Origin of the sequence: Pseudonocardia nematodicida, from assembly GCF_040105385.1 — a bacterium.
In the GTDB taxonomy this organism is placed as follows: Bacteria; Actinomycetota; Actinomycetes; order Mycobacteriales; family Pseudonocardiaceae; genus Pseudonocardia; species Pseudonocardia nematodicida.
Window position 1 is genome coordinate 115344 of record NZ_JBEDNQ010000008.1, and the last position, 114799, is coordinate 230142.

A 114799-nucleotide genomic window follows, 5' to 3' on the forward strand; every position below is an offset into this window, starting at 1 on the left:
GGACGAGGTGAAGGCGGTGATCGTACTGCGAGCCGGCGCCATCCCGGACCCGGTGGGACTGACGCAATTCCTCGTCGACCGACTGCCTTACTTCATGGTCCCGCGCTTCCTCCAGTTCATCCCGGAGCTTCCGAAGACCCCGACGATGAAGGTGCAGAAGAACCAGCTTCGCGACATCGGAGCCGAGGCCGCCGTCTGGGACAGGGAGGCCGCGGGGATTACGGTGACCCGGCACAGCTGAGGTCCGTGTCGGCGCGGTCGCAGGGCACACCCACCCACGTGCCGGTGGCCGCGACCGGCAGGCATGACCCCACTGCCGCCGATCGCTCCAGCGGTTGGACTGACCCACTTGGTCTGCCTGGCCACAACCATTACGTGCGCGTCGGCACCTGCGATCACGCCGTCGACCGACGGGCGATCGGCCGGCTCGTCGAGCTCACGGCATCGAGGGCTCGATTCTGGTGCTCTGTGAAAGAGCATCGGTTGCCGAGCTCGAACGCGGTCCGGCCAAACACCGTGTTCACCGACCCGGACCACATCGCCACCGCACACCAGCTGCACGTGGCCCTGGCCGAGCAACGCCGAGCACAGGAGCAAGCCCAGCAGGCTGGGACACGCCGCCACGGAGACGGACATTCGGTCCCGATCCGCGCCCCTCCCGACCACGACGCCCTGTTCGACGTCGACAGGTCCCACCAACTCTGTCGATCGCGGTCGGTCCGACGGCCGTGGCCGCACCGGAAGCGAGCACTTCGTGAACGCTATGACAACGACCAGATCGGCACCGGCCGAAGGGCTGCCCTCGCAGCTGACCTAGCCCAATCCTTCCCATCCCTACACCGCAAGGGTGACGGCTAGGACAGCCGGTACTGTCGCCAGACCGCCGACTGTCTGCATGGCGATGATGGCGGCCATCAGCGGCGCGTCCCCTCCGAGCCGCCGGGCGAGCAGGTACGAGGACGACGCGGTGGGAAGCGTCAGGAACAGCATCGCGGCTAGCAGCCCGTCGGACTCGAGGCCCGCCCACGGCGCCAGGAGCAGCCCGGCAGCGGGCAGCGCGACGAACTTCGTCGTCGAGGCGACCGCGACGGGAACGGTCCACGTGCGCCGCGCGGTGAACCGTCGTAGCGCAGCGCCGACGCACATCAGGCCCAGCGGCATGGAGGCGGCCCCGAGCGCCTGTGCGGTGGCGGCGACGCCCGCGGGAAGGGCGGCTCCGGACACGTGGACCGCGACGCCCGCGACGCACGCGAAGATCAGGGGGTTCGTCGCGACTTGGCGCAGGGTCGCGCGCGCCGAGAGTGGTTCGCCCCCGCAGCGGGCGAAGACCAGCACGGACAGCACGTTGACGGTGGGCACGAGGATGCCGTTGCACAGCGCGGCGTAAGCCACGCCGTCGCTACCGAGCAGCCCGGTTGCCAGCGTCACCCCGATGTAGTTGTTGAAGCGGACGCCGCCCTGGAACACGGAGGTGAACGCCGCTCCGTCGCGGACCAGCAGCCGACCGAGGGCGACCAACGGCATCGCGACGGCCAGGGTGGATCCGAGGAGCACGACGGCGAGGCCGGAGACCGGCAGCTCCCCGAGCCGTGCGGTCGCCAGCCCGTGGAAGAACAGCGCGGGCAGCAGGACGCCGTAGCAGAGGTTCTCCGCGCCGGACCAGAAGTCGTCCCGGTCCGGCGCCCGGCGACGCAGCACCCACCCGAGGCCGAGCAGGGCGACGACCGGGACCAGCGCGTTCACGACCGACGTGGTCATGACGATGCCTCTCGCGTCGACCACGCCTGTGGTGGGTCAGCGACCCAGGGTGAAGAACTCCTCGTTCGGCTGCAGCGCGAACAGGTGCGCGAGGCGGTTCGAGGCGGCGAAGAAGGCGGTGATGGCACCGATGTCCCAGATCTCGTCGTCGGTGAGGCCCGCGTCGCGTGCGTCGTCGAGTGCCTGGTCGGTCACGGCGGCGGGGGTCTGTGCCACGAGCAGGGCGAGATCGACGATCGCCCGCCAGCGCGGGTCGAGGCCACAGGAGTGCGGGTTGGTGGCGACGTGCTCGGCGAGCTGTGGATCGCCGCTGCGCACCCGCAGGATCGCGCCGTGTGCGACCACGCAGTAGACACAGTCATTCCTCCCCGAGGTCGCCACGACGACCAACTCGCGCTCGGCCCTGGACAGGCCCTCGTCGGAGTTCATTAGCGCGTCGTGATAGTCGAGGAAGGCACGGAGCTCATCGGGGCGTCTGCCCAGTGCGCGGAAGATGTTGGGGGTGAAGCCGGACTTCTCCACCGGTCCGGCGAGGCGCTGTCGTAGGTCCTCGGGGAGATCGCTGATCTCGACGGCGCCGAAACGGCTGATCGGGCTCGATATGTGCATGGTGACCTCATCGTCTGCTTCCAGGGTGACCGACGCTTCCCTACAACACCGGTGACTGCCGCGATCCTCGACCGTGGCTGTCGGTTCTCCTAGACCTGACTGGCGAAGGGGGACTTCGGCGGCGCCGAAGCCGGGATCAGGACGGCCGGTCGACCGCCGCCGCGGCGCGGAGGTGCGCCACCAGGCCCCCGGCGCCGGCGCCGGCGTTCGTCGCCGTACGCACGGTCAGGACCCGGTGCGCCCACGGGTCGCTCAGCTCCCGCACCACCAGGCCCAGCGCGGGGTCGACGACGTGTCGGGGAACCACCGCCAGTCCCACGCCGGCCGCGACGAGCGCCGTAACCGTGCCGAGGTCGACCGCGCGAGCGCGGAACCGGGGGAGCGGGGCGCGGTCCCCGAGACGGGTGACCAGCGTGCGGTGCAGTGAGGAGTCCTCGGTCAGCCCGACCATCGGGTGTTCGGCGATCTCGGCGAACGCGAGGGGGCGACGGACCCGGGCCAGCACGCCGTCGGGTGCTCCGACGGCCACCAGCGAGTCGTCACCGAGCAGGTCGTCACCGTCGGCCGTTCCCACCAGGCCGGCGATCACGACGGCGACGTCCGCACCGCCCTCGGTCAGCATCCGAGCGGACTCGGTGCTGCTGCGCTCCTCGGCTACAACGTCAACGTCGGGACACTCCCGGAGGAAGGAGATCATCGCTCGTGGAACGAGCCGGGCCATGGCCGACGCCCCGGCGAGCAGGACGAGGCGGTGGCCCGCCGGGCGCGTGGCGGCCGCGACGGCGTCGTCGAGCAGCCGGAGGTCTTCGACGACGTCACGGGCGTGGCGGGCGAAGATCAGCCCCGCCGCTGTGGGCCGCACCCCGCGCCTGCCCCGGACGAGCAGCGCCGTGCCGGCCCGCCGCTCAAGCTCGCGGATGCGCGCGCTCGCCGACGGCAGGCTCAACGGGACGCGAGCGGCTCCCGCGGTGATCGACCCCTCATCGACGACCGCGACGAATAGCCTGAGGTCGAGCAGGTCGGAGAGCACGGCAGGAGCCTAGATGCCGTGTCCGCGAGCCTCGTCCCGGAACCCGTGCCGATAGCCGCCAGACCTCGGTCGCATCGACGTGCTGGCACGCCGGGACCTCAGAGCCGATCCGGTCGCCGAGGCGCTGGGCTCCGTCGTCTTCCCCGGGCTGGACAGGGAGGTCGCGGGGATCACAGTGACCCGGCACAGCTGAGGTCGGTGTCGGGGCGCGTGCCCCAGCGGGCGGGCGCGCATGCCATCGTGTCGGGGGCGCGACCCCACCCACAGCGGTCGCACCGGGGAGCCAGGAGGACGACGTGGTCGACGCCGGGCCGCCCGGTGCGAGGGTCGGACCCTACGTGCGCAACGCCAGAGTCGCCCGAGGTGTGGGGCTCCGTGCGCTGGCCGGCCAGATCGGGGTCAGCCCCGCCACGCTGAGTCAGATCGAGCACGGCCGTACCCGTTTGACGGTGGAGCGGCTCGACACCATCGCCGCCGCGCTCGGGATACCGGCCGCCGACATCCTGGAGGGCCGTACCCGCTCCATCGCACCGTCCCGGGCGAGCAGACCGGATCCGCACGGGAGCTGGCGGATCTACGAACCACTCGACCTCGGCCCGGTCCTCGATGCCGCGCGCGCTGAGTTCCTCGAGGTCGGCTACCACGCCGCGACGATGCGCCGGATCGCCGCACGCTGCGGCATGGCCGTCAGCGGGTTGTACCACCACCATTCGGGCAAGCAGCAGATGCTCCGAGCGCTGGTCGAGTACGCCATGACCGATCTGGACCGACGGGCGGTGGCGGCGCGGGCGGAGGGGGCGGACCCGGTGAGCCGTTTTTGTCTGCTGGTGGAGAACCTGGCGCTCTACCACACCCATCGCAGTGAGCTTGCGTTCATCGGCGACAGCGAGATGCGTAGCTTCACCGACGCCAACCGCAGACATGTCGCGATCATGCGCACCCGTCAGCAGCGAAGGGTCGACCACGAGGTGGAGGCCGCCACGGCTGCGGGCCGGTTCCGCCATGACCACCCGCGTGAGGCGGCCCGTGCGGTCGTCACGATGTGCACTTCCTTGGCCGCCTGGTACCGCCATTCCGGCCGTTATGGGCCCGAGGAGATCGCCCGGCAGTATGTCGGCTTCGGCATCGACCTGATGACCGGGACCAGCGCGCCCTTCCCTGCTCCCGGCACTACGGGACCACGGGATCCGTGACCGGGCCAGCGGCCGGGTACGGCCGCAACCGGGTCAGCCGCGCAACTCGGCGTGGCATCGCCGCACCGTGCGGGCGAGGTCCATGCCGCGCTCGTCGGCGCCGCCGGGGGTGGTCATGCGACGCGGCACGTAGCCGTACGCGAGATCGTGCCACGGGTCGGCGACGCCGAGTGCCCCACCGGCCCCGTCGTGGCCGAACGCCTGGTGACTGCCGATGCGAAGTCGATCGTCGGGCTTCTGGAAGATGATGCCGTAACGGACAGGCAGGCCGAGGACGATGTCGGGTCCGGCGGCCTGGATCTGCGAGACCGCGGCGACGGTCTCCGGCGACAGCAGTCGCGGTGCGCCGTCGACCTCACCGATGCACGACGCGTAGAGCCGAGCCAGGCCGCGCGCGGATCCGACACCCCCTGCGGACGACTGACCGGCCGCGCGTCCCCGGCGAACGTTCGGGATCAGCACGTCGAGCGGCGCGCTCACCGCCAGGTTGAACGCCATGCCGGACAGCGTGTCGCCGTCCGCCCGCAGCGGTGAGCTCCGCATGGCGAGGGCCTGCTCGGGCGTCGGGCGCTGAGGGAGCACATCGAGTACGCGGGGTTCGTGGTCGTCCGGTGTCGCGATGAAGAAGTCGATGTCGCGGGGTGCTCCGATCTCCTCGTCGAAGAAGCGGGCGACGGTCCGGCCGTCCAGTCGCCGCACCAGCTCATCTGCCAGCGTCCCGATCGTGAGACCGTGGTAACCGTGCGCGGTGCCGGGGTACCAGTGCGGCACCTGGACGGCGAGGCGGGTGGCGAGATACTCGTGGTCGAACACCTGCTCCAGGGTCAGTTGCGGTTCGACCCCTGGCAGGCCGGCCTGGTGAGACAAGGCGGTCCGCACGGTGATCGTGGCCTTCCCACCCTGTGCGAACTCCGGCCAGTATCGGCTGACGGGCTCGTCCAGATCGAGGAGTCCACGCTCGAGCAGCAGCGCGACGCACACCGCGGCGGCGCCCTTGGTGGCGGAGAAGACGCCCTGGACTGCGTGCTCGCCGGTGCCCGATCCACCCCAGAGGTCGACGACGCACCGGCCGCCGACATAGGCGCAGAACTGCGCGGAGTAGTCGTGGTCCTCGTCGATCAACCCGGCCAGCTGCTCGCGTACTGCGGCGTACCCCGGCGAGACGACACCGTGCACGCCACCGCGGCCGGTCATGTCCGTGCCTGTCCGCAGGTTCGAGCCGGTGGTCGGCGGCGCCCCTTCCCGGCGAGCTGACGGCAGCGGGGCGGACGGACAACGGTGAGGAGCACGATCGACAGTTTAGCTTGAAAACTGACCGAGTGATAGGTTGGAATTGGGTTCGGCCGGGCTCCAGCGACGGCTTCGACCATGCCGCGCGACGCTGCTACGTGTGGGCGGAGATCCGGCGGATCGACCCATGCATTCGACCGTCAGGAGCTCACGTGACCGACCCCGTCTGTTCGCCAGGCACACCGTTCGCCGCCGTCGTGGACGCTGTTCGCACCGGCGAGCAGGATCTCGACCAGGCCGTGGACTCCCTGGTCGCGAGGATGACGGACGAACAGCTGCTGTGGCTGCTCGACGGCGACATCCCGATCGGCAAGGGACTGCCGGGAATGATGGAGCGCTTCCGCAGGGTCCCCCACGAGGGCGGCCGGATCGATCGGCTCGGCATCCCCGGCATGCGTTTCACCGACGGTCCGCGCGGTGTCGTCTTGCAGCGCTCGACGTGTTTCCCGGTGCCCGTCTCCCGGGCCGCCACCTTCGATGTGGGTCTCGAGCAGGCCGTCGGTGACGCGATCGGCGCAGAGGCCAGGGCACACGGCGCGAACCTGTTCGGGGGGATCTGCGTCAATCTGGCTCCGATCCCAGGCTGGGGACGCTCGCAGGAGTCCTACGGCGACGACCCGTTGCTCCTCGGTGAGATGGGCGCCGCGCTCGCCCGTGGAGTGCATCCCTGGGCGATGTCCACCGTGAAGCACTTCGCCCTCAACTCGATGGAGGAAGCACGATTCGTCCTCGATGTGCGTGTCGACGAGGCCACCCTGCGGGAGGTGTACTTACCGCACTTCCGCGCCGTCGTGGAGGCGGGGGCGGACTCGGTCATGACCGCCTACAACTCGGTCAACGGGGCATGGGCGGGTGAGAACAGGAGCCTGCTCGCCGACGTGCTGCGCAGGGACTGGAAGTTTCCGGGTTTCGTCCAGACAGACTGGGTCTGGGGGCTGAGGCATCCGGTCGAGTCGGTCCTGGCCGGGCAGGATCTTGAGATGCCGTTCCGTCAGCAGCGCGCCGCCGCGCTTCCGGCGGCGCTGCGCGACGGCCGGCTGACCCGTTCCGACATCGCGCGTCCTGCGGCACGCCTGCTGCGCGCCCAGGTGCGGTTCGCGCTCCGCGCACGAGCCACTCCCGCACTCGATGTCGTCGCCTCGCCCCGGCACCGCGACCTTGCCCGTACGGCTGCGCATCGCGGTTCGGTGCTGTTACGCAACGAGTCCGTCGCCGGTTCGCCATTGCTCCCCTTGGACGCGGCCGCGCTGGGGCGCGTCGCCGTCCTCGGTCGGCTGGCCGATCAGCCCAACCTGGGTGACAACGGCTCGTCCGCGGTCACCCCGCCGTCGACCTCTTCGGTCCTCGACGGCCTTCGGGAGCGGCTCGGCGACCGTGTGGTCCGTGTCGACCCAACGCACCCCGCCTCCCCGCGCCCAAACGATTCCTACCTCGGCGCCGCGGCGGCCGCGGCAGCCGATGCTGACGCCGCCGTGGTCGTCGTCGGCTTCACCAGATACGACGAGGGGGAGTCGCTCATCGCCCTCGACGCCGACGCACGGCAGTTGATGGGCGGGCACCTGCGGTTCCGCCCGATCGCCGCGCTCTCGAGTGCGCTGGCCCGGCTCGCCGGACGCCGCCGTCCGAGTCGCGGCGGCGACCGCCACGACCTGCACCTCAAGGAAGACGACGTGCGCCTGATCCGCGCTGTCGCCGCCGCGAACCCCCGAACTGTCGTCATCGTCATCGCGGGCGGCACCGTGATGCCCGATCCCTGGGACGACGACGTGGCCGCGATCCTGATGGCGTGGTACCCGGGGATGGAGGGTGGCCGCGCGATCGCCGACATGCTCCTGGGAGAAGCCGAGCCCGGCGGCCGGCTGCCGGCCGCGATCCCACTGCGTCGCGAGGACCTGCCCACGGTGGACTGGCACTCCCGCCGGGTGACCTATCCACGCTGGTGGGGTCAGCGCAAGCTGGATCGCGATCGCGTTGCGGCTGCGTACCCGTTCGGCTTCGGTCTCGGATACACCTCCTTCGAGGCCGGGTCGGTGTCGATCGGTCCGGTCGACCACGACCGGTTCTCCGCCGTCGTGACTCTCACCAACACCGGCACTCGTCCGGGCCGCCACATCGTCCAGGTGTACGCCACCGCAGCCGATGAGGACAGCCGAGAACTCGTCGGATTCCGGCCCGTCCAGGCGGACCCGGCGGAGCAGGTCCAGGTCACCGTCGATTGCTCGTTGCGACCGCTGCAGCGCTGGACCGGCGTCGGACTCCGGGATCCCCGCGGGCGGGTTCGGATCGAGGCCGGCTCGTGGTGGGGAGATCCCGCCGGCGTGACCGCGGAGCTGGAACTCTGACGGGTGCGGGACCGCCCGGAGCCGGGCGGCCCCGACCCCTACGACCCGCCGGTGCAGCGCTCCAGCCGGCCGTTCATCACAGCCTCACGGGGCAGGCGAAGGTCCGGGCCGTACGAGGTACCGAAAGCGTGCACGGTCCGCTCCCGCGTCCATGGTTCCCAGCCGGGATCGCCCTGGTGGACGAATGAGGTCCAGGCTCGCATCATCGCCCGTGAGACGCCATGCCGTTCCAGGCTGCGTCCGGTCAGGGGAATGCGGTCGACGGTGCCGAACACGTACGGGATGTCGAGCGAGTGGGTCGCGCCGAGCAGGCCCCCGAGCGCCTCGGTCGGCTGCCGGAACTCATAGGCCCACACGCCGACCGCCGCCGCCGCTGCCAGGTCGGCGATCCGGCGCGACGGCCCGCCGAACTGCAGATCACTCACGCGGCGTCCGAGCAGGAGGTGCGGCGGCTCGTCGGGGAACCGAGCGACGAGGTCGGCGTAGGAGACGCCGTCCGGCTCCGCCATCGCATCGATGCGGTGTGCGGCTTCCTCCCTCGTCATCTCCGTCGTGAATGCGGGGTCGGCCGCGAGCAGGAAGGTGGACTCGTGCGTCGTCCACCCGATCAGCAGCTGCTTGTCGCGGATGCCGTCGGCGGCCGCGTCCCCGAACGGGTCCAGCGGCAGGTCCTCCGGGTCGTGGGCGGGGCCGAACCCGGGGGTCGCGTCGAGCACGGCCGGACGGCCGCTCGTGCCGCCGCCGAGGGCGGCCACGTTTCGCAGCGCCGATGCCTGAGCCTGCAGGAGCCGCTCCAGCGGGGCGGCCCGCAGCTCGTCGACCGAGGAGAAGCCGGCGGACTCCGTCAGCCGTGCGCGGAGCGCCGCGGCATCCGACGCCGTGTGCGCCCGCCCGAACGGGCCGCTCATCATGATCGCGCGGGCGAAGAGGCCGCGCGCGCGGGGCATACCGACAAGCGTCGCGACCTTCCCGCTACCCCCGGACTGGCCGCAGAGGGTGACCCGTGCGGGATCGCCACCGAAGGACCGGATGTTGCGCTGGACCCACTCGAGTGCGGCGACGAGATCGAGCATCCCTGCATTGGCGGATCCAGGCTCACCCAGCTCCCGCAGGTCGAGGAAGCCGAGCAGGCCGAGCCGGTGGGTCACGGTGACGACGACGAGGTCCCCCGCGGCGGCGAGGACGTCGCCGTGGAAGCTCATCTCATTACCGGACCCGAAGGTGAATCCGCCCCCGTGGAGCCAGACGAGCACCGGCAGCGGGTCGTCGTGCCGGCCGGAGGGCGCCCAGACGTTGAGATGCAGGCAGTCCTCGTTCATACCCGCGCCCTCGACCGGGGAGCCGGCCCGCGGCATGAGGCGGGTCAGGAGTGCGCCAAGAGCGCCCGAAGCGCCGGCGCGCAGGTTGTTCTGTGGAGCCGAGGGGCCGAAAGACAAGGCGTCGCGCACGCCGTTCCACGGCTCGACCGGTCGTGGCGCACGGAAGCGGTTCGGTCCGGCAGTGTCGGCTGCGTAGGGAACGCCGAGGTGGCTCACGACGACGGTGTCGTCGAGGCCGCGCAGCGTCCCTCCGTCGACTGAGGTGTGGACGTAGGGCATGGTTCTCCGGCCTTCCGGATCAGGGGACCCCGCCGCCCATCGATACCCGGTGTGCGGCGCGATGGACGGTAAAACCGACCTAGCGTTAGGTTAGTGACATGCTCAACGTGTTGTACAGGTGGTCATGAGGCCGGCCGACGGAAACCGACCGGACGCTGGGGGAGCCCGGGCGCCGGACGCTACGGTTCCGGCATGGTGACGTCCCCGTCGGCCCGCGGCGAGTACACCAAGTCCGTGGAACGGCGGCGGGAAATCATCGCTGCGGCCGTGGAGGTCTTCTCGGTGGCAGGGTTCCACAAGGGCTCGCTGCGCGACGTGGCAAAGCGGGCCGGGTTGACCCAGGCAGGGGTCCTGCACCACTTTCCGAGCAAGAACCACCTGGTGAAGGCGGTCCTCACCTGGCGCGACGAACAGGCTCGGGAAGCCATCGGCGACGCCGCGCGGGTCGGTGGCCTGACCTACATCCGCGCGATGGTCGGCCTGGTCGACGCCAACCAGCGCGAGACCCCCGAACTCGCCGAGCTCTATGCCGTGCTCTCCGCCGAGGCGACGTCGCACAGCCACCCGGCGCACGACTACTTCGCCGAGCGTTACGCCTGGGTCCTCGACGCCGTGCAGACGGCGTTCGAGGACGTTGCCGAGGCAGGTCACCTGCGCCCGGGCGTCGACCCACCCGACGCGGCGAGGTGGATGCTGGCAATGGTCGACGGCCTGCAGATCCAGTGGCTGTACAGCCGGAAGAGCGTCGACATGACGGTGGAGCTGCGACGTTTCCTGCAAACACTGCTGACGGTCGATCTCTAGCGCCCGTCGCGGAACGCCCAGGACCGGATCCGGCGGTCCAGGCATCGACCGCCGCGGGGGTGCGACGGGGCGGATTGCTCGCCCACCGCGCCTTGGACGTCACCGGGAACCGGAGGGTGCGCTGCGACACGGCGCCGGTCGTCGTCGGTGGCCGCTCAGCGCGGTCCGGCGGGAACCTGCTCACCGTCGCTCCGCAGCCGGCGTCGCTCTGCGCGCCGACGAGCCTGTTGTTCCGGATCCGGTAATGGTGAGGCGAGCAGCAACCGCTGCGTGTACGGATGCCGCGGCCGCGAGGTGACCTGATCGCCGTCGCCGCACTCGACGATCTCGCCGCCGTACATCACCGCAACGCGGTGTGACAGGTGCCGGACGACGTCGAGGTCGTGGGACACGAACAGGTACGCGACCCCGGTGCTGTCCTGGATCTCGCGCAACAGTTCGAGAACGCGGGCCTGTGTCGACAGGTCCAGGGCGGAGACCGGTTCGTCGCACACGATCAGCCGGGGCCGAAGTGCCAGTGCGCGGGCGATCGCCACCCTCTGGCGCTGTCCGCCGGAGAACTCTCGCGGCAGGCGTTCCCCGGCGCTGGCGGGCAGCCGAACCTCTTCGAGCAGCGTACGCACGCGCGCGATCGCCGTGGCCCTGGGAACGCTCTGCGTGGTGAGCGGCTCGATCAGGATCTGCTCTACCGTCAGGGCAGGATTGAGCGAGGAGAACGGGTCCTGGAACACCACCTGGATCTCGGCAGCCAGTGCCCGCCGCTTCGCCCGCGTCAGGTGACCGATGTTCCGGCCGTCGTAGTCGATCCGTCCGGCCGTGACCGGCGCCAGCCCGAGCACCGCGCGGCCCAGCGTCGTCTTGCCCGACCCGGACTCGCCGACCAAGCCCACGCACTCACCGCGGCGGACGTCGAGCGAGACTCCGTGCAACGCGCGGAACGGAGTTCCGCCGAAGCCCTGGACTGGGTACTCCACGACGAGGTCGCGGACGTCGAGCAGTGGTCCGGTCATGCCGGGAGCCCTTTCGTCGCCGGATCGGGGCCCGTCTCAGCCAGGGGACCGCGAGGCTCGGTGCCTGCGAGGATCGAGCCGAAGAGCATCCGGGTGTAGTCGTGCTGGGGTGCAGCGAATACCTCCCTGGTCGATCCGCTCTCCACGATTCTGCCTTCGCGCATGACCGAGACCCGGTCGCACAGGTCGGCCACCACACCGAAGTTGTGGGTCACGAGCAGAATCCCCATCCGGGATTCGGACTGCAGGTCGCGCAATAGGTCCAGTACCTCGGCCTGCACCGTCACATCAAGTGCAGTCGTCGGCTCGTCGGCGATGAGCAGGTCCGGATCGGTCGACACCGCACCGGCGATGAGTACCCGTTGGGCCATCCCGCCGGAGATCTGGTGCGGGTAGCAGGAGTAGGTGCGCTCGGGATCGGGGATGCCCACTCGGGCCAGCAACGTCAGAGCGTGTTCCTTGGCTGCGGCCCTGCCGAGGCCGAGGGTTATTCGCAGTGGCTCGGCCAGCTGGTGGCCGATGGTGAAGGTCGGATCCAGATTGGACATCGGTTCCTGCGGGATGTAGGCGATCCGCCGGCCCCGGATTTCGGTCATCTCCCGCTCGGAGAGGCGTGCCAGATCCTGGCCGCCCAGTCTTATCGCACCGCCCAGTATGCGTCCGCCGGGGGGGAGCAACCGCAAGACGGAGAACGCGGTCTGGGTCTTTCCTGATCCGGACTCGCCGATCAGGCCGTGGACTTCGCCGCGCCGCGCGGTGAGCGACACCTCGGGGACGACCACCGTCACCGAGCCGTCGGGCTGGTCGTAACCTACCGAGAGCCGGTCCACGTCGAGCAGCGAGTCATCGGCGGTGGACTCCCGGCGGTCGTCGTCGGAGTGCACCGGCTCGTCCACCGGTCGCGACCGCGCGGGGGACCGGCGCCGCCGCGCAGGTGGGCCGCCGGTGCGCTCGAGCTCGTCACGTAGCGCGTTGCCGAGCAGGATCAGTGCGACGCAGGTCAGACCGATGGCGAGACCGGGCCAGATCAGCTGTTGCGGGGAACGAAAGATCACCGAGAAGGCCGTGTTGAGCATGCCGCCCCAGGAGGGCCGCGACAGATCGCCGAGCCCCAGGAAGTCGAATCCGGCCTGGAGCGCGATCGCGATGCCGCCCACGCCGGCTGCCAGGATGATGGCCGGCGCCCGTACGACAGTAAGAACGTGCCTGCCGATGATCCGCGCGTCGCTGAGCCCGGAGACTCGCGCGGCGTCGACGTAGAGTTCGTGGCGCACCGCGACGACCGCGTTGCTCACCACGCGGTAGAAGGCCGGCGCGATCATGATCCCGAGTATCGCCATCGTGGCCTGGCTCGACGGGCCGATGACCGAGCGCGCGGCCAGCAGCATGACCACCGTTGGCAGCGCCATCAGCAGGTCGGAGACGGCCGAAGCGGAAGCCTCAAAGCGCCGGCCGTGGTAGCCGGCGACGAGTCCGGCGCCGACCCCCAGTACGGACGCCACGACCACCGTCGTCAGTGCTCCCAGCAGACTGGAGCGCGCGGCGAACAACAGGCGGGACAGAACGTCCTGTCCGGACGGGTCGGTGCCCAGCGGATGTGCTTCGCCGGGTGGGGCCAGGACGTTGCGGGCGTCGACGGCGTTCGGGTCGTGCGGCGCCAGCAGCGGGGCGAACACCGCGGCGACCACCACCAGTGCCAGGAAGACGAGCGTGACCGCACCCAACGGGTTGTGCAGCACGCGACGGAACAGCGGTCGGCGCGCGGACGCCGCGAGCGACCCGTTGGCGGGAACCTCAGCCGGGGGTGATGACAAGGTCATGATCGACGCACCTTCGGGTTAAGCCATCCCTGCAGAAGATCGACGACGAGGTTGACCACCACGACGATCACGGTGACGACGATCACGAGACCTAGGACGAGTGGGATGTCCCCCCGCCCGGTGGCCTGCACCGCGACCTGGCCCAACCCGGGGATGGCGAAGATCTGCTCGACGAAGACAGCGCCACCGATCAGCGCGATGAACTGCACCGCCAGGACCGATAGCGCCGGTCCGGCTGCGCTGCGCAGCACGTGGAGGTAGACGACCCGTCTCTCGGGAAGGCCACGGCTCCGCAGGGTCCGTACCCAGTCCTGGCGCTGGACGTCGAGCATGGATCCGCGAACCTGCTGCGCGACACCAGCGATCGCGCTGACGGCCAGCGCCGTCACTGGGAGCACGATGGAAGCCAGCCACCCGCCGGGTGATCTCGCGAACTCCACGTATCCCGTCGGTCGGAACCAGCCGAGGGTCACGGCAAAGGTGAAGACGAGCCCGATCGCGAGCAGGAATCCGGGGATCGCGATGCCGATCACCGATCCCGCCTGTACGACCCGGTCGACCCAGCCGCCGGTCCGTGCGGCGAGTACGCCGAGCACCACGGCGACGAGAGCTGACACCAAAGTCGCGCCGACGACGAGCGCCAGGGTCACAGCCACACGACTGCCGATGGCGTCGACGACCGGCTGACCGCTGAACCACGACCGGCCGAGATCGCCCTGCACCGCGTGAAGTGCCCACTCGCCGAACTGCACCGACACCGGTCGGTCCAACCCGAGTTCCTGCTGCTTGCGCAGGACGGTCTCTTCCGTGGCTGCGTCGCCGAGGATGGTGCGGGCGATGTCGCCGCTACCGGCGTAGAGCAGGAAGAAGGTTGTCACGGCGACGACCGCGACCAGGACGATCCCACGACCAAGGCGACGCAGGACGTAACGGAGCACGATTCCACCCCCAGGTCTCGCAGGCGCACCGGCCTCGTACTGCTCCGCGGCCGGTGCGACAGATCATTGTGCCGGCGTGATGTTCCACAGGTACGGGAAGATGTTGTCGTTCTGCCGCTCCACCTGGATGTCGGAGTCGGACACGATGACGCTCTGCACTCGGTACCACGGTACGAACCAGGCCTGCTCCACCACGTACTCATTGAGCCGGCGGCCCGCCTCGGCGGCCTCGGACTCCGTGCCCTGTTGGATCGTCGCCACCAACTGCTCGACAGTGGCGTCGGGCCGGTGGAACGGGTTCCACGTCGCATCCTCGGTCAGGAAGGTCTGGGCAGTCTCCCAGTCCGTCGCGGGCTGCAGCAGCGAGATGAGCCCCGCGGACCACTTGGCCTGCGTGAGGTCGGCGATCGCGTTCTGCAGCGGAACCTGTGTGAGCTCGACCGTGACGCCGACGTCGCCGAGGTACTGCCGGATCAGGTCGTACTGGATGGTGGTGCCGGTGGGGATCTGCGGCAGGGGAAGGGTGAACCCGTTGGCGAGACCTGCCTCGGCGAGCAGTTGCCGGGCCCGGTCCGGGTCGTACGGGTACCGCTGGTCCAGCCCGGGGTCGAAGGCCGGGCTGCTCTCCCCGAACATCTGGCCGGTCACGGTACCGCGCCCGTCCGCCAGCGCCTGGAGGATCGCGTCCCGGTCGAATGCGTGGGCGATCGCCTGGCGGACCCGGACGTCGGCGAGCTCTGGTACCAGCTGCCCGTCCCGGTCGAACAGCAGCAGGCTACGAACGTCCAACTCAGCGGGGTGCAGCACGAATCCGGAGGCCTCGAGCTGGTCCGCGGCCGAAGAGTCGAGCAGGTTGACAACGTCGACCTGGTCTCCCTGAAGCGCACTCATCTGCGCCTGAGCATTGTCCAGAACAGTGACGGTCAGGTCGTCATAGTACTGGGTCTCGGGCGCCCAGTAGTCCGGGTTGCGGGTGAAGACGTACGATGATCCGACGACCGTCGCCGCCGTATCGAGGAGGTAGGGGCCGGAGCCGACCGGGCTCGTCTGGGCCTCGGGTGAGTCGAAAGCGGCCGGACTCCCTTGTACGCCGGCCGCGGTGGTGAGCCCGTGGAGCAGGCCCGGGTCGGGCTCGCTGAGCGTGATCTGCAGGGTGGTCGCGTCGATGGCGGTCGCGTCGGCGACGCGACCGAGCAGGAAGGCGTAGGGCGAGGTCCCGCCCTTGAAGCCGAGGACGCTCTGGGCGGCGGTCTCCGCGCTGAACGGGGTTCCGTCCGTGAAGACCACGTCGTCGCGCAAGGCCATCGTCAGGACGGTGCGCTCGTCGTCATAGGACCACTCGGTCGCCAGCCACGGCTCGATCTCGCCCTCGGGCGTGGCCCGGAGCAGGGTGTCGTAGACCGCCTGGATGTACGGCGCCTCGTTGGCCCAGCTGACGTCGTTGGCGGCGAATGTCGTCGGGGCAAGCGGCGATCCCAGTACGAGACTCCCGCTGCTGCTGCCGTCCCCGCCCTCGCTACCGCCGCTGCAGGCGGACAGCATGACAGCCGCCACCCCGACCGCGACCAAGGCGGAGAGCCTCTTTCTGCTGCGCACGCTGTGTCCTCTCCGGTGCTCGACACCCCTCCGTTGGGATGACCAGCACGAAGCTAGCGCAGATACTGACCTAGCGATAGGTAGGAATTCGGCTACGGATATCCGAAAGTTGCGGTCGTAGGATGGGTGGCTTCGGGGCGTGGGCCGCATGTCGAGGGTGTGGCTTGTTGCTCCCTGCGTCGAACGCACCCGCGACGCGACGCATTGGTCGGATCACGCTCGACCGGATCGTGCGCTCAGCACCCTGACCCGCGACATGATCCGGGCCTTCGACGCAGCCCCTTGGCGGTTGGGCGGACGAATCGCTCGGAGCAGCCGAGCTGACCGCGCGGAGAGCGCGGTCTCTGCCGGCTGGTTCGTGCCCACCGCAAAGATCCCTGCGCTGCTGGGCTCACTTGACGACACCCGGCTGACCGGTCGCGGATCGAGCATCTCGACCGGTTGCCTGTGACCTGGCCGAACTCGAGCCGGAGGGCACGCTGGCGTCGTCGCGGTGGTGATCGACCCGCCACTCCGTCGCGCACTCGCGTCGGTCAGGACAGCCGTCGCTTGCGCGACTGTGTCGGCGGAGGTGCCGACGCAGCCGCGCCCCGCGCGCATGGGGCAGGACCCGCACTGCCTCGTGCCTCTCTCAGCCAACCGCGGTCTGGACAGCGAAGTACCACAGCAGGTATTGACTATGTCCATCCTATTGAACATGCTGAATACGCGATCGACTCTCGACAGCGAAGACGGAGACGGCATGCTGATCAACGAAGCTTTGCGGGGCAGGCGGGTTGTGGTGATGAGCAGCGGCATCCGCCCCGACCGGCACGATGACATCGGCCACGCGACGGTTCAGGCGTTCGCCGAGGCCGGGGCAGAAGTACTTGCCGTGCACGCCAACGAGGACAACGCCCGCAGTAGTACCGAGGAGCTGCGCGCGCTCAGCCTCGATGTCGCGACCCATGTCGTCGACCCACGCACGAGCACAGACCTGGGGCAGCTCTACGAGCAGGTCGCGCGCCGCTGGGACTCCCTCGACATTCTGGTCACCAGCCACTTCGGCACCTACTTCGCCAACGGTGTACAGACGAGCGCGGCCCAGCTGGAGGAGGTGCTGCGGGTCAACGTCACGGCCCCGTTCCTGGCGACCATGACATTCCTGCCGTTGCTCGAGCAGGCGGCCCAGCCTGCAGTGGTGCACGTGAGCTCCATCGACGGGACCTACGGCAACCCCAACGTGCCCGCCTACTCGATCTCCAAGGGCGGCACCAACGTTCTGATCCACGTGCTCGCCGCGGAGCTCGCCCCTCGGGGGGTGCGGGTGAACGGCATCGGACGCGCGGCGTCCACCGTCATGCCAATCCCGGACACGGCGTTCGTCAGTCTGTCCGACGCGACTCCGCTGGTGCGGGCGGCCGATCCCGCGGAGTACGCCGGGCCGATCCTGTTCCTCGCCTCGGCCGAAGCCGCCTACATCACCGGCGCGGTGCTGCCGGTCGACGGAGGGCGTACGGCCATCACCCCCGGGACCAGCCCGGCCTACGGGGGTTACCGCAGCCACCTGGCCACGAGTGCGCCGGCCGGCCAACGCAGCTGACGGGCCACGCCACCCGACGACAAGAAAGGCGCCACCATGCTCTCAGCCACGGCCCTACGACGTGCCTGGCCCGCTTCGATCGCCACCGCCACCGTCCTCGCCCTCGCCTCCTGCGGGTCGGGTGGAACCACCGACGCCGATCGGACCGATCTGACCGTAGGCATCACCCCTTCGCTGACCTTCGCCCAGGTGCAGTACGCCGAGCAGAACGGGTTGTTCGAAAAACATGGTCTGAACGTCGAGGTCGTCGAGAAGGGCAGCTCCGACGTGCCTCCGCTGCTGGCCGACGAGTACCAGGTCTCCACCATGGCCGGCGCAACCTACATCCAGGCCGTCGCCGAGGGCTTCGGCTTGCGTGCGCTCTACCCAGGCGTCGACGGTCACAGCGGCGCGATCGGCATCATGGCCATGCCCGACTCGGGCATCGACTCGATCGACGATCTCGCCGGGCGGACGGTGGCGGTCAACCAGCCGGGTGCGGCGTTCGAAATCTTCACCCGGATCCTGCTCGACGACGCGGGCGTCGACGCCGACGATGTCAGCTTCAGCGTCATTCCGTTCTCGGCCATGGTCGAGGCCTTGGTCCGCGGACAAGTCGACGCCGCCGTTCTGACTGCGCCGTTCAACACGATCGCCGAGAACCAGGGCGCGGTCCTGGCCGTCGATCCGTTCACGGGTCCGCTGGACGGCACGCCCATCGCAGGGTTCACCATCACTGAGGAGTTCGCAGCGAACAACCCGAACACAATCACGGCCTTTGTCGCGGCGATGGACGAGGCGGTCGCCGCGGTCAACGCCATGAGCCAGGAGGAGTTCGCCGCCTTCCTGCCCTCGTTCACCTCGATCTCTGAGGAGGTCGCGTTGCAGGTGGTCAAGCCCGAATTTCCAACTCGGGTGGATACGCCCCGGCTGCAACTGCTCGCCGACCGCATGAACGAGATCGGTGCGATTCGAGAGGCCACCGACCTCGCCCCGACCGTGGTCTCGGTGAACCCGTGATCGGGCGCTCGCTATGAGCTCCGCGGCGGCGGGGACCCGTGAGAGGATTCCGCCCCCGGCACGCCGGCCGACCGCGCGACTCCTGCGTGGCCCCGGCATCGCCACCGCGAGCGTGCTCGCGACGTTGGTTCTGCTGGAGCTGCTCGTTCGCGTCGCAGTACTAGACCCGGCGGTGTTCCCGTATCCGTCGACAGTGCTGGCCCGGCTGGGAGAGGAGTCGACGGGCGCCGCGGCATGGCTCGCGACCGGGCAGACCCTCGCCCAGGCCACCATCGGCCTGAGCATCGGCACGGTGGCGGCGGTGCTGTCCGGGCTCTTGCTCGGGTCGCTGCCCCAGCTGGAGAGGGCTGTAGCCCCGGTGATTGAATTCCTGCGGCCGATCCCCTCGATCGCGATCCTGCCACTGGTGATCCTGTCCCTAGGCGTCGGTCACACTTCGGCGATCGTGCTGGTGTCCGTATCGAGCTACTGGCTGGTCTTGGTCCTGACCATTCAGGGCGCCCGCTCGGTCGATCCCGCGACCGTCGACGCGCTGCAAGTGTTCGGGCTCGGCCCACGGCAGCGATTCGTGCGACTCACCCTGCCCAGCTCGGCCCCGTTCATCGTCACCGGGGTCCGGATCGCCGGTGCCGTCTCGATCATTGTCGCGATCACCGCCGAGCTGGTCGGCGGTATGCCCGGACTGGGCCGGCTGGTGGCCCGTGCTGAGTTCAGCGGCGACCGCGTCGGATTGTTCGCATACATCGTCGTCTCCGGACTGCTCGGGCTCGCCGTCAACGCCGCGCTCCAACACGCTGAATCGCGCCTGCTCGGTTGGCACCCCTCACAGCGCAGGGAGACCTGATGTCCCGCATCCACGCATGGCTGCGGCGCCTCTCACCGCTGCTCGTGATCGCCACGGTCGTGGCGATCTGGTACCTCGTAAGCCGTTCCGCGAACTCGTTGTTCTTCCCGCCCCTGACCGACGTTCTGGTCTCTTTCCGGGAGCTGTGGTTCTCCGCGACCCTGCTCGACCAGGCACTACCGAGCTTCATCAGGGCCGGTGCTGGATTTGCCATTGCCCTCGTTGGGGGGGTAGTAATGGGTACCGCCATCGGCCTGAGCCCACTGATCCGTCAGCTGACCACCGCGCAGTTGGAGTTCTTGCGCTCCATCCCACCGGTCCTGCTCATCCCCCCGAGCCTGCTGCTGCTGGGTACCGGCACCCAGATGAAGATCGCGGTGATCGCGCTCGCCAGTGTCTGGCCCATCCTGCTTGCGACAATCGACGGCGTCCGCTCCGTCGAGACGGTCCGCCTCGACAGCGCGCGGGTGTTCGGCCTCGGCGCTGCCGGCCGGGTGCGGTGGGTCGTCCTGCCGACCGCGATGCCGCGAATCTGGAGCGGCGTGCGGGCCTGCGTGCCCATCGTCTTCGTCGTCATGGTGGCAGCGGACTACTACGCCAGCTCGGACGGCATCGGCTACATGATCTCTCAGACCGCCACCAGCTTCCGGTTCAGCGAGATGTGGGCCTCGGTACTGCTGCTGGGGATATTCGGCGCCGCGGTCAACCTCGCGGTGATGCGGGCGGGCCGCTGGCTGGACCACACATTCGGCGAGTTCGGAGTACGGGCAGCCTGACGGGCCCACACCACCCGGTACGGAAGGAGCGACATGGACATCCTTGAAGTGAAGAACCTGGTGAAGAGCTACGGGCACGGTGAGTCGGCCGAGACCGTGCTGGACGGGCTCGACATCTCCGTCGCCGACGGCGAGTTCGTGACCATCGTCGGCCCCTCGGGCTGCGGTAAGACGACCATGTTGCGTTGCATGTCCGGGTTGCTTCCCTTCGACTCCGGCGGCGTCCAGGTGTCCGGGGAGCAGGTCACCCGGCCTCCGGAGACGCTGGGCGTCGTCTTCCAGGACTATTCCCGATCGCTGCTGCCGTGGCTGACCGTGGCCCGCAACGTCGATCTACCGCTGCGATACCTCGGCCTCAGCCGGGCCGAGCGAGCAGTGCGTACGGACGAGGCATTGCAGTCGGTGGGGCTCGACCGCCACCGGGGCAAGCGGCCGTGGCAGCTCTCGGGAGGCATGCAGCAGCGGGTCGCGATCGCCCGTGCGCTGGCCTACCGGCCAAAGCTGCTGCTGATGGACGAGCCGTTCGCGTCGGTCGACGCGCAGACCCGCAGCGAGCTTGAGGACCTGACCTTGGCGCTGTGGGCCGAACACGGCATGACGATCGCGTTCATCACTCACGACATCGACGAGGCGGTCTATCTCGGTGACCGTGTCGTGGTGCTGTCATCCACCCCGACCCGGGTCAAGCGGGAGATCCCGGTACCGCTACCGCGACCTCGCAATCAGCTCACCACGAAGGAGCTGCCCGAATTCGCCGAGCTCCGTAGCGAAGTACTCCGGGTCCTCTTCAAAGGCGACCCGGCGCCGACGGTCGTCCCGAACTTTCCGGCGTCGTGAGTATCCACCAGGGCCGGCTCCAGCTATCGCTGGCGTGCGGCGACTACGAGATCACCCGCCCCCTGGTCGAAGGCCGGATCAGGCCCGACGGTATCGATCTGGTCAGCTTGACCCGCGACACCGAACGCATATTCCGCCGAGAGCGGCGCCGTGAATGCGACGTCGCCGAGCACAATTTGTTCGCATTCCTGGCCGACCACGCGGCTGGTGACGACGTCGTCGCCATTCCGGTGTTTCCGCATCGCCGGTTCCGGCTCGGGTCGATCTTTGTTCCGGCCACCAGCATAGTGCGCGATCCACACGAGCTCGCGGGCGGACGGATCGGAATCGGCGGTTACCAGCCCGCCGCCGCGGTGTGGTTACGCGGAATTCTGGAGGACCACTACGAGCTTCCCGCCGAGACCGTGAACTGGTACGACGTTTTCGGTCGCGTCGGCCAGCTGCCCGACGGCTTGGCCGCTCCTTTGCCCGCCGATGACCCGTCGAGCCGGTTCGAGATCGACCGCTTCCTCGTCGACGGCCGACTCGACGCCATGATCTCGGCCTACGACCCGGCGGGCCTAAGGGCCAGTGCGCCGACTGTTCGCCGGTTGTTCGACGATGTCGCCGCCCACGAACGCGCTTACTACCGCGACACCGGACTCTTCCCGATCATGCACGTGATCACCCTGCGACGCAGTCTGGTCCAACGTCATCCGTGGGTACCCGCGAGCCTGTTCGAGGCGTTCGTCCGCTCCCGCCACGAGGCTTTGCAGCGGCTGACCAACCCGCGGACGTTGCCGCTTGCGTTCGGCCAGTCGGCATGGCAGGAACAGGCGGAGATCCTGGGGCCCGATCCCTGGCAGTACGGGCTGACCGAGGCGAATCGACGGGTACTCGCCACCGCTGTCGACTACGCCGTGCGCCAACGCCTGATACCTGGCCCCGTCACGTCGGAGGAACTATTCGCCCCCGTCGATGCCGAGGTCGCGGCTGGTCACGAGATCCGTTGACATCTCATCGGTCCGGCCCACCACACGGAGAGGTCACCATGGACATCACGATCGTCGGCGGCGGAATCGGAGGCCTGGCCGCAGCCATCGCGTTACGAGCGCGAGGGCACCGCGTCACCATCCTGGAGCAGTCAGCCGTACCGGCAGAAGTCGGCGCCGCGGTCGGACTCGCCCCGAACGCAACGGCCGCACTGGCCGAGTTGGGGGTGGCCGACCTCCTGGCCCACCGGGCAGTGGCCCCGCAGGCATGGACCCGCCGACGGTGGACGGACGGCGCCGAGCTCGGTTCGCTGCCGCTCGCCGACGCGGTGCACGCCGAGTTCGGTCATCCCTTCTGGATGGCGCATCGGGTCCATCTGCACCAGGCCCTGCTGGCACGAGCTACCGGCGACGCCTCGGGCGAAGGCTCAATCCGAATTGTCGGCGGCGCCCGGGTGAGCGGGATCGACGGGGGCACCGGCACCGTCTCCACGACCTCCGGGGACAGCTACAGAGCGGATCTGGTCGTCGGCGCCGACGGCATCCGCTCGACGGTCCGTGCTGCCGTGGCTGGGCCCGACAACCCCGTCTTCAGCGGCAATATCGCGGTGCGCGCACAGATCGCGACCTCGCACATCGTCGAGGATCCGGAGCTGCGGTCGTTCGTCACTGACAACTGCCTCGAGACCTGGATGGGCCCGGGAGGCCACATCGTCAACTCCCTGATCGAGTCCGGTCGGCTGCTCAACGTGACAGCCTGTTTCGACGCACCTGCCACAGGCACCGACTCATGGTTCTCGGACGAGGGCTCCGATCTGCTGACCGAGCTCATCCAGGACTGGCACCGGCCACTGCGCCGGCTCGTGGGCCTGGCCGGCTCCATCGGTCGTTGGGACCTCTACGACCGCGACCCGATTCCGCGCCTCGTGCGTGATCGGGTGGTTCTGCTGGGCGACGCCGCTCATCCAGTGCTGCCCTATCTCGGTCAAGGCGCCGCCCAGACCCTCGAAGACGCGGTCGTGCTGGGGCGGTGCCTCGAGGGCCGAGACGTCCCCACTGAACTGAGGCTGTACCAGGCCGCCCGTTTGGAACGTACCCACGTGGTACAGCAGCGCTCTCGCGACAATCGCGACGCCCTGCACCTGCCGGACGGGCCAGCCCAGGCCGCTCGGGACGCCGCATTCGCCGAAGGGGGAGCAGACTTCCAAGTGCTGCGGTGGCTGTGGTCGCCGTCGTTCGCCCCGACCGTGGCGTCCGGCGGGCGGCACCTGCCCGATACGGCCACGCGCTCGGTCGCGTCACTGAGTCGGGAGAGCTAAGGAAGTGAGCGAGTACGAAGGCTTCCCTCCGCTGGCCGGTCCGCGTTCGCGGGCTCAAGAAGTTGCCGACCACCTCCGGAACATGATCTCCAATCGGCTCGCCCCCGGCGAAAGACTCGGCACCAAATCCAGCGTGCGCGCCTCGATGGGGGTGTCGGTCAGCACCATGAACGAGGCCGTCCGACTGCTGGAAGACAGCGGGATCGTGTCGCTACGTCCTGGACCCAAAGGCGGCATCTTCGCCGCAACTCCGTCACCGCGAGTCCGAGTCGGGCAGCTGCTGGTCGCTGTACACGACGATCCCGGGCGATACGCTGAAGCCGCGTCCGTGCGCGATGCTCTCGAACCCTTGCTGGTGTCCGACGCGGCCCGGCTACGCAGTCCTGAGGACGTCGGGGCCCTGCGAGCTCAGATCGCGATCATGACGCGAAGCCAGGACCGCATCGAACGCTTCTTGCGCGCCGACCTCGCTCTGCACGAGCGTATCGCCGAGATCAGCGACCGAAGCCTGGTGTCGAACATTTACCTGATGGTGCTGCACGTCCAGATCGAGCAGCTGGCGGCCACCGTGGCGTCGGAGCTGCCCTCACCTGATCACACCCGTCAGCGGCTGCGCATCCATGAGGAGCTTGTGCAGGCCATCGCCGACGGTGATGCCGACACCGCGGTTGCCGCGATGGTTCACCACGCTCAGCCGGTCGCGCCGGTCGACTCGGCCACCGCAAACGGCTCCTCTGAGCCCGACGCCTGCGACGCACTACGTCGCCCCGCCCCGCCTCCCCCCGCCCAGACCGACTGACTCCAGTAGAGGACGACCATGCGACTGGCCACCGTGGACACCGCGAATGGCACCCGTACAGCGCGCATCGAGAACGACTATGTCGTCCTGCTCGATGCCCCCGACCTCAGCTCCCTGCTCAACGAGCCCGACTGGGAGGAACGTGCCCGGTCAGACGCCCACCAACGGGTCTCACGCGACCGGGTACGTATAGCCCGGCTGCTATCGGGACATCCGAAGATTATCTGTGTGGGTCTGAACTATCGGGGGCATATCACCGAGATCGGGCTGCCGACCCCCGACCATCCGGCATTGTTCGGCAAATTCCCGGAGGCACTGCTCGGTCCAGCCGACGACCTGGCACTGCCGACAATCTCCCAGCAGGTCGACTGGGAGGCCGAACTCGCGGTCGTCATCGGCTCGACGGCTCGCCACGCCGACGCGCAAGCCGCAGCCGATGCGATCGCTGGCTTCACCGTCGCAAACGATGTGTCCATGCGAGATCTGCAGAACCGCACGACACAGTGGCTCCAAGGTAAGACATTCGAGGCAACGACGCCGATCGGTCCAGTTCTAGTTACTCCGGACGAGCTGCCAGGCGGGGTGACCCCCGACCTGCGCATCAGCTGTATGGTCGGAGGTGAGACAGTGCAGGATGCCCGCACCTCGGACCTTCTATTCAGCCCGGTCGACCTGGTTGCGTATGTCTCGCGTATTCTCACCCTGAATCCCGCCGACGTCATCCTCACCGGGACCCCCGCCGGAGTCGGTACCGCCCTCGAGCCACCCCGGTTTCTTTCGGCTGGCGAGTTGTTGGTCACAGAGATCGAGCATATCGGCCGACTGGAAAACCGGATCGTGGCGTAACCGGTTCCGGCGCGATTCGTGCCGGTGCTTCGCTTTCAGCTGGGTCACTACGGTGTGCAGCCGTCTGGTTGCCGTCGCGGTAGCGGCCGGTTGCCGAATATTAGTCGCCGCTGAGGACGATCACGAAATCCGTAAATTTATGCGCACCGCGCGGGTCGAGAACCGGCGTATGTACGCACGGAGAGCGGATCCATGGCTGGGTGCACCTACGCCTCCTCCGCTTCGTCGGTAGACGGGGACCGCCACTCACGGGGCTTCCGGCACGGGGCGAGGGCTGCGCCCGACCCTCGCCCGTGGCGACCTCGTGGCCCCGACCCCGGGTGGTGCGCGGATGTCGAGCAGGCAGCCGACGTCGTCGGCCTGAGGGGCGGTTCCTAGCGCTCGCCGTGATCGTCCTCGGCCTGACAGGTCCCGTACGGTGCACTCACGACGTTCGGCTGTGGCAACTCTCCGGAGCCGACGCCGAAGGACAACCACCATGACCCAACGGACAATGTCGATCCGTGATCAAGCGAAGAACCGGAGGCAATCGGGACAGGCGATCGCGACCGTCTCATGCTATTCAAGGAGAATTTTCGAATACTCGCAGTCGAGAGTAGTCTCCAGCCGTCTACTGCCTGCATTCTCAATGTTCGAACGGACGACCGATCGAGGGCCGCTCGCCGCGCTGAGCCCGAAGCAGAAGCTCTTGCACTTGCTCGGCGAGGACCGGGCGGGGATTAGCGTACGGCGACCGGGTCACGGCCTCCGCGACCGTCGCGATATCGGTCTCGGCCAACCCGATTGCGCCCAAAGAAATGGGGGCACCCAGATCGTAGACCAGCTGCCACAGGGCCGTCGCCGGATCGCCCGCCCCTAGCGCCCGGGACAACGCTGTGGTCATTGCCGGCGCGGCTGGCGCGTTGAAGGCGACCACGTGCGGCAGCACCGCTGCGTGAACTGCCGCATGCGGTAGATCGAAAGTCCCGCCGAGCACGTGGCAGAGTTTGTGGTGCAACGACATTGTTGTCATGCCTAGCACGGCACCGCACAGCCAGGAGCCATAGAGCAACTGAGTGCGGGCGTTGGCTTTGTCGTCGTTCGTAACGAGATCGGGAAGCGCGCGGAGGATCGCCCGCGAACCCTCCTCAGCCATTAGCGACACCACAGGGGATGAGTCAGGGGCGTAGAGCCCCTCAACCGCGTGTGCGACAGCATTAACCCCACTGGAAACGGCCAGCTCGGTCGGTAGCGTGCGAGTCAGGTCCGGGTCATAGATAACGCTTCGAGGAAGCACGGCCGGGTCGCGGCCGGTGGTCTTGACCCCTTTCTCGGTCAGCCCCCATATCGGGGTCATCTCTGAGCCGGCGTAGGTGGTCGGCACTGCGACAATTGGAAGCGCGTGCCGTAAGGCGATCGCCTTTCCGAGGCCAATGGTGGACCCGCCACCGACTGCGACGCATCCGTCCGCCCCGGTGTCCCGGGCCCGTTCGGCCGCGGCGTCGGCGGTCTCGCTGGGGACGTGCATCCGCGCTTCCGCGTGCACCCCGACAGTGCGGTTGCCGAGCGAAGCCGCCAGCGTCTCGGCGAGGCTGCGTTGGTCGGGTGTGGATAGCAGCAGAACGCGGCGCAACCCCAGATGGTCCAGCTCGGCGCCGATCTCGGCCGAGCTGCCGGGGCCGAACACGACTCGCATCGGCTGGGCCTCGTAGCGGAACTCCGACCACATCCTCACGCCGCCTCTCCTGCTGAAAGCGGGTTCAGCACGATGTCGTAGCGGGCGCGCCGGAACGGGACGTCGACGCCGTAACGCTGGGCGGCCCGAGGGTCGTCCAGCTCGTCGAAGTCGACAATCAGGCTCTTCTTGACAGCGAACACCGCGTCGGAGTCGATGTGCTCGCTGTCGGCGACGAACAGGTGTGTGATGAGTTCGCGATGGCCCTCGGTGGTCGCGATGACATGAATGTGCGCTGGGCGGTAGGGGTGGCGGCCGAGCGAGCCGAGCAGGCCGCCAACCGGTCCGTCGACCGGGATCGGGTAATGGCTGGGTACGACGGTGCGGAACCAGACGTGTCCGTCGTCGTCGGCCTCGAACAGCCCGCGGCCGTTGCCGGGCGGCTGCACGTCGGGTTGCTGGACGTCGTAGAAGCCGTCGGCGCTGCACTGCCAGATATCGACCACGGCGCCCGGCAGCGGCGCCCCGTCGGGGTCCAGGACGCGCAGCTCGACCACGCAGTCGCGCCCGCCCTCGAGGAGGTCGATGCTGTCCCCCGAGGCCCGGCGCGGGCTCTCGGTCATGTGGAACGGCCCGAGCACGGTGCTCTCGGTCCCGACCTCCTGGCCGTTGATGGTCTCGACGAGCATGGAGATCCCGAGCACGTCGGAGAGCAGGACGAACTCCTGGCGGGTGTCGTCGCACTTCTGCCCGACGGCCGTCAGGAAGTCGACAGCGACCGCCCATTCGGCCACGGTCGGGCGGACCTCGCGGACGTAGGCGTGCAGGTGGTCGACGAGACCGACGAACAGCTCGGTCAGCCGGGGTTCGGTGCCGGGGGCGATGCTGTCGCGGACCGCGGCCGTCGCGGTCTGTTCGGTGAAATCCATCCTCAGGGCTCCCTTGGTGGTGGTGTCGGACGAGGGGGGATGGCCCCGGCGAATCCGTCGAGACGCGCCGAGGCCTCCGGCGGCGCCGGGGCTCGAACAGCGCGGTGTCGGGCCGGACGATGTCGACACGGGGCGGTACTCCTGAGGAGCCCGATGCAGCCGCCCCGCGACGTCGACGGCCGGGCCGTGATCTCGGGGCGCCCGACCTGCTCGAGGACACAGGTGCACGAGATGGGCGCCGATTGCGCGCGGCGCCGCCCGCACGATCTACGGCTGGTGAACATCAGGACGGAGAACCCGCCGCCGACGTCGTCACACAGTCTCCGGGTCCCCTCGCCGACGAATCTCGCACTGCGGGAAGGACATTCCGCGGTCGTGTTCGAGGGAGCGCGGACCACGACGTCGTGACGAGCTGTAGACATTGTCCCTCCTCGAACGGCGCGGTTCGGTGTCAAGGCTAGAAGGGACGCCGTGACCGCGATATCCGGTTCACGCGCTCGACTAACCGCTTCACGCACCTAGACTGGGGCGGTCCCACGGCGTGGACCTGTCCGGGAGGTCGCGATCGACAGCACCGTCAGTCCCGAGCGCGCCCGCGGGATCCATCCCGGAGTGCTCGCCCGTCACGTTCTCACCCGTGACGCCGACGTCGAGGACTTCCGGGACCATCTCAACTCGTTGTTCTACCCAGCGCGGGTCCGCCCGCTGAACGGGAGCGTGGCGGGAAGCGGCGAGCTGCGTGGGGCCCGCACCGAGCACGTCGCCGTGGGGCTGATGCGTTTCGGACAGGACATGTCGGTCGACCCCGAGTGGTCCTCGGCGTACTACCACGTCAACATCGTTCTGTCTGGGACGGTGGTGGCGGAGGCCGGCGAACACCGCTGCGTCGGTACCCCCGACGTCGCCACGGTGTTCACCCCTCGGTACGCGCACCGGCTGCTTCATTGCGGCGGGGGTGCCGAGCAGATCGGCGTGAAGATCGATCGCGATCTGTTGGACGACGAACTGGAGTCGCTCCTGGGGCGGCCGCCCCGGCGGCCGCTGGAGTTCGACGTCGCCTTCCCGCTCACCGCGCCGGTTGGACGTAGCTGGCACAGGGCCCTGCGGTTGCTCATCGAGGAACTCGACGATGACGGCCTGATCGCGACCTCCGCGATGCGTACCCGCTACGAACGGCTGCTCGCGAGCGGTCTGCTGCTCGGGCACCGGCATAACCACAGCGCGGTTCTCGCCGGCGCTGACGGGATCGACGGGCCGGCGTGGTCGGTGCCGGTCCGGGCGGTGGTGGACCTGATCCAGGCTCGGCCCGAGGACCAGTACACCCTCGGCCGGCTCGCGCAGGTCGCGGGCGTGAGCGCGCGGCGATTGCAGGAGGGCTTCCGCGAGCAGATTGGGCGGTCGCCGATGGCCTACCTCACCGAGGTCCGGTTGGACCGCGTGCGCCGCGATCTGCGGGCCGGGACCGCGCCAGTGACAGAGACGGCCCGGCACTGGGGCTTCACCCATCTCGGCCGGTTCTCCGGCGCCTATCGCGCCCGGTTCGGGGAGAATCCATCGCAGACCCTCGCCCGCGCGCGACCGCGGTGACGGTCCTCGAACGACGCCACATGGCCGATCGCCACTGCACTACCGGTCGGTATCCATGCCGTCCTCGACGGCGCCGTCTCCGGCCGCGACGCGTGACGCCGCAGCACCGCTGATGACCGCCGTCGAGCTGCTGGCCGAGGAGAGACCTGCTGCGCGATTGCACTCCAGGCCCACTCGACGTTGACGGGGTCGCCGAGATGATCGTGGAACTTCAGCCGTAGTGGGGATCGGCGGCTACCTCGATGTCGACGAGGAGGGGATCCTCCCGAGTGGCTAGGGTGGGGAGAACCTCGCCCAGGAGGCTCGTGAGCTCGTCGTGGGTGCGGACTCGCACGGCCGAGCATCCGAGACCCTCGGCCACCGCACGCAACGCGACTTCGCCGAAGGACGGCCATGGGGCCTTGCCGCGACCGGACCGCTCCGCGAGCCGATCCATGATCGCGTAGCTGCCGTTGGCCATGACCAGGAACACCGCGCCGACTCGATAGTGGGCGGCGCTCCAGAGGGCCTGGATCCCGTAGAGCGCGGACCCGTCGCCGAGCACGGCCACGACCGGTCGCCGCGGTGCTCCTAGCTTCAGCCCGACTGTGGCGGGCAGCCCGAACCCGAGACCGCCGGCGGCGGCGCTGACGAATCCGAGCGGCTCGCGCGCCTGTACCCGCCGCTGCAACTCGGGTCGGCTCGAAGGCGACTCCTCTAGCAGGATCGCGTCGCTCGGCAGCAACGTGGTGAGCAGGTCGAACACGTGCGCCGGCCGCAGCGGCTCGCCCGCGGCGGGCGGCGCGACCGGGGCCGGCCGTTCCGTAGCCGGGCGCCGCGGCGCCGGCCTGGGCCGGACCCGGTCGGCGAGGTCGCCGCACACGGCGGCCGGGTCGGCGATCACGGCGAGGTCGGCGACGCCGTTGTGCGCTTCGTCGGGGTAGGGCGTGACGTGCAGGACGCGCAGATCGGACGGCACCAGCTCTCCCGGTTCCCACGGGTACTGGCGCAGGACCGGGGCTCCCACCACAAGCAGCAGGTCGTGCCCGTCCAGCGCCTCCCGGACGCCGGCCCGGCCGGGCGGCAGGTGTCCGGCGAAGGCCGGGTGGTCCTGCGGGAACCCGGCGCGCGCGCCGAAGGGCTCCTGCCAGACCGGGGCGCCGATCCGCTCGGCGAGGGCGACCAGCGCCGCCCAGGTGGCCGAGTCGTCGGCGCCCGCGCCGGCGACGACCACCGGGGACCGGGCGCCGTCGAGGAGGGCGACCAGCTCGGGCAGCCGGTCCAGGTCGGCCGGCACCGCGCGGAGCACCTCCAGCGGGGCGGGCTCGCGCTCGGGCGCGGCCGGCGCGTCCCAGTCGTCCATCGGCACCACGACCAGCGCCGGACCGTGCCCGGTCACTGCCTCGTGGTGGGCCCGGGCGACGGCACCGGGGACATCCTGGGCGCGGACCGGCGCGTTGGTCCACACCGGGTACTCCCCGACCAGCCCGTTCAGCCGGCCGGCGAGGAATGGGTCGTGCGCGAGGTGGCGCCGGTCCTGCTGCCCGACCACGACGACCAGCGGCACCCGGTTCGTGCGGGCGGTGGCCAGCGCCCCGGCGGCGTTGGCGAGCCCGGCGGTGGTGTGCAGGTTGACCACGGCCGGGCGGCCCTGTGCGGTCGCCCAGCCGGTGGCGATCCCGACGACCGACCCCTCGTGCAGCGCGAGGTGGAAGTCGATGTCGTCGGGCAGGCCGGTGAGGAAGGAGATCTCGGTGGAACCGGGGTTGGCGAAGATCGTGGTCGTACCGTTCCGGCGCAGCACGTCGAGTACGGCGTCGCGCACGGTCCGGCCGGGAGCTCCGGCCGCGGGGTGGTGCTCGGGCATGCGGGTGTCCTGATCCTTCGGCGGCCGTGCGGCCGGCGGGCGACCTCAGATGGGGTAGTGGCGCGGTCCGGACTGGACGGTGATCCAGCGCAGCTCGGTGAACTCCTCGATCGCCGCCCGGGAGCCGAACCGGCCCCACCCGCTGGCACCGACCCCGCCGAAGGGCATCTGCGGCTCGTCGTGCACGGTCGGGCCGTTGACGTGGCAGATGCCGGAGCGGACCCGGCGGGCGACGTCGAGGCCCCTGGTGCCGTCGCCGCTGAACACCGCCGCGGACAGCCCGTACTCGGACTCGTTCGCGACCCGGACGGCCTCGTCGTCGCCGTCCACCTCGATGATCGACACCAGCGGGCCGAACGACTCCTCGTGCCGCACCCGCATCTGCGGCGTCACCCCGCGCAGCACGGTCGGGCGGACGTAGAGGCCGTCGGCGTCGCCGCCGGTCAGCACCTGGGCGCCGTGGTTGCGGGCGTCGCCGATCAGCGCGAGCACGTGGTCGCAGGCCTGCTCGTCGACCAGCGGCCCGATCTGCGAGGCGGGGTCGTCCGGCGGGCCGACCACCAGCTTCGCGGCCCGGTCGGCCAGCCGGTCGCTCAGCGCGTCGGCGAGCGTGCGGTCGACCACGACCCGCTCGGTGGACATGCAGATCTCGCCCTGGTTCATGAACGCCCCGAAGCTCGCCGCCGCGGCGGCGGCCTCGACGTCGGCGTCGTCCAGCACCAGCAGCGGTGCCTTGCCGCCCAGCTCCAGCACGACCCGGGTGAGGTGGCGGCCGCCCAGCTCGCCGATCACCCGGCCGACCTTGGTCGAGCCGGTGAAGTTCACCCGGGCCACGGCCGGGTGCGCGACGAGTGCCTCGACGACCGCGGGCGCGTCCTCCGGCGCGTTGCTGACGAGGTTGACCGTGCCGGCCGGGACGCCGGCCTCGTGCAGCACCTCGGCGATCACCGCGTGCGTGCCCGGGGTCCGCTCGGAGGACTTCAGCACGACCGTGTTGCCCAGGGCCAGCGGCATCGCGACCGCCCGCACGCCCAGGATTAGCGGGGCGTTCCAGGGGGCGATCCCGACGACGACGCCGACCGGGGCGCGGACGCCCAGCGCGGTGAGGCCCGGGACGTCGGAGGGCACGACCTCGCCGACCGCGGAGTAGGCCTGCGCGGCGGCCTCGGTGAGCATCCCCTGCGCCACGTGCACGTTGAACCGGGCCCACGGCTGCGTCGCGCCCATCTCCCGGCCCATCAGCGCGGTGATCTCGTCGGCGCGCTCGCCCAGCCGCTCGGCGGCCCGGTTGAGCGCGGCCCGGCGCCGGGCCGGGGGCAGCCCGGCCCACTCCTGGCGGGCGGCGTCGGCGGCCTCGACGGCCCGGACGGCGTCGGCGACCGAGGCGGCCGCCACCCGGGCGATCGGCGCGCCGGTCAGGGCCTCGACCGTGTCGACGTGGCGCCCGTCCTCGGCGGGGACGCGGCTCCCTCCGATGTAGAGCTCGTAGGAGCGGACGGGGTCGGGATCGGTGAGCGGCATCGGTCACTCCTCGAGTGGTCGGTCGTCCCTGCGGTGGGACGGCGACGGGAGTATCACCGCGTCGGCGCCGCGTGCGGGGACGATGTCCGTTGAACGGACGGGCTCAGCCGGTGCGGACCGGCACCCCCGGATGCCAGCCCAGCGCCCGGGAGATGCCGAGCCCGCTGGCGACCACCGAGGGCAGCACGGCGGCCGGGCGCACCGACTCCGCCCGCACCACCACGGCCAGCGCCGCGACGACCGTGCCGTGCGCGTCGACGATCCGGGTCGCCACCGAGTCCGCCCCGACACTCAGCTCACCCCGCACGGTGGCGGTGCCGGTCCGGCGGCACTCGGCGGTCTCGGCGCGCACCGCGTCAGGGTCGGTCGGCGTCCGGGCGGTGTAGCGCCGCAGACCACCGGCGAGCACCCGCTCCAGCAGCTCGGTGCCGCCGTGCCCGAGCAGGACCTTGCCGACCCCGGAGCAGTGCAGCGGCAGCCGGCCGCCGACCTGGGACACCAGCTCCACCGCCTCCGGCGCCGACAGCCGTTCGATGATCACCGCCTGGTGACCCTCGAGGACCGCGAGCTGCACGTGCTGGTGCAGCGCGGTATAGAGGTCCTCCATGAACGGCTGGGCCAGCCCGCGCAGCGGCTCGGTCATCGGAGCGAGCGTGCCGAGCTGCCACAGCCGCAGCCCGACGGTGAACCGGCCGTCGTCGCGCCGCTCCAGCGCCCCGACCGCGGTGAGCTCCAGGACCAGCCGGCGTACGGTGGCGTGCGGCATCCCGGTGGCGCGCGTGAGGTCGGCCAGGGTCAGCGCGCTGCGCTCCGGGCGGAACGCGAACAGGACGTCGAGCAGGCGGGAGCTGACGCTCCGGCCGGGTTCCCCGGTACGCGGCATCGCGTTCCGACACCTCCGTCGGCTCCGTCGGCGGGCGCCCACGGCGCCGTCGTTGTCCGAAGAATGGTCAGCTTCGCCGTCCGGTTCAAGTCAGCGGGCACGATCGCTCGTCGTCCCCGACGGATCCGACGCAGATGGAGCACCGAAGATGACCCGGTCGACGACGACCCTCCGCATCGCGATCCTCGGCGGCGGGATCGGCGGCCTGGCCGCCGCCGCCTTCCTGCGCCGCGCCGGCCTCGCCTGCACCGTGTACGAGCAGGCACCGCGGCTGGAGGCCGTCGGGGCCGGGCTGGTCGTCGCCCCGAACGCCGCGCGCCTGCTGCGCCGGCTCGGGGTGCTCGACGGGTTCGCGCGGCGGGCGGTCCGGCTCGACGTCGGCTGGGAGTTCCGGCGCTGGGAGGACGGGCGGGTGCTCTCGTCGGAGGACCTCGCCGGTGCCTGCGAGCGGCTCTACGGCGAGCACACCTACACCGCGCACCGCGCGGACCTGCTCGACGCGATCGGCGCCGCCGTCGAGCCGGGCACGGTGCAGCTCGGTCGGCGATGCACCCGGGTGGACCTCGACCCCGCGCGGCCGGTGCTGCACTTCGACGACGGACGGGCGGTCGAGGCCGACGTCGTCGTCGGGGCGGACGGCGTGCACTCCGTCGTGCGCGCGGCCGCCGCCGATGCGGTCCCCGCGCGCTCGTCCGGGCTGTGCGCGTTCCGGGCGCTGGTCCCGGCCGAGCGGGCCCCGGACTTCGCCCGCCGCCGGTCGCAGACCCTGTGGATCGGCCCGGACCACCACCTCGTGCACTACCCGGTCTCGGCCGGCGAGCTGGTCAACCTGGTCGCGTTCGCGCCGGCGGGGGACCGCTCGGTCGAGTCGTGGACGGCGACCGCCACCGTCGAGGAGTTCCTCGCCGAGTTCGCTGGCTGGGACGCCCGGCTGGTCGACCTCATCCGGGCGGCGGGCACCCCCGGCCGCTGGGCGCTCCTGGAACGGCCGGCCCTGCCGCGCTGGAGCGAGGGCCCGGTCACCCTGCTCGGCGACGCCGCCCACCCGATGTTCCCGTTCTTCGCCCAGGGCGCGGCCCAGGCGGTCGAGGACGCCGCGGTGCTCGCGCGCTGCCTGGCCGCCCGGGCGGACGACCCGGCGCGGGCGCTGCGCGACTACGAGACCGAGCGGATCCCCCGCACCACGCGGCTGCAAGAGGCCAGCCGGGGTCGGGCGCAGGTCAACCACCTCCCGGACGGGCCCGAGCAGCGGGCGCGGGACAGCTCGTTCGCGGCGACCGACGCCCTCGTGGCCAGCGGGTGGATCTACGACCACGACCCCGAGGCGCACGTGGCGCCGGCGTCCTGACCGGCGCGCGGCCGGACGGCGTCGCACCGCCCGGCCGCTGCGGTCGGCCGTGCCCCGTTCAGGTGCGCGCGGCCTCGCTCAGCTCCTGCAGCAGCGGCATCGCCATCGTCGCGGTGTGGATGCCCAGTACCGCGACGAGCTCCAGGACCTCGACGATCTCGGCGGAGTTGGCCCCGGCGTCCAGGGCCGCCCGGATGTGGGCCGCGGTCGCGGCCTCGTTGAGGTGGCAGGTCGAGGCGTTGACGGCGATCCCGACGAACTCGACGACCTTGGGCTCGAGCGGGCTGGCCGCCAGTACCCGGTCGCGCCAGGCGCGGGCGGCGTCGGCGCCGGCGGGGTCGAACGCGGCGAGCCGGTCCGGCCAGCCGTCCGGCGACCCGGTGCCCGGTCCGGCCCGGTCCGGCCGCGCGGCGTCCGGGTCGGGGGCGGCCCCGTGTGCGGTGTCGGCGTCCGGGGTGGCCGGTGCGAGCGCGGTACGGAGGGCGTCGACCCCCATGTGCAGGCTCTGCAGCCCGAGCAGGCTGGTGATCTGCAGGACCGAGCAGATCTCCTCGACGGTCGCGCCGTGGGCCAGCGCCGAGCGCATGTGGTTGCGCGTCCCGACGGCGTGCAGGTGCTGCACCGCGGCGTCGGCGGCGATGTAGACGAACTCCTTGACCTTCGGCTCGAGCACGCCGCGGCGCCACGGGGCCGCGGAGAAGTCGAGGTAGGCCGCCATGAACTCGGGGTCGGAGTCCAGGATCGTGTCGAAGACCGGCGCCCAGAACCCGCGTTCGCGCAGGAACGCCTCCCGGACCTCGGTCCGGCGGTCGGGTCGGTCGGTCGGGGCGGCTGCGGTGTCACTCCGGGAGGTCACACGTCGAGGCTAGCGAGGGAACGACACTCACACCAGGCAATCTGGCGACAGTTTAGCCGATATCCCGGTTATCCATCGCGATAACCGGGATATCTGTCGACACTTGTACCTCGGTGGCTGCAGGTGCCCAGGGTTCCGACAGGGCTTGCACGTCGATGGCGGCCTCCGCGGCCTCGGTCGAGCGGACCAGCAGCAGGGCCGTCAGCGGGCCGTCGCGCTGGGTCAGCGCCTCGAAGATCCGCTCCTGCAGGGCCAGGGAGGCCGCCGGCCGTCCCTCGACCCCGAGCGAGGCGTAGCGCAGGACCAGCGTGCGCAGCGCGAGCGAGTCGAGGATCCCGCGCAGGGTGTCGTTGCCGGCGATCCGGAGGAACTGGCTCTGCCAGTCCACGTGGCCCCAGAAGTAGCCGGCGACATCACCCGCCGTGACGGACCGCCGCATCCCGGCGAGCCGTCGCCGCAGCACCGCGATGTCGTGGTCGGTGACCCGCTGCGCCATCAGCTCGCCGACCAGGGCCAGCAGGTGGCGCCGGACGAAGTAGATCTCGCGGATCCGTTCCGCGGTGAACGAGGTCACCCGGGGGCGGCGGCGGGCCCGGATCTCGACCAGCCCCTCGGACTCCAGGAGCATCAACGCCTCCCGGACCGGGGTCCGGCTCACCGCGAACCGGCGTGCGAGGTCGACGGAGTTCACCTCCTGCCCGGGGCGCAGGTCACCCTCGACGATGCCGGTGGCGATCCAGATCGCGACCTGCACGACCGCCGACTCCCGCCGGCCCTCGGTGCGCAGCAGCCGGGCGAGCTCGGTCGCGCCGTCGCTCGCGGGCGAGGCGGGGAGCGACTCAGGCGTCGGTGGCACGGGAGGCGACGGGGCCGGAGGCGACGGGGCCGGGCTCGGCGCGGAGGAGCAGCCGGGCGCGGTCGGCCGCCCGGCGCAGCGCCGAGGTCTCGGTGCTGTCGACGGCGTCGGGGAACAGGGTGCGCCCCTCGGGCGTGCGGATGACGACCACCCAGTCGGGCTCCTCGTCGGTGTCCGGGGCCGGTTGGTGGCGGACGTCGAACCGGTAGCCGGCCCGCTGCAGCTCCGGGAACGGGGGCTGCGCGAGCGCGGCGGCCTTCACGCCGGCACCCGGGTCGGCGCCGCGCCGCGCCGGGCGTGGTCGAGCTTGTGCACCCGGCCGTCCTTCAGGATCACGGCGAGGTTCCCGGGGTGCTCCAGCAGCGTGACGTCGGCGGTGGGGTCGCCCTCGACCAGCAGCAGGTCGGCGAGGTGGCCCTCGCGGACCAGACCCAGCTCGTGGCCCATGCCCATGACCTGGCCGCCGTACTCGGTGGCGCACCGCAGGGCCTCGGCCGGGCTCATCCCGAACCACTCGACGAACAGCCGCAGGTCGCGGGCGTTGCGCCCGATCGGGTTGAACGGGAACCCGTAGTCGCCCCCGATGAGCAGCCGGACCCCGCGGCGGTGCAGCTCGCGGGCCACCCGGCAGACGCTCTGGTAGGTCTCCCTGGTCTCCATCTCCTCGGTCGCCGGGTGGTCCTCGTCGTTCAGGTGGGCCCAGACGATGCCGGGGGTCGGGGCGACGAACACCCGGTCCCGGGCCGCTACGAGGGCGTCGACGGCGGCGGCGTCGGCGAAGCTCGCGTGGTAGATCGTGCGCACCCCGTACCGCACCGCGAGCGTGATCGCCTCGGCGGAGTGGGCGTGCGCGATGAGCCACACGTCGCGTTCGCGGGCGGTCTCGGCCGCGGCGGCGACCTCCTGCTCGGTGAACTGCAGGATGCGCGACGTGCCGGGCACGACGGCGCTCTCCCCGGTGAGGGTGAGCTTCACACTGTCCACGCCGAGGTCGGCCATCGCGTGCACGAAGTCGACGATCGACCGCGGGTCCGAGGCGCGCTCGGCGGTGCCGGGGAACTGCGGCGCGTCCGGCGACACGATCCCGGCGCTGCCCTCCCAGGAGGTGGTGCGCAGCCGCGGGCCGGGCAGCCAGCCCTGGTCGAACGCGGCCCGGGCGGCCAGGTCGGTCGCCGGCAGCCGGTTGCCGCCCGAGTGGCAGCTCGTGAAACCGTGGTCGAGCAGTACCCGGCCGCAGTGCGCGACGAGCAGGGCCTTCTCGGCGTCGCTCTCCCGGCGGGTGGCGGTGTGCTCGACCGAGGACCCGAACCCGAGGTGGGTGTGACCGTCGACGAGGCCGGGCATCAGCACCGCCCCGCGCCCGTCGACGACCTCCACGTCCTCGGCGGCGGGGGCGAGCACATCGGCGAGCGCGCCGCGGGCGGTGACCCGCTCGATCCGGTTGCCCCGGACCAGCACGTCCGCCGGGAACGGTGCGGTGCCGGTCCCGTCGAACACGTCGGCGTTGACGAAGAGGTACGACACACGGGCTCCTCTCGTGGGTGGGGCCGACCGTGCGGCCGCCGGGGATCACTGTGGCCGGCTACGCCGGTTATGTGTCGACAGTACTCGACGACAGGCCCGGGGTGTATCCCGTAGAGCCAGGTTCGTTGGATACAGTGTCGGCACTTCAGGTGCATCTGCTCGTGCAGCTCTGCACGTTCGGCTCTGTTCGTTCAGCAAGGAGGCCCCGTGGCACCCGTCCGCATCGCCGTGCTCGATGACTACCAGGACATCGCGCTCCGCTCGGCGGACTGGGAGGTGCTCCGGGAGCGTGCCGACGTCGCCGAGATCCGGGTGCTGCGTGAGCACCTCGACCCGGACCGGCTGGTCGCGGAGATCGGCGACTGCGAGGTCGTCGTCGCCATGCGCGAGCGCACGGCGTTCCCCCGCGGCGTGCTCGCCCGGCTCGGGTCGCTGCGCCTGCTGGTGACCACCGGGATGATCAACGCCTCGATCGACCTCGAGGCGGCCGCGGCGCAGGGGGTGACCGTGTGTGGCACGAGCGGGCGCGGGCCGGACACCGCCGAGCTGGCCTGGGCCCTGGTCATGGACCTGGTGCGGGGGGTCACCGCCGCCGACCGCGGCGTGCGGGACGGGCGGTGGCAGACCGGGGTGCCCGGCCGCCGGCTCGAGGGGCTCGTCGTCGGCCTCGTCGGCCTGGGTGGCATCGGCACCCAGGTCGCCCGCTACGCGCACGCCTTCGGGTGTGCCGTGCGGGCGTGGAGCCCCAACCTGACCGAGGAGCGGGCGGCGGCGGTCGGGGTCCGCGCCGTCGGGAAGGACGAGCTGTTCGCCGGCTCGGACGTCGTCTCGATCCACCTCAAGCTCTCCGAGCGCTCCCGCGGGCTCGTCGCCCGCCCGGAGCTGGAGCTGGTCGGTCCCGGGGGTTACCTGGTGAACACCTCCCGAGGCCCGATCGTGGTCGAGGACGACCTCGTCGCGGCCCTGCGCGACGGCGTGATCGCCGGGGCGGCCCTGGACACCTTCGACGTCGAGCCGCTGCCCGCCGACCACCCCCTGCGCGCGGAGCCGCGGGCGGTGCTCACCCCGCACCTGGGCTACGTCACCGCCGAGGTGATGTCGGTCTTCCACGGCGACGCAGTCGCCGACGTCGTGTCCTGGTTGGACGGAGCGCCGGTGCGGGTGCTGGGGACCTGAGACGCGACCGCGTCGGCCACCGCGACCGGGCCGAACACGAGACCGTCGGTGAGCGCGCACCCGTGCTGGATCAGGTGCCCCCAGATCGAGCCGTTGTCGCCGATCGCGTACAGCCCCGGCACGGCGGCGCCGTCGTGGTCGAGCACCCGGGCCCGCTCGTCGCGGCGCGGACCGCCGGCGGTGGTGGCCAGGCCGGGCTCGACCGGCACGGCGTGGTACGGGCCGGCGCCGAGCGGGCGCATCGAGGCGGCGGGCCGGGCGAACTCCGGGTCGGCACCGCGCGCGGCGTACCCGTCGTAGGCCCGCACCGTCGCGGCGAGCGTTCCGGCCGGCAGGTCCAGCTGTGCGGCCAGGTCGGCGAGGTCGTCGGCGCGCCGGATCCACCCCGCCGCGAGCTCCGCGCCGTTGTCGGTGGACCACGGGTGCGGGTTCGGGGAGCGGGTCGGCGACAGCGGCCCGCTGCGGAGCAGGTCCCCGCCGAAGACCAGGTACAGCGGCAGGCGCGGGACGTTGGGCCGGTCGGGCCGGAAGTCGCCGTGGAGGCGGAGCCGGTCGTGGGTCTCCCGGCCGGTCTCGGCCAGCAGGCGGTGCCCGCCGCCGTCGACGATCAGGTGTGCCGGGTGGGTCGGCATGATCGGGTAGGCCACCGGCTGCCCGGGCGCGCGGTGGCTCCAGAAGCCGAAGGAGTTGCTCATGTGCCACAGCGCAGCGCCGGCCTCCTGGGCCAGGCGCAGCCCGTCACCGGTGTCCTCGGGGTGGCTGACCCCGACCGCCGCCCCCACCGGCAGGTAGGTCTCGCAGAGCGCGGGGTCGCCCTGGAAACCCCCGGTGGCGAGCACGACACCGGCCCGCGCCGCGACGACGCGCTCGATCCCCCCGACCCGGGCGCGGACCCCGACGACCCGCCCGCCGTCGCGGACCAGCGCCGTGACCCGAGCGTCGGGCACCGGGTGCACTCCGCGGGCGTCGAGCGCCGACGCGAGCACCCGCCACAGCGCGGGACCGGGGCCCTCGGGGCCCTCCACGGTGTAGAACCGCACCCCGTCGGAGCCCGGCAGGTTCGGCCAGCAGTTCGCGACGCCGCCCGGCCCCGGCCCGGTGGTCCGGGTGCGGGCCCCGAGCGCCTCCAGCCTGCCGCGCAGCGGCGCGAGGTGCTCGAGGTAGGCGGTGAGCACCCGCTCCGGGGTGCGCCCGAAACAGAGCGCGACCAGGTGGGCCAGCGCGTCCGGGCCGGTCAGCTCGAGCAGGTTGCCGGCCGAGTAGCGGCTGTTCCCGCCCGCCGAACCGGCCTTCTCCAGCAGGCACACATCGAGGCCCGCGTCGTGGGCGGCGATCGCCGCCGCGGCGCCGGCCGAGCCGGCGCCCACGACGACGAGGTCCACCTCGTGCTCGGGTGGCTGGGGCATGGGACTCCTCGTCGTGGTCGTCAGTCCGCGCCGGCGCCGCTCGGGGCGGGAGTTCCGGAGGCGGCGGGTGCCGCGGGGGCGGCCGGGTCCGGTGCCGGGGCCGCGCCGTCGACCGCCCCCGCGGCCTGCAGCGTGTCGACGGCCTCGGCCGAGTAGCCGATCTCCTCCAGGACCGCCCGGGTGTCGGCGCCCAGCGCCGGGGGATAGGTGCCGGCCGGCGGTGCGGCGTCCATCCACCGCAGCGGCGTGCCGACCGTCTCCACCCGGTGCCCGGCGCCGTCGTCGAGCAGCACGGTCATGTCGCGACCGGCCGTGCGGGCGTCGTCGAGGGCCTCGGGGACCGTCTTGATCGGCGCGGCCGGTACCGAGTGCTCGACGAGCCGGTCCACCCACTCCGCGGCCGGGCGCCGGAGGAACGCCTCCTCCAGCAGCGGGGCGAGCTCGTCCTCGTGCGCGAGCCGGGCCCTCGCGCTGGCGAACCGGGCGTCGCGCGTCAGGTCGTCGACGCCGAGCACCGCGCACAGCGCGGCCCACATCCGCTGGGTGTTGGCCGCCACGACGAGCTCCCGGCCGTCCCCGGCACGGAAGCTGCGGTAGGTCGGGATCGAGTCGTGCCGGCTGCCCTGCGGCGGCGGCGTGATCCCGGCGACGGTCGCGTACACGGCCTGGTAGGACAGCATCGACAGCTGCCCGTCCAGCATCGCGACGTCCGCCCAGCGCCCCTCGCCGGTCCGGGACCGCTCCACGAGGGCGGCGAGCGCGGCCATCACCGCGTACATCCCGCCGACGAGGTCACCGGCCGGGACCCCGAGCCGCATGGCGTCGGCGCCGGGGACGCCGGTCAGACTCATCACCCCCGACAGCGCCTGGACGACGATGTCGTAGGCCGGGCGGTCCCGCCACGGGCCGGTCTGCCCGAACCCGCTGATCGAGACCCAGACCAGCGCCGGGTGCCGGGCGCGCATCCGCTCCGGGTCGAGCCCGAGGCGCGCGGCCACCCCGGGCCGGAAGTTCTCGACGACCACGTCCACCGACCCGGCGAGGTCGCGGGCCACCTGCTGGCCCGCACCCGTCTTCAGGTCGACGACCACGCTGCGCTTGCTGCGGTTGTGGCTGAGGAAGTAGGCGCTGTCGGCCCCCACGAAGTGCGGCGGGATCTGCCGGCTGGAGTCCCCGTCGGGGGCCTCCAGCTTGATCACCTCGGCGCCGAGGTCGGCCAGGATCTGGGTGCAGAAGGGCCCGGACAGGAACGTCGTCAGGTCCAGGACCCGCACGCCGTCCAGGGGGCCGGGGCGGGTGTCCACGTGGTCCATGTCAGCCGGCCCGCAGCACGTGCACCGTGCAGGCGCCGTGGTCGAGACCGGCGATGCCGCCACCGGTCACGTGGGTCAGCGCCGTGCGGGCCCCCTCGACCTGCCGGTCGCCCGCGGTGCCGGTGAGCTGCCAGAACGCCTCGGCGACCTGGGCGGTGCCGCTGGCCCCGACCGGGTGCCCCTTGGCCAGCAGGCCGCCGCTCGGGTTGACGACCACCCGGCCGCCGAAGGTCGTCTCGCCCGAGCGGAGCAGCTTGCCGGCCTCGCCCACCGGGCACAGGCCGAGTGCCTCGTAGTAGATGAGCTCGGCGATGCTGAAGGCGTCGTGCAGCTCGACGACGTCGAGCTCGTCGGGGCCCATCCCGGCGGCCTCGTAGGCGTCCCTGGCCGAGGCGAAGGTGATCTCCGGATGGAGCATGTCGCGGGCGCCGAGGTCCATCTCGCCGGAGTGCAGGACCGACGCGAGGATCCGGACGGCCGGCCCGTCGAGCTCGGCCCGCGCCCGATCGGACACCAGCACCACCGCCGCCGCACCGTCGCCGGTCGGGCAGCACATGAACAGCGTCAGCGGGTCGGCGATCGGGCGGGACGCGAGCACCTGCTCCGCGGTGACCTCCGAGCGTAGCTGGGCGTAGGGGTTGCGCGCGCCGTGCCGGCGGGCCTTCACGCTGACGGCGGCCAGGTCGTCGATCGTGCCGCGCTCGTGCAGGTAGCGGCGGGCCCGCATCGCGTACAGCGCGGGCATGACCATCCCGCGCCGGACCTCGGGGTCCTCGGTCACCAGCGGCAGCGTGCCCCCGCCGAACTGGGTCAGCTTCTCGACCCCGACGACCAGGACGACGTCGTACTCGCCGGCGGCCACCGCCCGGGCGGCCAGGTGCACGGCGCTGGCGCCGCCGGAACAGGCGTTGTCCACGTTGACCACCGGGAGCCCGCCGAGCCCGATCTCCTTGAGGACGCGCTGGCCGGTGAGCATGCCGCCGAAGCTGTGGCCCACGAACGCCGCCCGGACCCGCTCCCGGCCCAGCCCGGCGGCCGCGAGGGCGTCGAGAACCGGTCCGACGGCCAGTCCCGCGTAGCTCGACCGCCGGTGCCGCCCCATCGGGATCATGGCGGCGCCGACGACGTGGACCGGCGCCGGGAGGGCGGCGCTCCCCGTGCTCACGGCGCTCCCCGTGCTCACCGGGCGTCCTTCGTGAAGCTCCAGTCGTCCGCACCCTCGGTCGCGACGACCCGCACGACGTCGCCGACCGCCCACTCGGCCCCGACCGGGTCGAGCAGGCCGAGCACCCGGACGCCGCCGTCGCCGGCACCGTCCATGTCCACGTAGCCGAGCGCGTACGGGGTGTCCCGGGTGGCGGAGACGTGGACCCGGGTCCACGAGTACAGGACGCCCGACGACCCGACCGGGGCCTCGGCGGGCCGGCCGCCCGCGCAGACGTGGCACGTCATCCGGGCCGGGAACGCCCGTGCGCCGCACCCGGCGCACACCGATCCCAGCAACGCGAGGTCGCCGGACGGCGTCGTACTGGTCGAGGGCCCGGCAAGCAGGTCCTCGAGCGGGTCGCTTGGCTGCGTGGCGTGCATGAAGGGCGAGCCTAATGTCGACACTTATCGGGGTCAATGCCGCCGCCGGTGCGCTCACGCGCTCCCGGAGCGACCTTCGAGCGGTGTTGACACCCGCAGGTGTCGACAGTATTTTTCGGCGAGTCGCCCGTCACACCTCGAGCGAGACGGAGCGCGGAATCCAACGGAGGGTCCCACCATGCGCAGGTCCGTCAGACGCCGGAGAAACCTGGGAGTGCTCGCGGCCGTCGCCGTGGCCACCAGCCTGCTCGCCGCCTGCGGGAGCGGCCAGGCCGACACCACCACGAACCCCGAAGGGCTCACCGAGATCACCTTCGTCCGCTCGACCGGAGCCACCTTCGAGGGCCTCTACATCGCCCAGGAGCAGGGCTACTTCGCCGAGGCCGGGCTGGACGTCGACATCGTCGCCGGCTCGCCGGACACCTCGCAGCACATCCCGATGGTGCTCAACGGCGAGGCCGACCTGACCATGGGCGATCCGGCGAACCACCTGACGGCGATCTCCCGGGGCATCCCGATCCGGTACGTGACGCAGATGCAGGCCGCCGTCGCCGACCAGACCGTGACCGACGGTGTGCTGGTCCCTCCGGGCAGCCCCGTCCGGTCCGGGAAGGACCTGCAGGGCAAGCGCGTCGGCGTCCCGGCGCTGGGCGGCTGGATGGAGATGAACGTCCGGTACGCCATCGAGACCGACGGCGGGGACCCGACCGACGTCCAGCTCGTCGCGCTCCCGGTCGCGTCGCTGCAGGAGGCCGCGACGAAGGGCGACGTCGACGCGGTGACGCTGTTCCCGTCCTTCTACCAGTCCGCCCTGGAGTCCGGCTTCACCGCGCTGCACAAGGGCACCACCGACTTCCCCGGCCTGCCGACGTCGACCGTGATCGCCAGCTCGGAGTGGCTCGCCCGCAACGGCGAGGTCGCCGACGCGTTCGTCACGGCGATCACCCGGGGGCTGGAGTACGCGAACGAGAACCCGGACGCGGTGCGGGCCGTCGACGCGGAGTACACCCAGATGGACGCCGAGACCATCGCGAACCGGGTGATCCCGAGGTTCGTCCCGGTCTTCGACGAGCAGGCGGTGACCGACGCGGTGAACCGCATGTCCGCCTACGGGATGCTCGAGAACGAGATCGACATGGGCGCGGTGTTCTGGGAGAACGCCCCCGTCGAGTAGCGCCGACCGGCCAACGGAGGAGTACCGAATGGCAACCACCACGGCACCTGCCGGGGTCACCTCGCAGGCGCGCCGCGCGCCGCGCGGCACGTGGTCGCGCCTGCGCCGCCGGGGGTCGCAGGCCGCGTTCTTCGCAGCGGTGCTGGTGGTCTGGATCGGCGTGCGCCGGCTGGACCTGCTGCCCGAGCTGGCCCTGCCCGACCCGGTCGCCGTCGCGGGGGAGTTCGCGGACCTGGTGACGACCGCGGCGTACTGGACCGCGATCGGGGAGACCCTGCGGTCGGCGGTCTTCGGCCTGGGGGCCGCGATCCTCGTCGGGGTTCCGGTCGGCCTGGTGCTGGGCACCTACCCGCTCGCGGACCGCTCCACCCGGGTGGTGGTCGAGGTGGGGCGGTCGTTCCCGGTGATCGCGGTACTCCCGGTGCTGCTGCTGGTGCTGGGGGCGAACCTGCAGACCAAGGGCACCGTGGTGTTCCTCGCCTGCGTCTTCCCGCTGATCATCCAGGCCCAGTACGGCGCCCGGAGCCTGTCCGCGGCGATCGAGGAGACGGTCCGCAGCTACCGCATCCCGCGCCTGCTGAGGTTCCGCAAGGTGGTGCTGCCGGCCGCGGCCCCGTCGGTGATGACCGGGCTGCGACTGACCAGCACGATGGCCGTCCTGGTCTCGATCGGTGTCGAGATCCTCACCCCGGTGCCCGGTATCGGCGGCGAGATCGTGCAGGGACAGCTCGACGGCAACTCGCCCGTCGCCTACGCCTACATCCTCACCGCCAGCGTCATCGGCTACTCGATCAACCAGCTCTCCCAGGTGTCCGAGGCGCGGCTGCTGGCCTGGCGGCCGCCGGCCGACCTGGACGACTGACCCGGCCGTCGGCCGACCACGGAAGGACCGAACCGAGATGACGACGTCGACGGTGCGCGCGGCGGCGCTGCAGCTGTGGCTGCCCGTTCTGGTGGTCGCGGCGCTGTTCGTGGCCACCGCCAACAGCGGTTCCTACTACTTCCCACCGCTGACCGAGGTGCTCGCCGCCCTCGTGGACGCCTTCGTGGGCGGCGGGCTCCTCGACGACCTCCTGTTCAGCATGCGCAACGTGCTGGTGGGCCTGGCGATCGCGATCGTCGTGGGCGTCGGGCTGGGCGTGGTCATCGGGGAGAGCGACCGGCTGCGCGTGGCGTGCCAGCCGTTCCTCGACCTCATGCGGTCCACCCCGATGGTCGCGTTCGTCCCGGTCTTCATCCTGACCTTCGGGATCGGCTCTGCCCCCAAGGTCCTGCTGATCGCCATCGGCGCGACCTGGCCGATCTTGTGGAACACCATCGCCGGGGTGCACGGGATCTCACCCGCGGTGCGCGAGTCCGTGCGCTCCTACCGCATCCCGGCCGGCCTGCGGCTGCGCAAGGTGCTGCTGCCGGGCGCCTCCCCGCAGATCTTCGCGGGCATCCGCATCTCGCTGGCCGTGTCGCTGGTGCTGATGATCGTCAGCGAGATCTACGGCTCCCCGAACGGGCTGGGGAACTTCGTCCTCGTCGCCGGCAACTCCTTCCGGGTGACCGACACCTGGGCGGGCACCATCCTGATCGGCGTCATCGGCTACCTCATGACGCTGGTGCTCATCGCCGTGGAGCACCGGGTCCTCGGCTGGGCCCGCCAGCGCCCACCGCGCGAGCGGCGCGCGGCCGGGGCGCGGGTGCCGGCGGGGAAGGTGGCGGCATGACACCCACCGACCCGTCCGGGGCCCGGCTCGAACCCGTCGACCGCGCCTCCTACCTGCGGCTGCACGACGAGCTCGGCACCGAGCCGGTCGCCGAGGCCGCGGTCGCCCTGAACATCACCCGCACCTGGGCGCACAGCCCCGGCCTGATGACCGCGCAGGCGCCGCTGCAGCACTACCTGATGTTCGGCTCGGCGCTGTCGCCCCGGATCCGGGAGGTCGCGACCATCCGGATCGGGTGGCGGTGCAGCGCCCCCTACGAGGTGCACCAGCACCTGCGGTTCGGCCGGGAGGCGGGCCTGACCGACGCCGAGCTCGCCGCGCTGCTGCGCGAGGACGCCGCCGGCGCGGTCGGATTCTCCGACGCCGACCGCGCCGCGATCCGGGTCGCCGACGACCTGTTCGCCCACCAGACCCTCACCGAGGACACCTGGGCGCTGCTGTGCGAGCAGCTGGAGCCGGCCGCCCGGCTGGACCTGCTCTCGCTCGTCGGTCGCTACTGGACGGTGTCGGTGGTGACCAACGCGCTGCGCGTGCAGCCGGAGGCGGGCGGGCCACCGGTCGTCGACGGGGCGCCGTCGCAGTACGGCAACCTCCGGTGACCGTCCACCGCTACGTCATCGGCATCGAGCCGGACCCGGACCTCGACCCCGCGACGGTGCGGGCCTTCGCCGGCTACTACGACGGCGTCCACATCCCCGAGGTCGTCGCGCGCAACACCGGCTTCCTACGGGGGCGCCGCCTCGAACGGGTCGACGGTCCCGGCGGGGGCCACGGGGGCCCGCGGTGGGTCAGCGTCTACGAGCTCGCCGACGGGCGGGCCGCCGGGACCTACCTGGGCGAGCAGCGCGAGGCCGGTCGCGGGCGGGCCTACACGCCGGGGGCGGTGCCCTGGTCCCGGATGCCGGTGCGGTGGCGGCTGCTGCTGCGCCAGGACGGCGGCGCCGACGGCCCGGGCGACATCGGCGACACGGGCACGGTCGCGGTCCGGCTGGCGCACGGGCGGCCCCTCGGGACGTGGGCCGGCACCGGGCACACGGTCGCCGCCGAGCTGACCGGACGGATGCCGGAGGTGTCCTGGGTGGCGCTGCGGGCCTGCGACGACGGCGCGGCCGCACCGGCCGCCGACGAGTTCTGCTACCGGGTGCCGGGAGGCTCACGATGAACCGGACCAACGCGTTCCCCACGCCGGCGCGCCAGTCCCCGGACCTGGCGGACTACGCGCTCGGCGGGTCCTTCCGGGTCGGGGAGATCACCGTGCACCACCTCAGCGACGGGCTGGCGTTCGGGCCGCGCCGCAACTGGTTCACCGGCATCGACCCGTCGGTGTGGATGCCGGTGCTCGACCTCGAGGACCCGGACACGCCCTTCCCACTCAACTACGGGCTGTTCGTCGTCGTCGGACACGGGGTGGTCACCCTCGTGGACAGCGGCTTCGGGCCGGAGGCGCAGCGGCTCGGCGGCGCCCGCGGCGGGAACGAGCTGCGCACCCGGCTGCACGAGATCGGCATCGGGGCCGACGACGTGGACCACGTCGTGCAGACGCACCTGCACGCGGACCACTGCGGGCAGCTCGTCACCGACACCGCGCAAGGGGCCCGCCCCACCTTCGGCCGGGCCACCGTGCACGTGCACGCCCGTGAGCTGGAGCACTGGACAGGCGCGACCACCGACGACAACTTCATGGCGCCCTACGTCCGGTCCCGGATCGGCCCGGTGCGCGACGCGGGGCGGGTGTCGACGTTCACGGCGTTGACGCGCATCGCCCCCGGCGTCGTCGCGCTGCCGGTGCCCGGCCACACGCCCGGGCACACGTGCGTGCTTGTGTCCGACCGGGACCGGCACTGCCTGCTGGTCGGGGACCTCGCCCACCACCCCGTGCACTTCCGCCACCACGACTGGTTGCACGCTTTCGACCACGACCCCGCCGCCTCGGTGGCCGCGCGCGCTGCGCTGTGCGAGCTCGCCGTCGGGCTCGACGCGGTGGTGACGGCGCCGCACATGCCTGTCCTCACGCTCGGCCGGATCGGCCGCGACCCCGGCGGGGGCTACTCGTGGACCCCGGTGGACGCCGGGGGGACGGGCGGGCCGGTGTGACGCCGTATCTGCTGCTCGTCGGTTCCGACGACGACGACCCCGCGGGCCCGGAACGCGATCCGGGCCGGGCGGTCCTCGATGACGCCGTGCTGTTCCAGCGGACGCTGCCCGCGCTGCTGGAGCGCCACCCCGGTGTGGCCCGGGCAACCGGCTACCGGCTCGCGGTGCCGGACGTCCGCGGCGACCGCGGCCCGTCCCGGCTGCTCGTCCTCGAGGTCGCCGACGACGGCACGCTGGAGACCCTGCTGACGTCGCGGGCGGCACCGGAACCGCCGGCCTGGGCGGCGGCGGTGGCCGGGCCGGACCCGCGCTGGCTGGTCGCCTGGTGGCGCCGGCCGGGCTGGAGCGGGTCGGCCGGGGACCGCGCGCACCCCTACCTCTTCCTCGTCGGCATGGACGTGCCGGCGGACGCCGACCCCGGGCAGGTGGCGGCGTTCCACCGCTTCTACGACGCCCCGCACGTGCCGGAGGTGGTCGACATCCTCGGGTTCGACCGGGGGATCCGCTACGAGCGGCACCGGTCCGTGCGCCACCACCCGGGCCCCGACGCGCCGGCCTACCTGGCGGCCTACGACGGTGCCGAGGACGTCGTCCGGGCCGCGGAGCACCCGGAGCGGGCGGCCGGGTTCACCACCGCGGGGCCGTGGGCGTGGGAGCACCGCGAGACCCGCTGGCGGCTGCTCTACCGGCGCACCGGCGGAGTGCTGCGACTGCCCCGGAGCAGCTGACCCGCTGACGTCGCACCCCGGCGCAGCTCGTGGCACCCCGCTGCACTTCGCGGCGCCCCGTGGTGTCTCGTGGCACCCCACGCACGGGGTGCCACCGGCAGCGACGGGGCGCCGCGGTGGTTACGGGAGGCGGCGTGCGCACGACGCCGGGCCACACCCGCTGGCCGCGTTCACCCCTGCTGCAGCGGGGGCGGGAGCGGGTCACGGGGTGTGGCGGGGCGGGGCGAGCGCGTCCAGCACCGCCGCGCGGGTCAGCGTCCGGTGGCCGGGGGTGCCGCCGACGTGCATGGCGGCCGCCGGTGCCGCCGGGTCCAGGCACGGCCAGTCGGGCAGGCCGGCGCCGTTCGGGTCGTGCGTCGTGACGAACCGCGCCCAGGTGTCGCCCAGGACGCGGGCGAGCTCCCGGTCGGCGTCGGTCCAGTCCCAGGCCCGCGACCAGAGGTTGTCACCGGTGTAGGGCAGCTCGCAGGTGTGGAACGCCCCGAACCCGGCCAGCCCGTCCGCGGGCGGGTCGAGGTCGGCCCCGGCGGGCAGCGGTGGCGCGTGCTCGAACCGGTACGTCCAGGCGGGGGCGCCGGTGGTCGCGACGTGGGTGCGCGCCCACCGCAGGACCGGGAGGACGAACCGGGTGTCGGTCACGAAGTGCCGGGTGCTCGCGGCGGCTATCGCCCCCGAGCCGTCGGTGTCGTCGGGGCCGCCGGGCGGGTAGTGGGCCGCGAGCGCGCCGTCGTCGGCGTCGCGGAGGAACCGGCGCAGGTCCTCGCGCGTCGCCGTCGTGACGTAGGGCGAGCCCTCGTCGGCGGTGTTGCCGACCAGCAGCGGGACCGGCGCCTGGGCGCCGCGGGTGAACACCCGTCCGCTGTCCTCGGTCAGCACCCGCCCGTCCACCACGACCCCCTGCGGGGCGTCGACGAGGAAGGCCGTGGGCGGGAGGGAACGCAGCCGTTCGACCGGCAGACCGGCCAGGGCGCCCAGCGACTCCGGCCCCCGCCGCCGGGCGTCCTGCGGCGATGGCAGCGGGCCCTCCGGCCGGAAGACCCCGGACGAGCTCTGCCCGACGACGGCGTGGAACAACCCCCGCCCGAGCGGCGAGGCCATCAGATGGGTCGCGACGACGGCGCCGGCCGAGCTCCCGGCGAGCGTGACCCGGCCGGGGTCCCCGCCGAAGGCGGCGATCCCGTCGCGGACCCACTCCAGGGCGGCGACGACGTCGAGCAGGCCGTAGTTGCCGGTGGCGTCGAGCTCGTCCTCGGCGGCGAGCTCGGGGTGGGCGAGGAACCCGAGGGCCCCGAGCCGCATGCTGCAGGTGACGACGACCAGCCCCCGCGCGGCGAGCGCCGCCCCGTCGTGCACCTCGAGCCCGCCGTGGCCGAGGCGGAACCCGCCGCCGTGCAGCACGACCAGCACCGGCAGGCCGGCGCCGGGGCCCGGGTCGGGCGTCCACACGTTGAGGTATAGGCAGTCCTCGCTCATCACGAGCTCGCGGGAGTCGGCGAACCCGGAGTGCCACATGATCCGGGTCCGCGGCGGCAGCGACTGGACCGGCGCAGGCCCCGGCCGCACCGCCGGCAGCTCGCCGGACCAGGCCGGGGCGGGGACCGGGGGCCGCCAGCGCAGCGGGCCGGCCGGCGGAGCGGCGTAGGGGATCCCGAGGAACGCCGACACCCGCCGGGCACCGGTCCCCGCGACGGGGCCGGCCACGGAGCCCGCGGCGGTCCGGACGCGCACGGTCCCGGTCGGTGCGGTCCCGGTCGGTGTCCTCCCGGCCGTCGGTGCGCTCACCGGCTCAGCACCTCGATCAGGTTGCCCCACGGGTCGGCGACATAGGACACCAGCGCCCCCGGACGGACGACCTCGCGGGGCTCCATCCGCGGCGAGCAGCCGGCCGCCAGCAGGCGTTCGTACTCCCGCCGGACGTCGTCGACGCGCAGGCAGAAGTGCCCGTAGCCCAGCGTCAGCACGGCGTCCTCGGGGGAGGTCGGCTGCATGCCGGGCCGGGCGCCCGGGCGGTGCAGCAGCTCGATGCGGTACCCGCTCGGCTCGTGCTGGAGCATCACCGCACGCAGGTCCGTGCCCGGGACCCGGAACGGCGGGCCCGCGGTCAGGCCGAGGGCGTCGGCGTACCACACGGCGGCCTTGTCGAGATCCGCGACGTTGAGCCCGACGTGGTCGAAGGCCACGGCCTGGCGGGAGCTGTCGGACATGCACGGCCTCCACGGTGGTGCGGCTGTCCCCGAAAGAAGGGCTGAACTGCCCACACTTTAGTCGTTCATGACTCTGAACGGGGACATGTATCGATCAAGTGTCGACACAAGTGGACCCTTGCTCTGCTTACCTCCGCCGCGGCGGGCCTGCGACCCGCGGGACACGGGATCGCAGTCGCGGGCCGGTGCGTGACGGAGGAGGGGACCGCGCGAAACTGGCATGTCGCTGCGGAAGGATGGTCAGATCATGAGCGAGGTGACGGCGGAGCCGGTCTCCGACGTGCCGTACGACCCGACGGGCGAGATCTCGCGGCTGCTCAAGCTCGAGGACCGCCGCGAATCCGCCGTCGCCCAGATCGCGGTCTGGATCGCCGAGGGGATCGTCGTCGGCCGCCTGCACCCCGGGCGGGACCTCAACTCGGTGGAGCTGGCCGGCAGGTTCAACTCGAGCCGGACTCCGGTGCGCGAGGCGTTGATGCTCCTCGAGTCCGAGGGGCTGGTCGAGATCAAGGCGCGCAAGCGGCCCCGGGTCGCGTCCTTCCCGTCCGAGCGGGTGCGGGAGATCTACTTCGTGCGCCGGCGGCTGCTGGCCCTGGTCGGCGAGCTCGCGGCGCAACGAGCGACCGACGACGACATCGCCCTGCTCGGCGACCGGCTCGCCCGCATGGAGCGGGCCGTGGAGGCCGGCGACGTCGACGAGTACTTCTGGTGCCACGTCGACACCCAGGGGCACCTGCAGCGGATCGCCAGCAATCAGATCCTCGCCGACATCCTGGACTCGCTGGCACTGCGCACGCTGGTGTTGCGCCACACCTCGCTGGGGCAGGGGGAGCGGCTGCGCGAGTCGTTCAAGGACCAGGTGCGCATCCACGAGGCGCTCGCCGCCCGGGACAGCGAGCTCGCGGCCATGCTGCTGTCGCGCGCGACGCAGGCGGCGCTGGACGCGATCCTGGAGATGATCGAGTCGACGCTCTGACCGGTCCGCGCCTGGCCGGGTAAATGTCGACATAAGAACCCTCAGTTGGCCCCGATTCCTTGCTCTGTCCGAGATTTTGCATCATGTGTCGACAGAAGGCTGGTGCGCACCCGGTCGGGCGGCTAGCATCCTCGGCAGCTCCACGGCGGGCTCAGTGAGGAGTGGATCGGTGATGATGCGACATGTGGTCCTGCGCGCCTTCAAGGACGGCGTCACCCAGGAGCAGATCAGCGAGCTGGAGGAGCGCACCCGCGCGCTGGTCGCCATCGACGGTGTCCGCAGCGTCGTGACCGGCCCCAACCTCGACCTGGTCCCGCGCTCGGACGGGTTCCAGCACGTCACGCTCATCGACATGGACGGGCCCGACACGCTGCCGGCGTTCATCGCCGACCCGGTCCACCGGGCGACGGCCGAGCTCTCGGCACGGCTGGTCGGACGCTCGGTCATCCTCGACCTCGCCGTGGACTGACACGGCCCCGGCGGGCCGCGGCGTCGACACCCGTGGCGCCCGTCGCCCCGCCCGGCGCACCGAAGCGGCGAAGCGCAGCACCCCCCAGCGAACCGAACACGGCGGATCCCGACCCGGCGTCCGAGGTGGCGTGACCACCCGGACCCGGGCCGCCACGTCCGCATCAGAAGGAGCGAGACACATGGTCGAGCGGCTCAGCGGCAAGGTCGCGATGGTCACCGGCATCGGCTCCGGGATGGGCAGGCAGGTCGCGCTGCGCTTCGCGGCCGAGGGTGCCGAGGTCCTCGGCTGTGACATCGACGCCGACGCGGCGAAGGCGACCGTGGAGGCGGCCGCCGAGGCCGGGACGCCGATCGATTCGGTCCAGCCGGTCGACCTCACCGTGTCCGGGGACGTCCGTCGCTGGGTCGACGTGGCCCGCGAGCGCTTCGGCCGCGCCGACGTGCTCGTCAACGCCGGCGCGATCGCCCCCCGCACCGCCCCGTCGGGCGAGATGGACTTCGAGACGCAGTGGCGGCCCACCATCGCCGGCGAGGTCGACCTGGTGTTCCTGGCCTGCAACGAGGCGTGGCCGCTGCTGCGCGCGTCGGGGCGGGCGTCGATCATCAACCTGGCCTCGGTCAGCGCCTTCCGGGGCAGCAGGCAGATGGCGATGCTCGCGCACTGCGCCGGGAAGGGCGCGGTGCTGTCGATGACCAAGCAGCTCGCCGTGGACGGCGGGCCGCACGGCATCCGGGCCAACACGATCTCGCCCGGGCTCGTGCGTTCCGCCATGACCGCGGAGGCCGAGGCGGTCGACGGCGACCGCGCCGAGGCGATCCTCGCGCGGACCCTGCTCGGACGGATCGGGGTGCCGGACGACGTCGCGTGGTGCGCGGTCTACCTGGCCTCGGACGAGTCGAGCTGGGTGACGGGCGGCAACTTCCCGGTCGACGGCGGCGTGCTGGCGGTCTGAGCCGCCCCGTCCACCCCGGCCCCCCGGCCGGTCCCCCACCCGACAGCGAGAGGACGGCCATGACCACCACCGACGTCCGCGGCGGCCACGTCGACCTGGGCGAACCGGTCCGGCGGCTCCGCGAGATCGTGGGCGCCGAACACGTGCTCACCGCAGGCGACGAGCGCTTCGGCGAGTTCCGCGACCCCTTCCAGCCCGAGCAGTGGGACGAGCACACCCCCGCGGTCGTGGTGCAGCCCCGGACCACCGAGGAGATCCAGCAGATCGTGCGGCTCGCCGCCGAGCTGGGCCTCGCGCTGTGGACGAACGGGCAGGGCCGCAACAACGGCTACGGCGGCGCCGGGCCCCGGCTGCGGGGCTCGGTCACGGTCAACCTGCGCCGGATGGACCGGATCCTGGAGCTCGACGAGGAGCTCGGCTACGCCCTGGTGGAGCCGGGGGTCAGCTGGCTGCAGCTGCACGCCGCGCTCCGCGACGGCGGGCACCGGCTGCTGCTGTCGGTACCCGACATCGGATGGGGCAGCGTCGTCGGCAACTCGCTCGACCACGGGGTCACCTACCTCCCGCTCGGCGCGGACTACGCGGCACCGTGCGGGATGGAGGTCGTCACCGCCGACGGGGAGCTGCTGCGCACCGGGATGGGCGCGGTGCCGGGCAACCCGTCCTGGAACCTCTACAAGCGCGGGCTCGGGCCGTCGATCGACCAGCTGTTCATGCAGTCCAACCTCGGCATCGTCACCAAGATGGGGGTCTGGCTGCAGCCGTCGCCGGAGTACCTCATGCCGGTCCACGTCGTCGCCGACGACGAGCGGGCGATCGTCGGGCTCGTCGACACGCTGCGTGCGCTCAAGCTCGACGGGACCGTGACCGGCACGCCGTGCATCTTCAGCACGACCAGCGCGGCCGGCATGGTCTCCAACCGCAGGGACTGGTGGGACGACGAGGGACCGGTTCCCGACGAGGTGCTGGACCGGGTCGGGCGCGAGCTCGGCGTGGGGCGCTGGTTCCTGCGCCTGACCCTGCTGGGGGACGGGCCGGTCGTCGACCACCACTACGGGAAGGTGCGGGCCGCCTTCGAGGCGCTGCCCGGGGTGCGCGTCAGCGGCACCAAGGTCACGCCGGAACAGGCACCCGGGCTGGAGCACCCGTCGGACCGGGTCGTCACCGGGGTGCCGAGCCTCGACCTCGTCCGGATGGCGGAGTGGAACGGCGGCGACACCGGCGGGCACGTCGACTTCGCGCCGGTCGTCCCGCTGCGCGGTGCCGAGACCTGGGAGTTCATCCGGACCTTCAAGCCGATGGTCAACGCGGCCGGCCTGGACTTCAACCTGGTCGTGATGGCGATCAGCGCCCGCAGCGGTCTCTACGTCAGCGGGAGCAAGTTCGACACCACCGACCTCGCCGAGACCCGGCGCGCCTACGAGACCGCCCGCGAGCTGATCGCCGAGGCGGGGCGGCGCGGCTACGGGGTCTACCGCTCGCACCTGCACGCCATGGACCTCGCCGCCGAGCAGTTCTCCTTCAACGACCACGCCTACCTGCGCTTCGTCGAGAAGATCAAGGACGCCGTCGACCCGGCGGGGATCCTGTCGCCGGGCAAGCAGGGGATCTGGCCGCGCTCGATGCGCGACCGCTGACAGTCGCCATCCACAGCGGACCCGAGCGGCGAACAGGAGGGGCCGATGACGCCTGCCCGACTGGACTTCCACACCTACGAGGAACTGAAGGAACGCGCGCGCCGGGTGCTCCCACCGGTGCTGTTCGAGGACATGGTCAACGGTACCGGGCGCAGCCGGACGGCCCGGGCCAACGAGACGGCCTTCGACCGGGTCGACCTCGTCCCCCGGGCCGCGGTCGGGTGGCCGGAGCGGTCGCTGCGGACCACGGTGCTCGGGGCCGAGGTCTCGATGCCCGTGCTGGTCTCCCCGCTCGGGGCGTTGCGCCTGGTGCATCCCGACGGCGCCCGGGGTGCCGTCGCCGCGGCCGGGCGGGCGGGGACCGTCGCCGCCGTCTCCATGATGTGCGGGCACCCGGTGGCCGACGTCGCCCCCGCCGCGGCCGGGCCGGTGTGGCAGCAGGTCTACCTCTCGCACGGCTACGAGCGGTGCGCCCAGGTCATCGGCGAGGCGCGCCGGTACGGCTACCACGCGCTGGCCGTGACCGTGGACTGCCCGGTCTCGCCGAAGAAGCCGCTCGGGCTGAAGGTGTCGCCGTCGGCCGTCCTGCGGTTCGGGCCCCAGCTGGCGCGACGTCCACGGTGGACGGCCCGGTTCCTGCGCGACGGCGCCGAGCTGGCCGCGGCCAACGAGGCCATGGGCCCGCGGAAGAAGCAGACCGCGCTGTGGAGCGACATGGGCTGGCTCAAGGAGCAGTGGAACGGCCCCCTGGTCGTGAAGGGGGTCGTCACCGCCGACGACGCCCGGCGCGCGGTGGACTCGGGCGCGGACGCCGTCGTGGTGTCCAACCACGGCGGCATGTCCCTCGACGGGGCCCCGGCGACGGTGTCCGTGCTGCAGGACGTCGTCGCGGCGGTCGGCTCGCGGACCGAGGTCTACCTCGACGGCGGGGTCCGGCAGGGCTCCGACGTGGTGCGCGCGCTGGCGCTCGGGGCGCGGGCGGTGATGATCGGCCGGCCCGCCCTGCTCGGGCTGGGGCTGGCCGGGACCGCCGGCGCCGAGGCGGTCCTGGAGATGTTCCGCCACCAGCTCGACGTCGCGCTCGCGATGGTGGGCGTCCGGTCGGTGCACGACCTCGACGCCTCGTTCGCCCGCGCCCCCGAGGCGTGGCACGCGCCCGAGGTGGTGGGCGTGTGAGTGCCGCCGGCCCCCCGACCGGCGGCGCCCGGAGCACCCCGGTCGCGCTGGTCACCGGCGCCGCCCGCGGCCTGGGCCGCAACCACGCCCGGCGGCTGGCCGAGCGCGGTGCCCGCGTGGTGCTCCTGGACGTCCTCGACGACGAGGTGCGGTCCGCCGCGGCCGGGGTGCCCGGGGCCCGCGGCGTCGGCGTCGACCTGCGCGACGACGACCGGGTCGCCGAGGTCGTCGCCGAGACCGTCGAGCGGGAGGGCCGGCTCGACGTCGTCGTGGCCAACGCCGGCGGGGCGACGGGGTACGCGCCCGCCGGCGCCGGGGACGTCGCGACGTTCCGCGCCGTCGTCGACCTGAACCTGGTGAGCAGCTACGCCCTCTGCCGGGCGGCCGCTCCCGCGCTGGCCGCGCGGGGCGGTGGCCGGATCGTGCTCACCACCTCGAACACCGTGTTCCGGCACACCGACGACGTCCCCGCCGCCTACCTGGCGGCGAAGGCCGGCGTGGTGGGCCTGACCCGGGCGCTGGCCCGCGACCTCGGACCGGACGGCACGACGGTCAACGCCGTCGCCCCGGGCTTCACCCCGCACGCGGACATGTCACCGCGGATCCCGGCCGAGCGCGTGGCCGAGATGGGCGCCCGCGCCGTGGCCGCCCAGTGCCTGCCGCGCGGCGCCACCCCGGACGACGTCAGCTCGGCGGTGGCGTTCCTCGCCGGTCCGAACGCCGGGTTCGTCACCGGCCAGGTCCTCGTCGTCGACGGTGGCTGGGCCTTCACCTGAGCTCGTGAGCCTCTCCCGCACCACCGGCCGACCGGCGACACGACGGTCGGTCGGCGCATCGACCGATCGGAGTCAGCCATGACCCTGCGCACCGCCCTGTCCCGCCGCCACCTGCTCGTCGGCGGGGCCGGCCTCGCGGCCACCGCCCTCGCGCGCCCGACCGGGCCGCCCGGGACCCCGCCCCCGGCCGCTCCCCGCAAGGACGACCTGACCCCGGTCCCGGTTCCGGACCAGGTCCCGGTCACCGAGGGCCGGGTCTCCTTCGGTGCGGGGGAGCTGTGGTTCTGGGACACCGGCGGCGACGGCGAGCCGGTCGTGCTGCTGCACGCCGCCACCGGCAGCGCGCTGTCCTGGAGCCACCAGCAGCCGGTGCTGGCCGGGGCCGGGTACCGCGTGGTCGGCTACTCGCGGCGAGCGCACCGCAACTCCGACCCGGGTCCGGCCACCGACACCGGGACCTACGCCGACGACCTGCACGCGCTCGTCGAGCACCTCAGGCTGGAACGGGTGCACCTGGTCGGCACCGCCGCGGGCGGGATCGCCGCGGCCGACTACGTCGTCAGCCGTCCGGAACGGGTGGCGAGCGCCGCGCTGACCTGCAGCCTGATCACCACCGGGGACACCGCCTACGTCGAGGACAGCTCGGCGCTGCGCCCGCCGCAGTGGGAGGAGCTGCCGCGCGACTTTCAAGAGCTCGGCCCCTCCTACCGGGCGACGAACCCCGACGGTGTCGCGACCTGGCTGGCGGAGGCGGCCCTGGCCCCGCCGGCAAGCGCCCGCCAGCGGACCCGGTCCACCGTCACCTCGGCGGCGCTGGCGGCCACGGGGGTGCCGCTGCTGCTGGCCACCGGGGACGCGGACCTCTACACCCCGCCGGCGATGCTGCGCCGGATCGGTGCGGGGGTCCCGGCCGCCGAGCAGGTGGTGTTCACCGAGTCCGGGCACAACGCCTTCTGGGAACGGCCGCTGCCGTTCAACCGGACCGTGCTCGACTTCCTCCGGCGGCTCTAGGTATACCGACCGGAGACGTTGGTCGAACTCGTGTGGCGATACGCTCTGACTGATCTTGAACGGGAGGACCTCTCGTGGTTCATGTGAAGCTGCCTGACGGCATCCACCCTCTGACTACCGGGGTCCTCGTGGTCCACGCTAACGCCCCGCTGTCCGAACGCGGCCGATTGCGCTTGGCGCGCCTGATCGTCGAGCAGCAGGTGCCGATCGCACAGGCCGCCGCCCGGTTCCAGGTCGCCTGGCCGACTCCGAGACGCTGGGCCGACCGTTATCGCCTCGACAGGGCGGCTGCCATGGCCGATCGGTCGAGTCGTCCGCACCGATCGCCGCGGGCGACGCCAGCGCCCACGGTGCGCCGGATCGTGCATCTGCGCCAGAAACAGCGGCCTCGGGCCGGTCCAGATCGCTGACCGGATCGGTGTCGCCCCCTCGACTGTTCACCGGGTCATGGTGCGGTGCCGGATCAACCGCCTCAACCACGTCGACCGCGCTACCGGCGAGCCGGTACGCCCTACGAGCATCCTGCTCCCGGGGACTTGCTGCATGTGGACGTGAAGAAACTCGGCAACATTCCCGACGGCGGCGGCTGGCGCTACGTCGAGCGCACCCAGGGCGATCTCAACCGGGCTGCGACACCGGGCAAGCCCCGCAACCGCCACCACAACCCGAAGATGGGCACGGCCTACGTGCACACCGTGCTCGATGACCACTCCCGTGTCGCCTACGCCGAGATCCACGACGACGAGAAGGCCGCCACCGCGGTCGCGGTGCTAATCCGGGCCACGGCCTGGTTCTCCGAACGCGGGGTCACCGTTGCCCGGGTGCTCTCGGACAACGGGTCGGCCTACCGCTCCCACACCTGGCGCGTCACCTGCACCGAGCTCGGCATTACCCCGAAACGGACTAGGCCCTACCGGCCCCAGACCAACTGCGAGGGTGTGATCACGTCCGTTCCCGGGGTCGGCCTGACTCGTAGACCAACCGGCCCGCTGGTGCCCTGTTCCCGAAGCGTCGACCGGTCCCGGGTCCGGCGTGTTCGGGCTACCGGGTCCCTGAACCGCCCCGGTTTCAGTGGAGGCTCTGGGGTGCCCCGGGTTCCGCGGAGTCGCGTGGCTGGAATCTCTAGGCCACGACGATCTTGTTCTGAGTCTCGAACTCTAGCGGTGAGAGCCAGCCCAGGGCGCTGTGTCGGCGGCGCCGGTTGTGCCAGATCTCGAGGTACTCGAAGATCGCGTTGGCCAGCTCGATGCGGGTCTTCCACCGCCGTCGATCGACCAGCCGACGACCCGCCGGGAGTACACGTCCAACACGACCGCGCAGTACACCTTGCCCTCACGGGTGGGGTGTTCGGTGATGTCGGTGACCCACAGCTGGTTCGGGCCCTGGCGTGCGAAGTCCCGATGCACCAGATCCTTGGCGATCAGGTCCGGGCGCGGGCGCTTCCACCGCGGCCGCCCGGTCACCCCGCGGATGGCATTGCGGGCCATGAGCATCTCGACCGCGTTGTGCCCGACCGCGATGCCGCGGCCGAGCTCGGCGTGCACCCGTCGGGCTCCGTAGGTGCCTTTCGAGGCCAGGTGCACCTCGCGGATCCGGTCGAGCAGCCAGGCATGACGGATCGCCCGGGCCGACGGCGCACGAGTCAGAGCCTCGTAGTAGCCGGACTCGGCCACCCCGAGCACCCGGGTTGCCAGCTGCACGAACAGGTCCTCGCCGGCCATCACCGCGACCGCTTCGTAGATCCTTTTGGGGGCACCACCTTCCCCAGCAGCTCCGAGGCCCGGCGGTGGATCGCCAGCTCGGTCTCCAACTCCGCGATCCGCCGGTTCGCCGCCGTCAACTCGGCCTTCTCCGCGCTGGCCAAGCCCGGCTGCAGGCCCTTGTCGATGCGGTCCTGGCGGCGCCAGGTGTAGATCGACTGGGCGCTGATCCCGAGATCCCGTGCCACGTCGACGACCGGCCGTCCGGCCTCGACGAGATCGAGCACCTTGCGCCGGAACTCCGGCGGATACCCACGCCTGCCCACGAACCCTCCTCCAGGGCCACGTGACCAGAATTCCAGCTACCCGACTCCACCGAACCCGGGGTCAACCAGCCTCCACTGAAACCGGGGCGGTTCAACCCGGGTGGTTGCACGAGTACAACCAACCACCACAGACTCTACACCGCCATCGGCGGCTCACCCTCGATCAGCAGGTTGACCAACCTGTCCGGCAGTACAACTAGGTCCGGGCAGCACCGGAGTCCGGGCGGGCCGGCCCGCCCGGACCTCGGTGTCAGCCCGGCGTGTGCGCCGCGGCCGGGATGTCGTCGCTCGGGCCGAGCACCGGGGCGGGCGCCGCGCCGCCGCCACCCTGCTCACCGCGGATCTCCGCGAGCACCCGGGTGCGCAGCTCGGCGAACCGCGGGGTGGCCCGGGTGGTGATCTGATCGCGCTCGGGGCCGAGATCGATCGTCAGGTCATCGACGACGTGCGTGGGGCGGCCAGCGACCACGACGACCCGGTCGGACAGGTAGACGGCCTCGTCGATGTCGTGGGTCACCACGACCACGGTGATGTCGAGTTCGCGCCGCAGGCGCAGGACGAGGTCTTCCAGGTCGAAGCGGGCCTGGGCGTCGACCGAGCCGAACGGCTCGTCCATGAGCAGGATCGGCGAGCGGCAGGCGATGGCGCGGGCGATCGCCACGCGCTGCTGCATGCCGCCCGACAGCTGCCACGGGTACTTGTCCTCGACGTCCGGGAGGCCGACCGCGGCCAGGCTCTCGCGGGCGCGCGCGTTCCGATCGGACCGCGCGACGCCCATGCCCTCCAGCGGGAAGGCGACGTTGTCGCGCACTCGCAGCCACGGCATGAGCGAGCCCCGGTAGTCCTGGAAGACTACGGCGATCTCAGCCAGCGGCTCGGTGACGGCGCGCCCACCGATCGACACGGTGCCCGACGTCGGCCGCAGCAGGCCGGACAGGCAGCGCAGCAGTGTCGTCTTGCCCGCACCGGAGGGGCCGACGATGCAGACGAACTCGCCGGGCGCCACGGTCAGGGTGAGTCCGCGGAGCACCTCGTGGGCGGACTCGCCGGCTCCGAACGTCATGCCGACGTCGGTGACCACGAGGGGTTGGGCGGCGAGCGGAGGCTGTGGGGCCATGAGGGTGGTGTCCAGTTCTGTCGGCGATGGCAGAGACGACTTTACTGTCGACACAATTGAGCCAGCAAGGCCCAATCTCGCGCAAACATACTGAGTGTCGAGCCTTCTGTCGACACTGACCGGCGTTGTGGTTCCAGTGTTCCGGATCCGGCCGGCCCCTGGGAGCGGGTGCGGACCACACTCAGTGACAAGACCTCGATGTGCCTCGGATCGCCCTGACGCCTACGACCCCATCGTCGGCCTGCTGCTTCACGGCATCGCTGTCGGACCGCTGCCCGACGAGATCACCGTGCACCTCGACGCCGGCTACGACTCGGGCAGCAGGACGTTCTCCCCCCGGCCGGCTGAGCAGCCAGAAGGGTTTCGGTGTAGGCCAGCCGCGAGTGATCGTTAAGGGCAGTATGCAGGGAACAGGTGGCCGCGCGCGCCGGTGCGAGCCTGGTTGGTCATCCCGCTGCGCGGCTGTGGACGCGGCGTCCGTCCGCCGCCGTCGGGAATTCGGTCGAGCTGCTTCATATCGACGTGGCCGAGTTCGCCGGGACGGGCTCGTTCACAGCAGCGGATCGGTTCGCCGGTGGCGCGGGCGCAGGCCGCGAGTCTCGGGTGGTGATGGCGGCGCAGGATCTGATGCACGGTCGAGGCGGCGACCGGTACCCAGCCGGCGATGCGCAGCGGCCCGATCTTGTGGGTGGCACGCAGCCGCCGAACCCCGGTCTCGACGCTAGGGCTGGAGCGGGCGACCGTCGCGGTCTCGCCGCCCTGTCGTTAGCGCCGGGCCCAGCGGGCGGTGGTGGCGTGGGCGAGCTGGAAGCGCTCCGCGGCGAGGCGCAGGTCTCAGCCGTCGTCGACGACACACAGGGCCAGGTGCAGCCGGTCGGTCTGGGTCAGCGGGGCGTTGCGGTGGATCGCCAGAGGGTCTCCACGGGCTTCGGCGTGTTTCGAGATGATCCACACCGAACCCCGGAGGCCCTCACCCATTTCAAAACCATCAATCGCGTGCCGGGCTGTCACCGACGTGCCCGGACAGCACATCTAGCCCCAGTCGCGCCTGGGCGAGGTGGTCGGTCATCGCCCGTGCTGCCCCGTCGGCGTCGCGCTCCCGGACCCGCTCAAGGATGGTGGCGTGCGCCTCGACGATGCTGGTGAGGTCGCCACCCGAGTTGACCCAGCCGCTCCAGACCCGTCGGCGCAGGCGGTGCAGTAGCGGCTGCAGCGCGTCGATGGTCAGTACGAACAGGTCGTTGCCCGACGCGCGCGCGAGCGCGGCATGAAAGGCGATGTCGGCGGCGTGCAGGCTCTCGTCGTCGGCGACCGCGCGCAGGTCGGCCAGCGCGTCGTCGAGCTCGCGCAACGACTCCTCACTCCGGTTCGACGCGGCCAGCCGGGCACTGCCGACCTCGACCACCTCCCGGTACTGCTGGATCGCGTCGTCCTCGACGGCGGCGTGTGCGACGCGCAGGGTCAGGAGCCGGCTCAGGTGGGTCGCCCCGGGCGCCGCGACCACCGACTCGCGCCCCTGCTGCCGGCGCAGTAGCCCGATCCCCGAGAGCGCCGCGATCGCCTCTCTGATCACCGGGACGCTGACCTCGAAGGTCGCCGCCAGCTCGCCGGTCGGCGGGAGCGAGTCGCCCTCGCCGAGCTGCCGTTCCGCGATGTAGTCGAGCAACGCGTCGGTGGCCTGCTCGGTCAGGGAGTTCCGCCGAATGGCACGTGACACGTCGCGCTCCTGAATCTTGATCGTCCGCGGCTGCCCCAGCTTGCCACACTTGATGCCTCACAACTTCTCATATAAGTTGCGATGAAGTGAGCCTGTTGAGGAAAGAGAGCCGGTTGTGACGACGACTGCCCCGCAGACACCGAAGCTGCCTGACGGACAGGACGACCGGGCGGTGTTCTCCCTGGTCCGCGAGCGGCTCTACACGCCGGTCGTGGGCGACGTCATGGACGCGCTGGGGTTACGGCACCAGTTCCTCCCGCCCGAGATCCGCGGGATCACCGAGGGCGCCGTCGTCGTCGGGCGGGCCATGCCGGTGCTGATCACCGACGTCTTCGCGCCGCAGGCCGCGCCGTTCGGCCGGCTGACCGAGGCGCTCGACCAGCTCCGGCCGGGGGAGGTGTATCTGGCGCGCAACGGCGGCGAGGTCCCGGCCGCGGCGTGGGGCGAGATCCTCACCACCGTCGCCCGTATGCGCGGGGCCACCGGTGCGGTGCTCGACGGTTTTCATCGGGACACCCCGAAGGTGCTCGAGCACGACTGGCCGGTGTTCAGCCGCGGGTCCTACGCCCAGGACGCCGGTGTCCGGAAGTCGGTCGTCGACTACCGCGTACCGGTCGAGATCGGCGGGACCCGGGTCGCGCCGGGCGACCTGGTCTTCGGCGACCGCGACGGCGTGCTGGTCGTGCCGGCCGAGGTCGAGTCCGAGGTCCTGGAGCGTGCGCTGGAGAAGGTCTCCGCGGAGAACCACGTGCGCGCGGCCATCGAGGGCGGCATGTCGGCCACCGACGCGTTCCGCGAGTTCGGTGTGCTCTGACCCGGCCCATCACCACCGGCGGCCGAGCGTGACCGCCGGAGTACGACGTCTCCGAGAGGTACCCATGAAGATCCGATCGCTCACCACCGCGGTGGTGGAGGCGAACTTCGACTGGACGATCGTCCGGATCGAGACCGAGGACGGCCACGTCGGGTGGGGTGAGTGCTTCTTCGCCCCCGGGCTCACCCGGATCGTCGAGCAGATGGCCGACCTCGTCGTCGGCGACGACGCGCGGCAGATCGGTGCGGTCGTCGCCCGGCTGCGGGCCGCGGCCTCCGGCGCGGGCTCGGTCGGCGGCATCATCCACAACGCACTGTCCGGGATCGACGGTGCGCTGTGGGATCTCAACGCCCGCGCGATCGGCGTGCCGCTCTGGCGGATGCTCGGCGGCCGGGTCCAGGACTCCGTGCGCGTCTACGCCGACTGCCACGGCGGTGCGGGTCTGATGGGCCTGGGTCCGATGCTCGACATCCGCACACCCCGCTGGGCCGGTGCCGACGAGGTCGCCACCGGCGAGGTGGGGCGCAGCCTGTTCGACCCCGGTGCCGAGACCGAACCCGTCGACCTCGCGTTGCTCGCCCGGCGTGCCAGCGAGGCCGTCGCGAAGGGGTTCGACGCCCTCAAGTTCGACCTCGACGTGCCCGGACTGGTCCCGGTGCGCGCCGGGTCGCGGACCATGCCCGTCGGCGGGGCCTCGCTGGCCCGCGACATGGTGGCGGCGATCCGCGAGGGCGCGGGTCCCGACACCGAACTGGCCTTCGACCTGCACTGGCGCTACGACTTCGGGTCGGCGATGCGGATCGCCCGCGCGCTGGCCGACCTCCCGGTCCTCTGGCTCGAGGACCCGCTCCCGCCGGAGAACGTCAGCGGGCTCATCGCGCTCGCGGGCGCGTCGGGGGTGCCGCTGGGCGGCGGTGAGAACCTCGTCGGCTACCGGTCCTTCGAGCCGCTGCTGGAGGCCGGATCGCTGTCGGTGCTGACCCCCGACCTGGGAAAGGTGGGCGGCGTGGCCGAGGCCCGCCGGATCGCCGAGGCCGCCCAGTCCCGCGGCCTCGGGATCGCCCCGCACAACATCGCGGGCCCGATCGGCACCGCCTTCGCCGCCCAGGTCTCCGCGACCTGGCCGAACCTGGTGGCCCTGGAGTACCACGCGCAGGACGTCCCGTTCTTCGAGGAGCTGGTCGCCGCCCCGCTCATCGTGAACGGCAGCATCGAGATGACCGAGGAGCCGGGCATCGGGGTCGTCCCCGACCTCGACGTCGTGCGGCGCTGGGCGAAGCCGGGCGAGACGGTGTTCGGCGAGGAGCCACGGTGACCGTGCCGGACCGCGCCGACACGACCGGCTGGCCCGTCCCGGCTGGCGACGAGCTCGGCGACGCCGGGCGGGTGACGCGCGTCGAGCGGGCGGTCCGGGTGCGGGCCGCGTCGCGCACCGTCGGCGTGACCGGCGGGTCCCGGTGAGTGGGCTGAGGACCGGCCCGGCACGGGTGGTGACGGTCGGTGAGTCGCTCGGTCTCGTCCGGGCCGCCCGGCCGGGCGGGCTGCGCCACGTGCGGGACGCCCGGATCGGCTTCGGCGGGGCGGAGAGCAACGCCGCGATCGGGCTGTCCCGGCTCGGTGTCGACACGACCTGGATCGGGCGGCTCGGCACCGACCCGCTGGGCGATCTCGTCGAGGCCGAGCTGCGTGCGGAGGCGGTGCGCCCGGTGGTCGTCCGCGACCCCGGGCGCCCCACCGCGCTCATGCTCAAGGACCACCGCATCCGGGGTAGCAGCCAGGTGCGGTACTACCGCCGCGACAGCGCCGGGTCCGCGCTGTCGGTCGACGACCTCCCGCACGACGTCATCGAGGCGGCCGACCACCTGCACCTGACCGGTATCACCCCGGCGCTGTCCGACGGCGCGCGGCGCGCGGTGTTCGCTGCGCTGGAGATCGCCGAGGCGGGTGGGCTGTCTGTCTCGTTCGACGTCAACCACCGGCCCGCGCTCTGGTCCGCCGACCAGGCCCGCGGGGTGTACACCGAGCTGGCCGGACGGGCGGACGTCGTGTTCGCCGGTCAGGACGAGGCCGAGCTGCTGACCGGCGGCGCGGGCGGCCCGACGGAGCTCGCCCGGCGCGTGCGGGAGCTCGGTGCTGGCGAGGTCGTGGTCAAGCTCGGCGACCGAGGCTGCATCGTCTCGGCCGGCGACTCCCTCGAGACCGTGCCGGCCGTCCGGGTCGACGTCGTGGACACGGTCGGTGCCGGGGACGCCTTCGTCGCCGGCTACCTCGCCGCCGCGTTCGGCGGCCGGGACCCGGCGGCCCGCGCCCGCCTCGGGGCGACCGCGGGCGCGTTCGCCTGTCTCACCGACGGCGACTGGGAGGGCTGCCCCCGGACCGACGAGCTCGGGCTCGTCGGCGCGGCCGACCCGGTCACCCGCTAGATGTCCCAGCTTCTCGATAAGGAGTGGCAATGGAGCTGCACACGATGCGGGTCGTCACCCGCCGCTTGATCCCGTTCCTCGGGCTGCTCTACATGGTCGCCTACATCGACCGTTCGAACGTGGGTTTCGCGAAGCTCACGCTGCAGTCCGACCTGGGGCTGAGCGAGGCGGCGTTCTTCATGGGCGCCGGAATGTTCTTCATCGCCTATGCGATCTTCGAGGTGCCCAGCAACCTGATCCTCGAACGGGTGGGCGCCCGTCGCTGGTTCGCCAGGATCGCGATCTCCTGGGGCCTGATCACGGTCCTGACCTCGCTGACCTGGAACGAGAGCAGCTTCTACGTGCTGCGGTTCCTGCTGGGCGCCGCCGAGGCCGGATTCTATCCCGGCGTCATCTACTACCTGACGAAGTGGTTCCCCGGTCAGTACCGCGCCCGGATCTTCGGTCTGTTCATCTTCGCCAACCCGGTGTCGTTCGCGCTCGGCAACCCGCTGCTCGGCTGGCTGAGCAGCCTGCACGGCAACCTCGGTCTCAGCGGCTGGCAGTGGATCTTCATCGTCACCGGTGTCCCGGCCGTCCTGCTCGGCATCGCCACGCTGCTCTACCTGCCCGACACCCCGGACAAGGCGAAGTGGCTCACCGCCGAGCAGAAGCAGTGGATCAACAAGCGGCTCGACGAGGAGGAAGGGCCACGGCACGACCACAGCAACCCGCTGTCACCGCTGAAGAGCCCCCGCGTCTGGTTCTTCGTCGCGCACTTCCTGATGCTGGTCGTCGCCGCCTACGGCCTCAGCTTCTGGCTACCCACGATCGTGAGCGGGTTCGGGGTCGGCGACGTCGCGATCGGGTTCCTCACCTCGATCCCCTACGTCTGCGCCGCCCTGGCGCTGTGGCTGCTCCCGCGCAGCGCCGACAGGCGTGGCGAGCACTTCTGGCACATGGGGATCCCGCTCGCCGTCGCGGGGGTCGCGATGGCGGCGAGCCTGCTCGTCGAGTCCCCGGTGCTCCGGCTCGCACTCATGTCGGTCGCGGCCGCGGGCATCCTCGGCCCGCAACCGATCTTCTGGGCCCTGAGCTCGACGCTGTTCACCGGGATCCGCGCCGCCGCGACGATCGCGGCGATCAACTCGGTGGGCAATCTCGGTGGCTGGCTCGGTCCCCTCGCGATCGGGGCGATCGTCGACAGCACCGGGCGGGTCAGCTCCGGGCTCTGGATCATCGCGGGCGCCGCGCTGCTCGGCGGGGTTGCGGTCGTCGGCACCCGGCGGCTGGTCCACCAGCGGGACACCACGCCCCCCGTCACCGCGCCGGGAACCCCGACGTGACGGTGGCCATGACGCGTGGGCAGCGGCTTCGCGCGGTGCTGGCGAGCCCGCTCGACGAGGAGCTCTGCCAGCGGATCGAGACGGCCGAGCCCCGGCTGAAGCTGGTTCGCAACCATGACCTGCTCCCGCCGATGCGGTGGCTGGCCAACCATCGCGGCGATCCTGGTTTCGCAGGTCACCGGCCGCGCAGCGGGCCTTCACTGCGATGTTGTGTTCGGCGGACGCGCTTTATGGCCTCCCCGGTGAGGATCCCGGCGGGCTACCCGAACCCGCCGGGAGCGCTCCCCGCCTGCGCTGGATCCGGCTGATGGCGGCCGGTGGTGGTGCGCAGGTTCGTGCCGCCGGACTGGGCGAGGCCGCCCTTGCCCGGATCACGTTCACCAACTCGGCCGGCGTCCATGGACCGGCCCTGGCCGAGTTCGCCTTGTTCGGCGTGCTCGCCGGGGCCAAGCGCCTGCCGCGCCTGCAGGCGGACCAGCGGGACCGGGTGTGGGGTGGACGTCTGTTCATGGGCCAGCTCCGCCGTCAGACGGTGCTGGTCCTTGGTCTCGGCGGCGTCGGTGCCAGGGTCGCCGCCCTGCTCGACACCGCCGGGGCGCGGGTGATCGGAGCAAGTCGCCGCGGCATCCGGCGCCCGCCCGGTGTCACAGAGTCCGTGGGGCCGGACGCGCTGGCCGAGACGATCTCCCGGGTGGATGCCGTCGTGATCACCCTGCCGGGGACCGAGGCTACCGAGGGCCTAGTCGACGCCGATGTGCTGGGACGGGCCCGGCCCGGTCTGACCCTGGTCAATGTCGGGAGGGGCAGCGTCGTCGACGAGGTCGCGCTCGTCGACGCCTTGGCCGCCGGCCGCGTCGGCTTCGCCGCGCTCGACGTCACCGCCGTCGAACCGCTGCCAGAGGACAGTCCGCTGTGGAGCCTGCCCAACGTGCTGATCAGCCCGCACACGGCGACCGCCGACGACACCGAGGACGAGCAGATCGCCGCGCTGTTCGCCGGGAAGGCCACGCGACTGATCGACGGCGTGCCGCTGCACAACGTCGTTGATCCAGTCCAATTCTACTAGGAGTTGTTCAAGAGCGTCTGGCCGTAGAGGCCCGGAGGGGTCGTGCCTCTGCTGCCAGCATCCCTGATCGAGCCCTTGTGGGTCGAGTTCGCTGCCCTGATCGAGTCCGGCCGCCCGGAGTTCGACCCGACCCATCCATGGGGTTGTCACCGCCGCCGGATCCCCGACCGGGTCGTGTTCGACCACGTCATCGCCGCGTTGGTCCATGGCAGCGGTTACGAGCGCATCGCCACCCCAGGCTGCTCGGACCGCACCATCCGCCGCCGACTCCACACCTGGGCGGCCGCCGGGGTCAGCGACCGTGAGGTCGCCGACGCCGCCTCCCGGATCCGCACGCTCAACGGGTCCCGCCCGGCGGGCCGGGCCTTCGACGCGGTGTTCGCGCATCCCGAATCCTCCACCCCGTGAACACCATCCCCGATCCTCGACGCCGGACATCCTGGAGAGACATGACCACCGTCGGTTTCATCGGTCTTGGCAACATCGGCCTGCCGATGGCGATCTCGCTCGTGCGCGCCGGACTCGAGCCGGTCGTCTTCGACACCCGTCCGGAGGCCCTGTCCGCGGCCCGCGACGAGGGCGCCAAGACCGCCGCCTCGGTGACCGACCTGGTCGCCGCCGCGGACGTCGTCGGGACCTGCGAGGTCAACGACCAGTAGGTGCTCGACCTGGTCACTGGCCCGGAGGGCGTGCTGACCGTGGCGCGGCCGGGCACCGTGCTCGTGCTGCACTCGACCATCCTGCCCGCGACCGTCCGCCAGCTCGCCGCGCTCGCCTCCCAGAAGGATGTGCGGGTGGTCGACGCGCAGGTCAGCGACGGCGCGGCCCGCGCCGCCGACGGCACCCTGGCCGTCATGGTCGGTGGCGAGGCGTCCGATGTGGAGACACTGCGGCCCTACCTCGACGCGCTCGGCGCCGCGGTCGAGCACCTCGGACCGGCGGGTGCGGGTGCGGGTGCGGCGACCAAGCTGGCGTTGCAGGGGGTCACGTTCGCCAACCAGGTCGTCGCCTACGAGGCTGTCCGGTTCGCCGCGGCGCACGGCATCGACGAGCAGGCGCTGACCCGGATCGCCGCCTCCACCACCGCCGACTCGTTCCTCATCCGGAACTGGGGACATTTCGGCCGCATCATGCAGACCCACACCCTCAAGGGCACCGAGGCCATGTACCGCTTCTTCGACAAGGACATCCTGGCCCTGGTGAAGGCGGCCCACGCGGAGGACGTCAGCCTCCCCGCTCTCCGCGCTGGCCGGACAGCTCATCGAGCCGGAGTTCGCCCGCCGGCTCGACGTGCTCAACTCGACGGGTTGACCGGTCCCGTCCCCGGCGACCGTCCGTCGCGCCGCGTCAGGGCGTCGCCCGCCACCGACCTGACGCGGCGACGTGGGTCGTCGCGGGGTGAGCTCATGCCGCGCCGTAGCGCCAGCGCGGCAGGTCGATCTCGGTCGCCAGCCGATCCCGGGTGTCGGTGAGTTCCGCCAGCACCGGACCGGTGTCGGCGACCAGGGTGCCGTCGCGCTTGACCACCGTTCCGTCGACGAGGACGGTGTCGACGTCGCCGCGGCCGGCGTGCAGCACGGCGGCGGCCTGCGGGTAGTTGGCGGTGGCGATGCCGAACGACGGCGACGAGGAACGCAGCAGCACCAGGTCGGCGCGCTTGCCGACCTCGATCGAGCCGATGCTCTCGGCGAGGCCCAGGGAGCGGGCCCCGCCGAGGGTGCCGGCCAGCAGCATGCGGTCGACCGGCCGGTGCCGGGGCAGCTCGGCATCGGCCGCGCGGGCATCGTCGTTGGCAACGAACCGGTCGAGGTCCAGGGTCGTGCGCATCGCGGAGAGGATGTCGCCCGACTGGTAGGTGACGGTGTCCGAGCCGAGCCCGAAGGTCACCCCGGCCGCCTCGGCCCGCGAGGTGGCGGGGCGCCCCTGGCCGAACGTGCATTCGCTCTCGGTGGCCACGCTGATCACTCCGCCCGAGGCGGCGATCGCCTCGTAGGTGTCGGGACGGAACTCCGCGGCGTGGACGAAGTTGAGGCCGGGGCGCAGCAGCCCCCGCTCACGGAGCTCGTCGACGAGCGCGTCGGCCCCACGGCCGTAGAGCCCGGTGTGGGCGGTGACACCGAGGTCGTTGTCGGCGGCGTAGCGCCAGGCCGCCTCCTCGGGGAACCCGGGCTCTCCGGAAGCGTCCAACGCGAGCTGCAGCGACACCAGCCCGCCGACCAGCGAGGCGTCGCGGGCCACCTGCAGCACGTCGCCGTCGGTCGCCCAGGACCGCTGCGGGTCGTTGCCCACCTGCGCGGCATGACCCCAGGCGAAACGCACCCGGGCACCGGACTCCCGCGCGGCCCGCAGCGAGGCCTCGGCGTGGTCGGGGGTGACCAGCCCGTGGTTGTAGTCGAGCACGGTCGTCACGCCCGCGTCGAGGGCGTCCAGGTGCGAGGCCAGCGCGGCGCGACGGAAGTCCTCGGCGGTGTACGCGGGCACCGCCCGACCCTGGGTGACCTCGGTGAAGGTGTCGAAGTCCCAATTGGCGCCGAGCCCGGCGAGCGGCAGCTGCCAGGCGTGCCGGTGGGTGTCGACCATCCCCGGCATCAGCAGCGCCCCGCCACCGTCGATGACCTCGACGTCCGCGGGGCGGGGAAGCGAGTGTCCGACTCCGGCGATCACTCCGTCCCGGACGAGCACGTCGGTGTCCGGGCGGACGTCGTCGACGGGCGCGCAGGTCAGGACGGTGGCACCGGTGATCAGGACTGTACCCCGCGGACCCGTGGACGCACGTGGAGCGGAGCCCCCTACCGCATGACCTCCGGCCAGCCCCAGCCCGGCGGCGGCAGCGACCACACCGCTCCGAAGGGCCGAGCGACGAGTGATCGAACCGAGCATTGCGTTCCTCCAGATCGCGACTGTTCAGCCGCAGCGGGATGCTGTATCAGCCGCAGCGGGATGCCCCAGAGGTGGTGCGGTGCAACGCGACAACGATCACATCGGGTAGTCGTGGTGCGCGACGGGTGACGCACCGGTCACGCGTGAGCGGCTCCGGGACAGGGGCGGAACCTCACAGGAAGTCGAGGTCCACTCCCGTGTCCGCCTGGGTGACCGTCGTGGCGTAGAGCCTGCGCCACCCCCGCTGCGGAAGCTCGCGGGGCTTGAGTTCGGCCCGTCTGCGCGCCAGCTCGGCCTCGTCGACCAGCAGGTCGACGGTCCGGTGCGGGACGTCGAGCCGGATCCGGTCACCGGTTCGGACCAGGGCGAGCGGTCCACCGGCCGCCGCCTCGGGCGCCACGTGCAGCACGACCGTGCCGTAGGCGGTCCCGCTCATCCGGCCGTCGGAGATCCGGACCATGTCCCGGAGGCCCCTGCGCGCCAGGTAGGCCGGGATCGGGATCGATCCCGCCTCGGGCATCCCCGCGCCGATCGGGCCGATGTTGCGCATGACCAGGACGTGGTCGGGGGTGAGGCCGAGCGACTCGTCGTCCAGCTCGGCGGCCAGCTGGTCGAGGGAGTCGAAGACGTACGCGGGCCCCTCGTGCGTCAGCAGCGCCGGCGTGGCCGCCGCGGCCTTGACGATCGCGCCGTCCGGTGCGAGGGATCCCCTGATGGTGACGAGCGCGCCGGGGGGTTTGAGCGGGGCGTCCAGCCTGCGGATCGTGGTCTGGTCCGCCGCGGCGGGGGCGTAGCCGGAGACGAGCTCACCGAGCTTCTGGCCGCTCACGGTCGGCGCGTCCAGCTCCAGCACCGGTTCCAGCTCCTTGAGCAGGGCCGGGACGCCACCGTCGCGGTGCAGGTCGGGCAGGTAGCCCGAGCCCGCGGGCTTGCAGTCCGCGAGCACGGGGACCTGTGCGCAGATGTCGTGCACGTCGTCGGCGCCGAGCGGGACACCCGCCCGCCGGGCGATCGCCATGAGGTGCAGGACGGCGTTGGTCGAGCCGGACACCGCGGCCAGCACCCGCAGCCCGTTGCGGAAGTTCGCGGCGGTGAGGACGTCGCGCGGCCGCCGACCGCTGTGGGCCAGCTCCACGGCCCGCCGCCCGGTCGCGGTGCCCAGCCGCAGCCGCTGCGCGGACACCGCCGGAGCGGACCCCGCGTAGGGCAGCATGATGCCCATGGCCTCGGCGATGCAGGCCATCGTGGACGCGGTGCCCATGACCATGCAGGTACCCGCGGTGGGGCAGAGCTCCTCGCGGACCTCGGCGATCTCGTCACCGTCGAGGTTCCCGCCCCGGTGCTCGGTCCACATGCGACGGCAGTCGGTGCAGGCGCCGAGCCTCTCGCCGCGCCAGTTACCCACCGACATGGGGCCCACGACCAGCGCGATCGACGGGATGTTCGCGGACGCGGCGGCCATCAGCTCGGCGGGCAGGGTCTTGTCGCAGCCGCCGAGCAGCACCACCGCGTCCATCGGCTGGGAGGTGAGCTGTTCCTCCAGCTCCATCGCCATCAGGTTGCGGAACAGCATCGTCGTGGGATTGGTGAGGATCTCGCCCAGCGACATGGCCGGGAAGACGAAGGGGATCCCGCCGTCCTCGAGCACCCCGCGCTTCACGTGCTCCACCAGCTGCGGCATGTCCCGGTGGCAGGTGGTGAAGTCCGACGCGATGTTGACGATCCCGACGACCGGGCGCGTGAGGTCCTGCTCGTCCCACCCCGCCGAGGCGAGGAACGCACGGCGGAGGAAGCGGGCGAAGCCGGCGTCGCCGTACTGGGTCAGCCGCCCGTCCACACCCTGTGGCTCCTGGGTCATGCCAGCTCCATGTTCACGTACTTGGTCACGGTGTAGTCCTCGATGCCCTCCGAGCCGCCCTCGCGGCCGAATCCGGACTGTTTGACCCCGCCGAACGGTGCCTCGGCGGTGGCGAGGGCCAGGGTGTTGACCCCGACCATCCCGGCCTCGATCCCCTCGCTGGCCAGGAACGCGGTGCGCAGGTCGCGGGTGAAGACGTAGGCGGCGAGCCCCAGCTCGGTGTCGTTGGCGATCCCGAGCGCCTCGTCCAGGTCGGCGAACCGCAACACGGGCGCCACCGGGGCGAACGGCTCCTCGCGCAGGATCGCCGACTTCTCGCCGACGTCGGTGAGGATCGTCGGCCGGAAGAAGTGACCTCGGTCGAACCGTGGGTCCCGGCCACCGCCGGCGGCGACCTGCGCCCCGTGCGCGACGGCGTCGGCGACGAGATGCTCGGCGGCGGCGACCCGGCGGGCGTTGGACAGCGGACCGACCGTGCTGTCCGGATCCGACCCGGGTCCGACCCGCAACGCCGAGGTCGCGGCCACGAAGCCGGCCACGAACTCGTCGTGGATCGACTCGTGCACCACGAAGCGGCTGGGGGAGGCGCAGACCTGGCCGGTGTTGCGGAACTTCGCCCGTGCGCACAGCTCGGCGACGGCGGGGACGTCGGCGTCCGGGAACACCAGGACCGGTGCGTGCCCGCCGAGCTCCATGGAGGTCGCCAGGATCCGGTCCGCCGCGGCGTGCAGCAGGATGCGGCCCACCGGCACCGAACCGGTCAGGCTCAGCTTGGTGACGACGGGGGACGCCAGAAGCCGGGAGCTGATCGCGGCCGGGTCCCCGGTCAGCACGGACAGTACGCCGGCGGGCAGCCCGGCCTCGTGCAGCGCGGCGGCGACCACCTGGGTCGACAGCGGAGCCTCCTCCGCGGCGGTCACCACGATCGCGCAGCCGACCGCGATCGCGGGGGCGATCTTGCGGGAGGGCAGCAACGCCGGGAAGTTCCAGGCCGAGAACGCGGCGACCACGCCGGCGGGCTCGCGACGGACCGTGATTCGCTGGCTGGTGCTGTGTCCCTCGACGGTGCGGCCGTAGACCCGGCGCGCCTCGTCGGCGTACCAGTCGAACTGGTCCGCGGTGGCCAGGAACTCCGCGCGGGCCTCGGTCAGGGGCTTGCCCTGCTCGGCCGTCATCACCGCGGCGGCCTCGTCCGCCCAGTCCCGCAGCAGCTCCGCGGTGCGGCGCAGGACCGCGGAGCGGGTCCAGGAGTCGGTGCGCCGCCAGGTGGCGAAGCCGGCGCGAGCGGCGGAGATCGCGGCATCGACGTGCGTGTCGGAGGCGCGGGCGACGTCGACGACCGGTCGTTCGGTGGCCGGGTCGACGACGGTGAGGGTCTCGTCGGTGGCGTGCCAGGCGCGGTCGCGGTACAGGCCGGTGGGCACGGGATTCGGGAAGGTCATGTCACAGCTCCAGCCGGTGTCGGAGTTCCTGGGTGTCGGCCACCCAGTTGCCGACGTTCCATCGGCCGAACGAACCCAGGCCGCCCAGTTCGTGCTCGCCGAAGTACACCGGCACGTGGATCAGCGACAGCCCCTCGTGGGCACGGGCCTTGTTCAGGGCGGTCTCCAGCTCGGCGAGGGAGTGCCCGCCGTCCAGGGCGAGCACTCCGTGTACGGCGTCGGCGAGGGCCCGGTAGTCGACCGCGACCTGGTCGTTCGTGGCGTAGTCGACGCCGTACTGGGCGCGTTGCAGCGAGGAGATGGCGCCCTGTCTGCGGTTGTCGAACAGCACGATCACCCCGCGCGCGTCGTGTTCCACTCCGTCGATCAGGACCTGGGGGTTCATGCTGAACGACCCGTCCCCGGTCAGCGCCACCCCGAAGAACGGGGTCTCCGCGATGCCGGTCGCGACCAGCGCCGACGCCGAGAAGCCCATGTAACTGGCACCGGTCTCGGTGACGGTGCGGCCGGGCCGGTCGTCCTCGACGATCTGGAAGCCGTTAGCCTGCACGTCACCGGCGTCGAAGAAGCAGACGGCGTCGTTTCCGCGGGCCCACCGGGTGACCAGCTCGATCGCGGCGGGCTGGGTGAGCACCTCGCGGCCCCACACCTCGTCGTGGAGGGTGGGTGAGTCGTAGCGGAGGCGCTTGAAGTCGTCCCATTCGTTCTTGCCGGCCACGCACGCCTGCGCCCACGCCGAGGTGAGGTCCTGCGGCCGGGCCCCGAGCGCCCGCAGCTCCTCGATCAACCGCCGCAGGGTGGCGCGCGCGTCGCCGACGAGGGCGAGGGTGTTCGCGTAGTGCGTCGCGGCCGCGAGATCGGCGTTCACGTTTACCACGCCGTGGACCTTCGGGTAGCCGGTGCGGGACATGTCGGCCTGGCACACCGGGCGGGTCCCGACGGCGAGCAGGACCTCGGCCTCCTCCATGGCGAAGTTGCCGGAGATCGAGCCCTTCGACCCGCCGACGGTCATGTTGCGGGGATGGGCGTAGGGCAGCGTGCCGGTCGCGATCGGGGTCGGCACCGCGACCCCGTCGACCAGCGCGAGCAGCTCGTCGAGCTCGGCGCCGCAGCCGCGGGCACCACACCCGATTTTGACCACGACCCGCTCGGCGTCCAGGAGGGTCCGCGCGGCGGCGGCGAACCGGCCGTCGTCCGCGGCGGCCCCCAGCGGCGGGGGCGGCACGGTGGGCAGGACGGCCAGGTTCAGGTCGAGCACCTGGGGCTGGGTGTTGATCGGGACCAGCAGGTAGAAGGGCCGCGCGGCGTGCGGGTGGTCGACGGTGTCCAGGCCGCGGCGCAGCGCTTCGGGCAGCGCCCACGCAGTGTGCAGTGTGTAGGCGGGGCCCATCGCCGAGGCGATGCGCAGGAAGCTCTCCTGGGGCCCGCCCGGGATCTGCTGCATGTTCGGGCCCTCGGCCTCGGTGGTCTCGTCCGCGTAGACGTGCCATACGCCCACGCCGTCGCTCGCTGCGGCGAGGCTTCCGGCGAGGGCCTGCAGGGCCCCGGGCCCGATGGAGGTGATGACGGCGGCCTTCTCCCCGGTGACCCAGCGGAGCGCGGTCGCGATGTGCGCGGCCTCCACCTCGTTGCGCACGGCGTGGGTGCGCAACGCGCCCGCCGCCTCGTAGGTCCGCAGCACCTCCGCGATGTCGGTGGACCCGTGCCCGAACACACCCACCCAGCGGTGCACTCCCTGAGCCAGCAGTCCGAGCACCACACTCTCGGCGAGGGTGACCGCGGCCCGCCCCGGCAGGGTGCCCGCACGCAGGGCGTCGGCGACCCCACCGGCTGCGGCGACCGCCGCCGCCCTCGTCGACCTGTCATCAGCCATGCGCCCACGCTACCCCGTGTCTTGTACATATGGCTACAGCGTTGTCATCTCCTCCGTCACCGCCACCGCGCTCGGTGGCCGGCACACGGACAGGCGAGACCGCCCCGGGCCTCGGTGGCCGGCCCGGGGCTCGGTCGGTCCCGACTCAGCCGGCCGGGGCCGCCGCCACCTCGCGGTCGGATCCGGGACGCTCACCGCCGATGGAGGCCGTGACCTGGTCCGATGCCGCCCGCACCAGTTCGCCGAGCTCGGGCAGCCGGGACACCGGTATGCGGCTCACCGGCCCGGACACGCCGATGGCGGCGGTGACCGCACGGTTCCCGTCGAACAGCGGGGCGGCCACGCACCGGACGTCCGCGTTGAGCTCCTCGTCGTCGATCGCGTAGCCCCGGCTGCGAACCTCGGCGAGCATGTCGTCGAGTGCGCGCCGGCTGGTGACGGTGCGGATCGTGTAGCGCTCCAGCCCGCCGTCGAGTGCGGCGTCGAGCACCGCGTCGGCGGCATGGGCGAACAGTGCCTTGCCGGTCGCGGTGGCGTGCACGATCGGGCTGCTGCCGATGTCGGTCTCCACGCTCAACCGGTTCGCCGCCCTGATCTGCGACACGTAGACCCCGCCGGCCCGTGTGCGGACGGCGAGGTGGACGGATTCCCCGGTCGCGGCCGACAACCTCCGCAGTACCGGTTCGGCGAGCCCCCGCACATCGAGCTGGCGCAGTGCCCGACCAGCGAGCTGCACGATCTGCGAGGTCAGCGTGTAGCGGCGTGAGATCTCGTCCTGCTCGACGTAGCCCTGCTCGCACAGCAGCTGGGTGATGCGGTGGACGTTTCCCTTGTCCCCGCCGACCTCGCGCGCGAGGTCGGTGACCCCCAGTCCGTCGGCGTGGCGTCCGAGGGTCTCCAGTACGGACAGGCCGGTGATCAGGACCCGCCCCCGTTCGCCTACCGGGACCACGGCGCCTCCTCTAGTCGCAACTCGGTTGTCCTCAGAGTGTATCGACGCCCACCGCGGCCACGATGTCGGCCGTCCGGCACACCCGTCCCAGGTTGGGCAGGGTGTGGGTCAGCGGCCCCGTGTGGGCGGGGGCCGACGCCGCGGCACAGGCGTCGGCGGGGACATGCACCCGGTAACCGCAGTCCGCGGCGTGCCGGGCGGCGGCCTCGATCCCCATGTTGGTCTGGGTCCCGCACACCACGAGGTCACGGACCCCGGCCGCGCGCAGCAGCGGATCCAGCGTGGAGCCGTGGAACGGGTTGACCCGCATCTTCTCGACGCGCACGTCCCCGTCCGCCCAGAGCCCCTCGACCGGCTCGACCCCCGCGGAGCCGCGCCGCAGCGCTCCCGACTCGACGAAACGGGCGAAGACCGGCACGTCCGAGGGCATGCCCAGGGCGGAGGGCTCGATGACGAACAGCGCGTGCACCACCGTCCCGCCGGCGGCGCGGACGGTCTCGGCCAGCTCGCCGATGTGGTCGGTGACCGCGTCGTGCTCGACCGCCGCCGCGAGCGGCGGTGAGTACAGCGCGCAGTCCTGGTCGAACACGTCCCGCTGCATCCCCTGGACGACCATCGCCCAGCTCACCGGGCACCTCCCGTCGCGTAGAGGGCCGGTGCGGCGCCCACGGCACAGGTCTGCTCGAGGCCGGTCCGGTACGCCTCGACGGTCCGCCGGGCGACGGTGGCCGCCGCGTACCCGTCCCAGACGCTCGGGCCGCCGACCTCACCCCGGGCCGCCGCAGCGACCCAGGCGGACAGTTCGAGCCGGTAGCTCGCGTCGAAACGCTCGCCCCAGCTCGCGGGGACCGCGGTCGAGGCGCGACCGGCGTGCCTGCGGACCAGGCCGGCGCCGTCGGCCGTGGTCACCGTGCCGTCCGATCCCACGACCTCGCAGCGCACCTCGTAGCCGTACCGGCAGTGCACGTACATCTCGACCGTGACCAGCACCCCGGACTCGGTCCGCAGGAACACGAACTTGGGGTCGTCGAGCCCCTCGGCGGCCTCCGGGCTGCGCCTGGGCATGACGACCTGGCTGGAGACGATCTCCTCGCCGAGCATCCAGCGGACCACGTCGATCTCGTGGCTCAACGAGTCGTCGAGCGCGTTCTCACTGACGTAGGACGGGCGCACCGACGGGTTGCGGTGCACGCAGTGCAGCATCAGCGGGGTGCCCACCTCACCCGCGTCGACGGCCGCGACCAGGTCGCGGAACGCGGGGTCGAACCGGCGCATGAAGCCCAGCTGGACCCAGCGGCGCCCGGCCGCCACCTCGGCCTCGACCACCGTGAGCCCGTCCTCGGGATCCGCTGCCAGTGGCTTCTCGCACAGCACCGGCTTCCCCGCCTCGATGCAGGCGAGGAGCTGCTCGACGTGCAGGAATCCGGGTGAGGCGATCACCACGGCATCGACCTCGGCCGCGGTGACGAGCGCGACGGGATCGTCGAACGCCGTCGTGCCCGTACCTTCGAAGGGGGCCGTCGCCCCCCGGTCGGGATCGCACACCGCGGAGAGCCGGGCTCCCGGCACCTGGGTCGCGAGACGGTGCGCGTGCGCACCGCCGATCCGGCCGAGGCCGAGGACTCCGACACCGATCACGCCGTGCACACTCCCTTGTTGAGATCGACCGCGACGCCGCCAACGTACAAGCCGGTTGCTTCATCGGCAACGATCGACCGCGAGCGGTTGACTCAGACGGTTCGGGCGAGCAATAGTCCTCCCACGAAGCGACAAGTGAGTTGCCATTTCGACAACGTGGAGACGCAATGGTGCATCGCTCAGGCGACGAGGGGTCCCGTGCTCGGGTCCTCGTCGGGACATCGGTCGGAACGTCCCTCGAATGGTTCGACTTCCTGCTCTACGGCGCCCTCGCGGGCACGGTGTTCCCCTACGTCTTCTTCCCGAGCTCGTCGTCGACCGCGGCGCTGCTGGCGTCGTTCGCGACGTTCGGGGTCGGGTTCATCGCCCGGCCGTTCGGTGCCGCCTTCTTCGCCAGGGTGACCGACCGGGTCGGCCGGAAGCACACCATGGTCGTGACGCTCACGATCATGGGTGTGGCCTCCTTCGCGATCGCCTGCCTGCCGGGGTACGCCGCGATCGGCGTGCTCGCCCCGATCCTGCTGGTGGTCCTGCGTTTCGTCCAGGGGTTCAGCGTCGGCGGCGAGACGAGCTCCGCACAGATCATGGCCCTCGAGCACGCCCCTGACCAGCGACGCGGGCTCTACGGCGCGGTGGTGAACCTCGGCAACCCGATCGGCCAGGTGCTGGTCGCCTCGTTCATCCTCGGCGCAGGTCTGGCGGTCGGGGAGGAGGCCTTGCGCGAGTGGGCCTGGCGCGTCCCGTTCTTCGCGGGCGCGCTGATGGCGGTCGTCGGCTACTTCATCCGCCGGCACATCGACGAGTCCCCGGCCTTCGTCGAGGCGCGCGAGATCGGTGCCCGGTCCGCGTCGCCGCTACGTGAGGTGTTCGCCGAGCAGGGCGGATCGATCGCACGGATGGCGGCCATCTGGGCGCCGAACACCGCGTGCAGCTTCGTGGTGACCACGTGGGCGTTGTCCTACATCACGAGCACCCTCGGCATGTCCAGCACGGTGACCTTCTCGCTGCTGCTGGGGATGAACGTCATCGGCCTGGCGCTGGTACCGCTCGGCGGGGTGCTGTCGGACCGCTTCGGTCGCAAGCGCGTGCTGGCGACCTGCATGACGACCTCCATGCTGGGGTCGTTCGCGCTGTTCCCGCTGCTCGACACCCGCAACTTCGCGCTGATGCTGCTCGCGATGGTGATCACCCAGGGCGCCCAGCTCACCGCGGTCGGTGTGATGGCGGCGCTGTTCGCCGAGCCGTTCCCGGTGCCGGTCCGGTACTCCGGCCACGCTGCCGTCTACACGCTGAACAACCTGGTGGCGGGTGCGCCCGCACCGCTGGTGGCCGCGGCGCTGCTGGCGCTGACGGGCAGCCCGTGGAGCATCGTCGCCCTGCTCGCCTCGATGTACGTCGTGAGCCTGGCGCTGCTGCGATCCGCCCCGGAGACGCGCTGGCTCCCGTTCCGCGACAACTTCGGGACATCTGTCGGTGCGTCCGCCCCGGAACCCCGGGCCGAGCGCACCTGATGGCGCCCGTCGACCCCCCACGCTGTTGACCCCCACGCAAAGGAGTCCGTCGTGAAGACGGCGTTCCACACCGGTTTCCTCGGCCATCTCTCCGCGGGCGACGCGGTTCGGCTGATCCGTGACCACGGCTACGACGAGGCCGAGCTCAACGGCGAGCTGCTGCCCTGGACCGCCCCGCACGTGAGTCCGCAGACCACCGGCGCCGAGCGCGCCGAGCTCGCCGAGCTCGGCCCCTACGCCGCATTGAGCGCGCATCACGCGGCCTTCGGCAGCCCCGAACCCCAGGCCCGGGCTGCGGCGGCGCAGCACACCGCGGAGATGCTGCGCCTGGCCGCAGACCTGGGCATCGGGCACGTCCACGTGATACCCGGCGGCGAGGCGGATCGCTCCGGCACCTTCGCGGCGCTCGAGACCGCGCTCGCCGAAGCGGAACGGCTCGGCATCACCCTGTCCCTCGAGGTGATCGTCAATCAGGCGCTCGCCGGCGCCGCGGACGTCGCCGAGGCCGTGAACCGGCTGCCGGGCCTCCGGGTCAACTTCGACGCGTCCCACCTGCAGGTCACCGACGGCGACGTGCTCGAGGCGGCACAGCGGTTCGCACCGCAGACCGTGGGGGTGGCGATCAAGGACGCCGTCGGCACCCCGGCGGACTTCGCGTTCGTGCCGTTGGGTACGGGTGACATCGACTTCGCGGCCCTGCTGTCCACCCTCGCGGCCGGCGGGTTCGACGGCAGCTGCTCCGTCGAGCACGAGAGCCACTGGTTCGCCGGCGACGAGCGCGGCCCCGACCAGGTGCTGAGTGAGAGCAAGTCCTTCCTCGACGCCCTGCTGGAGACCCTCCGATGACGACACCCGCCGCCGGCCCGACCGTCGTGAAGCCGACGCTGTCCCTGGACGGGGCGCGGACCGCGGTCGACGCCGCTCTCGCCCACGCCCGTGCGCTGGGCGTGCACGTCGCCGTCGCGGTCCTGGACGAGGCGGGCCACCTGCTCGCCTTCGTACGGATGGACGGTGCCCCCTACTCGACGATCCAGGTGGCGACCGACAAGGCGTACACGGCCGCCAGCACCCGCAAGTCCACTGCGGACTGGTTCGAGACGCTGCAAGAGGACGCCCCGCTGAGAGCCGGCGCGGTCGTCGGAACCGACCGCCTGATCGTCTTCGGTGGCGGTCAGCCGATCGAGTGGGACGGCGTCGTCGTCGGTGCCATCGGAGTCAGCGGAAGCCACTGGACCAACGACACCGAGATCGGCTCTGCCGGTATCGCCGCCCTCCGCGGCTGATCCGCACCACGAGGTGCACCGTGCAAGGAGGCACGTCATGACTTCGTCCATCCAGGACGACGCCGCACTGGGACGCAGCGCGTTCCGCAAGGCCGCGTTCCGCATCGTGCCCTTCGTGGGCCTGATGTTCTTCATCAACTACCTCGACCGGACCGCCATCGGCCTGGCCGGCCCGAACGGGATGAACGACGACCTGGCACTCACCGCGGCGCAGTTCGGGTTCGCGTCGGGCATCTTCTTCCTCGGGTACATCCTGCTGGAGGTCCCGAGCAACCTCGGCCTGCAGAAGTTCGGGGCCCGCAAGTGGCTGGCCCGCATCATGGTGTCCTGGGGCGTCGTCTCGGTGCTGTTCACCTGGGTGCAGAACTACGAGCAGCTGTGGATCCTGCGGTTCGTGCTCGGCGTCGCGGAGGCCGGTTTCGTGCCGGGCGCGGTGTTGTTCCTCACCATGTGGTTCCCGCGCCAGTACCGGATGAAGGCCCTTGCCGGCTTCTACCTCGCCCAGCCGATCACGATGGTTCTCGGTGCGCCGCTGGGTGGGCTGCTCATCCAGTACGGCGACGGGCTGTTCGGGCTCGCCGGCTGGCGGTTCATGTTCTTCGCCGTCGGGATGCCCGCGGTGATCGTGGGCTTCATCTGCTACTTCTACCTCACCGACAGCCCGTCGCAGGCGCGATGGCTCACCGAGGCGGAGCGGAACTGGTTCGTCCGGGAGCTCGCGGCGGACACCGGTGACCGGGCACGGGCGTCGGGCGGCCACCTGTCGCTGCGCGCGGTGTTCCGCGCCCCCAAGGTGTTCGCCATCGCCATCGCCTACTTCGGACTGAACTACGGCGTGTACTCACTGGCCTTCTTCCTGCCGTCGATCATCGCCGGCTTCCAGGAGCAGTTCGGAACCGAGTTCTCGATCGTCGAACGTGGACTCATCACGGCGATCCCCTATGTCCCCGCGGCGTTCGCGCTGTACTTCTGGAGCCGCTACAGCGCGCGGGTGGGCTTCAGACAGTGGCACGTGGCGGCGCCGCTGCTGGTGGCCGGGCTCTCGATTCCCGTCGCGCTCTACATGCCCGGCCCGGCGACGACGATCGCCGTCGTCGTGCTCACCGCCTGCGGGGTGACGATGACGTTCTCCCTGTTCTGGTCGCTGCCGACCACGTTCCTGACCGGCGTCGCCGCGGCGGGCGGGTTCGCTCTGATCAACAGCATCGCGAACCTCGGCGGGTTCACCGCCCCCTACGTCACGGGCGCGGTCGCCGACGCCACCGGGGACTACCGCCTCGGCATGATCCTCACCGGCCTGACGCTGGTGATGTCCTCGGTCATCGTGTTCTGTCTGCGTCTTCCCGCGGCCGCCGACGACGAGCGCCCGCCCACGGAGCCCGTGGCCCCCCTGTCCGGCCCGACACCGGAACCCCGTGATCCCGACACGCACGAAAGGACGACATGACGATCTCTTCGCACGATTTCTCCCCCGAATCCCTCGGCGGCCGGGTCGCGGTGGTCACCGGCTGCGGGCGCAGCAGCGGTATAGGCGCCGCCATCGCGGGTGAGCTCGCGGCCGCGGGTGCTCAGGTGGTGATCGCCGACGTCCCCGCCGCCGAGCCGGGACTGCGGGAGGTGGCGGCGCAGCTCGCGGAGCGGACCCGCGGCACTGTCGAGCCGGTGACCTGTGACGTGACCGACGAGGAGTCGTGTGCGGCGCTCGTCCGGTCGGCGGTCGAGCGGTTCGGTGGGCTGGACGTCCTGGTGAACAACGCCGGCGCACCGCAGGCCGCAGACCGCGGAGACGTGACCGAGGTCCCCCTCGAAGCCTGGTCGTTCGTGCTCGACGTCAACCTCACGGGTGCCTTCCGCCTGGTCCGGGCGGCACTTCCGTACCTGCGCAGCTCGGCGTCCGGGCGGATCGTCAGCATCTCCTCGGTCGTCGCGGTGCGCAGCCTGTCCGACCGGGTCGCCTACGCCGCGTCCAAGGCCGGACTACTGGGGATGACCGTGTCACTGGCAGGGGACGTGGCGGGCGACGGCGTGACGGTCAACGCGATCTGCCCCGGTTCGGTCGACACCGGCCGGGACACCGTCCGCCCGGACGCCGGCGGGAGCGCCCCCGTCTACTCGTGGTCACCACTCGGCCGGGTCGGCCGGGCCACGGACATCGCGCACGCCGTCGGGTTCCTGGCCTCCGATGCCGCCTCGTACATCACCGGGCAGGCCCTGGTGGTCGACGGCGGCCTCTCCACGGTGATCCGTCCGTGAGCCGGGTGGCGGTGTTGGTCCAGGGGACGCAGAACGACCTGCTGGCCCACGCGGGTGCGCTGAGCGACCCGGGACTCGACGCCCACGTGGCTGCCCATGGGATGATCCCCGCCGTCGCCGCGGTGCTGCAGGCGGCCCGCGACCGGGGTGACCTGGTGGTGCACGCGCTGTTCGTGGTCGACGAGCCGCTGCCGGACACCGCCCCGCTGTTCGTCGGCATCGAGGCGGCGAGCGGGGTCCGGCGGGGCTCGTGGGGCGCGGCGCCGATCCCGGAGCTGGCCCCGGCGCCGGGGGACGTGGTGCTGGAGAAGCGTCGGGAGAACCCGTTCCTCAACACCGGTCTCGACGATCTTCTCCGTGAGAACGACGTGCGGACCGTCGTCCTGGTGGGGGCCACGACCACGATGGGTGTCGGCCACGCCGCCCGGTTCGGTGCCGATGCGGGCCTGCGCATGATCGTGCTCTCGGACGCGACGGCAGACGTGAGTACGGCGGCGCACGAGGCCGCAGTCCGGTTCGGACTGCCTCCGGTGGCGACGCTGGCGCGCGTCGCCGAGTACCTGGCCGGGCCGCTCTGACGGTCACGGAGCGCGACACCAGGTCCTCCACCTTCGTGGCCGACCGGACACTGTCGCGACACGCCCCGGCCGCCCTCCCCGGCGGTGTGCCCCGTCCGTGGCGATTCGCGCGACGACACGGATCGCCACGGGTAGTGCGACGGGGCACTAGAACAGTTCGAAGGTGTTGAGAAGTGTGTAGACCCCGAGCAGGACGATCGCCGCGCTACTGAGTACGAGTGCCACCGCCACCGTGTACAAGATGGTCCCGCCGGAACTCCGGTGCGACCTCCGTGAGCCGTAGACGCCACACCGCGACCACGATGGCCACGAGGAAGATCGCGGATGCGGTGCCGCCGATCTGGAGCATCAGCACCGGGGACTGGATCACGAGGTAGGAGGCCGCCCACAACGACGGGATGGCCGCCGACAACACACGAATGCACCGCTGCCGTTGCCGCGCGTCGTAGAAGTCGATCACACCGAGGATGCCGAGCACGTTCGACCACAGCCGTGGATCCCCGGCGCCGACCGCCAGCACCGTCGACAGCAGGATCACGAACGCGGCGACCACGAACAGGCGTTCCGCCCACGGGCCGAGCGTGTCGGTGTACATCCGCGCCAGCGTCGAGATGACCTCGTTGCCGGTGGGGACGAGCCCCTGGGGGTGCAGCACCGAGGCGCCGATGACGAAGAAGCTCAGCGTGCACACCGTGGTCACGGCCCAGGAGACGAGCACGTCGAGACGCATCACCGAGATCCACCCCACGGGCGCGTGCCCGCCGTTCCGGGCTGCCGTCGTCCGGCCCGGTCCAGCGGGCGTAACCCTTCTCGATGCACCAGTAGCTGTAGCTGGTCATCTCGTCGGCACCGATCCCGGTGATCCCGAACATGGCGATGGCGATTCCGACTAGGCCGACCGGCATCGCGAGGGTCAGCCCGGCGCCGACGTCGTCGAGCCCATAGGCGAACGGGGTGAAGGGCAGCACCAGCGCGAGGAACACGGTGACCACCGTGAATCCGAAGACCGCGTAGGTAGAGATCCGTTCGAGCAGCGAGTACTTGTTCGCGACCAGGATAGCGACCACCGTCGCGGTGAGCACGACGGTCCACAGGGCAGGGAGGTCGCACTCAGCGGCGCCCCCCACACCGGAGCGAGCATGCTGGCCGCTGCGGACGCCCCGCCGACGAGGGCCCCCCGCTGTAGCAGCCGGGGCACGTCGGAGACGATCCAGATCCCGACGATCCAGCCGACTCCCCGACACCGCGGCCCGATCTGGTTGTAGCCCTCCAGAGCCGCTTCCCGGTCAGGATCGTCCAGGTGGCCAGCTCGAGCTGAATCCATACCTTCACGGTCGCGGCCAGGATGACCATCCACAGCAGGACGAAACCCGCCGTTGCGCCGAGTGTCGTGGTCATGATGAGCTCACCGGCCCCGACCACGCTCGCCGAGATCAGCATCCCGGGGCCGAGCTCCCGCAGTCGTCCGCGCGTGGTCGTCGGTGGAGCCTTCACGTCCCGGAATCGAGTGTGTACACATCACTGTGGGTGGACGACATCGAGGTGCACCTCCTTGTGCGCGAGAGAAGCTCGAGGGTCAGGGACGCGGGTCCACCTGCTGCCAATCGCCCGACGTGTGGCGCGCGAGGACGTCCTCGTCGAAGGAGAAGCCGAGGCCCGGGCGGTCGTGCAGGACCAGCTCGCCTCGGTCGACCACCAGCTGACGGTCGATGAGGGCGCAGAAGTTGTGCACGGCGTTGCCGGCGAAGTACTCGACGAACCGGACGTTGGACCACGCCCCGGCCAACGGTGCGTGCAGGTCATGGAACCAGTGCGGGCACAACGTCACTCCGTAGGACGACGCCGTGTGCGCGATCTTCTGCAGCTCGGACACGCCGCCGCACACCGCGGCGTCCTGCTGCAGGATGATCGCCCCGCCCCGGTCCATGATCTCGCGGGTACGCCACCGTCCGGCCTCGATCTCGCCGGTGGCGATCGGGACGTCGACCCGGTCCGCGAGCCGTGCGTGGTTGGTGATGTCGTCGGGGCTGAACGGCTCCTCCACGAAGTACGGGTCGAAGCGCTCCCACGCGCGGACCGTGCGCAGCGCGGTGGGGAGATCGGAGAAGGCGTTGTTCGCATCCAGCATCAGCAGCACGTCGGGACCGATCGCCTCACGCGCGGCAGCCAGCCGGTCCAGCTCGCTGCGGTGATCCAGGCGCCCGATCTTCATCTTCACCGCGGTGAAGCCCGCCTCGACGTAGCCGGCGAGCTCGCGCGCCAGGCCGTCGGGGCCCTTGCCGTCGAGGTAGTAGCCGCCGCTGGCGTAGGCCGGTACCCGGTCGGCATGCCCACCGAGCAGCTTGTGCAGGGGCAGACCCGCCTCCTGTGCCTTGGCGTCCCACAAGGCGATGTCGATCGCCGACAGAGCGCGCATCACCGACCCTGTCCGCCCGTGGAGCAGTGCCTCCTGGTACATGCTGTTCCACAGTCGTTCGATATCGCTCACGTCCTGGCCCACGACGAGTGGGGCGAGCAGGTCGCGCACCGCGATCGTCGACAGGTCGGCAGCCGCGTGCCCCGGATAGCAGAACCCGATACCGGTGATGTCCTTCTCCGTGGAGACCCGCACGAGCGTGTACTCGCGCCGTGTCACGGTGCGGCTGGAGAACCCGACCGGCTCGGGAAGGGGAACCGACGCGGTGACCATGGTGACCGACTTGATGATGCTCATGGGACCTCCGGGGCTCGGTGGTGATCGAGCTTCGGACGCTAAATCGCCATCTGCGATCGAACCAGCCGATGTTTTCCATGTTCGTCATCGGACCAAGCGATATAGTGCCCGGCATGCAGCTCCGGGAGCTCGCACTGTTCCTCGCCGTCGTCGACTCCGGCAGCTTCCAAGCCGCCGCCGAGCGATCGTTCTGCTCGCAGTCGACCGTGTCCGAAGCCGTGCACGCTCTGGAGCGCTCTCTCGGCGTCGATCTCTTCGATCGCTCGCACCGGCCGGCCAGGCTGACTCACTCCGGGGAGGTGCTGGCGGCCGACGCACGGCGGCTCGTCGCGTTCGCAGCCGAGACGAGGGACCGGGTGCGTGCTGACTCCGACGGCGTCATCGGCAGCGTTCGGGTGGGCACCTACGCCATCGCGACGACGAACTTCCTCGCCGACCTACTGCCTCGGCTGCGTGCGGACCACCCGCTGCTCGACGTCACTCTGGTCGAGACGGGTGGCGCCGACCTGCCGGGCGTGGCCGAGAACGGCCAGGTCGACTGCTTCCTGCGCCAGACGACGCCTCCGCTGCCCGCCACCCGCTTCGAGACCCGGCCCCTGTGGCGGGAACCGTTCCTCGTCGTCGCGCCGCCGGACCACCCCGTCGCGCGCCGACCCGGCCCGGTCCGGCCATCGGACCTCGCCACGCTGGATCTGATCGTCACCGGCCGGTTCAAACCGGCCGGCCTGCTGGCCCATCCGTTCTGGTCCTCGATGGGGGCGACCAACGTCGCCTACGAGGTCAGCCATCCGCACTCGCTGGTAGCGCTGGTGCGGGCGGGTCTGGGTGTCGGGGTGTCGACGCTGCTCGGGGTGCGCACCGCCGACACCACGGGGCTCCACATCGCCGGGATAGCCGACACCACCGCGGTGCGCGACGTCTCCTTGTTCGTCCCGCGCTTCACACCCCCGACCAGACAGACGAGGTTCTTCGTCGACTACGCCAGTGGTGTCGCTCCCCCGAGCGGCTGCTCGCTTCTGGGCGACCAGGGGTCGGAATCGAGGTGAGTCGCGGGTGCATGCCGGGACCTGCGGTTGGTGTGGTCGCTCCCCGGGAGTGCGTCCTACGGGCGACGGCCCGCCGAGCCACGGCGGCTCGGCGGGCCGGACGGCGGTGGGTCAGGTGTTGGTGGGGAAGCCGAGGTTGAGCCCGGCGTGGCTGGGGTCGAGCCAGCGGGTGGTGACGACCTTGCCGCGGGTGAAGAAGTGCACGCCCTCGGTGCCGTGGGCGTGGGTGTCGCCGAACAGGGAGTTCTTCCAGCCGCCGAAGCTGTAGTAGGCCATCGGGACCGGGCGGGCACGTTGATGCCATTCATGCCGACCTCGTTCTGCGACCTCGTTCTGCGACCGGCCGACCTCGAGTGGCTGGAGCCGATGTTCCACGAGCGCCTCAAACTGGAGAACGGCCGGATGCTGGTGCCGGACCGTCCCGGTCTCGGGTTCTCGCTGACCGACCAGGCTCGTGCTTGGACCAGCGACCGAGTCGACGTGACCTCGCCCGGCTGACCGGTTCACCCGGCGACGGCGTGGGCCGTGCTGTGTTCACGGTGCCGCACGTCGCTCCGACGAGAAGCCCAGCCGCGACGAGATCTTCGCGGCCGCCTCGCGCACGACGGGCGCCAGTGCACGCATCCAGGCTGCCGGCATGTAGGGCCGGGTGGCGGTGATACTGACGGCCGCCGCCACCGCCGCACTCCCGTCCCGGACGGGTGCCGCCACGCAACGGATCCCGGGTTCGTTCTCCTCCATGTCGGTCGTCGATCCCGACCGCAGGCGGCCCCGCATGGCCGCCACGAACTGCGACGCCGCGTCCACAACGTCCGGGTCCCCGGTGTGGTCGGCGTCGCACAGCCGCCGCCACATCTCGGCACCGTCCCCGAGTAGCAGGGCCTTGCCGATGCCCGTCCGGGTCAGGGGCATGCAGTAGCCGATGCGCGAGCGTGTCTCCGGACCCCGCAGGCTCGTGAGCTTGTCGATGTAGAGGACCTCGTCGCCGTCGCCGTCGCGGATCGCGAGATGGACGATGTCCTTGTAGGTCTCCGACAGCCGCTCCAGGACCGGTCGTGCCACCAGCGGGAGCGGATTCTGCTGCAGGGCCGGGAATCCGTACTCGATGAACGTCGGGCCCAGGGTCTAGGCGTTCGTCGTGCTGCGGCGCAAGTACCCCTCTGTGGTCAGCAGCTGTAGCAGGCGATGGGTGGTGCTGCGGCTCACACCAGTTCGCTCGATGACTCCTCGTGGACGGTCAGTGGCCCTGCTGGCGTTCTCGCTGTCGGGCCCTCTCGCGGCCCCGCTGCTCGGCGTGCAGGGCACCGCCGGGCTGCACGGCTGGCAGTGGTTGTTCCTCGTCAAGGGCACGGCCTCGGTTGTCGTGGGCGTCTTCGCCTTCTTCTGGCTGAACAACAGCATCTCCGACACGACCTGGCTGACCGGTCGGGAGAAGGCGGCGCTCACCACGGCGCTGGACGACGAGCGGCGCGCGGTGGCGGAGTCCTACCGCGGCGAGCGTCCCCGTTGGTGCATGACGATGCGGGACCCGCGGATCGTCGTGCTGACCGCCATCTACTTCACCGTGCAGATGTCGATCTATGCGAACACGTTCTGGCTGGCCAGCATCGTGCGCGGTATGGGCGATCTGTCCGTCAGGTTCCTGTCGTCGATCCCCTGGGTCTGCGCGTTCGGGTCCATGTTCCTGCTCGCCCGCATCGGCGATCGGACCGGGCGGCGCCGAATGTGGCTCGTCGGCGCACTGTTCGCCGCGGCGTTCGGGTCCCTCGGCGCCGCCTACGCCGCACCCGCACTCGCCCCTGGTCTGCCTGTCCATCGCGGCGATGGGCTTCCAGTCGATCAGCCCGGTCTTCTGGCCGATCGTGCAGCGCTCGGTTCACCCCGTCGCAGTGGGGTTCGTCGTCGCGATCGTCAACTCGATCGCGAACCTCGGTGGGTTCGTCGCCCCCTACGGCTTTGGTCTCATCGAGGAACGCACGGGGAGCACCCAGCTCGGCCTGGTCGGGCTCGCGGTCCTCTCGCTGGTTGCCGCGGTTCTGTGCATCTGGGTGCGCGACGCACGGCGGCCCGACGCACCATCGAGCGATACGGTCGTTCCCGCCGGTCCAGGACCGGAGCTCGGCCGGTCGTCGTCCTCCGCGCCCGGCGCCTGATCGCGCGACCTGCGTGGCCAGGTCCGGAAACGCCTCGCGAGGGGGCAACTGGGGCGGTCCGCACGGCCGGCTCGGCTGCGGGGAGGCCGGTCGTCGGGGGAGAGTGGTCCGATGTCCGGCCCGGATCGCGCCCTGCCGCACGCTGGTGGCGTCCTTCCCTGCTTGTGGTGCTCGTCGCGGCCACGGCCGGTGTGGCCCTGTCCGTCGGGGTCCCGTCGGTGGCCGAGATCCGCGGGTGGATCGGCGGGGCGGGATGGGCGGGACCACTGGCCTGGGCCGCCGTGTACGCCGCGCTGTCGCTCACGCCGGTCCCGGTCAGCGCTCTCGCGGTCGCCGGCGGGGTGCTGTTCGGGCTGAATGCCGGGCTGCCTGCGACGCTGGCCGGCAAACCGGTCGGTGCGGCGATCGGATTTGCGCTGGCCCGCAGGCTCGGGCGTGCGGCCGTCGTGGGGTGGCTGGACCGGCGCGGCCGGGGGGTCTGATCGTCGAAGCCTAGGTCTATCGGTGCAGCGGCCGCCTCAGCGCCCGCCCCTGCTCCAGCTGCGCCGACCAGCATTTGCCCTGCGCCACCGGAGGGGACGCGAATGGTGATCACCGGACGGTAGTGACAGGTCAGCCGGCTGAGCGAACAGGGAGCGGCGTGTTACGGGCGGGGCGGCGGTCATCCTGGACGGGATGGGGGCTCAAACGTGCACGTCCCGGGGACGACCACGACGGTGACCACATCACGTGTTTGGTCTCTGTCAGGCAGCCGAGACCGACGTCTCGTGGGTTGGCTCCGGGTCGACGGCGACTGTAGTCGCCTTGACGACCCGCTACCGGTGGTAAGTTTGCCGCTCCGGCAGGTCGACGAGGGGCCGCTAACCGTGACTGAGGAAGCCGGACCTCCGCGCCGGCGACCGACGCTCGATGACGTCGCGGTCGCCGCAGGTGTCTCCCGGGCGATGGTGTCCATCGTGCTGCGCGGCGCTCCCGGTTCGCGGGCGCAGACCCGGGAGAAGGTGCTGGCGGCCGCGAAACAGGTCGGTTACCGGCCCGACGCTCGGGCTCGGCTGCTGGCCAGTGGCAGCTCCCGGCAGATCGGTGTCGTCGTCGGAATGTCCGGCCGGTTCCACGCCGAGCTGCTCGACGGCCTCTACCGCGCGGCGGGCGCGGTGGGGCAAGAGCTGATCCTGTCCGCGCTGACCCCGCACCGTGACGAGCGCGTCGCGGTGGAGACCCTGCTGGACTTCCGGTGCGAGGCGGTGATCCTGCTTGGTCCCGGTCTGGGCGGGGTGCCGGTGCTCGCCGGGCGGCTACCCGTCACCGTGGTCGGCTGGCGGGTGGCCGATCCAGCGGTGGACGTGGTGCGCAGCTCGGACACCGAGGGAATGCGGGCCCTGACCGGCTACCTGGCCGGGCTCGGGCACCGGCGGATCGCGCATGTCGACGGCGGTTCCGGCCCGATTGTGGCCGCGCGCCGGCGGGCCTACCGGGCGGCGCTGGACGGGTCCGGGCTCGGCGACGGGCCGGTCCTGCGGGGCGGGGACAGCATGGAGGCCGGAGTACGGGCTGCCCGGACGTTGCTGGAGCTGCCGGAGCTGCCGACCGCGGTGATCGGGTTCAATGACGATGTCGCCGCCGGTCTCGTCGAGGGCCTGCGGGCCCGGGGGCTGCGGGTGCCCGATGACGTGTCGGTCAGCGGCTGGGACGACAGCCCGCTGGCCGGGCTGCCCGAACGTGGGTTGACCACGCTGCGCCAGGACCCGGCCGAGCTGGCCCGGCTGGCCGTGGCGCGCAGCGTCGACCGGCTGCGCGGGCGGCGACCGGTCCCGCGCGAGGTGGTGCTGAGCCCGGAGCTGGTGGTGCGGGGGTCGACCGGGCCGGCGGCGGTCGGAGTCCGGCGCGGGAGCCGAAGGGGCTGACCGGATTCGGTGGTCGGTCGACCCGTCGACCGACTGTTGACGCTGCGATTGGAGCGCTTTAATCTCGATTGGAGCGCTCCAATCGCGGGCGCACCGCGCACACTCGCGACACGGGACCGGGCCACGGTTTCGAGGAGGCTCCCATGACGGCAGTCGAGTACGACCCGTTCGCCCCGGACTTCTACCCCTCCGACCCGTTCGCGGTGTACCGGCGGATGCGCGACGAGGCGCCGGTCTACCGCAGCGGGCGCTGGGGCTGGTACGCGCTGACCCGCTTCGACGACGTCCGGGCCGCCATCACCGACGCCGACACGTTCCGCAGCTTTGAAGGCATGGACATCGACGACTCCCGGCTCGCGCACGTCCCGCCGGGGTCGATCGGCAGCATGGACAATCCGCGCCACGACCAGGTGCGCCGGGTCGTGCAGCCCTACTTCGTGCCGCGCCGGATCGCCGACATGGAGGCCGGGATCCGGGACGTCGTCCGGAAGCTGGTCGCCTCGTTCCCGGCACGGGGATCGGTCGACCTCGCCCAGGAGCTGGCCTGGCCGATGCCGTTCGACGTGTTCTTCCACCTCATGGGCCTGCCCGGGCGCGGTGACGAGACCCCCGAGCAGCAGCGGCGCCGGCTGCAGCTGGAGCAGTGGACGCACGACCTCAAGGACCGGATCCCCGGCACCCCGCACCTTGGCCCGCGGGCGAAGGAGGCCACCGGTAAGGTCCAGCAGTACTTCATCGACGTGCTCAACGAGCGTCGCGCGCTGCACCGCGACGACCTCATGACCCGGATGGTCACCGCCGAGATCGACGGCGAGCCCTTCGTGTCCGACGAGATCACGCCGGTCTCCGAGATCAGCGGGCTGATGATGATCCTGTTCCTGGGCGGGGTGGAGTCCACCGCCGGCCTGGTCGGGACGCTGTTCCGGCTGCTCTCGCAGAACCCGGACCAGCGCGCGCTGCTGCTGCGCGACCCGTCGCTCGTCCCGGCCGCGGTGGAGGAGGCTCTGCGTTGGGCCACCCCGCTGCAGCTCACCGCGCGTACCACCGCGCGCGAGGTGACCCTGCACGGCGTCACGATGCCGGCCGGGTCGCGGGTCGTGCTGGTCCCGGGGGCGGCGAACCGCGACGAGCGGCGCTTCCCGGACCCGGACCGATTCGACATCACCCGCGAGCCCGGCCGGCACGTCGGCTTCGGCGAGGGCGTGCACGGCTGCCTCGGTGCCCCGATGGCCCGCCTCGAAGCGCGGATCGCGCTGGAGGAGGCACTGCCGCTGCTGGGCGAGTTCACCCTGGACGGGCCGTCGACGTTCTACCCGAGCTCACCGAATATGTACGTTTGGAAGAACGTGCCGCTGGCCCTCGGTCCGGCCACGGCCGCCGGGTCGCCCCCGCCGGTCCGCCCGGCGGCCCGGGAGACCGAGATCGTGGTGCGGGTCGTCGCGAAGGAACAGGTGGCCGACGGCGTCGTCGCGCTCACCCTCGCCGGCGTCGACGGTGCCCCGCTGCCGGCCTGGAGGCCCGGCGCCCACGCCGACCTGGTGCTCGGCCGCGCGCCCACCCGGCAGTACTCGCTGTGCGGGGACCCGGCCGACACCGGGACCTGGCGGCTCGCCGTGCTGCGCGAGCCCGCCGGCCGCGGCGGGTCGGCCCACGTGCACGACGAGCTGGCGACCGGGGACACCGTCCGGGTCCGCGGGCCGCGCAACAACTTCCCGCTCGCGTGCTCGCCGCGCTACCTGTTCGTCGCCGGTGGCATCGGGATCACCGCGCTGCTGCCGATGATCGCCGCGGTGGACGCGGCCGGGGCGGACTGGCGGCTGGTCTACGGCGGCCGCCGCCGGGCCTCGATGGCCTTCCTCGTCGAGCTGGCCCGCTACGGCGACCGGGTGCAGGTGCGCCCGCAGGACGAGACCGGCCTGCTCGACCTCGACGCCCTGCTCGGTGAGCCGCGGGAGGACACCCTGGTCTACTGCTGTGGGCCGGAGCCGCTGCTCGCCGCCGTCGAGCAGCGGTGCGCGGCGTGGCCGGAGGACGCGCTGCGCGTGGAACGGTTCGCGCCGAGGCCGTTGTCGGACCCGCAGCGGGTCGAGGGCTTCACCGTCGAGCTGGCCCGCAGCGGGCTGACCCTGCAGGTGCCGTTGGGGCGCTCGGTCCTCGAGGTCGTCGAGGACGCGGGTGCGGCGGTGCTGTCCTCGTGTGCTGAGGGCACCTGTGGCACCTGCGAGACCCGGGTGCTGGCCGGCGAGCCCGACCACCGGGACTCGGTGCTCGACGACCGGGAACGGCGGGCCGGGGACTGCATGATGATCTGCGTGTCCCGGTCCTGCTCGGAGCACCTGGTGCTCGACCTCTGACGGCCGTCGATCAGGCCGGCTCGACCCGGGCGCCCTTCTCGACCGACTCGGCGACGGCGTCCAGCACCCGGGCCGCGGCCAGCGCGTCGTCGATCGTCGCGCCGCCGGAGCGGCCCTCGGCGATCCCGCGCAGGAACGCCGCGCACTCGGACACCTTGAGGTCGTCGAAGCCGGTCGGGTTGCCGGCCCCCGGCTGGAACAGCGCGAAGTCGCCGTCCCCGGGGGCCGCGGCGTACGTCGTGGCGGGCTGGTCCACGTAGGACGACCCGGCGGCGACGTGCAGCTCGCCGGGGCGCCGGAAGTCGAACGACAGCAGCCCCCGCGTCCCGTGGATCTCGAAGCCGTAGTCGTTCTGGTCGCCGACGGCGACCCGGCTGGCCTCCAGCGTCACGATCGCGCCCGCGGTGGTCCGGCCCAGCACCGAGACGTAGTCCAGGTTCTCGACCTCGCCGGTGAGGGAGTCGGCCCCGCCGCGGCCGTACTGGCTCGCGCCCGCCTGCGCGAGCGGACGGCGCGGGACGAACCGGTCCCCGTCGGCGACGACCGACGCCACCTCACCGGCGAGGTGGCGGATCAGGTCGACCCCGTGCACGGCCAGGTCGTTGAGCACCCCGGTCCCGCCGTGCTCGCGGGTGAAACGCCAGCTCAGCACGCCGTCCGGGTCGGCGGCGAAGTCGGTGAGCAGCCGGAACCGGGCGTGCGTGAGCGGGCCTAGCACGCCGTCGTCGATCAGCCGCTTCGCCCGGGCGACGGCCGGGACCATCCGGTAGTTGAACCCGACCGTGGACCGCACCCCGGTCGCGTGCACCGCCGCCGCGACGGCCGCGGTGTCGACCGAGCTGAGCCCGACCGGCTTCTCGATCCAGAGGTGCTTACCCGCCTCCGCGACCGCGACGCCGACCTCGCGGTGCGTGCTGTTCGGCGAGGCGACGCTCACCGCGGTGATCTCCGGGTCGGCGACGAGGTCGCGCCAGTCGGTGTGGGCGCGGGCGAAGCCGTAGCGGGCGACGTGGTCCTCGGCCGCCGCCAGTACCGGGTCGGCCACCGCGACCAGCCGGGGCCGCCACGGCAGGTCGGTGACGTGGTGCGGCAGCCGGGCGTAGGCCCGGGCGTGCAGGTGCCCCATCCAGCCGGCGCCGACCACGCCGACGCCGATCTCGCCGGCCCGGACCACACCGGAGTCGGTCTCGTGCTCGCTCATCGTTCCTCCTCGGGGGGTGCCCGCACGGCAACGGCCCGCCGAGGCACTGCGCCTCGACGGGCCGGACGGCGGTGGGTCAGGCGTTCGTCGGGAAGCCGAGGTTCAGCCCGGCGTGGCTGGGGTCGAGCCAGCGGGTGGTGACGACCTTCCCGCGGGTGAAGAAGTGCACGCCCTCGGTGCCGTGCGCGTGCGTGTCGCCGAACAGCGAGTTCTTCCAGCCGCCGAAGCTGTAGTAGGCCATCGGGACCGGGACCGGCACGTTGATGCCGATCATGCCGACCTCGACCTCGTTCTGGAACCGCCGCGCGGCGCCGCCGTCGTTGGTGAACAGCGCGGTGCCGTTGCCGTACGGGTTGGCGTTGATCAGCTCGACGGCCTGGGAGTAGGTGTCGACCCGGACCACCGACAGCACCGGGCCGAAGATCTCGTCGGTGTAGATGCTGGCCTCGGTCTCGACGTGGTCGAACAGGGTCGGGCCCACGAAGAAGCCGCCGTCGGAGCCGGGGGCCGCGTCGGCGTCGAACTCGCCGGTGCGCCCGTCGACGACCAGGGTCGCGCCGGAGGCGACACCGGCGTCGATGTAGCCCGAGACTCGCTTCTGGGCGGCGGCGGTGACCAGCGGACCCATGTCGCAGCCGCGGCAGCCGTCGCCGGTGCGCAGCGACTCGGCCCGGTCGGCGATCTTGGCGACCAGGGTGTCGGCGATGTCGCCGACGGCCACCAGCGCGGAGATGGCCATGCAGCGCTCGCCGGCGGATCCGAAGCCGGCGTTGACGGCCTGGTCGGCGGCCAGGTCGAGGTCGGCGTCGGGCAGCACGACCATGTGGTTCTTCGCCCCGCCCAGTGCCTGCACGCGCTTGCCGTGCGCGGTCCCGGTCTCGTAGACGTAGCGGGCGATCGGGGTGGAGCCGACGAACGAGATCGACTTGACGTCCGGGTTGGTGAGCAGTGCGTCGACGGCGGTCTTGTCCCCGTTGAGGACGTTGAACACGCCGTCGGGCAGACCCGCCTCCTTCCACAACTCGGCGATCCACAGCGCCGACGAGGGCACCTTCTCCGAGGGCTTGAGGACCACGGTGTTGCCCGCGGCGATCGCCACCGGGAAGAACCACATCGGGACCATCGCCGGGAAGTTGAACGGCGAGATGATCCCGACCACGCCGAGCGGCTGGCGCACCGAGTGGACGTCGACGTTGGTGGAGGCGTTCTCGGTGGCCGAGCCCTTGACCAGGTGCGCGATGCCGCAGGCGAACTCGACGACCTCCTGGCCGCGGGCGACCTCGCCGGCGGCGTCGGATGCCACCTTGCCGTGCTCGGCGGTGATCAGCTCGGCGAGCTCGCCGGCGCGGGCGTTGAGCAGCTCGCGGAACCGGAACAGGATCGTGGTGCGCCTGCTGAGGCTGGTATCGCGCCAGCCGGGGAAGGCGGTCTTCGCCGCGGCGATCACGGCGGCGGCCTCGTCGGCCGAGGCCAGGGGCAGGTGTGCGGTGACCGCGCCGCTCGCCGGGTTGGTGACGTCCGAGGTGCGCCCGGACGTGCCCTTGACGCGCGTCCCGCCGGCCCAGTGCCACAGGGTGGGAACGGTGTCGCTCGCCGTGCCGGCGGGGCTGTTCAGCGTGCTGGTCATGATCTTCTCTCTGCTCAGGAGCTGCTGGGCCGCAGGAACGCGCGCTGCGTGGCCTTGTGCTCGTCGTAGACCTGGCGGGCGGAACGGGTGGAGTCGAGCTCGCTGACCGCGGAGACGGGCACGTCCCACCAGGACCGCGAGTCGGGGGCCGGGACCAGCGGGTCGGTCTCGACGTGGATGACGGTGCTGTCAGTCGCGTTCTTGGCCGTCTTGATCGCCTCGGCGAACTCGCCCGGGGTGTGCACCCGCAGCACCCGCAGGCCGAAGCTCTCCGCGTTCGCGGCCAGGTCCAGCGGCAGCACGTCGCCGTCGAGCCGGCCGGAGTTCGCCGACCGGTAGCGGTAGCGGGTGCCGAACCGCTGCGAGCCGAGCTCCTCGGACAGCGCGCCGATCGAGGCGAAGCCGTGGTTCTGCACCAGCACCGTGATGATCTTGATGCCCTCCTGGACCGCGGTGGCGAGCTCGGTGGCCATCATCAGGTAGGAGCCGTCGCCGACCATGACGAACACGTCGCGGTCGGGGGCGGCCAGCCGGACGCCGAGCCCGCCGGCGACCTCGTAGCCCATGCAGGAGTAGCCGTACTCGACGTGGTAGCCCTTGGCGTCCCGGGTCTGCCACAGCTTGTGCAGGTCGCCGGGCATCGAGCCGGCCGCGCACACGACGACGTCGCGCGGGTCGGACAGCTCGTTGACCATCCCGATGACCTCGCTCTGGGTCAGCAGGCCCCCGGCACCGTTCGCCGGGACCGCCGGGTGGAACGCCGCGTCGACAGTGGCGACCCATTCGGCGTCGAGCCGGGTGTACTCGGCGCGGTACTCCGGCGGCACCCGGTACCCGTCGAGCAGCGCGGTCAGCTCGGTCAGGGTCTCCCGGGCGTCGGCGACGACCGAGACCCCGGAGTGCTTGACCGCGTCGATGGGCGCCACGTTGACGTTGACGAACCGCACGTCCGGGTGCCCGAAGGCGGTCCGGCTGGCCGTGGTGAAGTCCGAGTACCGGGTCCCGATCCCGATCACCAGGTCGGCGTCGGCCGCGACCGAGTTGGCCGCGGTGGTGCCGGTCGACCCGATGGCGCCCAAGCACTGCGGGTGGTCGTGGGTCAGGGTGCCCTTGCCGGCCTGGCTCTGGCCGACCGGGATGCCGGTGGCCTCGGTGAAGGCAGCCAGCGCCGCGGTGGCGTGGCTGTAGTGCACGCCGCCACCGGCGACGACCAGCGGCCGCTGCGCGGAGCGGATCAGCTCGGCGGCGTGTTCGAGGGCCCAGGTCTCCGGACGCGGCCGGGCGACGTGCCAGGTCCGCGTGGCGAACAGTTCGACCGGCCAGTCGTGCGCCTGGGCCTGCACGTCCTGCGGGAAGCAGACGGTGACCGCGCCGGTGGCGGCCGGGTCGGTGAGCACCCGCATCGCCGAGAGCAGGGCCGCGAACAGTTGCTCGGGGCGCCAGACCCGGTCGAAGTAGGCCGAGACGGGCCGGAACGTGTCGTTCACCGTCAGGTCGCCGGCGTGCGGCTGCTCGAGCTCCTGCAGCAGCGGCGACGCCGAGCGGTCGGCGAAGGTGTCGGCCGGCAGCAGCAGCACCGGCAGCCGGTTGATCGTGGCCAGCGCGGCCCCGGTGACCATGTTGGTGGCGCCGGGCCCGACGCTGGAGGACACCGCCCAGGTCTGCAGGCGGTCCTTGGCCCGCGCGTAGGCGACGGCGGTGTGCACCATCGCCTGCTCGTTGCGGCCCAGCACGTAGGGCAGCAGCCCGGGCTCGTGCAGCTCGGCCTGCAGCAGTGCCTGCCCGAGGCCGGCGACGTTGCCGTGGCCGAAGATCCCGAAGCAGCCCTCGAAGAGCTTCTGCCGGACACCGTCGCGCTCGCTGTACTGCACGCCGAGGAACCTCACGGTCGCCTGAGCGACGGTGAGCCGGATCGTCTCGGTCATGGTCACTGGCCTCCGTTCCCGGCCAGCCGGGCGTCGATCTGCTGGTCGGCCCAGGTGTCGCGGACCCAGGCCTGGTCGGGGTGGTCGGTGATCCTCCAGACCCGTTCCTCGCCGGGACCGGCCATCACGTTCAGGTAGTACATGTCGTGGCCGGGCGCGGCGGCGCACGGACCGTGCCAGCCCCAGGGGATCAGCACGGTGTCCCGGTCGTGCACCTCGACCATGATGTCGATCTCGTGGCCGGGGGACGAGCTGGTCCGGTGGAAGCCCAGGCCGGGCTGTCCGTCCGGGCCCGGGGCGATCTCGAAGTAGTAGATCTCCTCCAGCTCGCACTCGTGCGGACCGGCCTGGTCGTGTTTGTGCGCGGGGTAGCTCGACCAGTTGCCGCCCGGGGTGATGACCTCGACGCAGATGGCCGATGCGGCTTCGAACACCCCGGCCGCGCCGAAGTTGCGGACCTGGCGCGACGACTGCCCGGCACCGCGCACCTCCACCGGGACCTCGTCGCGCGGGCCGTAGCGAAACGGCAGCTCGGTCTCGGTGCGGGCGCCGCACAGGGCGAACCGGCCGCCGGCCGCAGCGGCGACCCGCACGCTCGACCGGACGGGCAGGTAGGCGAAGTCGGTCGGGCCCTCGAACACCCCGGCCCGGCCGGCGAGGGTGTGCGTCTGCGACCCCAGGGTGACCGTGGCCGACCCGGACAGCGGCACGAGGAAGAACTCCTCGTCGCCGGTCCGTACGGTGTGCGCACCACCGGCGGGCAGGGTCAGGATCCGCAGGCTGGAGTGCTCCCAGCCGGCCGTCTTCGGGGTGATCTCCAGCTCGTAGCCGTCGGCCGGGGCGGTCCCGGCGGGGATCACGTACTCGTCTCCGCTCACGCTGCGCGCACCTCCTGCGGCCGCACCAGCGAGACGGCGGTGTCGACGGCCGCGGCGACGTCGCCGTCCTCCGGGTAGAGCAGCGCGCGCCCGACGATCAGGCCGCGCACCGAGGGCAGCTCCAGGGCCGCCTTCCAGGACGCGTACGTCTCGTCGGGGCTGGTGGTCGGGTCGCCGCCGAGCAGCAGGGTGGGCAGCGTGGTCGCCTCCATCACCCGTTCCATCTCCGCCACCACGGGCAGCTTCATCCAGGTGTAGGCGCTGGAGGAGCCGAGTCCCTGGGCGATGTGCACGGACCTGATCACGGCCTCGGGGGAGAGGTCGTTGACCACCCGGCCGTCGACCCGGCGGGACAGGAACGGCTCGACCATCGTGACGATCCCGGCCCGGTTGGCCTCTGTCACGACCTGCGCGCAGGTCTCCAGGGTGGACACGGTCGCCGGGTCGGCGAGGTCGATCCGGGTGAGCATCTTGATCGCCTCGAAACCGGCGTCCACCGTGCCGCGTACGTCGTAGCCGGTGAGCCGGTCGTCCAGCTCGAACACCGCGCCCTGCAGGCCGCCCCGGTTCATCGAGGAGACCACGACCTTGTCCTCCAGGGCGCCCAGCAGCAGCAGGTCCTCCAGGATGTCCGCGGTGCCCAGCACTCCGTCGACACCGGGCCGGGACAGCGCGGCGACCAGCCGGTCGAGCAGCTCGGGGCGGCTGGCCATCGCGTCGGAGCGTCCGCGGGCGGAGAGCGCGCCACGGGCCGGGTGGTCCGCGGCGACGATCATCAGCCGGCCGTCGGCGGGGACGAACGGGCGCCGCCGCCGCGAGGCCAGCAGGGCCGGGATGCGCTCGGGGGCGAGGGCGCGGATCTCTCGGACCTCCTCGTACGAGGTGGCGAAACCCTGGGTGGTCGGGCTCATGGTCCTCACCGGTTCTCGTTGGGGTCGCCGCCGCCCAGCAGGACGTCGATCTCGGCGGCAGTCGGCATGGCGGTGGAGCACTCCAGGCGGGACGCGACGATGGCACCGGCGGCGTTGGCCCGGCTGAGGACCTCCGACAGAGGCCAGCCGGCGAGCAGGCCGTGTGCCAGCGAGCCGCCGAAGCTGTCCCCGGCGCCGAGGCCGTTGTAAGGGGTGATGAGGATCGGCGGGGACACCACGCGCTCGGTGCGTGACTTCGCCAGCACCCCCTCGGGGCCCTGTTTGACGATCGCGAGCTGCACGCCGGCGTCGAGCAGCGCGTCGGCGGCGCGCTCGGGATCGGTCTCGCCGACGGCGACCTCGCACTCCTCGCGGTTGCCGACGGCCACGGTGACCTGGCCGAGGACCTTCTGCACCTGCTCGGTGGCCGCGGCGGGGGAGTCCCAGAACATCGGCCGGTAGTCCAGGTCGAGCACGGTGGGCGCTCCGGCGCGGGCGGCGAGGGCCTCGTGGTGCGCCGCGCGGGACGGCTCCTCGGACAGCCCGGACACCGAGAGCCAGAGCAGCCCGGCGTCGGTGATCGCCGCTGTGTCCAGGTCGGACGGGCCGACTTGCAGGTCCGGCGCGGTCGGGCGGCGGTAGAAGTACAGCGGGAAGTCGTCCGGCGGGAAGATCTCGCAGAAGGTGACCGGGGTCGGGTACTCGCGGTCGGTGACGACGTGCCGGTCGTCCACCCCGAGCCGGTTGAGCTCCGCCCGTACGTAGCGACCGAAGGGGTCGTCGCCGACACCGGTGATGATCGCGGTGCGGCGTCCCAGCCGCGCGGCGGCGACCGCGACGTTGGCGGTGGTGCCGCCGAGGAACTTGCCGAACGAGGTGACGTCCTCCAGGCCGACGCCGACCTGCAGCGGGTAGATGTCCACCCCGGCTCGGCCGAAAGTGAGGATCTCAGCGGCGACGGTCATGGTCCTCGGTGACCTTTCGTGTGTGGGTGGCGACGAGACGACGGTAGGTCGCGCGACCCCGTCCGGTCAAGAGTTTGTCCAGACATAGAGACAACCAGATTTCTGCCGGTAGAGTGGCGGACATGGCCACCCGTTCCGACGCCGTCCAGGTCGACGTCCGGCTCGACCGGTCGAGCCCGGTGCCGCTGTACCACCAGCTCGCACAGGCCATCGAGGGAGCGATCGAGGAGGGGAGCCTGCAGCCCGGCGACCGGCTGGAGAACGAGCTGTCGCTGATCGAGCGGCTTGGCCTGGCCCGGCCCACGGCCCGCCAGGCGATCCAGGAGCTCGTGCGCAAGGGGCTGCTGGTGCGCCGTCGCGGCCTCGGTACCCAGGTCGTGCGGCCGGCCATCCACCGCGACGTGCGTCTGACCAGCCTGCACGAGGACCTGGCCCGCTCCGGACGCGCGCCGGTCACCCGGCTGCTCTCGCACGAGGAGTGCACGCCGGCCAGTGCCCGACTGCACGCGCTCACCGGGATCCTGCCGGCCGACGAGCCGCTGCAGATGGTTCGGCGCCTGCGCAGCGCCGACGGCGAGCCCCTGGCGATCATGACCAACTACCTGCCCGCCCGGTTCCAGCTGGATGACGTCGCGCTCGCCGACCGGAGCCTCTATGACCTGCTGCGCGACCAGGGTGCGCAGATCGCGATCGCGCACCAGACGATCGGCGCCCGGCTGGCCGACGCCGAGGAGGCCGGCCTGCTCGAGCAGCAGCGCCCACTGGCCTGCGTGACCGCCGAGCGGATCGTCTACGACGACGCCGGCGCACTCGTCGAGCTCGGCCGCCACCTCTACCGGTCGGACCGCTACACGGTGTCGACCTCGCTGGTGATCTGACCGCGCGCCGCCACAGTCCGGTCGGTTCAGCCGAGGGCCTTCAGCAGGTTCCGCACGCTGGTGTGCACGTCCGCGGCCGGGCCCTCGCCGGTGGGCGGGCCGTGCAGGATGGTGTCCTGCTCCAGCACGTGCCAGCCGTCGTAGCCGTGCGCGGTCAGGTGCGTGAGTACGCCGTCCAGGTCGACGTCGCCTTCGCCCAGCGGTCGGTACATGCCCCGCCCGACCGCCTCGGTGTAGGTCAGCCGGCCGTCCTGCACCTGGCGGGCGAGGCGCAGGTCGACGTCCTTGAGGTGGGTGTGCGCGATCCGGTCCGGGGCGTGGCGGGCCAGCGCGGCCGGGTCGGTACCGCCGATCAGTAGGTGCCCGGTGTCCAGGCACAGCCGGATCCGGGACCCCTCCAGCACGCGCTGCACCTCCGCTCCGGTCTCCACCATCGTCCCGACGTGCGGGTGCAGCACCGCGGTCACGCCACGGGCCGCGGCGTGGTCGGTGATCCGGTCCAGGTGCGACAGCAGCAGGGCCCACCCGCGCTCGTCCAGCTCGGGACGCGAGTCGTAGCCGGTGCCACCCGAGTCGGCCGACAGCACCAGCGTCCCGGCCCGGGCGGCGTCGTAGCCGGCCAGCACCCGCTCGACACCGGGCCGCGGATCGTGGTCGGGTGCGTGCAGCAGGGTGGGGGTGAAGCCGCCGACCGCCTGCAGACCGTGCGCCTCCAGCGTGGCGGCCTTGGCCGCGGGCGCGTCGGGCAGGAACCCGTCCGGGCCGAACTCGGTGGCGGACAGGCCGACCTCGCGCATCTCGGTGAGCACCCGTGCGGGGTTGAGCTGGTGCCCCCAGCCGGGCACCTCGCAGACCCCCCAGGAGATGGGGGCGCCGGCGATCTTCGCAGCGGACATCAGCGGAGAACCTCCTCGACGCGAACCGGGCGGTGCGCCCGGAGGGACAGGGTCGCGGCCTCGGCGACCCACCCGGCGGCCATCGCGTCGGCGACGGTGCAGGGGGACGGTCGGGTGCCCGCGACCAGCTCGGTGAAGGCGGTCAGCTCGGCGCGGAAGGCCGGGGCCAGCCGGTCGGTGAAGAACGTGTGCGGGGTGCCGTCCGGGAAGCCCACGCCCGGTTCCACCGACCGCAGCGGCAGGCCGTCGTCCAGTCCGACGGCGACCGAGTCGCGGTCCCCGTGTAGCTCCAGCCGGACGTCGTAGCCGCGCGGGTTGAACCGGGTGTTGGAGACGACGGCGTGGCTGCCGTCGTCCAGGGTCAGGATCGCCTGGGCGCTCGAGACGTCGCCGGTCTCGGCGAAGACGGGGTCGCCGTGCGGGTCGCCGACGGCGAACACCTCCACCACCTCGCGGCCTGTCACCCAGCGGATCGCGTCGACGTCGTGCACCGAGCAGTCCCGGAAGATGCCGCCGGAGATCCGCAGGTATTCCGGGGGTGGCGGGGCCGGGTCCAGGGTGGTGGCACGGACGGTGTGCACCCGGCCGAGCTCGCCGGCGGCCACTGCGGCGCGGGCGGCGGCGTAGCCGGGGTCGAAGCGGCGCGGGTAGCCGATCTGCACCCGCTCGTCGCGGCCGGTCAACTTCGTGGTGAGCTCCACGGCGTCGTCGATCCGGCCGGCGATCGGCTTCTCGCAGAACGCCGGCAGCCCGGCCTCGACCGCGGCCAGCACCAGCTCCGGGTGCGCCGGGGTGGCGGCGGCGATCACCACGCCGTCGATGCCGGCGGCCAGCAGCTCCTCGGGCGAGGCGACCGGCACCGCGCCGGTCCCGGCGGCGACGGCTGCGGTCAGGTCCGCACGCGCGTCGGTGACGACGAGCGAGTCCACCGCGGCCAGCCCGGCCAGGGTGCGCGCGTGGAACGCGCCGATCCGGCCCAGGCCGATCAGTCCGATCCTCATCGATCTCTCCTTCGTGCCCGGTGGGCGGTCAGTCGTGGGCGCCGAGGACGGTCTGGTCCCAGTCCAGGACGGAACCGGTGACGACCCCGGAGCGGTCGGAGAGCAGGAAGACCACCGCCTCCGCGGCGTCCGTGGCGGAGGCGAGCCGCCCCATCGGGAGTGTCTTCCCGGCCTGCTCCCGCCAGTCGTCGCCGGCGTCGTGGAAGCGGCGCTGGGTGGCGTCCTCGCCCTCGGTGTCGGTCCAGCCGATGTTCAGGCCGTTGATCCGGATCCGGTCGAAGCGGTGCGCGTGCGCGGCGGTGCGGGTCAGCCCGGCCAGGCCCGCCTTGGCCGCCGCGTAGGCGGCCAGCACCGGCGCGCCGCCGTGCGCGGCCTCGGAGCCCACGTTCACGACCGTGCCGGGCGCGCCGCGGCGCAGCATGTCCGCGACGGCCGCCTGCATGAGGAAGAAGGGCCCGCGCAGGTTGACCGCGACGTGCGCGTCGAACAGCTCCGGCGTGGTGTCGAGCAGGGTCCCGCGGTCGGTCAGCCCGGCCGCGTTGACCAGCGCGTCGACCCGGCCGTACGCCTCGACCGTCGCGGCGACCGCGGCCCGGCAGCGCTGCGGGTCGGCGACGTCGCAGGCCACGTACGACGCGGGCGTGCCGCGCCCGGCGAGCTCGGCGACCAGCCCCTCGCCGGGCCCGGGTCGCCGGCCGGTGACCACCACGGCGGCCGCGCCCTCCCGGGCCGCGACCCGGGCGCAGGCCGCCCCCACGCCGGTGGTGCCGCCGCTGACCAGCACCACCCGGCCGCCGAGCAGGTCCGCGCTCACCGGAGGGCCCGGGTGGTTCCGCGTGCCGGTGGCGGACACGGCGTCGCGGCCACCGGGACCTCCCGCCCGGCCCGGCTCATGTGCCCGTCCCGCGACGGCGCGCGGCCTGAGTGGCCAGCACGTCGTCGAGCCGGGCCGGGTCCCAGCCCTCCCGGACCGCTCGCAGCAGCACCGCCGCCGGCGACGGCGGGGCCAGGCCGTCGACGGGTGGGTCGGCGTCCAGGTCGGTCGGGAACGCGTACCCCTCGGCGGCCGCGGTCACCGCGTTCGCGACCAGCTCGTCGTCCACGCCGGAGGCGCGCAGCTCCAGCAGGGCCGGGAACACCGCGCGGGCTGTCGCGGCCCGGTCCACGCTCTCCATCGCCCGGCCGAAGGCCGACGACACCTGCAGCAGGTTCGCCATCCGACGGATGCCCGCCGAGCGGTTGTGCCCGGCGCCGTGGATCAGCGCGGGGTTGAAGAAGACCGCGTCGCCGGCGGCAAGCGGCTGCTGCACGTGCCGCGCCGCGAAGTAGTCCCGGACCTCGGCCCGGTCGGCGGCGAGGTATCCGTGCGACCAGGTCTGCGACCCCGGCAGGTACATCGTCGGGCCGGACTCCGCGGGCATGTCGCAGTGCGCGACGGCGCCCTGCAGGGTGAGGGCGGCGGAGAGCCGGTGCACGTGCGCGGGGTAGCGGGCGGCACGGTCGGCGTCCATGAAGCCCAGGTGGTAGTCGCGGTGCGGGCTCTGCGCGGCGCCGCCGGGGTTGACCACGTTGACCTGCGAGGTCACCTGGTAGCCGGGACCCAGCCAGGCCTCGCAGACCAGGGCGAGGACCGGGTTGGCGTAGTAGGCGGCGAACACCCCCGGCGCCCGCAGCGCGAGCTTCTCCACCGCGTTCCAGATCCGGTCGTTCGCACCGGGAGTGGCGAAGTGGTCCCCGGCCCGCCTGCCCGACGCCCGCTGCTCGGCGATCATCGCCTCGAACTCGGCCGTCGCCGGGGCCAGCTCGGCCGTGCCGAACGCCCCGGCGAACACGGCGATGCCGGGACCGTCGAGTAGCGTGTGGACCAGCTCGGCCTGCACCGCCCGCCGGCCCTGGGGGGTCGCCGCCTCGGCTAGGAGGTCACCGGCCCGGTAGACCGGGACGCCGTGGCGGACCGCGTCGGCGCGCGGGTGGTCGGCGGTGTCGGTGCCGCGCTCGACGTGCGTGCGCAGGTCCTCGACCCGAACGTCGGCCGGGTCCAGCCAGGCTCGCTTCGTCGTCTCCGCCGCGGGTGGGCTCACGGTGCCGGCCATGGGGACCTCCCTCTCCTCGTCGAGAGCGCGTTAAAGCGCTTTAATAGCGAGGGAAGTGTGGAGCCTTTAGTGAGATCATGTCAAGACAAACTCTCGGAACGGCGCGGGCGCGATGATGCGAGGTGTGACCCATCGACCGACCCGTCGTCCCCGGCTGGCAGACGTCGCCGCTGAAGTGGGGCTATCCCCGGCGTCGGTGTCGCTGGTACTGCGAGGGGAGCCGGGCCCCAGCCCGGCCACCCGGGAGCGGGTGCTGGCCGCGGCCGACCGGCTCGGCTACCGGCCCGACCGCGCCGCGAGCCTGCTGGCCAGCCGGCGCAACGGGACGCTCGGCGTGGTGCTGGACATCCGCTCGACCTACCATGCCGAGCTGGTCGAGGAGCTGCTGGCCGGCGCCGAGCTGCGCGGGCACGACCTGGTGCTGGGGGCCCGCTCACCGGCCCGAGACGAGCGTCGCGCGGTCGAGGCGCTCGTCGACTCGCGGTGCGCGGCGCTGGTCCTGCTGGGCAGCGACGCGACGCCCGGCCGGCTGGCCGAGCTCGGTCGGCTGCTCCCGGTGGTGGCGGTCGGGCGACGGCTGCCCACCGCCGAGGTCGACGTCGTCCGGGTCCCCGACGAGCAGGGCGCCCGTGCGCAGGTCGGGCACCTGGTCGCGCTGGGGCACCGCGACGTCGTGCACGTCGACGGGGGCCGGGGCTCGATCGCCACCGACCGGCGCCGGGGATACCGGGCGGCGATGCGGACCGCCGGCCTGGCCGACCGAATCCGGATCGTGCCCGGCGGGCACGGCGAGGCGGACGGGGCCCGGGCCGCGGCACGGCTGCTGGAGGGTGCCGAGCTCCCGACCGCCGTCGCGGTCTTCAACGACCGGTGCGCGGTCGGTCTGCTGGACGCGCTGAGCCGGGCCGGGGTCGCGGTCCCCGGCACGGTCTCGGTCATCGGCTACGACGACAGCCCGCTGTCCCGGCTGACCCACGTCGACCTGAGCACGGTCGACCAAGACGTCCGCGGGACCGCCGAGCACGTCCTCGCCCTCGTCGCCGAACGCCTGGAGGACGGCCGGACCGCACCCCGGGAGGTCGTGCTGGCACCACGGCTGGTCGCCCGGGGCACCACCGGCCCGCCGTGACCGCCGGAACCCGCGAGGGGTGCACCAGGGTCGTTCGCGGCCGGTTCGCGAACCCCCGTTGCCCCCTCGTGGCCGGGCTACTCAGCGGGTGGCCGGCTCCCGGCGCGGTCGTGGTTCGAGGCCGGCGTACCGGTAGACGGCGTCGATCAGCTCGGCGGTTGCCAGGGCGTCGTCCAGGTCGACCGGGAACGGGGCGCCGGTCCGCAGGTGCGCCCGCAGTGCCTCCAGCTGGAAGGTGTAGGTAGGTCGGGTCCCGAGGTGCTCGGTGCGGGGCCGGCCACCGGTCTCGACCAGGATCCGGTCGTCGCGGGTCGGGAGCACTACGTTGCACGCGGTGACCGCACCCCGGTCACCGACCACCCGGGCGGTGACCGTCCAGCCGTCGGCGGCCATGTCGCAGTGCGCCCGCCCGGTCGCGCCGGAGGGGAAGGCCAGCTCAGCGGTGACCGCCGAGTCGACGCCGGGGGTGCGCTCCCGGGCGCGGGCCGAGACCACGGTGGGTTCGCCGCCGAGCAGGGGCCCGAGGCTGCGCTGGACGTGCAGGGCGTAGCAGCCGAGGTCCATCAGGGCGCCGCCGGCGAGGTCGAGCGACCAGCGCGGGTCGGTCTCCGGCGGGGGCGGCATGCGGAACACCGTCTCGACCCGGACGATCCGGCCGAGCTCGCCGGACCCGGCGAGCTCCAGCAGCCGCCGGTGCACCGGATGGTGGACGTGGTGGAACCCCTCGACGACGCTCACCCCCGCCGCCCGGGCCGCCGCGGCGACCTCCCGGGCCTCGGCGGCGTTGGAGGCGAATGGCTTCTCGCTCAGCACGTGCTTGCCGGCCCGGACCGCGGCGAGGTTCCACGGGCCGTGCAGCGCGTTGGCGAGCGGGTTGTAGACGACTTCGACGCCGGAGTCGGCGAGCAGCGCGGCGTAGTCGTCTACAACCCGCTCGACGCCGTGCTCGGTGGCGAACCGTTCCGCCCGGCTCCGGTCGCGCGCCGCGACCGCGACGAGCCGGTCACCCGTCGCGGCGGCCGGCGCGCAGATCGCCTCCGCGCTGATCCGGGCGGCTCCGAGCAACCCGATGCGCAACGGCTCGTCGGTGGGGTCCATACGGTCCTCTCGCCAGGGGTACTGCGGCTGTGAGCGGGCGGTTCAGCGCTGCAGCTCGTGCGAGAGCTCGACGAGCTCCTGGCCACCGGCCATCTCGGCGGCCAGCTCCTCGAGGGTGACCTCGGAGCGCTTGCGGTCGAGCACCCGCCGGCCGAGCTTCAGGATGATGAAGTGGTCGCCGACCATGTAGGCGTGGTGCGGGTTGTGGGTGATGGACACGACGCCCAGCCCGGCGTCCCGTGCGGCCGCGGTGTAGCGGAGCACCACGCCGGACTGCTTGACCCCGAGTGCGGCGGTCGGCTCGTCGAGGATCAGCACCCGGGCTCCGAAGTAGACGGCGCGGGCGATCGCGACGCACTGGCGCTGCCCGCCGGACAGGGTCCCGATCGGCTGGTTGATGTCCTGGAGGTGGATGCCCATCTTCTTCAGCTCGGCGTCGGCCACCCGGCGCATCCGCGGGATGTCCAGCGGAGCCAGCGGGAACCTGCCCCTGCGCAGCTCGGAGCCGAGGAAGAAGTTGCGCCAGACCTCCATCAGCGGCACGACCGCGAGGTCCTGGTAGACGGTGGCGATGCCGAGGTCGAGCGACTGGCGCGGGGAGGAGAAGGTCACGTCCTTGCCGTGCACGGTCAGGGCGCCCTCGGAATGCGGGTGCAGCCCGGACATGATCTTGATCAGGGTGGACTTCCCGGCCCCGTTGTCCCCGAGGACGCAGGTGACCTCGCCGGCCCGGACGGTCAGGTCGATGCCCTCCAGCGCCCGGATGGCGCCGTAGGTCTTCCCGACGCCGTGCATCCGGACCAGGGGCGCACCGGCGCGGAGGTCCGAGGCGGCGTTCTCGGCGATCGTGTCGGTCATCGTCGGCTCACTTCCGGGTGGAGGCGTAGTTCTTGATGTAGATGTTCAGCACGACTGCGAGCAGCAGCATCGTGCCCAGGAAGGTGAAGAACCAGTTCGGGTCGAAGCCGGCGAACACGATGCCCTGGGTGGTCATGCCGAGGATGAAGGCGCCCACCGCGGCCCCGACCGCCGAGCCGAACCCGCCCGTCAGCAGGCATCCGCCGACCACCGCGGCGACGATGTAGATCAGCTCGTTGCCGACGCCCAGCCCGGACTGCACGGAGGAGAAGTTGAACAGGATGTGCATCCCGAGGATCCAGCCGACGAAGCCGACCCCCATGAACAGGCCGATCTTGACCTTCTTCACCGGGACGCCGACCGCGCGGGCCGACGCGGCGTTGCCACCCGCGGCGAAGATCCAGTTGCCCAGGCGGGTGCGGAACAGGATCCACGAGGCGACCGCGGCCAGCAGCAGCCACCACAGGATCGTGATCTTGACCGTCATGAAGCCCAGCGGGATGTCGGAGGCGAACACCGCGCGGGCCGAGGCGAAGCCGTCCAGCTCGGAGGCGTTGTCCGTGGCCACGGTGCCGGTCACCCCCTTGGTCACGCCGATGTTCGCGCCCCGCAGGATGAAGAACATCGACAGCGTGATCAGGAAGCTCGGGATGCCGGTGGTGACCACCAGCCAGCCGTTAACGAAGCCGACGGCCAGGGCCACGAGCAGGCTGAGCACCACGCCCACCCACATGTTCAACGACAGCTGGTAGGTGATCAGGGCGGCGGTCAGCGCGGAGGTGGTCACCGCGACACCCGAGGACAGGTCGAACTCCCCGCCGATCATCAGCATCGCCACACCGATCGCGACGATGCCGATGGTGGAGGCCGCGTAGAGCACGGTGGAGAACGAGTCGAGGGTCCGGAACGGCTCGGCGATGGCATAGAAGAAGACGAAGATCGCGACTGCCGCCGCGATCGTGCCCGCCTCGGGTCGGGTGAACAGACGGGCCGACAGCGAGCGCGACGCGGGGGCCGGCGGCTCCGGGTCCGGCGACGTGGGGGCCGGAGCGTCAGCCGGGCCGGTGGCGGTGGGGGTGGTCATGGTGGCTCCTCGGTGGCGGACACCCGCCGGCGGCCGTCGAACACGACCGCCGACGGGGAAGCCGGGTCAGCGCTTGTTGGTCTCGGTGTAGGGCAGGATCTGGGCGATGTTGCTCGAGTCCACCAGGGACGGGCCGGTCAGCGTCGGCTTGCCGCCGCCGATGTCGTTGCCGTTGGACAGGTTCAGCCACAGCGACTCGACAGCCAGGTACCCCTGGACGTAAGGCTGCTGGTCGACCGAGAACTGGATCCGCCCGTCCTGGATCGCCTTGGCAGCGTCCTGGTTCAGGTCGAACGTCGCGATCTTCGCGGTCGAGCCGCTGCCCTCCTGGGCCTGCAGGGCGGCCATCGCGATCGGCGCGCCGAGGGTGACGATGTCGGTGATCGAGCGGTCCTCGGCGAGCTTGGCGTTCAGCGTCTGCTGGACCGAGGGCAGATCCGCCCCGTTGACCTGGATGTTCTCGGTGTTCGCGTAGGCGGCCTGGACGCCCTGGCAGCGGGTCTCCAGCGCGACCGAGCCCTGCGCCTGGATCACGCAGAGGACCTTCCCGCCGGGGCTGGACTGCCCGAGCTTCTCGCCGACGGTCTGCCCGGCGAGGTTCTCGTCGGAGCCGAAGTACATCTTCGCGCCCGCATCGGTGTACTGGTCGATGCCCTGGTTGAACGCCACGACCGGGATCCCGGCGTCGGCGGCCTTCTTCGCGACCGGGACGACGGCGTCGGCGCTGGACAGGGTGACCGCGATGCCGTCGACCTGGGAGTCGATCGCGTTCTGCACCAGCGTCGCCTGCTCGGGGCCCTGCTCGTTGTTCGAGTACTTGAGGTCGATGCCGTGCGTCGCGGCCGCGTCCTCCGCGCCCGCACGGATCTTGTCCCAGAACGTGTCGCCGGCCTGCTCATGGGTGATCATCGCGATCGTGTAGCGCTCGCCGTCGGGGGCAGCACCCGGGTCCTGGGCCCCACCCTGACTGCTGCAGGCGGTGAGGCCGACGACCAGCGATGCCGCGGCCAGACCGGCCGCGATCTTCCGAATACTCCTCATCGAGCATCAGTTCTCTCTGTGCATCGCGACACGGCCCGGCCGGTCGCGGGGGATCGGTGACGGTCCCATCCGGCGGCCCCGACGCACGAATGGTGATGTGGAACACGGATAGGTGTACGCTCCTCTGAACATCAGGTCAATGCTTTGTACGGACAAATTGGTGGCATCATCAGGATTGGGGAGGGGCCGTGAGCGACTCCGAGCGGCCGGTGGACCGGGGGAGCCCAGTGCCGCTGTACTTCCAGGTCGCGAACCGGTTGCACGACATGGTCGAGTCGGGCGAGCTGCCGGCCGGCTCCCGGTTGCCGAACGAGGCGGAGCTCCTCGTTCGGCTCGGCGCCTCCCGTCCGACCCTGCGGCGCGCGGTATCCTATTTGGTGGAACAGGGGGTCCTGGCGCGCAAGCGGGGAGCCGGCATCCTCGTGCGGCCCCCGCGTATGGAGCGGCCGGTCGACCTGACGAGCCTGCACGACGACCTGGCCCGCGACGGTCGGACACCGACCTCGGTCCTGCGCTCGTTCGACGTCGGCCCGGTCGAGGAGCACGTGGCGGTGGCGCTCGGCATCGCCCCCGGGACGGCGGTCGCTCGGTTCGCGCGGCTACGCCTCGCCGACGGTGAGCCGCTGGCGCTGATGACGAACGTGGTCCCCGTCGAGGTCCTGGCGCTGCGACCGGCCGATCTCGTCGACCGCGGCCTGTACGACCTCTTGCGTGCCGCCGGCCACGCCCCGCGGCTCGCCAAGCAGGTCGTCGGCGCGCGCGCCGCCACCCGGGAGGAGGCGACGGCGCTGGGTGAGGTCCGGGGTGGCCCCCTGCTCACCATGGTGCGGACCGCCTGGAACGGCGCAGGCCACCCGGTGGAGTACGGCTCGCACCTCTACCGCGCCGCGCTCTACGCCTTCGAGCTGACCCTGTCCTCCGGCACCGCGGCGCCCGTCGGCCCGGTCTGAGACCGGGCCGGGCCGGTGGTGCCGCGCACGACCAGGTGCGGCGGCAGCATTAGCTCGACCGGCTCGGACCTCGGGTCGTCCAGCCGTGCGGCGACGGCCCGGACCGCACCGCGGGCGAGCGCGGCCGCGTCCTGCCGCACGGTCGTCAGATCGACGTGGGCCAGCCGGGACACCCGGTCGTCGTTGTAGCCGACCACCGACACCTGCCCCGGCACCTCCACCCCCGCCCGGCGCAGCGTGTCCAGCAGCCCCAGCGCGCACCGGTCGTTGCCGGCCAGCACCGCGGTCGGGAGCTCGTCGCCGGCCAGGAGCAGCCGCGCGGCGGCGATGCCGGCCGCCTCGTCGTAGGCGCCGGGCAGTACCCGCGCCTCGGCGCAGAGATCGGCGTCGGCCATGCCGCGCAGGTAGCCCGCCCGGCGGGCGCGGGCGTTCGGTCCGCCCCCGCCGTCGACGTGCATGATCGCGCGATGCCCGGCCGCCGCCACGTGCTCGACGGCGCGCCGGACGCCGTCGGCGTCCGCGGTGTGCGCACTGTCCACCCCCGCGACGCCGCGTCCGACCACTGCCACCGTGGTACGGGTCGCCAGCTCGGCGAGCAGCTCGTCCGACATCTCGGGTCCGAGCAAGACCAGCGCCTCACAACGGTGGGCGAGCAGCTCCTCGACGGCCACGAGCTCCCCGCGCGCTGCCGTGCGGGCGGTCAGCAGTACGTCGTAGCCGAGAACTCCGGCCTCAGCGTAGATCGTCTCGATCAGCTCCGCCTCGAACGGCTCCCCGACGGTGGTCATGACGCCGACGGCGCGACTCCGCCCGCGGGCCAGACGCTGGGCGGCGCTGTCCGGCCGGTAGCCGATGGCCTCGGCGGCGGCGAGCACCCGAGCTCGGGTCCCGGCGGAAGCGCCGGGCCGGTCCCGGAACACGATGGAGACCAGCGCCCGGGACACGCCGGCGCGGGCGGCGACGTCGGTCATGGTCG

102 protein-coding genes and 6 pseudogenes (2 of these 108 only partly in view) are annotated in these 114799 nt (G+C 72.0%); 53 read left to right on the forward strand and 55 right to left on the reverse strand.

Going from position 1 to position 114799, the window contains the following annotated elements:
• Positions 1-241, forward strand: partial view of an AMP-binding protein gene (locus tag WIS52_RS19535; RefSeq protein ID WP_349299742.1) — the final stretch only. The gene continues 1358 nt to the left of window position 1, outside the view; 241 of the gene's 1599 nt are visible here — the last part of the coding sequence; the start codon falls outside the window, past its left edge; its stop codon occupies positions 239-241.
• Between the two features lie 593 nt (positions 242-834).
• Here the strand turns inward: WIS52_RS19535 and WIS52_RS19540 are convergent.
• The 3 genes from WIS52_RS19540 to WIS52_RS19550 form a co-directional block, all read right to left on the reverse strand.
• Positions 835-1758 carry an AEC family transporter gene (locus WIS52_RS19540; RefSeq protein WP_349299743.1) on the reverse strand — a complete coding sequence of 308 codons (924 nt, stop codon included), beginning with the start codon at positions 1756-1758 and terminating at the stop codon, positions 835-837.
• Positions 1759-1794: 36 nt separating this feature from the next.
• A complete protein-coding gene (locus WIS52_RS19545; protein WP_349299744.1) occupies positions 1795-2367 on the reverse strand; it encodes a peroxidase-related enzyme in 573 nt (190 codons plus the stop codon).
• Between the two features lie 136 nt (positions 2368-2503).
• The gene (locus tag WIS52_RS19550; RefSeq protein WP_349299745.1) at positions 2504-3397 is read right to left on the reverse strand and encodes a LysR family transcriptional regulator; all 894 of its coding nucleotides are present in this window, start codon (positions 3395-3397) and stop codon (positions 2504-2506) included.
• Between the two features lie 296 nt (positions 3398-3693).
• Between WIS52_RS19550 and WIS52_RS19555 the strand changes: the two genes are divergently transcribed.
• Positions 3694-4590 (forward strand): TetR family transcriptional regulator, encoded by an 897-nt coding sequence (locus WIS52_RS19555; RefSeq protein ID WP_349299746.1) that lies wholly within the window; start codon positions 3694-3696, stop codon positions 4588-4590.
• Between the two features lie 33 nt (positions 4591-4623).
• On the opposite strand, the gene WIS52_RS19560 is transcribed toward WIS52_RS19555, so the two are convergent.
• Positions 4624-5784, reverse strand: coding sequence for a serine hydrolase domain-containing protein (locus WIS52_RS19560; RefSeq protein WP_349299747.1), 1161 nt, complete (start codon positions 5782-5784; stop codon positions 4624-4626).
• Positions 5785-6032: 248 nt separating this feature from the next.
• Here WIS52_RS19560 and WIS52_RS19565 point away from each other — a divergent pair, with 248 nt between their 5' ends.
• Positions 6033-8222: a glycoside hydrolase family 3 protein gene (locus WIS52_RS19565; RefSeq protein WP_349299748.1), complete on the forward strand. Its 2190-nt coding sequence runs from the start codon at positions 6033-6035 to the stop codon at positions 8220-8222.
• A gap of 38 nt (positions 8223-8260) precedes the next feature.
• Here the strand turns inward: WIS52_RS19565 and WIS52_RS19570 are convergent, their stop codons facing one another.
• Positions 8261-9820 (reverse strand): carboxylesterase/lipase family protein, encoded by a 1560-nt coding sequence (locus WIS52_RS19570; RefSeq protein WP_349299749.1) that lies wholly within the window; start codon positions 9818-9820, stop codon positions 8261-8263.
• A gap of 192 nt (positions 9821-10012) precedes the next feature.
• Between WIS52_RS19570 and WIS52_RS19575 the strand changes: the two genes are divergently transcribed.
• Positions 10013-10624, forward strand: a complete 612-nt coding sequence (locus WIS52_RS19575; protein ID WP_349299750.1) for a TetR/AcrR family transcriptional regulator — start codon at positions 10013-10015, stop codon at positions 10622-10624.
• Between the two features lie 155 nt (positions 10625-10779).
• Here the strand turns inward: WIS52_RS19575 and WIS52_RS19580 are convergent, their stop codons facing one another.
• The 4 genes from WIS52_RS19580 to WIS52_RS19595 form a co-directional block, all read right to left on the reverse strand.
• Complete coding sequence (locus WIS52_RS19580) at positions 10780-11634, reverse strand: ATP-binding cassette domain-containing protein (RefSeq protein WP_349299751.1); 855 nt, start codon at positions 11632-11634, stop codon at positions 10780-10782.
• Complete coding sequence (locus WIS52_RS19585; RefSeq protein WP_349299752.1) at positions 11631-13454, reverse strand: dipeptide/oligopeptide/nickel ABC transporter permease/ATP-binding protein; 1824 nt, start codon at positions 13452-13454, stop codon at positions 11631-11633. Before WIS52_RS19585 ends, WIS52_RS19580 begins: the two co-directional genes overlap by 4 nt.
• Complete coding sequence (locus tag WIS52_RS19590; RefSeq protein WP_349299753.1) at positions 13451-14392, reverse strand: ABC transporter permease; 942 nt, start codon at positions 14390-14392, stop codon at positions 13451-13453. The genes WIS52_RS19585 and WIS52_RS19590 overlap by 4 nt, the downstream gene beginning before the upstream one ends.
• Before the next feature lie 63 nt (positions 14393-14455).
• Positions 14456-15988: an ABC transporter substrate-binding protein gene (locus WIS52_RS19595; RefSeq protein WP_349299754.1), complete on the reverse strand. Its 1533-nt coding sequence runs from the start codon at positions 15986-15988 to the stop codon at positions 14456-14458.
• Positions 15989-16730: 742 nt separating this feature from the next.
• Between WIS52_RS19595 and WIS52_RS19600 the strand changes: the two genes are divergently transcribed.
• The 9 genes from WIS52_RS19600 (at position 16731) to WIS52_RS19640 (ending at position 24961) form a co-directional block, all read left to right on the forward strand.
• Positions 16731-17570, forward strand: a complete 840-nt coding sequence (locus tag WIS52_RS19600; RefSeq protein WP_349299755.1) for an SDR family NAD(P)-dependent oxidoreductase — start codon at positions 16731-16733, stop codon at positions 17568-17570.
• A 36-nt stretch (positions 17571-17606) separates the two neighbouring features.
• Positions 17607-18569 carry an ABC transporter substrate-binding protein gene (locus WIS52_RS19605; RefSeq protein ID WP_349299756.1) on the forward strand — a complete coding sequence of 321 codons (963 nt, stop codon included), beginning with the start codon at positions 17607-17609 and terminating at the stop codon, positions 18567-18569.
• Between the two features lie 112 nt (positions 18570-18681).
• Complete coding sequence (locus WIS52_RS19610) at positions 18682-19413, forward strand: ABC transporter permease (protein ID WP_349299757.1); 732 nt, start codon at positions 18682-18684, stop codon at positions 19411-19413.
• Positions 19413-20189, forward strand: a complete 777-nt coding sequence (locus tag WIS52_RS19615) for an ABC transporter permease (RefSeq protein WP_349299758.1) — start codon at positions 19413-19415, stop codon at positions 20187-20189. Before WIS52_RS19610 ends, WIS52_RS19615 begins: the two co-directional genes overlap by 1 nt.
• A gap of 33 nt (positions 20190-20222) precedes the next feature.
• A complete protein-coding gene (locus WIS52_RS19620) occupies positions 20223-21026 on the forward strand; it encodes an ABC transporter ATP-binding protein (RefSeq protein ID WP_349299759.1) in 804 nt (267 codons plus the stop codon).
• Positions 21023-22018, forward strand: a complete 996-nt coding sequence (locus WIS52_RS19625) for a substrate-binding domain-containing protein (RefSeq protein WP_349299760.1) — start codon at positions 21023-21025, stop codon at positions 22016-22018. The genes WIS52_RS19620 and WIS52_RS19625 overlap by 4 nt, the downstream gene beginning before the upstream one ends.
• Positions 22019-22056: 38 nt before the next feature.
• Entirely contained in the window at positions 22057-23316 is a 1260-nt protein-coding gene (locus WIS52_RS19630; RefSeq protein ID WP_349299761.1) for an FAD-dependent monooxygenase, read from the forward strand.
• 4 nt (positions 23317-23320) lie between these two features.
• Positions 23321-24115 (forward strand): FadR/GntR family transcriptional regulator, encoded by a 795-nt coding sequence (locus tag WIS52_RS19635; protein WP_349299762.1) that lies wholly within the window; start codon positions 23321-23323, stop codon positions 24113-24115.
• An 18-nt stretch (positions 24116-24133) separates the two neighbouring features.
• Positions 24134-24961 (forward strand): fumarylacetoacetate hydrolase family protein, encoded by an 828-nt coding sequence (locus WIS52_RS19640; protein ID WP_349299763.1) that lies wholly within the window; start codon positions 24134-24136, stop codon positions 24959-24961.
• 625 nt (positions 24962-25586) lie between these two features.
• On the opposite strand, the gene WIS52_RS19645 is transcribed toward WIS52_RS19640, so the two are convergent.
• Together WIS52_RS19645 and WIS52_RS19650 are read right to left on the reverse strand one after the other, a co-directional pair.
• Positions 25587-26669, reverse strand: coding sequence for a maleylacetate reductase (locus WIS52_RS19645; RefSeq protein WP_349299956.1), 1083 nt, complete (start codon positions 26667-26669; stop codon positions 25587-25589).
• A 2-nt stretch (positions 26670-26671) separates the two neighbouring features.
• Entirely contained in the window at positions 26672-27544 is an 873-nt protein-coding gene (locus WIS52_RS19650; protein WP_349299764.1) for a dioxygenase family protein, read from the reverse strand.
• 612 nt (positions 27545-28156) lie between these two features.
• On the opposite strand from WIS52_RS19650, the gene WIS52_RS19655 reads away from it, so the two are divergent.
• Positions 28157-29131, forward strand: coding sequence for an AraC family transcriptional regulator (locus WIS52_RS19655; RefSeq protein ID WP_349299765.1), 975 nt, complete (start codon positions 28157-28159; stop codon positions 29129-29131).
• Positions 29132-29342: 211 nt separating this feature from the next.
• Here the strand turns inward: WIS52_RS19655 and WIS52_RS19660 are convergent, their stop codons facing one another.
• The 3 genes from WIS52_RS19660 to WIS52_RS19670 all read right to left on the reverse strand — a co-directional run bounded on the left by WIS52_RS19660 (position 29343) and on the right by WIS52_RS19670 (position 33381).
• Positions 29343-30977: a thiamine pyrophosphate-binding protein gene (locus WIS52_RS19660; RefSeq protein ID WP_349299766.1), complete on the reverse strand. Its 1635-nt coding sequence runs from the start codon at positions 30975-30977 to the stop codon at positions 29343-29345.
• Between the two features lie 45 nt (positions 30978-31022).
• Positions 31023-32498 (reverse strand): aldehyde dehydrogenase family protein, encoded by a 1476-nt coding sequence (locus tag WIS52_RS19665; protein ID WP_349299767.1) that lies wholly within the window; start codon positions 32496-32498, stop codon positions 31023-31025.
• 103 nt (positions 32499-32601) lie between these two features.
• Positions 32602-33381 (reverse strand): IclR family transcriptional regulator, encoded by a 780-nt coding sequence (locus tag WIS52_RS19670; protein ID WP_349299768.1) that lies wholly within the window; start codon positions 33379-33381, stop codon positions 32602-32604.
• 148 nt (positions 33382-33529) lie between these two features.
• Between WIS52_RS19670 and WIS52_RS19675 the strand changes: the two genes are divergently transcribed.
• A complete protein-coding gene (locus tag WIS52_RS19675) occupies positions 33530-34729 on the forward strand; it encodes an FAD-dependent monooxygenase (protein ID WP_349299769.1) in 1200 nt (399 codons plus the stop codon).
• A gap of 58 nt (positions 34730-34787) precedes the next feature.
• On the opposite strand, the gene WIS52_RS19680 is transcribed toward WIS52_RS19675, so the two are convergent.
• The 4 genes from WIS52_RS19680 to WIS52_RS19695 are packed head-to-tail and all read right to left on the reverse strand — an operon-like array spanning position 34788 to position 37965.
• Positions 34788-35585, reverse strand: a complete 798-nt coding sequence (locus tag WIS52_RS19680; protein ID WP_349299770.1) for a carboxymuconolactone decarboxylase family protein — start codon at positions 35583-35585, stop codon at positions 34788-34790.
• Between the two features lie 52 nt (positions 35586-35637).
• Positions 35638-36441 carry a GntR family transcriptional regulator gene (locus tag WIS52_RS19685; protein WP_349299771.1) on the reverse strand — a complete coding sequence of 268 codons (804 nt, stop codon included), beginning with the start codon at positions 36439-36441 and terminating at the stop codon, positions 35638-35640.
• Positions 36425-36703, reverse strand: coding sequence for a hypothetical protein (locus tag WIS52_RS19690; RefSeq protein WP_349299772.1), 279 nt, complete (start codon positions 36701-36703; stop codon positions 36425-36427). The genes WIS52_RS19685 and WIS52_RS19690 overlap by 17 nt, the downstream gene beginning before the upstream one ends.
• The gene (locus tag WIS52_RS19695) at positions 36700-37965 is read right to left on the reverse strand and encodes an amidohydrolase family protein (protein ID WP_349299773.1); all 1266 of its coding nucleotides are present in this window, start codon (positions 37963-37965) and stop codon (positions 36700-36702) included. Before WIS52_RS19695 ends, WIS52_RS19690 begins: the two co-directional genes overlap by 4 nt.
• Before the next feature lie 207 nt (positions 37966-38172).
• Here WIS52_RS19695 and WIS52_RS19700 point away from each other — a divergent pair, with 207 nt between their 5' ends.
• Complete coding sequence (locus WIS52_RS19700) at positions 38173-39141, forward strand: D-2-hydroxyacid dehydrogenase family protein (protein ID WP_349299774.1); 969 nt, start codon at positions 38173-38175, stop codon at positions 39139-39141.
• Here WIS52_RS19700 and WIS52_RS19705 read toward each other — a convergent pair.
• The 4 genes from WIS52_RS19705 to WIS52_RS19720 are packed head-to-tail and all read right to left on the reverse strand — an operon-like array spanning position 39042 to position 43447.
• Positions 39042-40547, reverse strand: coding sequence for an FAD-dependent oxidoreductase (locus tag WIS52_RS19705; RefSeq protein WP_349299775.1), 1506 nt, complete (start codon positions 40545-40547; stop codon positions 39042-39044). The genes WIS52_RS19700 and WIS52_RS19705 overlap by 100 nt on opposite strands.
• Before the next feature lie 20 nt (positions 40548-40567).
• The gene (locus WIS52_RS19710; protein WP_349299776.1) at positions 40568-41851 is read right to left on the reverse strand and encodes a CaiB/BaiF CoA transferase family protein; all 1284 of its coding nucleotides are present in this window, start codon (positions 41849-41851) and stop codon (positions 40568-40570) included.
• A gap of 10 nt (positions 41852-41861) precedes the next feature.
• The gene (locus tag WIS52_RS19715) at positions 41862-43025 is read right to left on the reverse strand and encodes a thiolase family protein (RefSeq protein WP_349299777.1); all 1164 of its coding nucleotides are present in this window, start codon (positions 43023-43025) and stop codon (positions 41862-41864) included.
• Positions 43026-43039: 14 nt separating this feature from the next.
• Complete coding sequence (locus WIS52_RS19720) at positions 43040-43447, reverse strand: Zn-ribbon domain-containing OB-fold protein (RefSeq protein ID WP_349299778.1); 408 nt, start codon at positions 43445-43447, stop codon at positions 43040-43042.
• A 178-nt stretch (positions 43448-43625) separates the two neighbouring features.
• On the opposite strand from WIS52_RS19720, the gene WIS52_RS19725 reads away from it, so the two are divergent.
• The 7 genes from WIS52_RS19725 to WIS52_RS19755 are packed head-to-tail and all read left to right on the forward strand — an operon-like array spanning position 43626 to position 49158.
• Positions 43626-44621, forward strand: coding sequence for an ABC transporter substrate-binding protein (locus WIS52_RS19725; protein WP_349299779.1), 996 nt, complete (start codon positions 43626-43628; stop codon positions 44619-44621).
• A 28-nt stretch (positions 44622-44649) separates the two neighbouring features.
• On the forward strand, positions 44650-45483 hold the full coding sequence (locus tag WIS52_RS19730) for an ABC transporter permease (RefSeq protein ID WP_349299780.1): 834 nt from the start codon (positions 44650-44652) through the stop codon (positions 45481-45483).
• 37 nt (positions 45484-45520) lie between these two features.
• On the forward strand, positions 45521-46336 hold the full coding sequence (locus WIS52_RS19735; protein ID WP_349299781.1) for an ABC transporter permease: 816 nt from the start codon (positions 45521-45523) through the stop codon (positions 46334-46336).
• Positions 46333-46935 (forward strand): carboxymuconolactone decarboxylase family protein, encoded by a 603-nt coding sequence (locus WIS52_RS19740; RefSeq protein ID WP_349299782.1) that lies wholly within the window; start codon positions 46333-46335, stop codon positions 46933-46935. Before WIS52_RS19735 ends, WIS52_RS19740 begins: the two co-directional genes overlap by 4 nt.
• Positions 46932-47498 (forward strand): hypothetical protein, encoded by a 567-nt coding sequence (locus tag WIS52_RS19745; protein WP_349299783.1) that lies wholly within the window; start codon positions 46932-46934, stop codon positions 47496-47498. The genes WIS52_RS19740 and WIS52_RS19745 overlap by 4 nt, the downstream gene beginning before the upstream one ends.
• Complete coding sequence (locus WIS52_RS19750) at positions 47495-48430, forward strand: MBL fold metallo-hydrolase (RefSeq protein WP_349299784.1); 936 nt, start codon at positions 47495-47497, stop codon at positions 48428-48430. The genes WIS52_RS19745 and WIS52_RS19750 overlap by 4 nt, the downstream gene beginning before the upstream one ends.
• Complete coding sequence (locus tag WIS52_RS19755; protein WP_349299785.1) at positions 48427-49158, forward strand: EthD domain-containing protein; 732 nt, start codon at positions 48427-48429, stop codon at positions 49156-49158. Before WIS52_RS19750 ends, WIS52_RS19755 begins: the two co-directional genes overlap by 4 nt.
• A 201-nt stretch (positions 49159-49359) precedes the next feature.
• Here the strand turns inward: WIS52_RS19755 and WIS52_RS19760 are convergent, their stop codons facing one another.
• Positions 49360-50940: a carboxylesterase/lipase family protein gene (locus WIS52_RS19760; RefSeq protein WP_349299786.1), complete on the reverse strand. Its 1581-nt coding sequence runs from the start codon at positions 50938-50940 to the stop codon at positions 49360-49362.
• Positions 50937-51362, reverse strand: coding sequence for a VOC family protein (locus tag WIS52_RS19765; protein ID WP_349299787.1), 426 nt, complete (start codon positions 51360-51362; stop codon positions 50937-50939). The genes WIS52_RS19760 and WIS52_RS19765 overlap by 4 nt, the downstream gene beginning before the upstream one ends.
• A gap of 247 nt (positions 51363-51609) precedes the next feature.
• Between WIS52_RS19765 and WIS52_RS19770 the strand changes: the two genes are divergently transcribed.
• From WIS52_RS19770 to WIS52_RS19805, 8 genes and pseudogenes are all read left to right on the forward strand, one after another.
• The gene (locus tag WIS52_RS19770; RefSeq protein WP_349299788.1) at positions 51610-52338 is read left to right on the forward strand and encodes a GntR family transcriptional regulator; all 729 of its coding nucleotides are present in this window, start codon (positions 51610-51612) and stop codon (positions 52336-52338) included.
• Between the two features lie 172 nt (positions 52339-52510).
• Positions 52511-52807: a Dabb family protein gene (locus tag WIS52_RS19775; RefSeq protein WP_349299957.1), complete on the forward strand. Its 297-nt coding sequence runs from the start codon at positions 52511-52513 to the stop codon at positions 52805-52807.
• A 181-nt stretch (positions 52808-52988) separates the two neighbouring features.
• On the forward strand, positions 52989-53762 hold the full coding sequence (locus WIS52_RS19780; protein ID WP_349299789.1) for an SDR family NAD(P)-dependent oxidoreductase: 774 nt from the start codon (positions 52989-52991) through the stop codon (positions 53760-53762).
• Positions 53763-53821: 59 nt separating this feature from the next.
• Positions 53822-55399, forward strand: coding sequence for an FAD-binding oxidoreductase (locus WIS52_RS19785; RefSeq protein WP_349299790.1), 1578 nt, complete (start codon positions 53822-53824; stop codon positions 55397-55399).
• Between the two features lie 45 nt (positions 55400-55444).
• A complete protein-coding gene (locus tag WIS52_RS19790) occupies positions 55445-56575 on the forward strand; it encodes an alpha-hydroxy acid oxidase (protein ID WP_349299791.1) in 1131 nt (376 codons plus the stop codon).
• Positions 56572-57351, forward strand: coding sequence for an SDR family NAD(P)-dependent oxidoreductase (locus WIS52_RS19795; protein WP_349299792.1), 780 nt, complete (start codon positions 56572-56574; stop codon positions 57349-57351). The genes WIS52_RS19790 and WIS52_RS19795 overlap by 4 nt, the downstream gene beginning before the upstream one ends.
• A gap of 78 nt (positions 57352-57429) precedes the next feature.
• Positions 57430-58362 (forward strand): alpha/beta fold hydrolase, encoded by a 933-nt coding sequence (locus tag WIS52_RS19800; protein WP_349299793.1) that lies wholly within the window; start codon positions 57430-57432, stop codon positions 58360-58362.
• Between the two features lie 128 nt (positions 58363-58490).
• Positions 58491-59291: pseudogene (locus WIS52_RS19805) on the forward strand (IS481 family transposase); the annotation flags it as partial.
• Between the two features lie 193 nt (positions 59292-59484).
• Here the strand turns inward: WIS52_RS19805 and WIS52_RS19810 are convergent.
• The 4 genes and pseudogenes from WIS52_RS19810 to WIS52_RS19825 all read right to left on the reverse strand — a co-directional run bounded on the left by WIS52_RS19810 (position 59485) and on the right by WIS52_RS19825 (position 63222).
• Positions 59485-60388, reverse strand: a pseudogene (locus WIS52_RS19810) (IS3 family transposase).
• 250 nt (positions 60389-60638) lie between these two features.
• The gene (locus WIS52_RS19815) at positions 60639-61505 is read right to left on the reverse strand and encodes an ABC transporter ATP-binding protein (protein ID WP_349299794.1); all 867 of its coding nucleotides are present in this window, start codon (positions 61503-61505) and stop codon (positions 60639-60641) included.
• A 768-nt stretch (positions 61506-62273) separates the two neighbouring features.
• A pseudogene (locus WIS52_RS31745) lies at positions 62274-62411 on the reverse strand (IS481 family transposase); the annotation flags it as partial.
• An 82-nt stretch (positions 62412-62493) separates the two neighbouring features.
• Positions 62494-63222 (reverse strand): FadR/GntR family transcriptional regulator, encoded by a 729-nt coding sequence (locus WIS52_RS19825; RefSeq protein WP_349299795.1) that lies wholly within the window; start codon positions 63220-63222, stop codon positions 62494-62496.
• Positions 63223-63394: 172 nt separating this feature from the next.
• On the opposite strand from WIS52_RS19825, the gene WIS52_RS19830 reads away from it, so the two are divergent.
• The 8 genes and pseudogenes from WIS52_RS19830 to WIS52_RS19865 all read left to right on the forward strand — a co-directional run bounded on the left by WIS52_RS19830 (position 63395) and on the right by WIS52_RS19865 (position 70322).
• Positions 63395-64036 carry an RraA family protein gene (locus WIS52_RS19830; RefSeq protein WP_349299796.1) on the forward strand — a complete coding sequence of 214 codons (642 nt, stop codon included), beginning with the start codon at positions 63395-63397 and terminating at the stop codon, positions 64034-64036.
• A 64-nt stretch (positions 64037-64100) separates the two neighbouring features.
• Positions 64101-65351: a mandelate racemase/muconate lactonizing enzyme family protein gene (locus tag WIS52_RS19835; protein ID WP_349299797.1), complete on the forward strand. Its 1251-nt coding sequence runs from the start codon at positions 64101-64103 to the stop codon at positions 65349-65351.
• Complete coding sequence (locus WIS52_RS19840) at positions 65348-65497, forward strand: hypothetical protein (protein ID WP_349299798.1); 150 nt, start codon at positions 65348-65350, stop codon at positions 65495-65497. Before WIS52_RS19835 ends, WIS52_RS19840 begins: the two co-directional genes overlap by 4 nt.
• Before the next feature lie 26 nt (positions 65498-65523).
• The gene (locus WIS52_RS19845) at positions 65524-66459 is read left to right on the forward strand and encodes a sugar kinase (protein ID WP_349299799.1); all 936 of its coding nucleotides are present in this window, start codon (positions 65524-65526) and stop codon (positions 66457-66459) included.
• Between the two features lie 29 nt (positions 66460-66488).
• Positions 66489-67784: an MFS transporter gene (locus WIS52_RS19850; RefSeq protein ID WP_349299800.1), complete on the forward strand. Its 1296-nt coding sequence runs from the start codon at positions 66489-66491 to the stop codon at positions 67782-67784.
• A 205-nt stretch (positions 67785-67989) separates the two neighbouring features.
• A complete protein-coding gene (locus tag WIS52_RS19855; protein WP_349299801.1) occupies positions 67990-68850 on the forward strand; it encodes a D-2-hydroxyacid dehydrogenase in 861 nt (286 codons plus the stop codon).
• Between the two features lie 42 nt (positions 68851-68892).
• Positions 68893-69147 (forward strand): annotated as a pseudogene (locus WIS52_RS19860) (IS5/IS1182 family transposase); the annotation flags it as partial.
• A 152-nt stretch (positions 69148-69299) separates the two neighbouring features.
• A pseudogene (locus tag WIS52_RS19865) lies at positions 69300-70322 on the forward strand (NAD(P)-dependent oxidoreductase).
• On the opposite strand, the gene WIS52_RS19870 reads toward WIS52_RS19865, so the two are convergent.
• The 7 genes from WIS52_RS19870 to WIS52_RS19900 form a co-directional block, all read right to left on the reverse strand.
• Positions 70255-71688 carry an amidohydrolase family protein gene (locus WIS52_RS19870; protein ID WP_349299802.1) on the reverse strand — a complete coding sequence of 478 codons (1434 nt, stop codon included), beginning with the start codon at positions 71686-71688 and terminating at the stop codon, positions 70255-70257. The pseudogene WIS52_RS19865 and the gene WIS52_RS19870 sit on opposite strands and share 68 nt — an antisense overlap.
• A 214-nt stretch (positions 71689-71902) precedes the next feature.
• On the reverse strand, positions 71903-73588 hold the full coding sequence (locus tag WIS52_RS19875) for a dihydroxy-acid dehydratase (RefSeq protein ID WP_349299803.1): 1686 nt from the start codon (positions 73586-73588) through the stop codon (positions 71903-71905).
• Positions 73585-75030: an NAD-dependent succinate-semialdehyde dehydrogenase gene (locus tag WIS52_RS19880; RefSeq protein ID WP_349299804.1), complete on the reverse strand. Its 1446-nt coding sequence runs from the start codon at positions 75028-75030 to the stop codon at positions 73585-73587. Before WIS52_RS19880 ends, WIS52_RS19875 begins: the two co-directional genes overlap by 4 nt.
• Position 75031: 1 nt before the next feature.
• Positions 75032-76903, reverse strand: a complete 1872-nt coding sequence (locus WIS52_RS19885; RefSeq protein WP_349299805.1) for a thiamine pyrophosphate-dependent enzyme — start codon at positions 76901-76903, stop codon at positions 75032-75034.
• 145 nt (positions 76904-77048) lie between these two features.
• Positions 77049-77855 carry an IclR family transcriptional regulator gene (locus WIS52_RS19890; RefSeq protein ID WP_349299806.1) on the reverse strand — a complete coding sequence of 269 codons (807 nt, stop codon included), beginning with the start codon at positions 77853-77855 and terminating at the stop codon, positions 77049-77051.
• Positions 77856-77886: 31 nt separating this feature from the next.
• Entirely contained in the window at positions 77887-78483 is a 597-nt protein-coding gene (locus WIS52_RS19895) for a cysteine hydrolase family protein (protein WP_349299807.1), read from the reverse strand.
• A complete protein-coding gene (locus WIS52_RS19900) occupies positions 78480-79493 on the reverse strand; it encodes a Gfo/Idh/MocA family protein (protein ID WP_349299808.1) in 1014 nt (337 codons plus the stop codon). Before WIS52_RS19900 ends, WIS52_RS19895 begins: the two co-directional genes overlap by 4 nt.
• Positions 79494-79660: 167 nt before the next feature.
• Between WIS52_RS19900 and WIS52_RS19905 the strand changes: the two genes are divergently transcribed.
• Genes WIS52_RS19905 through WIS52_RS19930 form a run of 6 tightly spaced genes read left to right on the forward strand, consistent with a single transcriptional unit; the run spans position 79661 to position 85118 of the window.
• Positions 79661-81004: an MFS transporter gene (locus WIS52_RS19905; protein WP_349299809.1), complete on the forward strand. Its 1344-nt coding sequence runs from the start codon at positions 79661-79663 to the stop codon at positions 81002-81004.
• Between the two features lie 51 nt (positions 81005-81055).
• A complete protein-coding gene (locus WIS52_RS19910; protein WP_349299810.1) occupies positions 81056-81850 on the forward strand; it encodes a sugar phosphate isomerase/epimerase family protein in 795 nt (264 codons plus the stop codon).
• Positions 81847-82287, forward strand: coding sequence for a GlcG/HbpS family heme-binding protein (locus WIS52_RS19915; protein ID WP_349299811.1), 441 nt, complete (start codon positions 81847-81849; stop codon positions 82285-82287). The genes WIS52_RS19910 and WIS52_RS19915 overlap by 4 nt, the downstream gene beginning before the upstream one ends.
• 37 nt (positions 82288-82324) lie before the next feature.
• Positions 82325-83734 carry an MFS transporter gene (locus WIS52_RS19920; protein ID WP_349299812.1) on the forward strand — a complete coding sequence of 470 codons (1410 nt, stop codon included), beginning with the start codon at positions 82325-82327 and terminating at the stop codon, positions 83732-83734.
• Positions 83731-84540, forward strand: coding sequence for an SDR family NAD(P)-dependent oxidoreductase (locus WIS52_RS19925; protein ID WP_349299813.1), 810 nt, complete (start codon positions 83731-83733; stop codon positions 84538-84540). Before WIS52_RS19920 ends, WIS52_RS19925 begins: the two co-directional genes overlap by 4 nt.
• On the forward strand, positions 84537-85118 hold the full coding sequence (locus WIS52_RS19930; RefSeq protein WP_349299814.1) for a cysteine hydrolase family protein: 582 nt from the start codon (positions 84537-84539) through the stop codon (positions 85116-85118). Before WIS52_RS19925 ends, WIS52_RS19930 begins: the two co-directional genes overlap by 4 nt.
• 205 nt (positions 85119-85323) lie before the next feature.
• On the opposite strand, the gene WIS52_RS19935 is transcribed toward WIS52_RS19930, so the two are convergent.
• Together WIS52_RS19935 and WIS52_RS19940 are read right to left on the reverse strand one after the other, a co-directional pair.
• On the reverse strand, positions 85324-85848 hold the full coding sequence (locus WIS52_RS19935; RefSeq protein ID WP_349299815.1) for a hypothetical protein: 525 nt from the start codon (positions 85846-85848) through the stop codon (positions 85324-85326).
• A gap of 846 nt (positions 85849-86694) precedes the next feature.
• On the reverse strand, positions 86695-87831 hold the full coding sequence (locus tag WIS52_RS19940; RefSeq protein WP_349299816.1) for a mandelate racemase/muconate lactonizing enzyme family protein: 1137 nt from the start codon (positions 87829-87831) through the stop codon (positions 86695-86697).
• 17 nt (positions 87832-87848) lie between these two features.
• Between WIS52_RS19940 and WIS52_RS19945 the strand changes: the two genes are divergently transcribed.
• Entirely contained in the window at positions 87849-88877 is a 1029-nt protein-coding gene (locus WIS52_RS19945) for a LysR family transcriptional regulator (protein ID WP_349299817.1), read from the forward strand.
• Between the two features lie 111 nt (positions 88878-88988).
• On the opposite strand, the pseudogene WIS52_RS19950 reads toward WIS52_RS19945, so the two are convergent.
• Positions 88989-89197: pseudogene (locus tag WIS52_RS19950) on the reverse strand (methylmalonate-semialdehyde dehydrogenase (CoA acylating)); the annotation flags it as partial.
• On the opposite strand from WIS52_RS19950, the gene WIS52_RS19955 reads away from it, so the two are divergent.
• Entirely contained in the window at positions 89184-89375 is a 192-nt protein-coding gene (locus WIS52_RS19955; protein WP_349299962.1) for a hypothetical protein, read from the forward strand. The pseudogene WIS52_RS19950 and the gene WIS52_RS19955 overlap by 14 nt on opposite strands.
• 36 nt (positions 89376-89411) lie before the next feature.
• Here WIS52_RS19955 and WIS52_RS19960 read toward each other — a convergent pair whose 3' ends face one another.
• Positions 89412-89999 (reverse strand): IclR family transcriptional regulator, encoded by a 588-nt coding sequence (locus WIS52_RS19960; protein WP_432422477.1) that lies wholly within the window; start codon positions 89997-89999, stop codon positions 89412-89414.
• A 3-nt stretch (positions 90000-90002) separates the two neighbouring features.
• Positions 90003-90227 carry a helix-turn-helix domain-containing protein gene (locus tag WIS52_RS31750; RefSeq protein ID WP_379610675.1) on the reverse strand — a complete coding sequence of 75 codons (225 nt, stop codon included), beginning with the start codon at positions 90225-90227 and terminating at the stop codon, positions 90003-90005.
• Between WIS52_RS31750 and WIS52_RS19965 the strand changes: the two genes are divergently transcribed.
• The 3 genes from WIS52_RS19965 to WIS52_RS19975 all read left to right on the forward strand — a co-directional run bounded on the left by WIS52_RS19965 (position 90118) and on the right by WIS52_RS19975 (position 95288).
• Complete coding sequence (locus WIS52_RS19965; protein ID WP_349299819.1) at positions 90118-91512, forward strand: MFS transporter; 1395 nt, start codon at positions 90118-90120, stop codon at positions 91510-91512. The two genes, WIS52_RS31750 and WIS52_RS19965, sit on opposite strands and share 110 nt — an antisense overlap.
• Positions 91513-91896: 384 nt before the next feature.
• Positions 91897-92934 (forward strand): LacI family DNA-binding transcriptional regulator, encoded by a 1038-nt coding sequence (locus WIS52_RS19970; RefSeq protein ID WP_349299820.1) that lies wholly within the window; start codon positions 91897-91899, stop codon positions 92932-92934.
• Between the two features lie 143 nt (positions 92935-93077).
• Positions 93078-95288: a cytochrome P450 gene (locus WIS52_RS19975; protein WP_349299821.1), complete on the forward strand. Its 2211-nt coding sequence runs from the start codon at positions 93078-93080 to the stop codon at positions 95286-95288.
• 10 nt (positions 95289-95298) lie between these two features.
• Here the strand turns inward: WIS52_RS19975 and WIS52_RS19980 are convergent, their stop codons facing one another.
• The 6 genes from WIS52_RS19980 to iolC all read right to left on the reverse strand — a co-directional run bounded on the left by WIS52_RS19980 (position 95299) and on the right by iolC (position 102795).
• Complete coding sequence (locus WIS52_RS19980; RefSeq protein ID WP_349299822.1) at positions 95299-96489, reverse strand: Gfo/Idh/MocA family protein; 1191 nt, start codon at positions 96487-96489, stop codon at positions 95299-95301.
• Between the two features lie 76 nt (positions 96490-96565).
• Complete coding sequence (locus WIS52_RS19985; protein ID WP_349299823.1) at positions 96566-98116, reverse strand: CoA-acylating methylmalonate-semialdehyde dehydrogenase; 1551 nt, start codon at positions 98114-98116, stop codon at positions 96566-96568.
• Positions 98117-98130: 14 nt separating this feature from the next.
• Positions 98131-100041 (reverse strand): 3D-(3,5/4)-trihydroxycyclohexane-1,2-dione acylhydrolase (decyclizing), encoded by a 1911-nt coding sequence (gene iolD / locus WIS52_RS19990; protein ID WP_349299824.1) that lies wholly within the window; start codon positions 100039-100041, stop codon positions 98131-98133.
• Positions 100042-100043: 2 nt separating this feature from the next.
• Positions 100044-100919 (reverse strand): 5-deoxy-glucuronate isomerase, encoded by an 876-nt coding sequence (iolB, locus tag WIS52_RS19995; RefSeq protein WP_349299825.1) that lies wholly within the window; start codon positions 100917-100919, stop codon positions 100044-100046.
• The gene (locus tag WIS52_RS20000; RefSeq protein WP_349299826.1) at positions 100916-101830 is read right to left on the reverse strand and encodes a class I fructose-bisphosphate aldolase; all 915 of its coding nucleotides are present in this window, start codon (positions 101828-101830) and stop codon (positions 100916-100918) included. The genes iolB and WIS52_RS20000 overlap by 4 nt, the downstream gene beginning before the upstream one ends.
• 5 nt (positions 101831-101835) lie before the next feature.
• Positions 101836-102795, reverse strand: a complete 960-nt coding sequence (gene iolC, locus WIS52_RS20005) for a 5-dehydro-2-deoxygluconokinase (RefSeq protein WP_349299827.1) — start codon at positions 102793-102795, stop codon at positions 101836-101838.
• 122 nt (positions 102796-102917) lie between these two features.
• Between iolC and WIS52_RS20010 the strand changes: the two genes are divergently transcribed.
• Positions 102918-103673, forward strand: coding sequence for a GntR family transcriptional regulator (locus tag WIS52_RS20010; RefSeq protein WP_349299828.1), 756 nt, complete (start codon positions 102918-102920; stop codon positions 103671-103673).
• 26 nt (positions 103674-103699) lie between these two features.
• Here the strand turns inward: WIS52_RS20010 and WIS52_RS20015 are convergent, their stop codons facing one another.
• The 4 genes from WIS52_RS20015 to WIS52_RS20030 form a co-directional block, all read right to left on the reverse strand.
• Positions 103700-104569, reverse strand: coding sequence for a sugar phosphate isomerase/epimerase family protein (locus tag WIS52_RS20015; RefSeq protein ID WP_349299829.1), 870 nt, complete (start codon positions 104567-104569; stop codon positions 103700-103702).
• Positions 104569-105570, reverse strand: coding sequence for a Gfo/Idh/MocA family protein (locus WIS52_RS20020; protein WP_349299830.1), 1002 nt, complete (start codon positions 105568-105570; stop codon positions 104569-104571). The genes WIS52_RS20015 and WIS52_RS20020 overlap by 1 nt, the downstream gene beginning before the upstream one ends.
• Positions 105571-105598: 28 nt before the next feature.
• Complete coding sequence (locus WIS52_RS20025) at positions 105599-106384, reverse strand: SDR family oxidoreductase (protein WP_349299831.1); 786 nt, start codon at positions 106382-106384, stop codon at positions 105599-105601.
• Between the two features lie 76 nt (positions 106385-106460).
• Positions 106461-107663: a phytanoyl-CoA dioxygenase family protein gene (locus WIS52_RS20030; RefSeq protein ID WP_349299832.1), complete on the reverse strand. Its 1203-nt coding sequence runs from the start codon at positions 107661-107663 to the stop codon at positions 106461-106463.
• A 115-nt stretch (positions 107664-107778) separates the two neighbouring features.
• On the opposite strand from WIS52_RS20030, the gene WIS52_RS20035 reads away from it, so the two are divergent.
• A complete protein-coding gene (locus WIS52_RS20035) occupies positions 107779-108792 on the forward strand; it encodes a LacI family DNA-binding transcriptional regulator (RefSeq protein WP_349299958.1) in 1014 nt (337 codons plus the stop codon).
• 81 nt (positions 108793-108873) lie between these two features.
• Here WIS52_RS20035 and WIS52_RS20040 read toward each other — a convergent pair whose 3' ends face one another.
• From WIS52_RS20040 to WIS52_RS20055, 4 genes are all read right to left on the reverse strand, one after another.
• Positions 108874-109890 (reverse strand): Gfo/Idh/MocA family protein, encoded by a 1017-nt coding sequence (locus WIS52_RS20040; RefSeq protein WP_349299833.1) that lies wholly within the window; start codon positions 109888-109890, stop codon positions 108874-108876.
• Positions 109891-109932: 42 nt separating this feature from the next.
• Entirely contained in the window at positions 109933-110748 is an 816-nt protein-coding gene (locus WIS52_RS20045) for an ATP-binding cassette domain-containing protein (protein ID WP_349299834.1), read from the reverse strand.
• 7 nt (positions 110749-110755) lie between these two features.
• Positions 110756-111832, reverse strand: coding sequence for an ABC transporter permease (locus tag WIS52_RS20050; protein ID WP_349299835.1), 1077 nt, complete (start codon positions 111830-111832; stop codon positions 110756-110758).
• Positions 111833-111898: 66 nt separating this feature from the next.
• Positions 111899-112873, reverse strand: a complete 975-nt coding sequence (locus WIS52_RS20055; protein ID WP_349299836.1) for a substrate-binding domain-containing protein — start codon at positions 112871-112873, stop codon at positions 111899-111901.
• A 188-nt stretch (positions 112874-113061) separates the two neighbouring features.
• On the opposite strand from WIS52_RS20055, the gene WIS52_RS20060 reads away from it, so the two are divergent.
• Positions 113062-113823 (forward strand): GntR family transcriptional regulator, encoded by a 762-nt coding sequence (locus WIS52_RS20060; protein WP_349299837.1) that lies wholly within the window; start codon positions 113062-113064, stop codon positions 113821-113823.
• On the opposite strand, the gene WIS52_RS20065 is transcribed toward WIS52_RS20060, so the two are convergent.
• Positions 113766-114799, reverse strand: the 3' portion of a protein-coding gene (locus WIS52_RS20065) for a LacI family DNA-binding transcriptional regulator (protein ID WP_349299838.1). Its footprint extends 31 nt past the window's final position; the window shows 1034 of its 1065 coding nt (coding positions 32-1065); its start codon lies beyond the right edge, outside the window; its stop codon occupies positions 113766-113768. The two genes, WIS52_RS20060 and WIS52_RS20065, sit on opposite strands and share 58 nt — an antisense overlap.

What these genes read in the sequence shown, in the direction of transcription:
- WIS52_RS19850 (WP_349299800.1), top strand. Translation starts at nt 66,489, where the DNA reads ATGGAGCTGCACACGATGCGGGTCGTCACCCGCCGCTTGATCCCGTTC.
- WIS52_RS19735 (WP_349299781.1), top strand. Translation starts at nt 45,521, where the DNA reads ATGACGACGTCGACGGTGCGCGCGGCGGCGCTGCAGCTGTGGCTGCCC.
- WIS52_RS19750 (WP_349299784.1), top strand. Translation starts at nt 47,495, where the DNA reads ATGAACCGGACCAACGCGTTCCCCACGCCGGCGCGCCAGTCCCCGGAC.
- WIS52_RS19675 (WP_349299769.1), top strand. Translation starts at nt 33,530, where the DNA reads ATGACCCGGTCGACGACGACCCTCCGCATCGCGATCCTCGGCGGCGGG.
- WIS52_RS19985 (WP_349299823.1), bottom strand. Translation starts at nt 98,116, where the DNA reads ATGACCAGCACGCTGAACAGCCCCGCCGGCACGGCGAGCGACACCGTT.
- WIS52_RS19815 (WP_349299794.1), bottom strand. Translation starts at nt 61,505, where the DNA reads ATGGCCCCACAGCCTCCGCTCGCCGCCCAACCCCTCGTGGTCACCGAC.
- WIS52_RS19775 (WP_349299957.1), top strand. Translation starts at nt 52,511, where the DNA reads ATGATGCGACATGTGGTCCTGCGCGCCTTCAAGGACGGCGTCACCCAG.
- WIS52_RS19600 (WP_349299755.1), top strand. Translation starts at nt 16,731, where the DNA reads ATGCTGATCAACGAAGCTTTGCGGGGCAGGCGGGTTGTGGTGATGAGC.
- WIS52_RS19720 (WP_349299778.1), bottom strand. Translation starts at nt 43,447, where the DNA reads ATGCACGCCACGCAGCCAAGCGACCCGCTCGAGGACCTGCTTGCCGGG.
- WIS52_RS19765 (WP_349299787.1), bottom strand. Translation starts at nt 51,362, where the DNA reads ATGTCCGACAGCTCCCGCCAGGCCGTGGCCTTCGACCACGTCGGGCTC.
- WIS52_RS19585 (WP_349299752.1), bottom strand. Translation starts at nt 13,454, where the DNA reads ATGACCTTGTCATCACCCCCGGCTGAGGTTCCCGCCAACGGGTCGCTC.
- WIS52_RS19650 (WP_349299764.1), bottom strand. Translation starts at nt 27,544, where the DNA reads ATGGATTTCACCGAACAGACCGCGACGGCCGCGGTCCGCGACAGCATC.
- WIS52_RS19905 (WP_349299809.1), top strand. Translation starts at nt 79,661, where the DNA reads ATGGTGCATCGCTCAGGCGACGAGGGGTCCCGTGCTCGGGTCCTCGTC.
- WIS52_RS20050 (WP_349299835.1), bottom strand. Translation starts at nt 111,832, where the DNA reads ATGACCACCCCCACCGCCACCGGCCCGGCTGACGCTCCGGCCCCCACG.
- WIS52_RS20000 (WP_349299826.1), bottom strand. Translation starts at nt 101,830, where the DNA reads ATGAGCCCGACCACCCAGGGTTTCGCCACCTCGTACGAGGAGGTCCGA.
- WIS52_RS19725 (WP_349299779.1), top strand. Translation starts at nt 43,626, where the DNA reads ATGCGCAGGTCCGTCAGACGCCGGAGAAACCTGGGAGTGCTCGCGGCC.
- WIS52_RS19980 (WP_349299822.1), bottom strand. Translation starts at nt 96,489, where the DNA reads ATGAGCGAGCACGAGACCGACTCCGGTGTGGTCCGGGCCGGCGAGATC.
- iolD (WP_349299824.1), bottom strand. Translation starts at nt 100,041, where the DNA reads ATGACCGAGACGATCCGGCTCACCGTCGCTCAGGCGACCGTGAGGTTC.
- WIS52_RS19740 (WP_349299782.1), top strand. Translation starts at nt 46,333, where the DNA reads ATGACACCCACCGACCCGTCCGGGGCCCGGCTCGAACCCGTCGACCGC.
- WIS52_RS19540 (WP_349299743.1), bottom strand. Translation starts at nt 1,758, where the DNA reads ATGACCACGTCGGTCGTGAACGCGCTGGTCCCGGTCGTCGCCCTGCTC.
- WIS52_RS19640 (WP_349299763.1), top strand. Translation starts at nt 24,134, where the DNA reads ATGCGACTGGCCACCGTGGACACCGCGAATGGCACCCGTACAGCGCGC.
- WIS52_RS19630 (WP_349299761.1), top strand. Translation starts at nt 22,057, where the DNA reads ATGGACATCACGATCGTCGGCGGCGGAATCGGAGGCCTGGCCGCAGCC.
- WIS52_RS19780 (WP_349299789.1), top strand. Translation starts at nt 52,989, where the DNA reads ATGGTCGAGCGGCTCAGCGGCAAGGTCGCGATGGTCACCGGCATCGGC.
- WIS52_RS19955 (WP_349299962.1), top strand. Translation starts at nt 89,184, where the DNA reads ATGCCGACCTCGTTCTGCGACCTCGTTCTGCGACCGGCCGACCTCGAG.
- WIS52_RS20010 (WP_349299828.1), top strand. Translation starts at nt 102,918, where the DNA reads ATGGCCACCCGTTCCGACGCCGTCCAGGTCGACGTCCGGCTCGACCGG.
- WIS52_RS19575 (WP_349299750.1), top strand. Translation starts at nt 10,013, where the DNA reads ATGGTGACGTCCCCGTCGGCCCGCGGCGAGTACACCAAGTCCGTGGAA.
- WIS52_RS20045 (WP_349299834.1), bottom strand. Translation starts at nt 110,748, where the DNA reads ATGACCGACACGATCGCCGAGAACGCCGCCTCGGACCTCCGCGCCGGT.
- WIS52_RS19580 (WP_349299751.1), bottom strand. Translation starts at nt 11,634, where the DNA reads ATGACCGGACCACTGCTCGACGTCCGCGACCTCGTCGTGGAGTACCCA.
- WIS52_RS19835 (WP_349299797.1), top strand. Translation starts at nt 64,101, where the DNA reads ATGAAGATCCGATCGCTCACCACCGCGGTGGTGGAGGCGAACTTCGAC.
- WIS52_RS19790 (WP_349299791.1), top strand. Translation starts at nt 55,445, where the DNA reads ATGACGCCTGCCCGACTGGACTTCCACACCTACGAGGAACTGAAGGAA.
- WIS52_RS19920 (WP_349299812.1), top strand. Translation starts at nt 82,325, where the DNA reads ATGACTTCGTCCATCCAGGACGACGCCGCACTGGGACGCAGCGCGTTC.
- WIS52_RS20035 (WP_349299958.1), top strand. Translation starts at nt 107,779, where the DNA reads ATGCGAGGTGTGACCCATCGACCGACCCGTCGTCCCCGGCTGGCAGAC.
- WIS52_RS19885 (WP_349299805.1), bottom strand. Translation starts at nt 76,903, where the DNA reads ATGGCTGATGACAGGTCGACGAGGGCGGCGGCGGTCGCCGCAGCCGGT.
- WIS52_RS19665 (WP_349299767.1), bottom strand. Translation starts at nt 32,498, where the DNA reads ATGCCGCTCACCGATCCCGACCCCGTCCGCTCCTACGAGCTCTACATC.
- WIS52_RS19730 (WP_349299780.1), top strand. Translation starts at nt 44,650, where the DNA reads ATGGCAACCACCACGGCACCTGCCGGGGTCACCTCGCAGGCGCGCCGC.
- WIS52_RS19935 (WP_349299815.1), bottom strand. Translation starts at nt 85,848, where the DNA reads ATGCGTCTCGACGTGCTCGTCTCCTGGGCCGTGACCACGGTGTGCACG.
- WIS52_RS19605 (WP_349299756.1), top strand. Translation starts at nt 17,607, where the DNA reads ATGCTCTCAGCCACGGCCCTACGACGTGCCTGGCCCGCTTCGATCGCC.
- WIS52_RS19915 (WP_349299811.1), top strand. Translation starts at nt 81,847, where the DNA reads ATGACGACACCCGCCGCCGGCCCGACCGTCGTGAAGCCGACGCTGTCC.
- WIS52_RS19645 (WP_349299956.1), bottom strand. Translation starts at nt 26,669, where the DNA reads ATGTGGTCGGAGTTCCGCTACGAGGCCCAGCCGATGCGAGTCGTGTTC.
- WIS52_RS19660 (WP_349299766.1), bottom strand. Translation starts at nt 30,977, where the DNA reads ATGCCCGAGCACCACCCCGCGGCCGGAGCTCCCGGCCGGACCGTGCGC.
- WIS52_RS19570 (WP_349299749.1), bottom strand. Translation starts at nt 9,820, where the DNA reads ATGCCCTACGTCCACACCTCAGTCGACGGAGGGACGCTGCGCGGCCTC.
- WIS52_RS19615 (WP_349299758.1), top strand. Translation starts at nt 19,413, where the DNA reads ATGTCCCGCATCCACGCATGGCTGCGGCGCCTCTCACCGCTGCTCGTG.
- WIS52_RS19785 (WP_349299790.1), top strand. Translation starts at nt 53,822, where the DNA reads ATGACCACCACCGACGTCCGCGGCGGCCACGTCGACCTGGGCGAACCG.
- WIS52_RS19880 (WP_349299804.1), bottom strand. Translation starts at nt 75,030, where the DNA reads ATGACCTTCCCGAATCCCGTGCCCACCGGCCTGTACCGCGACCGCGCC.
- WIS52_RS20015 (WP_349299829.1), bottom strand. Translation starts at nt 104,569, where the DNA reads ATGTCCGCTGCGAAGATCGCCGGCGCCCCCATCTCCTGGGGGGTCTGC.
- WIS52_RS19545 (WP_349299744.1), bottom strand. Translation starts at nt 2,367, where the DNA reads ATGCACATATCGAGCCCGATCAGCCGTTTCGGCGCCGTCGAGATCAGC.
- iolC (WP_349299827.1), bottom strand. Translation starts at nt 102,795, where the DNA reads ATGACCGTCGCCGCTGAGATCCTCACTTTCGGCCGAGCCGGGGTGGAC.
- WIS52_RS19855 (WP_349299801.1), top strand. Translation starts at nt 67,990, where the DNA reads ATGTTGTGTTCGGCGGACGCGCTTTATGGCCTCCCCGGTGAGGATCCC.
- WIS52_RS20040 (WP_349299833.1), bottom strand. Translation starts at nt 109,890, where the DNA reads ATGGACCCCACCGACGAGCCGTTGCGCATCGGGTTGCTCGGAGCCGCC.
- WIS52_RS19670 (WP_349299768.1), bottom strand. Translation starts at nt 33,381, where the DNA reads ATGCCGCGTACCGGGGAACCCGGCCGGAGCGTCAGCTCCCGCCTGCTC.
- WIS52_RS19620 (WP_349299759.1), top strand. Translation starts at nt 20,223, where the DNA reads ATGGACATCCTTGAAGTGAAGAACCTGGTGAAGAGCTACGGGCACGGT.
- WIS52_RS19560 (WP_349299747.1), bottom strand. Translation starts at nt 5,784, where the DNA reads ATGACCGGCCGCGGTGGCGTGCACGGTGTCGTCTCGCCGGGGTACGCC.
- WIS52_RS19770 (WP_349299788.1), top strand. Translation starts at nt 51,610, where the DNA reads ATGAGCGAGGTGACGGCGGAGCCGGTCTCCGACGTGCCGTACGACCCG.
- WIS52_RS19800 (WP_349299793.1), top strand. Translation starts at nt 57,430, where the DNA reads ATGACCCTGCGCACCGCCCTGTCCCGCCGCCACCTGCTCGTCGGCGGG.
- WIS52_RS19925 (WP_349299813.1), top strand. Translation starts at nt 83,731, where the DNA reads ATGACGATCTCTTCGCACGATTTCTCCCCCGAATCCCTCGGCGGCCGG.
- WIS52_RS20020 (WP_349299830.1), bottom strand. Translation starts at nt 105,570, where the DNA reads ATGAGGATCGGACTGATCGGCCTGGGCCGGATCGGCGCGTTCCACGCG.
- WIS52_RS19940 (WP_349299816.1), bottom strand. Translation starts at nt 87,831, where the DNA reads ATGAGCATCATCAAGTCGGTCACCATGGTCACCGCGTCGGTTCCCCTT.
- WIS52_RS19975 (WP_349299821.1), top strand. Translation starts at nt 93,078, where the DNA reads ATGACGGCAGTCGAGTACGACCCGTTCGCCCCGGACTTCTACCCCTCC.
- WIS52_RS20055 (WP_349299836.1), bottom strand. Translation starts at nt 112,873, where the DNA reads ATGAGGAGTATTCGGAAGATCGCGGCCGGTCTGGCCGCGGCATCGCTG.
- WIS52_RS20030 (WP_349299832.1), bottom strand. Translation starts at nt 107,663, where the DNA reads ATGGCCGGCACCGTGAGCCCACCCGCGGCGGAGACGACGAAGCGAGCC.
- WIS52_RS19875 (WP_349299803.1), bottom strand. Translation starts at nt 73,588, where the DNA reads ATGACCCAGGAGCCACAGGGTGTGGACGGGCGGCTGACCCAGTACGGC.
- WIS52_RS19705 (WP_349299775.1), bottom strand. Translation starts at nt 40,547, where the DNA reads ATGCCCCAGCCACCCGAGCACGAGGTGGACCTCGTCGTCGTGGGCGCC.